Source organism: Allosaccharopolyspora coralli (assembly GCF_009664835.1).
Classification (GTDB): domain Bacteria; phylum Actinomycetota; class Actinomycetes; order Mycobacteriales; family Pseudonocardiaceae; genus Allosaccharopolyspora; species Allosaccharopolyspora coralli.
On record NZ_CP045929.1, the window covers coordinates 740,348 to 853,485 of the forward strand.

The 113,138-nt window shown below is 68.6% G+C and carries 108 protein-coding genes, 1 tRNA gene and 2 pseudogenes (1 of these 111 cut by a window edge); 67 read left to right on the plus strand and 44 right to left on the minus strand.

Annotation, left to right across the window (positions count from 1 at the left end; all coding sequences use genetic code 11):
* Positions 1–8: 8 nt before the first annotated feature.
* The 5 genes from GIY23_RS03525 to GIY23_RS03545 all read left to right on the plus strand — a co-directional run bounded on the left by GIY23_RS03525 (position 9) and on the right by GIY23_RS03545 (position 4,948).
* The gene (locus tag GIY23_RS03525; protein ID WP_154075348.1) at positions 9–842 is read left to right on the plus strand and encodes an ESX secretion-associated protein EspG; all 834 of its coding nucleotides are present in this window, start codon (positions 9–11) and stop codon (positions 840–842) included.
* Between the two features lie 268 nt (positions 843–1,110).
* On the plus strand, positions 1,111–2,055 hold the full coding sequence (locus GIY23_RS03530; RefSeq protein WP_228717523.1) for a SurA N-terminal domain-containing protein: 945 nt from the start codon (positions 1,111–1,113) through the stop codon (positions 2,053–2,055).
* Positions 2,056–2,099: 44 nt separating this feature from the next.
* The gene (locus GIY23_RS03535) at positions 2,100–3,131 is read left to right on the plus strand and encodes a MazG family protein (protein ID WP_154075349.1); all 1,032 of its coding nucleotides are present in this window, start codon (positions 2,100–2,102) and stop codon (positions 3,129–3,131) included.
* A gap of 155 nt (positions 3,132–3,286) precedes the next feature.
* A complete protein-coding gene (locus GIY23_RS03540) occupies positions 3,287–4,093 on the plus strand; it encodes a lytic murein transglycosylase (protein WP_228717524.1) in 807 nt (268 codons plus the stop codon).
* 24 nt (positions 4,094–4,117) lie between these two features.
* A complete protein-coding gene (locus tag GIY23_RS03545) occupies positions 4,118–4,948 on the plus strand; it encodes a lytic transglycosylase domain-containing protein (RefSeq protein ID WP_154078580.1) in 831 nt (276 codons plus the stop codon).
* Between the two features lie 273 nt (positions 4,949–5,221).
* Here the strand turns inward: GIY23_RS03545 and GIY23_RS03550 are convergent, their stop codons facing one another.
* A complete protein-coding gene (locus GIY23_RS03550) occupies positions 5,222–5,599 on the minus strand; it encodes a tetratricopeptide repeat protein (protein WP_154075350.1) in 378 nt (125 codons plus the stop codon).
* A gap of 335 nt (positions 5,600–5,934) precedes the next feature.
* On the opposite strand from GIY23_RS03550, the gene eno reads away from it, so the two are divergent.
* Positions 5,935–7,221, plus strand: a complete 1,287-nt coding sequence (gene eno, locus GIY23_RS03555; RefSeq protein WP_154075351.1) for a phosphopyruvate hydratase — start codon at positions 5,935–5,937, stop codon at positions 7,219–7,221.
* Here eno and GIY23_RS22920 read toward each other — a convergent pair.
* Positions 7,205–7,477: a hypothetical protein gene (locus GIY23_RS22920; protein ID WP_228717525.1), complete on the minus strand. Its 273-nt coding sequence runs from the start codon at positions 7,475–7,477 to the stop codon at positions 7,205–7,207. The two genes, eno and GIY23_RS22920, sit on opposite strands and share 17 nt — an antisense overlap.
* Between GIY23_RS22920 and GIY23_RS22925 the strand changes: the two genes are divergently transcribed.
* The 9 genes from GIY23_RS22925 to GIY23_RS03600 all read left to right on the plus strand — a co-directional run bounded on the left by GIY23_RS22925 (position 7,476) and on the right by GIY23_RS03600 (position 17,475).
* Positions 7,476–7,790 carry an FtsB family cell division protein gene (locus GIY23_RS22925; RefSeq protein WP_228717526.1) on the plus strand — a complete coding sequence of 105 codons (315 nt, stop codon included), beginning with the start codon at positions 7,476–7,478 and terminating at the stop codon, positions 7,788–7,790. The two genes, GIY23_RS22920 and GIY23_RS22925, sit on opposite strands and share 2 nt — an antisense overlap.
* Positions 7,787–8,275: a DUF501 domain-containing protein gene (locus GIY23_RS03565; protein WP_154075352.1), complete on the plus strand. Its 489-nt coding sequence runs from the start codon at positions 7,787–7,789 to the stop codon at positions 8,273–8,275. Before GIY23_RS22925 ends, GIY23_RS03565 begins: the two co-directional genes overlap by 4 nt.
* Before the next feature lie 255 nt (positions 8,276–8,530).
* Positions 8,531–10,300 (plus strand): lytic transglycosylase domain-containing protein, encoded by a 1,770-nt coding sequence (locus GIY23_RS22765; RefSeq protein WP_228717527.1) that lies wholly within the window; start codon positions 8,531–8,533, stop codon positions 10,298–10,300.
* 398 nt (positions 10,301–10,698) lie between these two features.
* Positions 10,699–11,652 (plus strand): Ppx/GppA phosphatase family protein, encoded by a 954-nt coding sequence (locus GIY23_RS03575; protein WP_154075353.1) that lies wholly within the window; start codon positions 10,699–10,701, stop codon positions 11,650–11,652.
* A 208-nt stretch (positions 11,653–11,860) separates the two neighbouring features.
* On the plus strand, positions 11,861–13,498 hold the full coding sequence (locus GIY23_RS03580) for a peptide ABC transporter substrate-binding protein (RefSeq protein ID WP_187352011.1): 1,638 nt from the start codon (positions 11,861–11,863) through the stop codon (positions 13,496–13,498).
* An 82-nt stretch (positions 13,499–13,580) separates the two neighbouring features.
* Complete coding sequence (locus GIY23_RS03585; RefSeq protein WP_154075354.1) at positions 13,581–14,507, plus strand: ABC transporter permease; 927 nt, start codon at positions 13,581–13,583, stop codon at positions 14,505–14,507.
* Positions 14,500–15,450, plus strand: coding sequence for an ABC transporter permease (locus tag GIY23_RS03590; protein ID WP_154075355.1), 951 nt, complete (start codon positions 14,500–14,502; stop codon positions 15,448–15,450). Before GIY23_RS03585 ends, GIY23_RS03590 begins: the two co-directional genes overlap by 8 nt.
* Positions 15,451–15,461: 11 nt before the next feature.
* Positions 15,462–16,481, plus strand: coding sequence for an ABC transporter ATP-binding protein (locus GIY23_RS03595; RefSeq protein ID WP_154075356.1), 1,020 nt, complete (start codon positions 15,462–15,464; stop codon positions 16,479–16,481).
* Entirely contained in the window at positions 16,474–17,475 is a 1,002-nt protein-coding gene (locus tag GIY23_RS03600; protein ID WP_154075357.1) for an ABC transporter ATP-binding protein, read from the plus strand. The genes GIY23_RS03595 and GIY23_RS03600 overlap by 8 nt, the downstream gene beginning before the upstream one ends.
* A gap of 75 nt (positions 17,476–17,550) precedes the next feature.
* On the opposite strand, the gene GIY23_RS03605 is transcribed toward GIY23_RS03600, so the two are convergent.
* The 3 genes from GIY23_RS03605 to GIY23_RS03615 form a co-directional block, all read right to left on the minus strand.
* Complete coding sequence (locus GIY23_RS03605; RefSeq protein ID WP_154075358.1) at positions 17,551–17,859, minus strand: hypothetical protein; 309 nt, start codon at positions 17,857–17,859, stop codon at positions 17,551–17,553.
* Positions 17,856–18,719 carry a thermonuclease family protein gene (locus GIY23_RS03610; protein ID WP_154075359.1) on the minus strand — a complete coding sequence of 288 codons (864 nt, stop codon included), beginning with the start codon at positions 18,717–18,719 and terminating at the stop codon, positions 17,856–17,858. Before GIY23_RS03610 ends, GIY23_RS03605 begins: the two co-directional genes overlap by 4 nt.
* A gap of 173 nt (positions 18,720–18,892) precedes the next feature.
* Complete coding sequence (locus tag GIY23_RS03615) at positions 18,893–20,371, minus strand: S10 family peptidase (protein ID WP_154075360.1); 1,479 nt, start codon at positions 20,369–20,371, stop codon at positions 18,893–18,895.
* 92 nt (positions 20,372–20,463) lie between these two features.
* Here GIY23_RS03615 and GIY23_RS03620 point away from each other — a divergent pair, with 92 nt between their 5' ends.
* The 9 genes and pseudogenes from GIY23_RS03620 (at position 20,464) to GIY23_RS03655 (ending at position 23,433) form a co-directional block, all read left to right on the plus strand.
* Positions 20,464–21,234 carry a uracil-DNA glycosylase gene (locus GIY23_RS03620; protein ID WP_154075361.1) on the plus strand — a complete coding sequence of 257 codons (771 nt, stop codon included), beginning with the start codon at positions 20,464–20,466 and terminating at the stop codon, positions 21,232–21,234.
* A 24-nt stretch (positions 21,235–21,258) separates the two neighbouring features.
* Positions 21,259–21,378, plus strand: a complete 120-nt coding sequence (locus tag GIY23_RS03625; protein WP_154075362.1) for a type II toxin-antitoxin system RelE/ParE family toxin — start codon at positions 21,259–21,261, stop codon at positions 21,376–21,378.
* A gap of 12 nt (positions 21,379–21,390) precedes the next feature.
* On the plus strand, positions 21,391–21,690 hold the full coding sequence (locus GIY23_RS03630; protein WP_154075363.1) for a HigA family addiction module antitoxin: 300 nt from the start codon (positions 21,391–21,393) through the stop codon (positions 21,688–21,690).
* The gene (locus tag GIY23_RS03635) at positions 21,687–22,046 is read left to right on the plus strand and encodes a VOC family protein (RefSeq protein WP_154075364.1); all 360 of its coding nucleotides are present in this window, start codon (positions 21,687–21,689) and stop codon (positions 22,044–22,046) included. Before GIY23_RS03630 ends, GIY23_RS03635 begins: the two co-directional genes overlap by 4 nt.
* 29 nt (positions 22,047–22,075) lie before the next feature.
* Positions 22,076–22,171 (plus strand): annotated as a pseudogene (locus GIY23_RS03640) (uracil-DNA glycosylase); the annotation flags it as partial.
* Between the two features lie 123 nt (positions 22,172–22,294).
* Positions 22,295–22,462 carry a hypothetical protein gene (locus GIY23_RS03645; RefSeq protein ID WP_154075365.1) on the plus strand — a complete coding sequence of 56 codons (168 nt, stop codon included), beginning with the start codon at positions 22,295–22,297 and terminating at the stop codon, positions 22,460–22,462.
* A gap of 132 nt (positions 22,463–22,594) precedes the next feature.
* A complete protein-coding gene (locus GIY23_RS23165; protein ID WP_267313232.1) occupies positions 22,595–22,723 on the plus strand; it encodes a hypothetical protein in 129 nt (42 codons plus the stop codon).
* 132 nt (positions 22,724–22,855) lie between these two features.
* Positions 22,856–23,059 (plus strand): ribbon-helix-helix protein, CopG family, encoded by a 204-nt coding sequence (locus GIY23_RS03650; protein ID WP_187352012.1) that lies wholly within the window; start codon positions 22,856–22,858, stop codon positions 23,057–23,059.
* The gene (locus tag GIY23_RS03655) at positions 23,056–23,433 is read left to right on the plus strand and encodes a type II toxin-antitoxin system death-on-curing family toxin (RefSeq protein ID WP_154075366.1); all 378 of its coding nucleotides are present in this window, start codon (positions 23,056–23,058) and stop codon (positions 23,431–23,433) included. The genes GIY23_RS03650 and GIY23_RS03655 overlap by 4 nt, the downstream gene beginning before the upstream one ends.
* A gap of 16 nt (positions 23,434–23,449) precedes the next feature.
* Here GIY23_RS03655 and GIY23_RS03660 read toward each other — a convergent pair whose 3' ends face one another.
* Positions 23,450–24,259, minus strand: a complete 810-nt coding sequence (locus tag GIY23_RS03660) for an ArsR/SmtB family transcription factor (RefSeq protein WP_154075367.1) — start codon at positions 24,257–24,259, stop codon at positions 23,450–23,452.
* Between the two features lie 160 nt (positions 24,260–24,419).
* Between GIY23_RS03660 and GIY23_RS03665 the strand changes: the two genes are divergently transcribed.
* The 5 genes from GIY23_RS03665 (at position 24,420) to GIY23_RS03685 (ending at position 26,725) form a co-directional block, all read left to right on the plus strand.
* Positions 24,420–24,704 (plus strand): FitA-like ribbon-helix-helix domain-containing protein, encoded by a 285-nt coding sequence (locus GIY23_RS03665; protein WP_154075368.1) that lies wholly within the window; start codon positions 24,420–24,422, stop codon positions 24,702–24,704.
* Entirely contained in the window at positions 24,701–25,105 is a 405-nt protein-coding gene (locus GIY23_RS03670; protein WP_154075369.1) for a type II toxin-antitoxin system VapC family toxin, read from the plus strand. Before GIY23_RS03665 ends, GIY23_RS03670 begins: the two co-directional genes overlap by 4 nt.
* Positions 25,106–25,249: 144 nt before the next feature.
* On the plus strand, positions 25,250–25,966 hold the full coding sequence (locus tag GIY23_RS03675) for a GNAT family N-acetyltransferase (RefSeq protein WP_187352013.1): 717 nt from the start codon (positions 25,250–25,252) through the stop codon (positions 25,964–25,966).
* 91 nt (positions 25,967–26,057) lie between these two features.
* Entirely contained in the window at positions 26,058–26,477 is a 420-nt protein-coding gene (locus tag GIY23_RS03680; RefSeq protein WP_154075371.1) for a hypothetical protein, read from the plus strand.
* On the plus strand, positions 26,474–26,725 hold the full coding sequence (locus GIY23_RS03685) for a hypothetical protein (protein WP_154075372.1): 252 nt from the start codon (positions 26,474–26,476) through the stop codon (positions 26,723–26,725). The genes GIY23_RS03680 and GIY23_RS03685 overlap by 4 nt, the downstream gene beginning before the upstream one ends.
* 95 nt (positions 26,726–26,820) lie before the next feature.
* Here the strand turns inward: GIY23_RS03685 and GIY23_RS03690 are convergent, their stop codons facing one another.
* Positions 26,821–27,372 carry a GNAT family N-acetyltransferase gene (locus tag GIY23_RS03690; RefSeq protein WP_407646826.1) on the minus strand — a complete coding sequence of 184 codons (552 nt, stop codon included), beginning with the start codon at positions 27,370–27,372 and terminating at the stop codon, positions 26,821–26,823.
* Between the two features lie 37 nt (positions 27,373–27,409).
* Here GIY23_RS03690 and GIY23_RS23170 point away from each other — a divergent pair, with 37 nt between their 5' ends.
* The 5 genes from GIY23_RS23170 to GIY23_RS03710 all read left to right on the plus strand — a co-directional run bounded on the left by GIY23_RS23170 (position 27,410) and on the right by GIY23_RS03710 (position 31,792).
* Positions 27,410–27,544 (plus strand): hypothetical protein, encoded by a 135-nt coding sequence (locus GIY23_RS23170; RefSeq protein WP_267313233.1) that lies wholly within the window; start codon positions 27,410–27,412, stop codon positions 27,542–27,544.
* A 2-nt stretch (positions 27,545–27,546) separates the two neighbouring features.
* Positions 27,547–28,524 (plus strand): aldo/keto reductase, encoded by a 978-nt coding sequence (locus GIY23_RS03695; RefSeq protein WP_154078584.1) that lies wholly within the window; start codon positions 27,547–27,549, stop codon positions 28,522–28,524.
* Between the two features lie 328 nt (positions 28,525–28,852).
* Entirely contained in the window at positions 28,853–30,175 is a 1,323-nt protein-coding gene (locus GIY23_RS03700) for an NAD(P)/FAD-dependent oxidoreductase (RefSeq protein ID WP_154075374.1), read from the plus strand.
* A 356-nt stretch (positions 30,176–30,531) separates the two neighbouring features.
* The gene (locus tag GIY23_RS03705; protein ID WP_228717528.1) at positions 30,532–31,668 is read left to right on the plus strand and encodes an ATP-grasp domain-containing protein; all 1,137 of its coding nucleotides are present in this window, start codon (positions 30,532–30,534) and stop codon (positions 31,666–31,668) included.
* A gap of 47 nt (positions 31,669–31,715) precedes the next feature.
* Positions 31,716–31,792: transfer RNA gene (locus GIY23_RS03710), tRNA-Leu, on the plus strand.
* 408 nt (positions 31,793–32,200) lie between these two features.
* Here GIY23_RS03710 and GIY23_RS03715 read toward each other — a convergent pair.
* A complete protein-coding gene (locus GIY23_RS03715) occupies positions 32,201–32,590 on the minus strand; it encodes a DUF5313 family protein (RefSeq protein WP_154075375.1) in 390 nt (129 codons plus the stop codon).
* 143 nt (positions 32,591–32,733) lie between these two features.
* Here GIY23_RS03715 and GIY23_RS03720 point away from each other — a divergent pair, with 143 nt between their 5' ends.
* Positions 32,734–33,393 (plus strand): GntR family transcriptional regulator, encoded by a 660-nt coding sequence (locus GIY23_RS03720; protein ID WP_154075376.1) that lies wholly within the window; start codon positions 32,734–32,736, stop codon positions 33,391–33,393.
* 150 nt (positions 33,394–33,543) lie between these two features.
* Here the strand turns inward: GIY23_RS03720 and GIY23_RS03725 are convergent, their stop codons facing one another.
* The 4 genes from GIY23_RS03725 to GIY23_RS03740 form a co-directional block, all read right to left on the minus strand.
* Positions 33,544–34,269 (minus strand): aspartate/glutamate racemase family protein, encoded by a 726-nt coding sequence (locus GIY23_RS03725; protein WP_154075377.1) that lies wholly within the window; start codon positions 34,267–34,269, stop codon positions 33,544–33,546.
* A 184-nt stretch (positions 34,270–34,453) separates the two neighbouring features.
* Positions 34,454–35,185 carry an aspartate/glutamate racemase family protein gene (locus GIY23_RS03730; RefSeq protein ID WP_154075378.1) on the minus strand — a complete coding sequence of 244 codons (732 nt, stop codon included), beginning with the start codon at positions 35,183–35,185 and terminating at the stop codon, positions 34,454–34,456.
* Between the two features lie 33 nt (positions 35,186–35,218).
* Positions 35,219–36,724 (minus strand): NCS1 family nucleobase:cation symporter-1, encoded by a 1,506-nt coding sequence (locus GIY23_RS03735; protein WP_154075379.1) that lies wholly within the window; start codon positions 36,722–36,724, stop codon positions 35,219–35,221.
* A 374-nt stretch (positions 36,725–37,098) separates the two neighbouring features.
* Complete coding sequence (locus tag GIY23_RS03740; protein ID WP_154075380.1) at positions 37,099–37,386, minus strand: SAV_915 family protein; 288 nt, start codon at positions 37,384–37,386, stop codon at positions 37,099–37,101.
* Between the two features lie 439 nt (positions 37,387–37,825).
* On the opposite strand from GIY23_RS03740, the gene GIY23_RS03745 reads away from it, so the two are divergent.
* Positions 37,826–38,185 (plus strand): hypothetical protein, encoded by a 360-nt coding sequence (locus GIY23_RS03745; protein WP_228717529.1) that lies wholly within the window; start codon positions 37,826–37,828, stop codon positions 38,183–38,185.
* Between the two features lie 252 nt (positions 38,186–38,437).
* Here the strand turns inward: GIY23_RS03745 and GIY23_RS03750 are convergent, their stop codons facing one another.
* Both GIY23_RS03750 and GIY23_RS03755 read right to left on the minus strand, forming a co-directional pair.
* Positions 38,438–39,355 carry a carbohydrate kinase family protein gene (locus GIY23_RS03750; RefSeq protein WP_154075381.1) on the minus strand — a complete coding sequence of 306 codons (918 nt, stop codon included), beginning with the start codon at positions 39,353–39,355 and terminating at the stop codon, positions 38,438–38,440.
* A complete protein-coding gene (locus GIY23_RS03755; RefSeq protein WP_154075382.1) occupies positions 39,352–40,569 on the minus strand; it encodes an AGE family epimerase/isomerase in 1,218 nt (405 codons plus the stop codon). The genes GIY23_RS03750 and GIY23_RS03755 overlap by 4 nt, the downstream gene beginning before the upstream one ends.
* Before the next feature lie 236 nt (positions 40,570–40,805).
* Between GIY23_RS03755 and yidC the strand changes: the two genes are divergently transcribed.
* Positions 40,806–41,897 carry a membrane protein insertase YidC gene (yidC, locus tag GIY23_RS03760; protein ID WP_154075383.1) on the plus strand — a complete coding sequence of 364 codons (1,092 nt, stop codon included), beginning with the start codon at positions 40,806–40,808 and terminating at the stop codon, positions 41,895–41,897.
* Positions 41,898–42,272: 375 nt separating this feature from the next.
* Here yidC and GIY23_RS03765 read toward each other — a convergent pair whose 3' ends face one another.
* Both GIY23_RS03765 and GIY23_RS03770 read right to left on the minus strand, forming a co-directional pair.
* Complete coding sequence (locus GIY23_RS03765) at positions 42,273–42,920, minus strand: class F sortase (RefSeq protein WP_154075384.1); 648 nt, start codon at positions 42,918–42,920, stop codon at positions 42,273–42,275.
* Positions 42,917–44,380 carry a SpaA isopeptide-forming pilin-related protein gene (locus GIY23_RS03770; RefSeq protein ID WP_228717530.1) on the minus strand — a complete coding sequence of 488 codons (1,464 nt, stop codon included), beginning with the start codon at positions 44,378–44,380 and terminating at the stop codon, positions 42,917–42,919. Before GIY23_RS03770 ends, GIY23_RS03765 begins: the two co-directional genes overlap by 4 nt.
* A gap of 395 nt (positions 44,381–44,775) precedes the next feature.
* On the opposite strand from GIY23_RS03770, the gene GIY23_RS03775 reads away from it, so the two are divergent.
* Positions 44,776–45,582 carry a Bax inhibitor-1/YccA family protein gene (locus GIY23_RS03775; protein WP_154075385.1) on the plus strand — a complete coding sequence of 269 codons (807 nt, stop codon included), beginning with the start codon at positions 44,776–44,778 and terminating at the stop codon, positions 45,580–45,582.
* Positions 45,583–45,725: 143 nt separating this feature from the next.
* Here GIY23_RS03775 and GIY23_RS03780 read toward each other — a convergent pair whose 3' ends face one another.
* Together GIY23_RS03780 and GIY23_RS03785 are read right to left on the minus strand one after the other, a co-directional pair.
* Positions 45,726–46,946 carry an acetyl-CoA C-acetyltransferase gene (locus GIY23_RS03780; protein WP_154075386.1) on the minus strand — a complete coding sequence of 407 codons (1,221 nt, stop codon included), beginning with the start codon at positions 46,944–46,946 and terminating at the stop codon, positions 45,726–45,728.
* A gap of 150 nt (positions 46,947–47,096) precedes the next feature.
* Positions 47,097–48,023, minus strand: a complete 927-nt coding sequence (locus GIY23_RS03785; protein WP_154075387.1) for an SGNH/GDSL hydrolase family protein — start codon at positions 48,021–48,023, stop codon at positions 47,097–47,099.
* A 189-nt stretch (positions 48,024–48,212) separates the two neighbouring features.
* On the opposite strand from GIY23_RS03785, the gene GIY23_RS03790 reads away from it, so the two are divergent.
* From GIY23_RS03790 to GIY23_RS03800, 3 genes are all read left to right on the plus strand, one after another.
* Entirely contained in the window at positions 48,213–49,580 is a 1,368-nt protein-coding gene (locus GIY23_RS03790) for a cystathionine beta-synthase (RefSeq protein ID WP_154075388.1), read from the plus strand.
* Between the two features lie 93 nt (positions 49,581–49,673).
* Complete coding sequence (locus GIY23_RS23175) at positions 49,674–50,975, plus strand: RDD family protein (RefSeq protein WP_154075389.1); 1,302 nt, start codon at positions 49,674–49,676, stop codon at positions 50,973–50,975.
* A gap of 413 nt (positions 50,976–51,388) precedes the next feature.
* The gene (locus tag GIY23_RS03800; protein WP_154075390.1) at positions 51,389–52,528 is read left to right on the plus strand and encodes a cystathionine gamma-synthase; all 1,140 of its coding nucleotides are present in this window, start codon (positions 51,389–51,391) and stop codon (positions 52,526–52,528) included.
* 160 nt (positions 52,529–52,688) lie between these two features.
* Here GIY23_RS03800 and GIY23_RS03805 read toward each other — a convergent pair whose 3' ends face one another.
* Positions 52,689–52,940, minus strand: coding sequence for a hypothetical protein (locus tag GIY23_RS03805; protein WP_154075391.1), 252 nt, complete (start codon positions 52,938–52,940; stop codon positions 52,689–52,691).
* A 110-nt stretch (positions 52,941–53,050) separates the two neighbouring features.
* On the opposite strand from GIY23_RS03805, the gene ilvA reads away from it, so the two are divergent.
* Positions 53,051–54,262 (plus strand): threonine ammonia-lyase, encoded by a 1,212-nt coding sequence (gene ilvA, locus GIY23_RS03810; protein WP_154075392.1) that lies wholly within the window; start codon positions 53,051–53,053, stop codon positions 54,260–54,262.
* Between the two features lie 138 nt (positions 54,263–54,400).
* Here ilvA and hppD read toward each other — a convergent pair whose 3' ends face one another.
* The 3 genes from hppD to GIY23_RS03825 form a co-directional block, all read right to left on the minus strand.
* Positions 54,401–55,546: a 4-hydroxyphenylpyruvate dioxygenase gene (gene hppD, locus GIY23_RS03815; protein ID WP_228717677.1), complete on the minus strand. Its 1,146-nt coding sequence runs from the start codon at positions 55,544–55,546 to the stop codon at positions 54,401–54,403.
* A 390-nt stretch (positions 55,547–55,936) separates the two neighbouring features.
* Positions 55,937–56,425, minus strand: coding sequence for a transcription elongation factor GreA (greA, locus tag GIY23_RS03820; protein ID WP_187352014.1), 489 nt, complete (start codon positions 56,423–56,425; stop codon positions 55,937–55,939).
* A 188-nt stretch (positions 56,426–56,613) separates the two neighbouring features.
* The gene (locus tag GIY23_RS03825; RefSeq protein ID WP_154075395.1) at positions 56,614–57,054 is read right to left on the minus strand and encodes a DUF4307 domain-containing protein; all 441 of its coding nucleotides are present in this window, start codon (positions 57,052–57,054) and stop codon (positions 56,614–56,616) included.
* A gap of 227 nt (positions 57,055–57,281) precedes the next feature.
* Between GIY23_RS03825 and mca the strand changes: the two genes are divergently transcribed.
* The 4 genes from mca to GIY23_RS03845 all read left to right on the plus strand — a co-directional run bounded on the left by mca (position 57,282) and on the right by GIY23_RS03845 (position 61,360).
* Positions 57,282–58,166: a mycothiol conjugate amidase Mca gene (gene mca, locus GIY23_RS03830; protein WP_154075396.1), complete on the plus strand. Its 885-nt coding sequence runs from the start codon at positions 57,282–57,284 to the stop codon at positions 58,164–58,166.
* Positions 58,160–58,483 (plus strand): hypothetical protein, encoded by a 324-nt coding sequence (locus tag GIY23_RS03835; RefSeq protein WP_154075397.1) that lies wholly within the window; start codon positions 58,160–58,162, stop codon positions 58,481–58,483. Before mca ends, GIY23_RS03835 begins: the two co-directional genes overlap by 7 nt.
* Positions 58,484–58,606: 123 nt before the next feature.
* A complete protein-coding gene (locus GIY23_RS03840) occupies positions 58,607–60,622 on the plus strand; it encodes a thioredoxin domain-containing protein (protein ID WP_154075398.1) in 2,016 nt (671 codons plus the stop codon).
* 120 nt (positions 60,623–60,742) lie between these two features.
* Positions 60,743–61,360 (plus strand): hypothetical protein, encoded by a 618-nt coding sequence (locus GIY23_RS03845; RefSeq protein ID WP_154075399.1) that lies wholly within the window; start codon positions 60,743–60,745, stop codon positions 61,358–61,360.
* A 228-nt stretch (positions 61,361–61,588) separates the two neighbouring features.
* Here GIY23_RS03845 and trhA read toward each other — a convergent pair whose 3' ends face one another.
* Positions 61,589–62,254 carry a PAQR family membrane homeostasis protein TrhA gene (gene trhA, locus GIY23_RS03850; RefSeq protein WP_154078588.1) on the minus strand — a complete coding sequence of 222 codons (666 nt, stop codon included), beginning with the start codon at positions 62,252–62,254 and terminating at the stop codon, positions 61,589–61,591.
* A 201-nt stretch (positions 62,255–62,455) separates the two neighbouring features.
* Here trhA and GIY23_RS03855 point away from each other — a divergent pair, with 201 nt between their 5' ends.
* A complete protein-coding gene (locus GIY23_RS03855) occupies positions 62,456–63,232 on the plus strand; it encodes an isoprenyl transferase (protein ID WP_154075400.1) in 777 nt (258 codons plus the stop codon).
* A 61-nt stretch (positions 63,233–63,293) separates the two neighbouring features.
* Here GIY23_RS03855 and GIY23_RS03860 read toward each other — a convergent pair whose 3' ends face one another.
* Positions 63,294–63,551, minus strand: a complete 258-nt coding sequence (locus tag GIY23_RS03860) for a hypothetical protein (RefSeq protein ID WP_323847475.1) — start codon at positions 63,549–63,551, stop codon at positions 63,294–63,296.
* A gap of 589 nt (positions 63,552–64,140) precedes the next feature.
* Here GIY23_RS03860 and GIY23_RS03865 point away from each other — a divergent pair.
* The 3 genes from GIY23_RS03865 to GIY23_RS03875 all read left to right on the plus strand — a co-directional run bounded on the left by GIY23_RS03865 (position 64,141) and on the right by GIY23_RS03875 (position 67,926).
* The gene (locus GIY23_RS03865) at positions 64,141–65,313 is read left to right on the plus strand and encodes a DUF885 domain-containing protein (protein ID WP_154075401.1); all 1,173 of its coding nucleotides are present in this window, start codon (positions 64,141–64,143) and stop codon (positions 65,311–65,313) included.
* On the plus strand, positions 65,310–66,206 hold the full coding sequence (locus GIY23_RS03870) for a PfkB family carbohydrate kinase (RefSeq protein ID WP_154075402.1): 897 nt from the start codon (positions 65,310–65,312) through the stop codon (positions 66,204–66,206). Before GIY23_RS03865 ends, GIY23_RS03870 begins: the two co-directional genes overlap by 4 nt.
* A gap of 406 nt (positions 66,207–66,612) precedes the next feature.
* Complete coding sequence (locus GIY23_RS03875) at positions 66,613–67,926, plus strand: PhoH family protein (protein ID WP_154078590.1); 1,314 nt, start codon at positions 66,613–66,615, stop codon at positions 67,924–67,926.
* 310 nt (positions 67,927–68,236) lie between these two features.
* Here the strand turns inward: GIY23_RS03875 and guaB1 are convergent, their stop codons facing one another.
* From guaB1 to GIY23_RS03900, 5 genes are all read right to left on the minus strand, one after another.
* Positions 68,237–69,676 carry a GMP reductase gene (gene guaB1 / locus GIY23_RS03880; protein ID WP_154075403.1) on the minus strand — a complete coding sequence of 480 codons (1,440 nt, stop codon included), beginning with the start codon at positions 69,674–69,676 and terminating at the stop codon, positions 68,237–68,239.
* Between the two features lie 291 nt (positions 69,677–69,967).
* Entirely contained in the window at positions 69,968–70,411 is a 444-nt protein-coding gene (locus GIY23_RS03885) for a DUF4288 domain-containing protein (protein WP_154075404.1), read from the minus strand.
* A gap of 13 nt (positions 70,412–70,424) precedes the next feature.
* Positions 70,425–71,939 carry an ATP-dependent DNA ligase gene (locus GIY23_RS03890; protein WP_154075405.1) on the minus strand — a complete coding sequence of 505 codons (1,515 nt, stop codon included), beginning with the start codon at positions 71,937–71,939 and terminating at the stop codon, positions 70,425–70,427.
* Between the two features lie 47 nt (positions 71,940–71,986).
* A complete protein-coding gene (locus GIY23_RS03895) occupies positions 71,987–73,384 on the minus strand; it encodes a class II fumarate hydratase (protein ID WP_154075406.1) in 1,398 nt (465 codons plus the stop codon).
* Positions 73,385–73,495: 111 nt separating this feature from the next.
* On the minus strand, positions 73,496–74,275 hold the full coding sequence (locus GIY23_RS03900) for a S1 family peptidase (RefSeq protein ID WP_228717531.1): 780 nt from the start codon (positions 74,273–74,275) through the stop codon (positions 73,496–73,498).
* A 219-nt stretch (positions 74,276–74,494) separates the two neighbouring features.
* On the opposite strand from GIY23_RS03900, the gene GIY23_RS03905 reads away from it, so the two are divergent.
* Positions 74,495–75,478: an NAD(P)/FAD-dependent oxidoreductase gene (locus GIY23_RS03905; protein ID WP_407646827.1), complete on the plus strand. Its 984-nt coding sequence runs from the start codon at positions 74,495–74,497 to the stop codon at positions 75,476–75,478.
* Between the two features lie 98 nt (positions 75,479–75,576).
* Here GIY23_RS03905 and GIY23_RS03910 read toward each other — a convergent pair whose 3' ends face one another.
* The 6 genes from GIY23_RS03910 to GIY23_RS03935 all read right to left on the minus strand — a co-directional run bounded on the left by GIY23_RS03910 (position 75,577) and on the right by GIY23_RS03935 (position 80,584).
* A complete protein-coding gene (locus GIY23_RS03910; protein ID WP_154075407.1) occupies positions 75,577–76,317 on the minus strand; it encodes a S1 family peptidase in 741 nt (246 codons plus the stop codon).
* 207 nt (positions 76,318–76,524) lie between these two features.
* Entirely contained in the window at positions 76,525–77,493 is a 969-nt protein-coding gene (gene glpX, locus GIY23_RS03915; RefSeq protein ID WP_154078593.1) for a class II fructose-bisphosphatase, read from the minus strand.
* Between the two features lie 410 nt (positions 77,494–77,903).
* On the minus strand, positions 77,904–78,206 hold the full coding sequence (locus GIY23_RS03920; RefSeq protein ID WP_154075408.1) for an exodeoxyribonuclease VII small subunit: 303 nt from the start codon (positions 78,204–78,206) through the stop codon (positions 77,904–77,906).
* Entirely contained in the window at positions 78,203–78,637 is a 435-nt protein-coding gene (locus GIY23_RS03925; protein WP_187352016.1) for a hypothetical protein, read from the minus strand. Before GIY23_RS03925 ends, GIY23_RS03920 begins: the two co-directional genes overlap by 4 nt.
* A 102-nt stretch (positions 78,638–78,739) precedes the next feature.
* Entirely contained in the window at positions 78,740–79,984 is a 1,245-nt protein-coding gene (gene xseA, locus GIY23_RS03930; RefSeq protein WP_154075409.1) for an exodeoxyribonuclease VII large subunit, read from the minus strand.
* 117 nt (positions 79,985–80,101) lie between these two features.
* Positions 80,102–80,584, minus strand: a complete 483-nt coding sequence (locus GIY23_RS03935) for a lipid droplet-associated protein (RefSeq protein WP_154075410.1) — start codon at positions 80,582–80,584, stop codon at positions 80,102–80,104.
* A 127-nt stretch (positions 80,585–80,711) separates the two neighbouring features.
* Between GIY23_RS03935 and GIY23_RS03940 the strand changes: the two genes are divergently transcribed.
* Positions 80,712–81,731, plus strand: a complete 1,020-nt coding sequence (locus tag GIY23_RS03940; RefSeq protein ID WP_154075411.1) for a 4-hydroxy-3-methylbut-2-enyl diphosphate reductase — start codon at positions 80,712–80,714, stop codon at positions 81,729–81,731.
* Between the two features lie 258 nt (positions 81,732–81,989).
* Here GIY23_RS03940 and GIY23_RS03945 read toward each other — a convergent pair whose 3' ends face one another.
* Positions 81,990–83,147 (minus strand): DUF6542 domain-containing protein, encoded by a 1,158-nt coding sequence (locus GIY23_RS03945; RefSeq protein ID WP_154075412.1) that lies wholly within the window; start codon positions 83,145–83,147, stop codon positions 81,990–81,992.
* A 218-nt stretch (positions 83,148–83,365) separates the two neighbouring features.
* Between GIY23_RS03945 and GIY23_RS03950 the strand changes: the two genes are divergently transcribed.
* From GIY23_RS03950 to GIY23_RS03960, 3 genes are read left to right on the plus strand one after another with little or no spacing between them, the layout of a single operon-like run.
* A complete protein-coding gene (locus tag GIY23_RS03950) occupies positions 83,366–84,913 on the plus strand; it encodes a sugar ABC transporter ATP-binding protein (protein WP_154075413.1) in 1,548 nt (515 codons plus the stop codon).
* 29 nt (positions 84,914–84,942) lie between these two features.
* Positions 84,943–85,953 (plus strand): ABC transporter permease, encoded by a 1,011-nt coding sequence (locus GIY23_RS03955; RefSeq protein ID WP_222850313.1) that lies wholly within the window; start codon positions 84,943–84,945, stop codon positions 85,951–85,953.
* A 28-nt stretch (positions 85,954–85,981) separates the two neighbouring features.
* The gene (locus tag GIY23_RS03960) at positions 85,982–86,992 is read left to right on the plus strand and encodes a substrate-binding domain-containing protein (RefSeq protein WP_154075415.1); all 1,011 of its coding nucleotides are present in this window, start codon (positions 85,982–85,984) and stop codon (positions 86,990–86,992) included.
* A 23-nt stretch (positions 86,993–87,015) separates the two neighbouring features.
* Here the strand turns inward: GIY23_RS03960 and GIY23_RS23455 are convergent.
* Positions 87,016–88,015: pseudogene (locus GIY23_RS23455) on the minus strand (IS30 family transposase).
* Between the two features lie 618 nt (positions 88,016–88,633).
* On the opposite strand from GIY23_RS23455, the gene GIY23_RS03970 reads away from it, so the two are divergent.
* Positions 88,634–91,168, plus strand: a complete 2,535-nt coding sequence (locus GIY23_RS03970; protein ID WP_187352017.1) for a glycoside hydrolase family 172 protein — start codon at positions 88,634–88,636, stop codon at positions 91,166–91,168.
* 141 nt (positions 91,169–91,309) lie between these two features.
* Here GIY23_RS03970 and GIY23_RS03975 read toward each other — a convergent pair whose 3' ends face one another.
* The gene (locus GIY23_RS03975) at positions 91,310–92,311 is read right to left on the minus strand and encodes a LacI family DNA-binding transcriptional regulator (RefSeq protein WP_154075416.1); all 1,002 of its coding nucleotides are present in this window, start codon (positions 92,309–92,311) and stop codon (positions 91,310–91,312) included.
* 192 nt (positions 92,312–92,503) lie between these two features.
* Between GIY23_RS03975 and GIY23_RS03980 the strand changes: the two genes are divergently transcribed.
* The gene (locus GIY23_RS03980) at positions 92,504–93,922 is read left to right on the plus strand and encodes an L-fucose/L-arabinose isomerase family protein (RefSeq protein ID WP_154075417.1); all 1,419 of its coding nucleotides are present in this window, start codon (positions 92,504–92,506) and stop codon (positions 93,920–93,922) included.
* A gap of 54 nt (positions 93,923–93,976) precedes the next feature.
* Positions 93,977–95,470, plus strand: a complete 1,494-nt coding sequence (locus GIY23_RS03985; RefSeq protein ID WP_154075418.1) for an FGGY-family carbohydrate kinase — start codon at positions 93,977–93,979, stop codon at positions 95,468–95,470.
* Between the two features lie 119 nt (positions 95,471–95,589).
* Here the strand turns inward: GIY23_RS03985 and GIY23_RS03990 are convergent, their stop codons facing one another.
* Positions 95,590–96,495, minus strand: coding sequence for a DNA recombination protein RmuC (locus GIY23_RS03990; protein WP_187352125.1), 906 nt, complete (start codon positions 96,493–96,495; stop codon positions 95,590–95,592).
* Between the two features lie 337 nt (positions 96,496–96,832).
* On the opposite strand from GIY23_RS03990, the gene GIY23_RS03995 reads away from it, so the two are divergent.
* The 5 genes from GIY23_RS03995 (at position 96,833) to GIY23_RS04015 (ending at position 103,616) form a co-directional block, all read left to right on the plus strand.
* Complete coding sequence (locus GIY23_RS03995) at positions 96,833–97,402, plus strand: IS607 family transposase (RefSeq protein ID WP_154075420.1); 570 nt, start codon at positions 96,833–96,835, stop codon at positions 97,400–97,402.
* Positions 97,399–98,769, plus strand: a complete 1,371-nt coding sequence (gene tnpB / locus GIY23_RS04000; RefSeq protein ID WP_154075421.1) for an IS607 family element RNA-guided endonuclease TnpB — start codon at positions 97,399–97,401, stop codon at positions 98,767–98,769. Before GIY23_RS03995 ends, tnpB begins: the two co-directional genes overlap by 4 nt.
* Before the next feature lie 56 nt (positions 98,770–98,825).
* The gene (locus GIY23_RS04005; RefSeq protein WP_228717678.1) at positions 98,826–99,350 is read left to right on the plus strand and encodes a DUF1707 SHOCT-like domain-containing protein; all 525 of its coding nucleotides are present in this window, start codon (positions 98,826–98,828) and stop codon (positions 99,348–99,350) included.
* Between the two features lie 133 nt (positions 99,351–99,483).
* Positions 99,484–100,665, plus strand: coding sequence for an exonuclease SbcCD subunit D (locus GIY23_RS04010; RefSeq protein ID WP_154075423.1), 1,182 nt, complete (start codon positions 99,484–99,486; stop codon positions 100,663–100,665).
* Positions 100,662–103,616: an AAA family ATPase gene (locus tag GIY23_RS04015; RefSeq protein ID WP_154075424.1), complete on the plus strand. Its 2,955-nt coding sequence runs from the start codon at positions 100,662–100,664 to the stop codon at positions 103,614–103,616. Before GIY23_RS04010 ends, GIY23_RS04015 begins: the two co-directional genes overlap by 4 nt.
* A 196-nt stretch (positions 103,617–103,812) precedes the next feature.
* Here GIY23_RS04015 and GIY23_RS04020 read toward each other — a convergent pair whose 3' ends face one another.
* Entirely contained in the window at positions 103,813–104,313 is a 501-nt protein-coding gene (locus tag GIY23_RS04020) for a methylated-DNA--[protein]-cysteine S-methyltransferase (RefSeq protein WP_154075425.1), read from the minus strand.
* Entirely contained in the window at positions 104,310–105,776 is a 1,467-nt protein-coding gene (locus GIY23_RS04025; RefSeq protein ID WP_154075426.1) for a DNA-3-methyladenine glycosylase 2 family protein, read from the minus strand. Before GIY23_RS04025 ends, GIY23_RS04020 begins: the two co-directional genes overlap by 4 nt.
* 169 nt (positions 105,777–105,945) lie before the next feature.
* On the opposite strand from GIY23_RS04025, the gene GIY23_RS04030 reads away from it, so the two are divergent.
* Both GIY23_RS04030 and ychF read left to right on the plus strand, forming a co-directional pair.
* Entirely contained in the window at positions 105,946–106,173 is a 228-nt protein-coding gene (locus tag GIY23_RS04030; protein WP_154075427.1) for a hypothetical protein, read from the plus strand.
* A 93-nt stretch (positions 106,174–106,266) separates the two neighbouring features.
* Positions 106,267–107,346, plus strand: a complete 1,080-nt coding sequence (gene ychF, locus GIY23_RS04035) for a redox-regulated ATPase YchF (RefSeq protein WP_154075428.1) — start codon at positions 106,267–106,269, stop codon at positions 107,344–107,346.
* A 20-nt stretch (positions 107,347–107,366) separates the two neighbouring features.
* Here the strand turns inward: ychF and GIY23_RS04040 are convergent, their stop codons facing one another.
* Entirely contained in the window at positions 107,367–107,534 is a 168-nt protein-coding gene (locus GIY23_RS04040; protein ID WP_187352018.1) for a hypothetical protein, read from the minus strand.
* 275 nt (positions 107,535–107,809) lie between these two features.
* Here GIY23_RS04040 and GIY23_RS04045 point away from each other — a divergent pair, with 275 nt between their 5' ends.
* Complete coding sequence (locus GIY23_RS04045; RefSeq protein WP_154075430.1) at positions 107,810–109,339, plus strand: Abi family protein; 1,530 nt, start codon at positions 107,810–107,812, stop codon at positions 109,337–109,339.
* 239 nt (positions 109,340–109,578) lie between these two features.
* Here the strand turns inward: GIY23_RS04045 and GIY23_RS04050 are convergent, their stop codons facing one another.
* Both GIY23_RS04050 and GIY23_RS04055 read right to left on the minus strand, forming a co-directional pair.
* On the minus strand, positions 109,579–111,525 hold the full coding sequence (locus GIY23_RS04050; protein WP_154075431.1) for a BCCT family transporter: 1,947 nt from the start codon (positions 111,523–111,525) through the stop codon (positions 109,579–109,581).
* A 161-nt stretch (positions 111,526–111,686) separates the two neighbouring features.
* The gene (locus GIY23_RS04055) at positions 111,687–112,247 is read right to left on the minus strand and encodes a TetR/AcrR family transcriptional regulator (protein WP_154075432.1); all 561 of its coding nucleotides are present in this window, start codon (positions 112,245–112,247) and stop codon (positions 111,687–111,689) included.
* A gap of 58 nt (positions 112,248–112,305) precedes the next feature.
* Here GIY23_RS04055 and GIY23_RS04060 point away from each other — a divergent pair, with 58 nt between their 5' ends.
* Positions 112,306–113,138, plus strand: partial view of an SDR family NAD(P)-dependent oxidoreductase gene (locus GIY23_RS04060; protein WP_222850230.1) — the 5' portion only. 97 nt of this gene lie beyond the right edge of the window; the window shows 833 of its 930 coding nt (coding positions 1–833); it begins with the start codon at positions 112,306–112,308; its stop codon lies beyond the right edge, outside the window.

Sequence of the window (113,138 nt, forward strand, 5' to 3'; positions counted from 1 at the left end):
AGCTGGCTGTGGCCGTTCGCGTTGACGCGGTGATCGAGGAGACGGTCACGCTGAGCTGTGCGACCTACGACGTGCTGCACCACGGGGAGTGCGGCGACGACGCGGTGAAACCCGCCGCAATGGAAGGTGTGTCCCCGGGCGCGACGTATCCCGAGCGGGTGCGGGTGATCGGCGAGGCGCTCACCGAACTCCGCACCGCTGGGATGGCTACTGTGGACACTCCTGATCGGGAGCTGCTCGACACGGTGCGCTTGCTGCACGATCCCCACCGGCGGATGTACGGCTGGTACGTGCGCCGAGACGGCGACGGGGAGACGTCCGGCGGTTTTCATCTCGCGGAGTCCGACGATCTCGCCGTCGCCGCGTTCACGGCGAACGGCGTCGTGGTGTTGGAACCGATCGAGTGGGACGAGATGTACGCGACGGTGCTCTCGTTGTTGCCGGACGTCCCACCGGTCGGGTCGGAACCGCTCACGGTCCCCGTACACCCGAGCTCCGTTCCGGTGGACGAATCAGGCTGGGGTACCCAGGCCGCGAGCGGTGTGCTCGGCGGAGTGCCGCCGGGGGCCGCGGACGCACAGGAGGAAACGGCCGCCCTGGAACGTGTCACCAGCGCCGCTGCGCCCGACTTCGTCCTGCAGCTGTGGGCTTCGGAGTGCGATCCGCACGGTCGAGAGGTCGAGTGCGATTCCCCGCTGACCTACTACGCGAGTGCGCACGGTGCGGCACTCACTGTCCACACAAGACTCGGTGAGGGTCGTGAACCGCATGTGCGCATGCTGCCTGCGACGCGGGACGCGCTCTACGCGGAACTGGACGGGCTTACTGGGTGCGCTGATTGAGGCTGTGGTCAGGCAGGTGCGTCGACGGTTTCCGCTGGCTGTGCAGACCCGTCACGGAACCGACGCAGACGAACCCTCGCGCCCTCTTACCTTGCTGGCGGCGCGAATTGATCGGCCTCGGCGCGAGTGCCTGACCGCAGGGCCCAATCGGCGGCGCCGCCGGGGCGGTGAGACGAGCGTCACAGTTCGGAGATCTGGTCGACTGCGGGGAAAAGTTGCTGCGCAAGGTGGCGGACAGCGACTGTGTGTTCATGAGAGGGTGACGGCTGTGAGTTCCGTCATCCCTCGCCCCGGTCGCCTGTTCGTCGCGCTCGCCGCTGCGGGTCTCCTGCTCACCGGCTGCGGAACGGGGCCCGGTCAACCCGGCGCCGCAGCCGTCGTGGGTGGCGAGACCATCCCAGTCTCCGACGTCCGGAGCTGGTTCGACGGTCTCCTCGCCAAGGAACAGGGCGTCAAACCCGAACTGCAGGCACAGGGGCAGATGGACGACGTGGCGCGCAACATCGCGACGTTGACCGTCCGGGAGAAGCTCGCCGAGCGTGCCGCCCGTGCCGAGAACATCACGGTCTCCGACAACCGCGTTTCGGAGGAGATCGCCGCACGCGGTGGTGCCGAGGCCGCCACGAGGGGACAGATCTACACGCCGCGGAATTTCCGGGACGGCGTCCGGGCGCAGCTGATCGCGACCGAACTGGGACGCAAGTACGCCGACCGGCTCGCCGTCACCTTCGACTACACCCAGGCCACGACGCGCAGCGACGCAGAACACAAGGCGCGCCGCATGGCCGCCGGTGCAGAGGAGACGCGGAAGGTCATCGCCGAAGATGCCGCGGCTGGTCTGCCCGCCATGGAGGGTGAGCGGTTGCGTGCTGCCGAAACCCCGGAGGTCAACGCCCTCGCAGCCGCGACCCCACTGTTCGCGGCCGATCCAGGCACAGTGCTCGCGTTCCAGGGACAGCAGGCCGGGCAGTGGCTCGTCGCGCGGATCACCGAGCGCCGGACCGACGCGCGGGGCCCGGCGCCCGCGCCGATGGACCAGGAGACGCTGCAGGCGCTGGGCACGCAACTATTGGCCCTGACCGGCGAACGCGTGGGTGTCGAGCTGAGCCCTCGCTACGGCGTGTGGGACCCGATCGCGCTCGCGACCGCACCGAACGAGGGAGAGACCACCGGATTCCGTTACTCGGACTCCGAGAACCTCGGCCGTTCCTGACCCACGACTCCGCTGCGGCCGGGCGACGTTGCGACACTGGAGTCATGAGCACCAGCAGCTCCTGTGCGGGTTCCACGATTGTCCTGGTCGACGATCGTCTCGCCACCGCCGTCCCCGCCGCCGCGGTGCCGGTCGTGCGCGCGGCGGCGGAGGTGTACGCGGATCCGGGTTTGGCGGACGAGACCGCCCGGGAACTCGGTGCGGTGACCGCGCCGGAGCGTGCCGCACTGCTGGCCGCCGCGTCGCGCGAACCGGTCGTGCTGGTCGCCCCGGTGACCGGGTCGGACGCGGCGGACGCACTGCGTGCGGCCGGTGCACGAATCGTCTCGGCGGCACCGCCCGTCGGGGCGGAATTGCTGGACGCCGTGACGGTGATGGATCGGTTGCGTTCGCCGGGAGGCTGCCCGTGGGACGCGGAGCAGGACCACGAGTCGCTGCGTCGGTATCTCGTTGAGGAGACCTACGAGCTCCTCGACGCGATCGAACACGACGACCGTGGGGCACTGCGCGAGGAACTCGGCGACGTGCTGTTGCAGGTGCTCTTCCACGCCAGGGTCGCCGCCGAGCACGCCGCCGACCCGTTCGGGATCGACGAGGTCGCGGCCGCGTTGGTGAGCAAGCTGGTCTCTCGGCACCCGCACGTGTTCGGCGACGGTGAGCACCTGCACGACGCCGAGTCGCAGCAGGTGCGATGGGAGGAGCTCAAACAGCGGGAGAAGCGCCGGGAGTCCGTTGTGGACGGTGTCGCGCTGGGGCAGCCTGCGGTGGCGTTGGCGGCGAAGCTCGCGCAACGCGTGGAGCGCGTCGGCTTCCCGCCCGAGTTGCTGCCGGACGGCCACGGTGCGCGGGGACTGTTCGCCCTCGCAGCACGAGAGCGGCTCGACGGCGCCGACCCGGAGGACGAGCTCCGTGGCGTCGCGCTCGAATTCGCCGCCAGGGTGCGGGCCGCCGAGGCCCGGGCGCGAGCCCACGGCGCGGACGGCATCGACTCTGCCGACCAGTGGCGCACCTTCTGGTCCGACGAGCACGACCCGTCGCACGGCGGCCGCGGGTGCGGCTCTGCCCGGACCCGGTGACCGGCGGGCGGCGACCGTGATCGAGACTGGTCACGCCGCGAGGGGAACTCCGCCCTACGGGAACCCATCGGTGTCCGCACTCGTTCGTGGAAGGGCGGATGGTCCCGACGGCTCCGAAGAGGGAGCCGTGAAATCTGTGCAGGAGGAGGCAGCCGGTGGCGCGCGGACCCTCGTTGGGCAGTGCCGTGGCGCTCGCATCGGCAGCGCTCGCGGCACTGGTCCTGGTGGTGTGGCTCGCCGAGCGACCCAGCCCGAACCGTTCCCGGACCGGCCCCACTCACCTTCCGGCCGCCACCGCGCCTCCCGACGAGGGCGTCGCGCCGCCGGCGGTGCGGCTGCTGGAGGCCAACACCCGCGATCTCACCGTCGCCGAGCGACCGCAGACCCAGCTCACCGGGTGGGCCGAGGCGATGTCCACCGAGCTCAACATTCCCCGCGCCGCGTTGGAGGCCTACGGGTACGCGGCGCGGGCGACGGAGGTCAGCCGACCCGAGTGCAACCTGAACTGGCCGGTGCTCGCCGGCGTCGGTGCGGTCGAGTCCGGCCACGGGCGGTTCGGCGGCGCCGAGCTCGACGAGACGGCGCGGCCCTCGATCCCGATCCGCGGAATTCCGCTGGACGGCGCGGACGGCGTCCGTCGGATCGACGACACAGACTCGGGGCGGCTGGACGGGGACGAAGTCTTCGACCGTGCCGTGGGGCCGTTGCAGTTCATCCCGGAGACTTGGAACGAGTGGGCGGTCGACGCCGACGGTGACGGCTTCGCCGACCCCGACGACCTCGACGACGCGGCGTTGGCTGCGGCGCACTACCTGTGCGACTCGGCCGGTGACCTCGAGGACCCGGACAGCTTCTGGGACGGGGTGCTCACTTACAACGCCAGTCGTAGCTATGTTCAAGAGGTACTCGACTTCGCCGACCACTACGGGAAGTCGAGTCGCAGCCTGCAGCCGGAGAACTGACCGATCGCGTAGCCTGGCCGGGTGATGTCGACCACTCCCCGCGACCGAGCGCGCCGTGCCGCTCTCGCCGCGCTCGGACGCCTCGCCGTGGCCGCCGTCGTCATCGCCTCGACGGTGGGCGCTGTCGCCGTCGTCGCCGTTCTCGGCAGGCCGCTGACGGCACCCGTCGCCGGGCCGCCCGCCGAGCCGGAGATCGAACCCGCGGCCGTCCCTCCCGGCTCGGCCGCGCCGCCGGGACTGGAACGGCTGCCGGAGGTTCCGGAAGTGCCGGAGCAGGGCGAGTCCGACCCGATCCGGGAGTGGGCGGACGAGGTCGCCAACGCCGTCGACGTGCCTGCCCGCGCGCTCGTCTCCTACGCCAACGCAGACCTGGCGATGCGCGACTACCAGCCGAACTGCAAGATCTCGTGGGCGACGCTGGCGGGAATCGGCCGGGTCGAGTCCAACCACGGCCGCTACGGCGAGCGGGTGCTCGACGAAGACGCCCGCCCCTCGTCACCGATCATCGGGGTGCCACTGGACGGCGGTCCGGGTGTGGCGGCGATCCCGGACACCGACGGCGGAACGCTGGACGGAGACGGGGTGCACGATCGCGCGGTCGGGCCGATGCAGTTCATTCCCTCCACCTGGCAGAAGTGGAGCAGCGACGGCAACGGGGACGGCATCGGCGATCCGCACAACCTCGACGACGCAGCGGTGGCCGCCGGCCGCTACCTGTGCTCGGGGGCCCGCGACATGACCACCGGTGAGGGCTGGTGGGGCGGTCTGTTCTCCTACAACCGCTCCGTCGAGTACGGGCAGAAAGTCTTCGCGCTCGCCGAGACCTACGCCGACGCCGGCTCCCGCCGCAGCTGAGGTGGCAAATTCGCGCGAATTTGCCACTTCGCCATCCACAGGCGACGGAGTTGTCCACAAGTCAGCACGGCCTCCACTCAGACTCCCGAGCAAGGGGCCGAGGCGCTCCCATCGCTGGTCCCGCCCTCCCGGGCTCGGTAAGGCTCGCGCCGCTGCCCTGTCGGCCTCCCGGGGCGCCGCTGGCAAATTCGCGCGAATTTGCCACTGGGCTATCCACAGGGGGGTGGGGTTGTCCACAGGGGATCCGTCGTCGGCGAGCGCCCGGGGGGGGTGTTAGCCGTCTTCGACGGCTATGCGGGCGCTGACCTCGCCCAGCGCCTCCTGGTATGCGGGATCGGGGTTCATCGTCGCCGCCAGCCGCAGCTGCGTCTGCGCCTCCCGCAGCCTGCCCTGCCGCTGCAACGTCCGCCCGAGCACCAGCCGCGCGTAATGGTCGGACGGGTCGAGTTCGAGCACCCGCAGGAACGCGCGTTCGGCCCGGCGCAGCTGTGCCGAGAAAAAGCACGCTCGACCCAGCAACAACTGCACACTCGGCTTGTCGGGCTCGACGTCGAGGACCGGTTCGAGCTTGCGCAGCGCCTCGAACGGCCTGCGCTGAGCCACCAGGTCTTCCGCTTTGCGGAACGCGTCGATCGTGGTCTCGCTGCTCATCGCTTCGCCTACCCCTCGGGTCGACTCGATGGTCGCTGCGTGCACGCCCGCCGGTCGGTGGCCGGCGAGGTCGGACGACGCCGCTCGCCCGACGGTGCCACCACACTACGCAGCACGCGGGCACCGCTCGACCTCCGACCGGATGGCGTGCGGTAAGCGAGAGGACCGTCCGGGTGCGCGAGCCTCCGGCGGGCCGATCACCCACCCGGTTAGGCTCGGGGACGGTGGTTCGGCGTCCGCACCGCCGAGGTTTCCCACCGTGACCACAGGGTCACCCGGGGTAACCACAGCGCGGTCGCGGACGTCCCAGATACGGAACGCGGTAAGGAGCACAGGTGGCGATCATCGAACAGGTCGGCGCACGCGAGATCTTGGACTCGCGCGGCAACCCCACCGTCGAGGTCGAGGTGGCGTTGGACGACGGGACGCTGACCCGTGCGGCTGTGCCTTCGGGAGCTTCGACCGGTGAGCACGAGGCCGTGGAGCTGCGCGACGGCGACGCGAGCCGTTACGGCGGCAAGGGGGTCGAGCGGGCCGTCGGCGCGGTGCTGGACGAGATCGGCCCCGAACTGACCGGGATCGAGGCCATCGAGCAGCGTGTGGTGGACCAGAAGCTCGTCGACCTCGACGGCACTCCGGCCAAGTCCCGGCTCGGGGCGAACGCCATTCTCGGCGTCTCTCTCGCGGTGGCGAAGGCCGCGGCCGAGTCGGCGAACCTGGAGTTGTTCCGTTACGTCGGCGGCCCCAACGCGCACGTGCTGCCGGTGCCGATGATGAACATCCTCAACGGCGGTGCGCACGCCGACACCGGCGTCGACGTCCAGGAGTTCATGATCGCTCCGATCGGCGCCGACTCGTTCTCCGAGGCGCTGCGCTGGGGAGCCGAGACCTACCACGCACTGAAGTCGGTGCTGAAGACCAAGGGCTTGGCGACCGGACTCGGCGACGAGGGCGGCTTCGCTCCCGACCTGGCGAACAACCGGGAGGCACTGGACCTCATCGCGCAGGCGATCGAGAAGGCCGGGTACAAGCTGGGGCGCGACATCGTGCTCGCGCTGGACGTGGCCGCGACCGAGTTCCACGCCGACGGCGTCTACAACTTCGAGAAGTCCCAGCGCAGCGCGCAGCAGATGGCCGCGTACTACAAGGAACTGCTCGACGCGTACCCGCTCGTGTCCATCGAGGACCCGCTGTCGGAGGACGACTGGGACGGCTGGGTCGAGCTGACCAAGGAGATCGGCGATCGGGTGCAGCTCGTCGGCGACGACCTGTTCGTCACCAACCCGGAGCGGCTGGAGGACGGCATCAGCCGACGCGCCGGAAACGCGCTTCTGGTCAAGGTAAACCAGATCGGCACCGTGTCCGAGACACTGGATGCGGTGAACCTCGCGACCTCGTGCGGGTACAAGAGCATGATGAGCCACCGCTCCGGGGAGACCGAGGACACGACGATCTCCGACCTGGCCGTGGCCACCGGCTGCGGGCAGATCAAGACGGGTGCTCCGGCACGGTCGGAGCGTGTGGCGAAGTACAACCAGTTGCTGCGCATCGAGGAGGCACTCGGTGACGCGGCCCGGTACGCGGGCGAGCTCGCTTTCCCGCGGTTCACCACGGAGGGCTGAGCAGGATGCCGAGCGGGCGCTCGTCGGATCGGGACCGTCGCCGTCGAGGGGACACCTCGTCGTCGCGGCGATCCGACCACGCCCGCCGGACCGGCTCCCGCGGCACCTCGGTGAGTAGCAAGGACACGACCGCGACGACCCGCGCCCGCCCGACCGGCCAGACGGCCCGGGCGGGCGCGCGGTCGAGCACGGGCGGCGCGTTCAAGCTCTCGTCCACCCGCCGTGCGGCCGTGCTCGCTATGGTCGTGTGCGCCATGGCGTTGAGCGTCTCCGTACCGCTGCGGACCTACCTCAGCCAGGGCGAGGAGCTCTCGGCGCGGCAGCAGCAGCAGGAGCAGTTGAGCGCGCAGGTCGAGGAACTCGAACAACGCAAGAAGAAGCTCTCCGACCCGGCGCAGGTCGAGGCGGAGGCCCGCAAGCGGCTGGGTTACGTCCGGCCCGGTGAGACGCCGTACATCGTGCAGGTTCCGGAACAGCAGCCTGCGCAACGACCCGCCGGGGACCACAGCGACGAGCAGCCGCCCTGGTACGAGGAGTTGTGGAAATCGTTGACGGGGAACGGATCGTGACCGTGCCGGACGGAGTCGGCGACGGCGACCGCGCCGAGATCGCCCGCCAGCTCGGTCGCCCGCCGCGGGGGCTGCGTGCGGTAGCGGCTCGGGACGGCTCGGGTGCGCCCGCCGTGGTGCAGACGCACCCTCGGCTGGAGGACGGCACGCCGTTTCCGACGCTGTACTACCTGACGTCACCGAAGCTGGTGTCGGCGGTGTCGACGTTGGAGGCCGAGGGCCTCATGAAGGAGATGCAGGACCGTCTCGCCGAGGACGAGGAACTCAGTGCGCGGTATCGGCAGGCGCACGAGTCCTACCTCGCGGAGCGCGACGCGATCGATCCGCTGGGAATCGACGTGACCGCGGGCGGGATGCCGGATCGCGTCAAGTGTCTGCACGTCCACGTCGCCCACGCGCTCGCGAAGGGGCCGGGTGTGAACCCGTTCGGGGACGAAGCGCTCTCGGTGATCGACCAACGCTGGCCCGAGAACGCCTCCAGCTGAACCTGCTCCTCCCATCGGGTGAAACCGGCCGGAATCGTGTGATCTGTGCAACCCGACTGCGCTCGGGTGTCGTCCCGCATGTGAAGCCGGAGTCGTCTCGGGGTCTCGTGATCGCTGCCTCGCCATCGCGCGCGTTGCCGCGAAGTGGTGTGGACTGCGGGGAGGCCGCGACGTCGGGGAGCGGGAGGCGCAGTGGGATCGTCGAAATCTGGTCGGAGCGGCCCCGCGTCTTCTCGTCCCGTCCGGCGGAGTGGGATGCGCCGTGTCGCCGCCGGAGCGATCATGCTCCCGGCGCTGTTCCTGCCCGCCGCGCTCGCCAGCGCCTCCTCCACGATGATCTCCGCGCTCCCGGAACGGTTCGCGACGGCGACGGAGGATCCGGATGAGCTCGGTGCCACCGGCCAGGTGCCGGAGGCGCTGCGGCCCAGTCCGGACGTGATCCGCGGCGCCGTCGACCCGGAGGCGCTCACGGGTGCGGGGCCGCCGATCGAGGTGCCGGACGGTCCGCTGGGGATTCCGGAGCCGATGCTCTTCGCCTACGTCGACGGTGCCCGCAAACTCGCCGACACGACGCCCGGATGCGGCGTGGACTGGGCGGTGCTGGCCTCGATCGGGCGTATCGAGTCCGCTCACGCGCGGTCGGGCAACATCGACGTCAACGGCACGACGGTGAGCGCGATCCTCGGGCCGCGCCTCAACGGCGGCCCGGACATCGCGGCCATCCGCGACACCGACAACGCCTTCCACGACGGGGATCCCGTGTGGGACCGGGCCGTTGGACCGATGCAGTTCATCCCGTCGACGTGGAGCCGCTACGCCGTCGACGGGAACGACGACCTCGTCGCCAGCCCGCACAACGTGCACGACTCGATCACCGCGGCGGGCAACTACCTCTGCGCTGGGCGAACGGATCTGCGCGATCCGGGGAACCTCGCCGCGGCGGTGTTCACCTACAACCAGTCGAACAGCTACGTCCGCGAGGTGTTGATCTGGGCCGACGCCTACCGACGGGGCGTCAACCCGGTGCCGACCGAGCTGGCTCCTCCGGACGACCGCGATGTTCTGGCGGGCGAACGGCTGCCGGAGGGCAGCCCGGACGTGCTCGCCGAGCCAGAGGCCACACCACCGGCTCCGGACGTCGAGGCGCTGCCCCCGCTGCCGGAACTGGACGAGGCCGTGCCCCCGCCGCCGGCCCCGGATGTCGACGCCCTGCCCGAGCCCGTACCGCCCGCGGACCAGCCGCCCGAACCACCGTTCCCCGACACCGGCGTCGTGCCTCCGGAACCGCCGGATGTGGACCCGCCGGTAGAGGAGGCGCCGCAGGTGCCTCCGCCGGGGAAAGGTGATTCGGTCCCGCCGCGCGAACAGCCGCAAGGCGACGTGTCTCCGGATCCGGTGCCGCCCCCCGGGGGCGAGTCTCCGGCGGAACCGCCCGGCAGTGAAGTCCCGTCCGAATCGGACCCCGCCGAGCACCTGCCCCCGGCTTCGGAGGAGTCAGGTGACGGGCTGGAGCCGGAGGACCCAGCCCAGGACCAGAACCCGCCGCAGCCGCAAAAACCAGACGAGCAGTCCCCGGTTCCGGATCAGCCGCAGAAGCCGGAACCGCAGGCTCCGGAACCGCAGGCTCCCGAGCTGGTGCCACACCCCGGATATCCGGGGAGTGCCCCGACGGAGGAGGAGACGACACCTCAGCCGGTGCCGTCCGTTCCGCCGGAACAGGCTCCGGAACCGACAGAGCCACCGTCCGAGTCGCCATCAGAGACGCCACCGCAGCATGTGCCGGAGTCTCCGGCGACAACTCCGCCGTCGGAGGAGATGGACGTCGTCGACTGTGACGAGGCCGCGATCAGCGAAGGTCGCTTCACGCTCGATGAGACCGAGGTGTTCGACGGCCCGATCCCGATGAACCACACGCCGCCCGTAGAGGCAGCACCGGGAACCTGGGTCGTCATCAACGCTCCGGGCGACCCGGCTGATCCGCACTCCCAAGACCAATTGGCCCGGTGCCAGGTCCCAGCTGAGTGATCACCACCCTTCGCGCCGCGCAGTTCCGCTGGTCACGGATCCGAGGGTGGCAAATTCGCGCGAATTTGCCACCCCTCCATCCACAGGCGACGGAGTTGTCCACAGGCCGGCATCGTCGCTCAACGGATTCCGAGGGACGAGCTGAGGCACTCCTCGTTCTGTTCTCGCCCGCATGGGCTCCGCGGAGCCGAACCGCAGCCGTTTCGCACCTCAGCACGACTGCTGGCAAATTCGCGCGAATTTGCCACCTCGCTATCCACAGGGGGGTGGGGTTGTCCACAGGGGGTGTCGTCGGGGTGGTTCGCGTCCCGAGTGAAGCGACCCGGTGGTGAGCACTTGGGGGGACGGAGATCGGGTGGCGATAGCGTGGATTCGGCCGAGAGACGAGGGAGGGCCGAATGGCGAGGGTCGCGGCGATCGACTGCGGGACGAACTCGATCCGACTGCTGGTCGCGGACGTCACGAGACACGAGGACGGCACTGCCGACCTGCGCGACATCTACCGCGAGATGCGGGTCGTGCGGCTCGGGCAAGGTGTGGACGCCACGGGGCGGTTGGCCGCGGAGGCGATCGAGCGCACTCGCGCCGCCCTTCAGGAATACGGCGCGATGGCGGTCCGCAAGGGCGTGCAGTCGCTGCGGATGGTCGCGACGTCGGCGACCAGGGACGCCGCGAACCGCGAGGAGTTCTTCTCGATGGTGCGGGACACGATCGGTGTGGACGCCGAGGTGATCACCGGCGAGGAGGAGGCGCACCTGTCGTTCATCGGTGCCGTCGGCGATCTCGACCCGGCGGACGGACCTTTCGTGGTCACCGACGTCGGCGGCGGCTCGACGGAGATCGTCGTCGGGCGCTGGGACGGCGCTCGCGCGGAGATTCACGGTGCGTTCTCCGCCGACATCGGCTGTGTGCGGCTCACCGAGCGCTGCCTGCACAGTGATCCGCCGTCCGAGGTGGAGGCCAGGGACGCGGAGACGCTCGCCCGCTCGGTGCTGAATCCGGCGTTCGACTCGGTCGACGTGACGCAGTCGCGGACCTGGGTCGGGGTCGCCGGGACGATGACGACGTTGTCGGCGGTGTCGCAGGACCTGCCGGTCTACGACCCGCATTCGATTCACCTCTCCCGCATGTCGGACCGGCGGGTCGCGGAGGTCACGAACGACCTGCTGGCCATGACGCACGAGCAGCGCGCCGCGATCGGGTCGATGCATCCCGGCAGGGTGGACGTGATCTGCGGTGGAGCGCTGGTGGTGCAGGTGTTGGCCGAAGAGATGCGGGGGCGTGCGCGCGTCACGGACCTGGTCGTCAGCGAGCACGACATCCTCGACGGGATAGCACTGTCTATCAGCTAGTTCTCACGATGTGGTCGGTGATGTTCCAGCGTCTGAGTGACGGCCCGTCTGGATCGAACCAGAAGGTGACGGCTTTGTGACAGTTCCTTGCCGTGAGCTGTGTCTCGCTTATGTTTACGCTCGTCTGTCTCGGCGGTGAATGGGCCGTCGACGCCGTGACCCCGAAGGAACCCGGCTGGGGCACGCGTGAAAGCGGAAGGACGCACACATGCGCAAAGGACGTTTGGCCGCCATCGTGGCTGCCCCGATGGCGGTGGCGTTGCTTGCCACCGGCTGCGGCGGCGGTGGCGGTGGTGCCAGCGAAGACGGTGTGATCACCGTCAACACCACCGAACCGGAGAACCCGCTCGTTCCCGGGAACACCACCGAGACCGGTGGTGGCAAGGTCGTCGACGCGTTGTTCACCGGCCTCATGCGGTACTCCCCTGACGACGGCACGGCCCAGATGGCCCACGCCGAGTCGATCACGCCGTCGGAGAACAACACCAAGTTCACGGTCAAGCTCAAGCCGGACTGGACGTTCCACGACGGCACGCCGGTCACGGCCGAGAACTACGTCCGGGCGTGGAACTACAACGCCTACGGCCCGAACGGCATGAGCACCGAGAGCTTCTTCAGCAACATCCAGGGCTACGAGCAGGTCACCTCCGAGGACCCGGACGGTGACGACGGCCCGCAGCAGGCCCCGCAGCCGCAGGCCGAGCAGATGTCCGGTCTGCAGGTCGTGGACCAGAACACCTTCGAGGTGACGCTCTCGGAACCGTTCGCGAGCTTCCCGATCACGCTGGGCTACAGCGCGTTCTCGCCGCTGCCGAACTCCTTCTTCGAGAACAAGGAAGCGTTCGAGGAGAACCCGATCGGCAACGGTCCCTTCCGCTTCGAATCGCGTGAGCCGAACACCGACATCCGGGTCCGGGCTTTCGACGAGTACAAGGGTGACGACAAGCCGTCGATCCGTGGCGTGGACTTCATCGTCTACAACGAGCTCGAGGGCGCCTACCAGGACGTGATCTCGGGCAACCTCGACTTCGTCGAGCAGGTGCCGCCGTCGGCGTTGGTCGACGAGAAGTGGCGCCAGGACCTCGGTGACCGTGCCCTGGAGAAGAAGGCCCTGCTCAACACGGCCCTCGACTTCCCGCTCTACGACCAGAAGTACCAGGACCCGAAGGTGCGCAAGGCCATCTCGCTGGCGATCAACCGCGAGGAGATCGCCCAGCAGGTCTTCAACGGCTCGCGGACCCCGGCGACCGGCTACGTGCCGGAGGGCCTGCCCGGGTACGAGACCGGTGCCTGCGGCGAGGCGTGCGAGTTCAACCCGGAGCGTGCCAAGCAGCTCATGTCCGAGACCAACTTCCAGGGTCCGGTCACGATCAGCTCGAACGCCGACGGTGGTCACAAGGAGTGGATCGACGCGGTCTGCGGCAACATCCGCAACAACCTGGGTCTGGAGTGCGGGTTCAACCCGGTTCCGACGTTCTCCGAGTTCCTGACCATGCACAAGGAGAAGGCGCACACCGGCCCGTTCCGCTTCGGCTGGGTGGCGGACTATCCGTCACCGGAGACGTTCCTGGCCAAGATCTACAAGACGGGCGCGTCGTCGAACTACAAGGACTACTCGAACCCCGCGTTCGACCAGAAGGTCAACGAGGCGAACGCGGCGTCGACGGTGGAAGAGGCGAACGCGCTCTACCGTGAGGCCGAGCAGATCCTGGTCGAGGACATGCCCTCGATCCCGCTGTTCGACCAGTCGGCGCAGGCCGGGCACTCCGAACGACTCACCAACGTCAAGGTCACCCCGTTCCGTGAGCTGGACCTCGCCTCGGTCCGTCTCACCGAACAGCAGTGATCTTCAGAGTGTGACTGAGGTTCCGGCCCGTCGGCTCGGCTGACGGGCCGGAACCTTGCCTGGTGTTTCGGAAGGAGCCCTCGTGGGGCGCTACGTCTTGCGGCGACTGCTGCAGTTGGTCCCTGTGTTCATCGGGACCACGTTCATTATCTATTACCTCGTGTGGTCTCTGCCCGGTGATCCATTCGCCGGCAAATGCGGTGAGCGGCCGTGCCCGCCCGCGTACATCGCGGAGATGACCGAGAAGTACAACCTCGACGATCCGGTGATCGTCCAATACTTCAAGTACCTGGGGAAGCTGCTCACCGGGGACTTCGGTGAGACCTACGCGGGTGTGGAGATCAGCGAACTGATCCTCAACGCCTACCCGATCACGCTGCGGCTGGCGCTCGTCGCGCTCGTCTTCGCGGCGGTGATCGGTATCGGTGCCGGCATTCTGACCGGACTTCGGGGCAAGGGGATCGTCGACAACATGGTGCTGGTTTCCACCCTGTTCCTGATCTCGCTGCCGGTGTTCGTCACCGGATTCCTCGCGCAGGTCTATCTGGGCACGGAATGGGGGCTGATCAGGCCGACGGTCAGTTCGAGTGCGCCGCTCAGTGAGCTCATCGTTCCCGGACTCGTCCTCGGGAGCCTGTCGATGGCCTACGTGGCGCGCCTGACGCGGACGAGCATCATCGAGAACAAGAACGCCGACTACGTGCGGACCGCCGTGGCGAAGGGACTTCCCGGCAACCGTGTCGTCGGGGTGCACATCCTGCGCAACTCGCTGATCCCGGTGATCACCTTCCTCGGCGTCGAGCTCGGTGTGCTGATGGGCGGTGCCATCGTCACCGAAGGCGTGTTCAACATCCGGGGCATCGGCGGCCTCGTGTTCAACGCGATCGTCCGTCAGGAAGGCATGACGGTCACCGGCATCGTGACGCTGCTGGTGATCGTGTACCTGATCATGAACCTGCTCGTGGACCTGCTCTACGCGGTTCTCGACCCGAGGATCCGATATGACTGACCAGAACACCGCGGTCGTGACCTCCTCGTCCGAGGTGCCGGAGCCGCAGCCGGCGTCCGGCAAGACCCAGGACAAGCCCCGTGGGCTGTGGGCCAACGCGTGGCTCGACCTGCGCAAGCGCCCACTGTTCCTGATCTCGGTCAGCATGATCATCGTGCTGATCCTCATGGCGGCTGTCCCGCAGTTGTTCACCTCCGGCGACCCGGTCGTGCAGGATCTGTCCAAGGCCCGCGAAGAACCGTCGGCAGAGGCGTGGTTCGGCTACGACACCTACGGGCGGGACATCTTCGCCCGCACCATGTACGGCGCCAGGGCCTCCATCGTCGTCGGCATGCTGGCGACCCTGTTCACGGTGTTGATCGGCGGCACGGCGGGACTGCTGGCGGGGTACTTCGGAGGCTGGTTCGACAACCTGATGTCGCGCTTCGCGGAGATCTTCCTCGGATTGCCGTTCGTGCTCGGTGCGATCGTCATTCTCTCGACGCTCAACGCCGGGGTGGCCTTCCCCGGGCCGCTGCGGATCATGACCCAGGTGATCCTGTCGATCGCGATCCTGTCGTGGCCGATGGCGATGCGGATCATGCGGTCGGCGGCGATCTCGGCTCGTCAGCAGGACTACGTGCGTGCCGCGCGTGCCCTTGGCGCGTCACCGTCGCGCATCATCCTCAAGCACATGCTGCCGAACTGTCTCGCGCCGGTCCTGGTGTACGCCACGATCGCGCTGGGTGCGTTCATCGGCGCGGAGGCCACGTTGTCGTTCCTCGGGCTCGGCCTGCGTGACCCGGTCGTGTCGTGGGGCGTGATGATCTCCGAGTCCCGTTCGTACATCATGACCTCGCCGCACCTGTTGCTGTTCCCGGCGGCGTTCCTGGTCGCCACGGTGCTGTCGTTCGTGATGCTCGGAGATGCCATCCGGGACGCACTCGACCCGAAGCAGAAGTGAGGAGGACTCCTGTGTCCACTACGGACAACGCGACGGGGGCCGCCTCCGGGGCGCCCCTGCTCGAAGTCGACGACCTGCACGTGGAGTTCCGCACCCGCGAGGGTGTGGCGAAGGTGCTCAACGGCGTGAGCTACTACGTCGAGTCCGGGGAGACCCTCTCGGTGCTCGGCGAGTCCGGTTCCGGCAAGTCCGTCACCGCCCAGACGGTGATGGGCATCCTGGACATCCCGCCCGGCAAAATCACCAGCGGAAGCATCCGGTTCAAGGGCGAGGACCTGCTGCACGCCACACCGGAGCGTCGGCGTGAACTCCGCGGCGACACGATGGCGATGATCTTCCAGGACGCGCTCTCGGCGCTGAACCCGGTCTACACCGTCGGCTTCCAGATCGGGGAGCAGTTGCGGCTGCGCCGCGGGATGTCCCGCAAGGACGCCCAGGCCAAGGCCGTGGAACTGTTGGACCAGGTCAAGATCCCGAACGCCAAGCAGCGCGTGAAGGAGTTCCCGCACCAGTTCTCCGGCGGGATGCGGCAGCGCGCGATGATCGCCATGTCGCTGGCGCTGGACCCCGAACTGCTCATCGCCGACGAGCCGACGACCGCGCTCGACGTGACGGTGCAGGCCCAGATCATGGACCTGCTCGACGATCTGCGCCGGGAACGGGGGATGGGGCTCATCCTCATCACCCACGACCTGGGCGTGGTCGCCGAGGTCGCCGACCGGATCGCGGTGATGTACGCGGGCCGCATCGTGGAGAAGGCCGACGCCTACTCCCTGTACCGGCAGCCCGGGCATCCTTACACCGAGGGCCTGATGCAGTCGCTGCCGCGTCTGGATCTGAAGGGCCAGAACCTGTCGACGATCAAGGGCTTGCCGCCGAACCTGATGAACATCCCGTCCGGCTGCCCGTTCCACCCGCGCTGTCACCGGGCGGTGGAGCAGTGCAGCACGCACGTGCCTGAGGTGCACGAGCTCGGGTTCGGCCGGGTCAGCGCCTGCCACTTCGCGGAGGAGTTGATGAGCCGTGACTGAGCCGATCCTGGAGGTCCGGGACCTCGTCAAGCACTTCCCGGTGACCCGGGGTGTGCTGTTCAAGAAGACGATCGGGCACGTGCGTGCCGTCGACGGCGTCTCGTTCGACCTGAACCGGGGCGAGACCCTCGGCATCGTGGGCGAGTCGGGTTGCGGCAAGTCGACGCTGGCGCAGGTGCTCATGCGCCTCGAGAAGCCGACGAGCGGGTCGGCGCATTTCGAGGGGCGCGACATGTTCGGGCTCACAGGCTCGGAGCTGCGCAAGCTGCGCCGGGACATGCAGATCGTGTTGCAGGACCCGTACACCTCGCTGAACCCGAGGCGCACGGTCGGCGACATCGTCGGCGAGCCGTTCGAGATTCACCCCGAGGTGGCCCCGAAGGGGGAGCGTCGCCGCAAGGTGCAGGAGCTGCTGGAGGTCGTCGGACTCAATCCCGAGCACATCCAGCGCTACCCGCACCAGTTCTCCGGCGGTCAGCGTCAGCGCATCGGGATCGCGCGGGCGCTGGCGCTGCGGCCGAAGGTGATCGTCTGCGACGAGCCGGTCTCCGCGCTCGACGTGTCGATCCAGGCGCAGGTGATGAACCTGCTCGGGGAGCTGCAGTCGGAGTTCGGCCTCTCGTACATCTTCATCGCCCACGACCTCGGTGTGGTCCGGCACCTCTCGGACCGGGTCGGGGTCATGTACCTGGGCAAGGTGGTCGAGATGGGCAGCGACGAGCAGATTTACGAGCGCCCGCAGCACCCGTACACGCAGGCGTTGTTGTCGTCGGTGCCGGTCGCGGACCCGTCCCTGCGGGGGCAGCGCGAGGTCATCCGGTTGACCGGTGACGTCCCGAGTCCGGCGGACCCGCCGTCGGGCTGCCGCTTCCGCACCCGGTGCTGGAAGGCGCAGGACATCTGCGCCGAGCAGACGCCGGAGCTGACGACCCGGGTCGAGAATCACCCGGCGGCGTGCCACTTCGCCGAGGTGCACAGCCACGTCGTGCACTGACCCACGAAAGCGACCACTGGCGCCCTCGCGGGACTTTCCCGCGGGGGCGCCGGTGTGCGTTCTGGGGACGTGTGCTCAGGACGACAGCGACACGAGGGTGGCGACGACCCAGCCGACACACACGAGCAGCGCGAAGGACGACAGGCCCACCCCGAATCCGGCCGCGACGCGGTTGTCGGGCTCACCACGCCCGAGTTTGCGGTACGCGCTCACGCCGAACACGAGCCCGCAGATGCCCAGCAGCCACGCCACCACACCGATGAACGGCACGAACGCGAAGAACGCGGCGGCGCAGCCGAACGCGAGACTGACCGTGCCGGAGTCGTCGGTGGTCGAGTTCGGCGTCGGCTCGTTGTCCGGCGCCGGCGGGTAGTTGGGCATCATGGCGTGGTCGCCTCCGGGAACGCAGGCGACGACGTGGTGGCGAAAGGCGCGGTCGTCGTCGTGTCCGTGGTGGTGGGTTCGGTCGTGGTGGTCTCCGTTGTCGTCTCCGACGTCGCCGGCCCTGTCGTCGTCGGCCCGGTCGTGGGGGGCCCGGTCGTGGGGGGCTCTGTCGTCGTCTCCGTCGTTCGTGTAGTGGGTTCGTCGCTACTGGGCGGCGGGACGGGTGGCATTCCGGGCGCAGCGGGGGCGCTCGCCTCGTCCAGGCAGGGTGGACCCCAGAGGCCGCGTTCGGCGTTGCGCGCCTGCGTCACTGCCGACTGGATGGCCGACGCCTTGACCACCGGAACCCCGACGTCGAAGTACTCCGCGTGACCTTCGCGAGCCGTCTCGGTCGAATAGTCGCGGCCGTTCGGCAGCGTCAGATACACGAGCTCACGCCCGTAGCGGTCCGAAGGCTGCTGACTGTCGTCGTAGTGCACCCGGACGGTGTTGCCCAGCAGTGTGCTCATGGCCCAGTCGGTGGCTTCGGTACCGGCGCAGGTTCCGGCCTCCGGGGCGTCGATGCCGAGGAGGCGGGCGGTGACGGAGCGGGGACCGACGGAGTAGCGCACGGTGTCACCGTCGACGACCTCCGCGATCGTGACGCTGTTGTCGAGCAGGCGGGTCGGGGACTCGGTGCGGGGAGTCGTCGGTGGCGTCGAGGCGGCCGACGGGAGATTCGGCGCACCGGCGGTGACCGTCACCGTTTCCGGCGGCGGCGGTGTGGACTGCTCTACGGGCTCGGCGCGGCAGGACGCAGCGACGCAGGCGAGCAGCATGCCGGTACCGACCAGGGCGGGATGCGCGAACGTCCTCGACATGGACACCTCCGGCCGTATGCCGCGGGCCCGTGTGCCTACCCGTCCATCGTGCCGGTTGCGCCCACCTTTCGCCTGATCGAGTGGCCCAGAGGTGCGCGGATCGATCTGGGTTGGTGGTTCTGTGACGTTATTGCCCGAATTCGCACCCGTGGGTCACGAACTCGGGTGTCGCGTCAGCGTTGGAGGAACTCGGCGAGGTCGGCGGACTGCTTGATCCGCGAGGGTTCGTGCACGTACATCATGTGCCCGGCCGGATAGTACTTGAGGTCGATGTTCACCCGCAGCTCAGGCGGGATCTGCAACCGAGCCAGCACGTGCTCGGCCGCGTAGTACGGCGTCGCCCCGTCGGTGTGTCCGCATCCGACGTGGATCTTCAGATGCGGGTTGGCGCGCATCGCGGCGGAGAGTTTGTCGGTCACCGACACCTGGCTGCCCTCGAACTCCTTGTACGACCACGGATGCACCCGACTGCTGAGCAGCTCGTACGGCAGGTCGTTGGCGTAGTCGAGTTCGGCGCGCAGATAGTGGTTGATGCCCGCCGCGTACGCGCCCTGAATGCCGGAGATGCTCGGGTCGTTGGTGAACCGCTCACCGGCCGCGTCCGGTTCCCACCCGGTGAACCGTCCGTCCATGCGCCCGACCGTCTTGCGCTGGTCGCGCAGCAGCTCGGTGAAGAACCGGACGTGTTCGATCTTGAGGTCCACACGGTCCACGTAGTCCTCGGTGAGTCCGGTCAGCTCGGCGGTGCGGCGCACCATCTCCTGCCGTTCGGTGGGGGTGAGCCGCGAGGCTCGCGCGAGCGCCCACGGGTAGTCGCGGGAGGCGAACTCCTCGGCCTCGTCGAGCACCTCGCGCAGCGGCCTGTCGCCGTGTTTGCCGTGGTGGTTGGCGATGGCGGCGTAGGTCGGCAGGAACAGCGAGTACGGCAGCTCGTTGCCTTCGGTGAACCGGATCGTGCCCATGTCCAGCACCGAGGAGATGAGCATGAGGCCGTTGAGGTAGAGCCCGTAGCGGCTCTGCAGGCGGTCGGCGAGCGCGGCGGCGCGCAGCGTTCCATACGACTCGCCTGCGAGGTACTTCGGCGACAGCCACCGGTCGTGCCGGGTCGTCCACAGCCGGATCAGCTCGGCGATCGTCTCGATGTCGCGCTGGTAGCCGTGGAAGTCGGCGGGCTCGCCACCTTCCACCGCCCGCGAGTACCCGGTCGAGACGGGGTCGATGAACACCAGGTCGGTGTAGGTGAGCAGGGTCTCGTGGTTGTCGGCGAGACCATAGGGAGGCGGCGCCAGTGCGCCTGCGTCGCCGGAGACGACCTTGCGCGGACCGAGCAGCCCGAGGTGCAGCCACACGCTCGACGAGCCGGGGCCACCGTTGAACGCGAAGGTCACCGGCCGGGATCCGGGCTGCGCGTGATCGGCGACGTAGGAGGTCAGAAACACCTCGGCCTTGGCGACATTGCCGTCGAACTTGCCGTCCGTGAACGCTTCTTCGCGGAGCACGACGCGGCCGGTGGTGGCCGTGTAGGCGAGCTCGGTCCCGTGTGCGGTGATCGTGTGGTGCGTGCTGACCAGGTCGTCGACAGGTTCGGCGGGGCGGGGAGTGTCCTCGGCTGCCTTGTCGGTGGTTGCTGCGGTGTCCTCGGTGCCTGCCATGCCCCTGACCCTACGTGGTGTCTCCTGCCGGTCATTGAGGCTCGGGGCGGGCGTCGGACCCTTGCCTGCGGTCACTCTGGGAGGCTGGGCACATGGCGAAGGCGATCTCCCGACTGGTGCAGGATCCGGTCACCGATCCGGCCGAGGTCGCGGCCGGGGCGGGACGCGTCGCCGAGCTCGATGCGCTGGTCGCCGACTGCACGGCGTGTCCGAGACTGGTGCGGTGGCGCGAAGAAGTCGCCGAGACGAAACGTGCCGCGTTCCGCGACGACGAATACTGGGGGCGCCCGGTTCCCGGGTTCGGCCCGGTGGACGCCGCGATCGCGATCGTCGGCCTCGCCCCCGCCGCGCACGGCGCGAACCGGACGGGCCGGATGTTCACCGGGGACCGCTCGGGCGACGTGCTCTACCAAGCGTTGTACGACGTCGGGCTCGCGTCGCAGCCGACGTCGGTGGCCGCCGACGACGGCCTGGAGTTGATCGGGACCCGCATCACGGCTCCGGTGCACTGCGCTCCGCCCGCGAACAAGCCGACCCCGCCCGAGCGGGATACGTGCCGACCGTGGCTCGCGCGCGAGTTCGAACTACTGCGCCCGACACTGCGCACGGTGGTCGTGCTGGGAGGGTTCGGCTGGCAGGCGCTACTGCCCGTCGTGCACGACGCCGTCTGGGAGGTGCCGCGCCCACGCCCCCGCTTCGGTCACGCCGCGCACGCCGCGCTCCCGGCCCGGGACGGCGGCGCCGCCCTGCACCTGCTCGGCTGCTATCACGTCAGCCAGCAGAACACCTTCACCGGCAAGCTCACCCCCGCGATGCTGCGGGAGGTGCTCTCGCAGGCGAAGGAGCTGGCGGAGGTGGGGTGAGGGCTGCACCCGAGCGAATAACGCTTGCAGCTGAACGGTGATCGGGCTGGTCAATACAGCATTCGGATCAACCAGCAGTGGCGCATCTGCTTCGAGTGGATATCGTCGGGCCCGGAGAACGTCGAGATCGTGGACTACCACTGAAGGGAGCTGAGGATGTCTGATGAGTTCGTCATGCCTCCGGTCCATCCCGGGGAAGTCCTGCATGAGGAGTACCTGGAGCCGCTCGGCGTCACCCAGCACCGGTTGGCCGTGGCGATCGGTGTTCCCCCGCGCCGGATCAACGAGATCGTGCACGGCAAGAGGGGGATCTCCGCCGACACGGCGTTGCGGCTCGCGCGCTTCTTCGGCACCTCCGAGCGGTTCTGGCTCAATCTCCAGTCGCGCTATGACCTGGAGCGGGAGAGGGGCGCTCTCGCCGACACGTTGGACCGGATCCAGCCGTTGTCCGCGTGACGGTGCATCAAGCGCTCGTGATGTCTGCGCGAAGTTTCGAGATTGGCATTGACGCCAACGATGCCGAGTCGTTGCGTCGGTTCTGGCGCGTGGCGACGGGTCACGTTGAGCAAGTCACGGCCGAGGGGGCTGTGGATCTGGTCGATCCTTCTGGGAAGGGGCCGACGCTGTGGTTTCAGCGGGTTGCCGAGACCAAGACCATGAACCGCGTTCACCTGGACATCCGGGTTTCGGCCGAGTACCGCCAGGTGTTGATCGATCAGCTGTGTGAGCTGGGAGGCCAGAAGATTCACACGGCTCCCAGGTTCACGGTCCTGGCAGACCCCGAGGGCAACGAGCTCTGCCTCACGGAGTGACCTTGATCCGGCAGCTCCGTAAATCCGTTCACTTCTGCCAGCAGAACACCTTCACCGGCAAGCTCACCCCCGCGATGCTGCGGGAGGTGCTCTCGCAGGCGAAGGAGCTGGCGGAGGTGGGGTGATGCGTGAGCCTTTTTGGTGGCTATGGCAACCAAAAAGACTCACGCCATGCTGCAACGCCGACACTGGCTCGCCGGTGCTGCCGTGGGTTCTGGTAGTCCTCGATCTGTGATCTCAGCGAGAGAGTGGAAAGGCTGTATCTCGACCACGGGCTGCCGCCCAGCTTCCAGATCAGTCCGGCCGCCCACCCTTTGGAGCTCGATCACGTCCTGGCCGAGCGCGGATACGAACTGAGTGGCGCCACGACCATCGCGGGGGTGACGACGTTCGGTCCACTGCGCGGAAAATCCTGACCGGCGGGTCCGCGTTGTATGCGGTGAGTCGCGACGAGTTCGGGCCCGCAGCCGTTGGGCGTCTCTCGCTCGTGGGTCAGTGGGCCGGCGTCTACTGCATGGCGGCCCGCGCCGATGTTCGTCGTCGTGGCCATGCGCAGGATAATCTTCGCGGGTATGGCGGCGATCACCATCGAGCTGGACACGCGCCATCTGCGTCGGCTCGACCTCGAACTGATGCCAGGCCAACGACACAGCGAAGGCTGGACGAAGGAGCGCTGACAGCGGCAAGTGCTGGAGCAGACGAAGGAGTTCGCGGGGTTCCGGTGATGGCGCGTCGGACTCACGTGCGGGCGTAGTCAGCAAGGACGACGCTGAGGGAAACGTCGGTATCATCGGTGATACCATCATGCCATGCCGATGACTTTGCGCCTGTCGGACGCCGAAGCCGATGCGCTGCGCCGACGTGCTGAACTCGAGCATCGCTCGATGCAGGACGTCGCCAGGCAAGCCGTTCGCGAGTACGTGGAGACCCACAGCCGAGCTGAACTACTTGATCGTGTACTTGACGAGGAGCTGCCGCGGTATGCCGAGGCGCTGGAGCGGCTCGGCCAGTGATCCACCTGACGCTCGCTGAACTCATTCACGTCGCTCAGCGAGCGATCGCGGGCGAAGTCGAGGTGCGTGACTACGGGTTGCTCGAGTCGGCGCTGGCACGACCACGGGCTTCGGTGTTCGGCGACGATGCTTATCCGAGCCTGGAGGAGAAGGCAGCGGCCTTGTCGCATTCCCTTGCAGGCAACAATGCTCTCGTCGAAGGCAACAAGCGCCTGGCTCTGGCGGCCACCATCGCCTTTCTCGGCGTCAACGGAAAGCGGCTGACTCTGTCCAACGACGAGGCGTACGACTTCATCATCGCTGTTGCCGCCGGCGAGCTCAACGATGTTCCCGGCATCGCCACCGTCATCAGGGAAGCGATCGAACCTCGCTGATCCGAGTCCGCGCACGTCAGTTCTGCCATGCCTCGTCCGGTACCGGCGGGAGCGTGTCGCCGGTCTCCAGCAGGGTCTTCAGCCCCGAGAGCAGGGGCGGCCAGCCGGTGCTGACCATCTGTCGCATCGTGCTGCCTACGGGGAAGTCGTCGTGGACGACGGTGAGCTTGACCGTCTGCCCGAACGGTTCGATCTCGAACGTGACCTTCGACTGGGTCTCGGAGGCGAGCGTGGCGAGCACGTCGTCGTCGATCCCGACGGCCGCAGCCCATTCCGGTGTCGGCGTGTGCCACGTGTAAGCGAGTCGACGGTACGGTTCGGCTTCCAGCACCACCTGGTTCGGGTCAGCGGTGCGCTGACCTTTCTCCTCCCAGGCCATGGGCGAGCCCGGGCGCCAGTCGGTGTCGAAGGTGACTCCCCAGTACCGGCGGGTGAACGCCGGATCGGTGAGGGCCTGCCACAGCTGTTCCGGTGTGGTCTTGATGAACGTGGTGTACACGAAGGCGGGTTCACTCATCGGGCCTGACTCCAATGCCTGTTTGAGATCGGCCAGCGCCTCCGTGCGCCGCCGGTCGTACTGGTGCATCCAGCGATCGGCGATCGCATGTATCGGAACGGCGTTGAGGTAGTGCAGCTTCTCCCGGCCACGACGAACCGTGGTGACCAGGTTGGCCTCCTCGAGTACGGCGAGGTGCTTGCTGACCGACTGCCGGGCCATGTCCAGTCCCTCGCACAGCTCGCGCAAACGCTGCCCGTTTCGCGCGTTGAGACTGTCGAGAAGCCGACGCCGATTCGGGTCGGCCAGCGCCCTGAAGACCCCGTCCATAACACCTGCGTTGATCCGAACTTATGCAACCGTCTGGGTGCATAAAATAGGCAACCAACGGGCTGCATGTCAAGAGGGTCGAGTCTGCTGCGGTGTGCCTGTGGCGAAACTGAAGCGATATAACTTGATTATGCAGTCGGAATGAAGGCAAAATGCAGTCATGACGGTACTGACGATCCGGGACGTGCCGGAGGACGTCAAAGAAGCTCTCGCGGGAGACGCGCGAGAGCGTGGGCAGTCTTTGCAGGCCTTCCTGCTGGGTGTCGTGCAGCGGCAGGCAGCGTTCAGTCGTAACCGGCAGCTCCTCTCAGAGATCGAACGCGATCTTGCGGAGGGTGGCGGTGCCGGTGACGATGCGCCGGACGCCGCAACGCTTCTGGAGCAAGCGAGACCGGATGACCTGGAGAATCGCGACGGCAGGCCAGGGACGGGTGGCGTCGCGTGATCGTTGTTGACGCGTCTGCACTGGCGAACATGTTGCTGTACGCGGACGAGCGCGGCCGCCGATCGAGGACCGTGCTGGGCAGGGATCTCGAGTGGGCCGCGCCGGAGCACTGGAAAGCCGAGGTGTTCTCGGTTGTCCGTGGGCTGGCGCTCGGGAGCAAGATCAAGGAGGAGCAAGCCGTTCGAGCGGTCGAGCGACTCCCGCTGCTCGGCGTCGAGCACGTCTCGCTCGACGATCTCCTCCCCCGGATGTGGCAGCTACGCGCCGGAATCAGCGGTTACGACGCTGCCTATGTGGCACTGGCGGAGGCACGCGGCATCGCGCTCGTGACCTCCGATGGGCGACTCGCACGCACGGCGACGAAGTATTGCAGGGTGGAGCTCGTTTCCGCTGCAGCGTGACGGCTCGGAGCATGGCGTGAGCCTTTTTGGTGGCGATGGCAACCAAAAAGGCTCACGCCCGATGCCGACACTGGCTCGCCGGGTGATGCCGTGGGGTCTGGTATGTCTCGGTCTGTGATCTCAGCGAGCGAGCTCGACGATTTGATGAACCGGAGTTGGCGCGCTCTGTCCGAAGTGCCAGTCGACGGCTGGATCGTGCGTCGGTCCGAGGGAGTTACGCAGCGGGCGAACTCGGTGCTTCCCGTCGCTGCTCCGCGCGACCTGCCGGACGCGATCACGCGAGTCGAAAGGCTGTATCTCGACCATGGATTGCCGCCCTGTTTCCAGCTCAGTCCAGCCGCTCAGCCTCCGGAACTCGATGAGGTCCTGGCCGAGCGCGGATACGAATTGAGCGGCGCCACGACGATCCAGGTCGCTGAGGTCGAGGAAGTGCTCAACCGGTTGTCGTGTGGTCGTTCGAGCGTGGAGGTTCGAGACGAACCGGGTGACGACTGGATGCGCTTGTGGTGGGCCGTCGACGGTCGCGGTGATGACGATGCTCGGGTCACTGCGGGGAGAATCCTGGCCGGTGGGCCTGCGCTGTATGCGGTGAGTCGCCACGAGGGGTCGCCCGCAGCCGTTGGTCGTCTCTCGCTCGTGGGCCAGTGGGCAGGCGTCTACTGCATGGCGGTCCGGGCCGACGTCCGTCGTCGTGGCCATGCACAGGACATTCTTCGTGGATTGCTCACGGCGGCCGCCGATCGGGGAGTGCGGCACACCTGGCTGCAGGTCGTCTCCGACAACCTCGCGGCACGGAAGCTCTACGAGCATGCCGGGTACCAGGACTTCTCGACCTATCACTACCGGGTGCGCCGTCATTGATGCTGCCCGGTAGTCACGCTCTGCGGCGCAACTACTCGCCGCAGAGCGAACATCGGTGGCAGGCGATCATGCAGCGGCTATGGTGGACGTGATGACCCCCTACGTTGCCCTGGACAGGCTCCGGTCGTCGGTCGAGACCGGCGCGGTCGCGGAGCTCGGTACACGGCATGGTCTCGACCTGCTCATGGTCCACGGCAGCGTGTTGGATCCCGAGCCGCTGCGAGCGGCGGCGGACCTGGACGTCGCGTTCCGGCATCGGGTCGACGCGTCTCGCGACGTCGTCGGGCTTGTCGACGAACTGATGGAGCTGACCGGGTTCGACCGGATCGATCCACTGGATCTGCGCAGCGCCGGCGTCGTCGCCCAGGCTCGAGCGCTCGGACCGGACAGTCTGGTGTTGTACGAGGCAACGCCGGGTACGTTCGCCACGGCGCAGATGGCGGCGATCACCATCGAGATGGACACGCGCCATCTGCGCCGGCTCGACCTCGAACTGATGGCAGGCCGATGATGCAGCGAAGGCTGGACGAAGGTGTCGTCCGCAACAAGCTCGACGCCCTCGACCGTGCGCTGAGGACGCTGCACAGTATCGGTCCACTGGACGCTCAGCGATTGAGAGACGACGCTGTCACCGCCGCAGCCGTGGAACGGTTGACTTGTCGCCTGGTCGAGCTGGCCGTGGACCTGAACACCCACATCAGCGCTTCCGTACTGGGGCGTGCACCGGAGAACTACCGCGCGAGCTTCGTTTCCTCATGAGGAAGCGTTCGTCACCGCGAGATCAGCGCGACCCCGCCACAGGTGCGTGAGCCTTTGTGGTGGCTATAGCAACTGAAAAGGCTCACGCCTGCCGGTCACCACAGGTCGCCGTCGCGCCAGTCGCAGGTGATGTCGCCGGTGAGGTCGAGGGCGACTGTCACCGGTAGGACGAAGGTGCAGTCATCCTCTTCCGGGGTTCGGACGATGCCGGACGGGGTGAGAGCCGAGGTCGGACCCTGCCAGAGCTGCCAGGATCGGCTCGCGTAGAACGCCGCGCCGGCGTCGCTGGCTCCGAGCGCGCCGAGTTCGTAGGCACCGTGCACCACCGCCTCCAGCGCCGCCATGATCGCTCCTCCGTGGCCGAGTCCGCGCCGGTCGGCCCGGATTCCGACGCCTTCGACGTAGCCGGTGCGCCAAGCCCGGCCAGCGTGGAGGAGTCGTCGTTGCACCACGCTCCCGTGGCCGACGAGTTCGTCGCCTTCCCACGCGAGTGCGTGCATCCCGCCGAGCGCGTGTTCCCAGTCGTGCTCACCCAGGTCGTCCTCGAAGACCTCGACGAGCAGCTGACGCGCGCGTTCGAGTGTCGTCCGGCTCAGCTGGCAGGTGTGCGCGACGTCGACGTCGACCATGACCCCATCGTCGTGCATTGACCTGGTGCGCGCTTCGGGTCGTACCGTCGGCGTCGTGCACTACTCGATCGCGCAAGCGGCGCCTGACGGCGGGTTCTCCGTCGACAGACCCGAATGGAACCTGATCCTCGACATGCGCGATGCCGAACGCCTCGACACGACACCAATGGAGAAGGAGGTGTCGGCATGAGCATGCCGACTCGCAGGCTGGGAGACCTCACGGTCGGCGCGCAGGGCCTCGGCTGCATGGGGATGAGCCACGCCTACAGCAGCGGGCAGGACGACACGGAGTCCGTCGCGACGATCCACCGGGCGCTCGATCACGGAGTCACGCTGCTCGACACGGCGAACGTCTACGGCGCCGGAGTCAACGAGCAACTCGTCGGCCGGGCGATCGCCGACCGCCGGGACGAGGTCGTGCTCGCCACGAAGTTCGGCATCGTCCACCGTGACGGGCAGATGAGTGCCCGAGGCGATGCCTCCTACGTGCGGGAGTGCTGCGAGGCGTCGCTGCGCCGGCTCGGTGTCGACCACATCGACCTCCTCTACCAGCACCGCGTCGACCCGGACACTCCGGTGGAGGAGACCTTCGGGGCGTTGTCGGAACTGGTCGCCGAGGGCAAGGTGCGTCATCTCGGTATCTCCGAAGCGAGCGTGGACTCGATCCGACGCGCCCACTCCGTGCATCCGGTCGCGGCGCTGCAGAGCGAATGGTCGCTGTGGACGCGGGAGATCGAGGCGGAAGTGCTCCTTGCCTGCCGTGAGCTCGGCATTGGCGTCGTGCCGTTCTCGCCGCTGGGCCGGGGTCTTCTGACGGGAGCGGTGACGTCCCGCGACGACCTGGCGGAGGACGACGCCCGGCGTGGATTCCCGCGCTTCGGCGAGGACAACCTCGACCGGAACCTCGCGATCGTGGCGGTCCTGCGTGAGCTGGCGGAATCCAAGAACGTCACGGCGGGGCAGCTCGCCCTCGCGTGGGTGCAGCACCAGGGTTCCGATGTGGTTCCCATTCCGGGCACGAAGCGACGCGCCTACCTCGACGAGAACGTCGCGGCTGCCACGGTCGAGCTGTCCGAAGACGATCTCGCGAGGATCGAGTCCGCCGCATCCGCAGGGGAGGTCGCAGGGGAGCGCTACCCCGAGTCCTTCGCGCGAATCGCGGGACGGTGAGCCCGTCCATACCGATTCAGAATCGCAACAGTGCAGGTGAAGGTGGTCGTCGTACGGGTCCTGCACGCGGGGCCACCCGCCGGAGGCTGTCGTGTTCCCGGCGAGTGCGACCTCGTTTTCGAGTAGGGTGGCTGAACATCGAGGCGGAACCCGGCCTGGGCAACGGAGCCTGACAGGACACCGCGGTGCGTGTCGCCGAGCGCGACGCCACCCACTGCACTCGCACGAACACACTGCGTTGATCGTGATCGGTGACACCGGCGATCGGAGTCACACTGCGGGGGGTCTGTGCGGCGCGTGCGGTCGCAGAAGTGCGACCATGACAGTCATGGCTGACAAGTCCGATCCCACCCGGATCCTCGTCATCGGCGGCGGTTACGTCGGGATGTACACGGCGCTGCACCTGCAGAAGAAGCTCGGCCGTCGTGAGGCGTCCGTGACGGTGGTCGATCCTCAGCCGCACATGACCTACCAGCCGTTTCTTCCTGAAGCGGCCGCGGGAAACGTCGAACCCCGGCACGTGGTGGTGCCGCTGCGCCGGGTGTTGAAGCGGTGCCACGTGATCACCGCACGCGTCACCGAGATCAAGCATGCGGACAAGCGCGTCACCATCGAGAACCCCCAGGCGGGCAAGGAAGAGCTCGAGTACGACGAGCTCGTCGTCGCGCTCGGGTCGGTCTCGCGGCTGCTGCCGATCCCGGGGCTGGCCGAGCAGGGCATCAGCCTCAAAACCGTCGGCGAGGCGATCTACCTGCGTAACCACGTCCTGGCGAAGATGGACGCCGCCGCAGGCACCGACGATCCGGAGGTGCGCAGGCGCCTGCTCACGTTCGCCTTCGTCGGCGGCGGCTACGCGGGCACCGAGGCGCTCGCCGAGATCGAGGACATGGCGCGCTACGCCTGCCGCTACTACGAGACGATCTCGCCGGACGACCTGAGTTTCGTCCTCATCGAGGCCGCGGGCCGGATCATGCCCGAGGTGAGCGAGAAGATGGGTGTGTACACGGTGCAGGCGCTCGAGGAGCGTGGCATCAAGGTGTACCTCAACACCTTCCTCAAGTCCGTCGAAGGCGGGCACGCGGTGCTCTCGGACGGCACCGAGTTCGACACCGACACGCTGGTGTGGAACGCGGGTGTCAAGGCCAACCCGGTACTCAAGAACAGCGACCTGCCGTTGGACGAGCGCGGGCGCGTGCGCTGCACGTCGCACCTGCAGGTCGAAGGCTTGCCCGGCGTGTGGGCGGCGGGCGACTGCACGGCGGTGCCGGACCTGTCGAAGACCGACGAGGACCCGGACGCCACGTGCGCCCCGTCCGCGCAGCACGCGGTGCGGCAGGCCGACCAGCTCGGCAAGAACATCATCTCCGCGCTGCGCGGCAAGAAGACCCGCGAGTACTACCACGCTTACGCGGGCTCGGTCGCCGGTCTGGGGCTGTACAAGGGCGTCGCGGACGTCTACGGGTTCAAGGCGAAGGGCTTGATCGCGTGGTTCATGCACCGCGCGTACCACGTGAGCCGGATGCCGACGTTCAACCGCAAGATGCGGATCGTGATCGACTGGACCCTGGCGTTCCTGTTCAAGCGCGAGGCCGTGTCGATGGGGCAGATCCAGGACCCGAAGGCCGACTTCGAGCGGGCTGCGGCGAGCTGACTCGTGACCCAGTGCTCGGGCGGTCTGGTGGCGCTCGTCCGAGCGTGCGTTCCCGACAGTGCCAGTCGGAGCAAGATCCTCCGTACAGGGGATCGCTTTCCCAGTTGACCTTGACATTCTGTAGTGCCGTACCGCACTGTAGTTGATGATTTCACCTGAAAGTATGTGAAGTAACTGGGAGAGAGGTGATTTCCTTGACGATCAAGGAACTCGCCGAACTGTTCCGTCGGGGCGAGGTCGCTGAGGGGCCGTTGGCCGACTTCGCGGCGGACTACGAGCAAGCGTCGAAGGTCTTCCGCAAGAAGGACGACTGATCCATGGCTGACCCCGGCCCGAGTCGCGAACACGATTCACGTTTGGCGGCTGTCGTCCGGGGGAACGAGCCCGCCGACGACGTCGCGGAGGGTGCCACCCGCAAGCACCGGTCGATGCCGATGCTGTTGCAGGGCCAGGACTACTTCTTTCGGTCCCCGAGCAACGTGCTGGATTTCCAGGAACGGATGCACCGTTCCGGTATGGTCGCCGATTTCTCGGCGGACCCGGTGCCGTGTGTGCTGGTGCTGGCGCGCGCCGACGACATGGAGATGAACGAGCTCTCGCTCGCGCTCGCCGAGGTCGGCATCCGCATGGTGCGCCTCGACGCCGACCGGTGCCTGGACGTGGCGCTGACCGTCTACACCGACGCACCGCTGGTCGAGTACGAGCAGTGGTTGCTGCGGCCGATGCTGGTGTGGCGGCGGCATTTCGACCTCACCGCGCTTCCGGTCGACGCCACCACCGTCCAGGGTGCTTACGTGCACGAGCAGTGGCGTGCGGTGGCGGGCTGGTTGTCCGGACGAGGCGACTGGGAGCAGATCAACCCGTTCCGCGTGACCCAGCATCTCGACCGCCTCACGCAGCTCAGTGACGCCGCGTCGTTCGGGTTGACGGTGCCGAGGACGACGGTGACCACGTTGCCGGGTCGAAACCGGCCCGGCGGCGCGAGTTGCATCGTCAAGACGGCGGGCAAGCACCTGCTCGAACCGGAGCCGGGCGAGCTGCGCGGCCTGTTCCCACGGCCGCTGGACACTCGCCGCGTCGGGGAGGCATTGGAGCCGGCACCGGTCCTCGTCCAGCAGTACCTCTCGTCGGAGTACGAGCTGCGGGTGTTCGTCGTCGGCGAGGACATCCTCGCCTACCGGGTCGAGAAGGTCGATCCTGCCGAACTGTGGGTCGACCCGGACGCCGTGTCCGTCACGTCCGTCGAGGTGCCGGACGAGCTCGGCGAGAAACTGCTCGGGCTGTCCCGCCACTGGCGATTACACGTCGCGGCCTTCGACATCCTCGTCACCGACGGCGATTTCGTGTTCCTGGAGGTCAACGTCAACTGTGACTGGCGCTGGTTCGAGCGTCGAGCAGGCTGCGGTGCGGTGTCCGATGCCGTGCACCGTTGGGTAGCAGCCCGCTTCGACGAACTCGCCTCGGCGCCGCGTCGCGGCGGCAAGCGACACTGACCCCGGGAACCTCACGACCGGTCGCGACGTCGCAAGCCCTGAGCCCCGCCCCCGTAGCCCAAACGGCAGAGGCAGACGCCTTAAAAGCGTTCCAGTGTCGGTTCGAATCCGACCGGGGGCACCACACCCTCCGTGTCACCTGCGCAGGAGGGCCTTCGACGCGCACACTGGGACGACGAGATCCGCTCCTGTCCGGAGCGGGCCGCGAAGCCGGGCCACTTGCCCGCAGGCCCGCCCGGCAAGGGCCGGTGCTGGAGTGGTACCGCGAGTCCGGGAGCGCGGCCCGCCGCGCCGCTGTGGTGACGCTGCTCGTGCTGGCCGGGCCGGTGCTGGTCTTCGCGTCGACTCGTCGAGGGGCTCGCGACGTTCGAGTGTCGCCTCGTCGTCGCCCTGATCGAAATGGGTGTGGTCGGCGCCGAGGTCGCTGGGCGCGCAGGATTGATCCGTCTCGAACAGTCCTCTGTCACTGTGCTGCACGAGCAAATCCCTCTCGTGCTTGGCGACCCTGGGGACGATACCGGGCTGAAGGTCGTTACGACCGGTAGATCGCCGCGTAACGTTCGGCCTGCTCTCGGCGGTTGCGTTCGGACGCGGCTTCTCGTGTCGCACGGCCCGTTCCGACCGGGTAGCCGTGTTTGTGCAACCGGTACTCGCAGGTGTACTCCATATAGGCCACCGAGTACCACAGGGCCATGATCACGCCGCCGAGCAGCGACATTCCGGTGACCCACAGCGGACCCGGCGCGAGTAGGACGAGCAGTCCGGGGGAGACCTGCACCAGGCTTCGGCCGAGGTGTCGCAGCACCCACGTGCGCGTGGTGATGTCGTGGAGAACCCATTCCGCGTACCGGGAGGGCAGGCGCCCGCCGAAGGCGTACCAGACCCACAGCAGCGGGTTCGGACGTCGCCGACCGTCACCCATCGCGCACTCCTTTCGACCGCGACCCCCGCACCCTGCAGCCTACCGATGGTTGAAGAGTTGACAGGAAAGATGCGCTGCCGGAGCGTGAGCGCCCCGCCCTCTCCGCGACAATGGGACTCCGTCCGAACGCGTGAGGAGGAGTCGTGTCCGCCGCAGAGGGGTTGCGCAAGGAACCGAACAGCCCGTTGGGCGAGCAGGTCCGTCGAGCACTGCAGGAACGGATCGCGGAGGGGCGGCTGCAACCCGGCGACCGGATCTTCGAGCAAGAGCTGGCCGTCGAGTTCGGAGTCTCGCGGGTGCCGGTGCGCGAGGCGATCCGGCGGTTGCAGGGCGACGGCCTCGTGGAGGTGCGCGACCGGCGGCGCGGCGTCTTCGTGCGCAGTCTGGGCCGGCGTCAGGCCGAGGAGTTGTTCGACGTCCGCGAGGCGTTGGAAGGGTTGGCGGCGAGGCTGGCGGCCGAGCGCAGTAGCCCGGACGGGGTCGAGCGGATGGCAGCGCTGGTCGCCGAGGCCCGCCGGTCTTTGGAGGCCGGTGACTTCGCGGCGATGGCGGAGGCGAATTCGGCGTTTCACGACGAGCTGGTGGCGCTGTCCGGGCACGAGCTGCTGCCGACCATGCTCGAACCGTTGCACGGGCGGCTCGCCTACCTTTTTCGCCTGAACCTGGAGCCCGACCGGGTGTGCGCGGAGCACGAGCAGCTGCACGCGGCCATCGCCGCGGGCGACGCCGAAAGCGCGGTCGCGGTCGCCCAGCAGCACGTGGCCTCGAGCCGCCGCATGGTCGTCGACCACGACCTGTGCTGACCCGGAGAACTCCTGACAGAGGTCTTGCTTGGTGGGTCGGGTGGCGGAACCTCGGTGCCCTGCTCGCTGCGGGAATCGATTTCTCGAGTAGTGGTCGGGCAGCGTACGTCGTGATCGCTCAGCGGCTCCGCCACGGAAACACCCGGCGCCCTATGAACGCGTGAGCGGCCAGCCTGCGATGTCCTTGCGCTGCGGTGTGGAGTAGCTGCCGATCGTGGACGGTCGCAGGCGCAGGTCGACGAGCGTCTCGGTCAGGCCGACCCCGGCCGCGACGGGCTCCACCACAGGCACGCCGACTTCGTCCTGGACCTGCTCGGCCAAGCCGACGAGCCCGGCGCAGCCGAGGCAGACCACGCCTGCGCCGTCCCTGTCGACCGCTTGCGCGGCTTCCTGCACGATGTGCCGACCGATGCGTGCCGTGTCCCGTTCGAGTTCGAGCACCGACATCCCGACCGAGCGCACCGAAGCGCACCGTCCGTCCAGACCTGCGAGCCGGAGGCGATCGCGGATCTGGCCGACGGTGCGGTGCAGCGAGGTCACCACGGAGTAGCTCCTGCCGAGCAGGCAGGCGAGTTGCACCCCGGCTTCGGTGATGTCGACGACCGGCACGTCGAGCAGTTCCGTCAGCCCTTCCCGGCCGTGGCCGCCGAAACCGGCGACGACGAGGGCGTCGAAGGGTTCCTCGATCGCGATGATCCGGTCGATCACGCCGACTGCGGCCAGATGACCCTCGAAGTTCCCCTCGACCGACGCGGGCCCGAACGTGGGTGTGACGGGCAGGATTTCCGTGTCCGGGCCTGCCGCGCCGAGCGCCTGCTCGTGAATGGCGCGCGTGATGTTCTCGGTGGTGTTGATGTTCGCCACGACGATTCGCATGGCAGGTGCCTTCCGCTCGGTTGTGGTGCGTCGGCGGGTATTGCGGAACTGGCTTGTGTGCCCGTAGGGCACGTCTCGCAAGTGATCAGCCGGGGCACGGTGAGGTATCGGACCACACACCCAAGTTCCACAGTGCGCTCTCGGCGGGGGCAGGGAAACCCTTGGCACGCCCGCACATCGCCGGTCAGCTGCTGTTCGGCGGGGGCGGCCAGTTGGTGAGCGTCTTCGGCGGCCTGGGCGCGTACGTGCGCACCTTCGAGGTACTCAGTCCCAGCCGGACCAGCGATTCGGCGATCGTGACCGCTGCCGACACCCCGTCGACGACGGGCGCGCCGGTCCGGTCGAACACCTGCTCGGCGAGTCCGGCCATGCCGCCGCAGCCGAGACAGACGACCTCGGCCTTGTCGCGCGCGACCGCCTGCTCCGCCTGCTCGACGATGGCGTCCACGCTGGCCTGGGCGTCTTTCTCGAGGTCGAGCACCGCGAGGCCGCTGGCGCGTACCGAGGCGCACCGAGCGCCGAGCCCCGCGGCGTCGAGACGGTCCTCGATCAGCGGGACCGTGCGGTCCAAGCTCGTCACGACCGAGTAGGTGCGGCCCAGGAACTGTGCTGTGCTCGCGGCCGCTTCGGTGATGTCGACGATCGGCACGTCGAACAGTTCCTGCAGCCCTTCCCGGCCGTGTTCGCCGTACCCGGCCTGGATGACGGCGTCGAAGTGCCCGGGGTAGGCCCGGACGGCCTCCATCACGGCGATCGCCGCAAGGTAGCTCTCGTAGTGTCCTTCGACGGATTCGGCGCCGAAGGACGGCGTCACGGGAACGATCTCGGTCGCCGCGTCGGCGACCGACGCGGCCTGCTTGGCGATGGCGTCGGTGATCGAGGCCGTGGTGTTGACGTTGACGACGAGAATGCGCATGTCTTGGGCCCTTCTGGCACTCGTGGCGTCGGTTCACTCGGCAGGGACGGCGATGGACTCGCCGTCCACGTCCTGCGCGTCGTGCTTGCGGTCGCCGATGACGATGTAGATGAGGGCGCCGAGAATCGCGCCGATGAACCACGAGAAGCCTGCGACGGAGCTGAACGCGGGGACCAGCGCCAGCACGACCGCGATCGCGGCGGACGGCGCGAACGCCCAGACGGCCTTCGGGTTGTAGCCCCGCCGGTAGTGGTACTCGCCGTGCTCGTCCTCGGTGTAGAGGTCGGGGATGTTCACGCGGGCCCGGCGCAGCAGCCAGTAGTCGGCCGTGATGACGCCGAACAGCGGTCCGAGCAGTGCACCGAGGCCGCCGAGGAAGTAGTTCACCACGACCGGGTTGTCGTAGAGGTTCCAGGGCAGGATGGCGAGGCCGATGACGGCGCTGACGACGCCGGCCCGCCGGAAGTTCAGGTGCCGGGGGAAGAGGTTGACGAGCACGTAGATCGGCGCCACGAAGTTGGCGAGCAGGTTCACCGCGATCGTCAGGACGATCAGTGCGATCGAGGCGGCGGCCAGCAGGGCCATGTTGGGGATCGTCTGGACGATGTCGGTCGGACTGGTGATCACCCGCCCGTCGAGCTTGAACTGCGCTCCACTGAGGACGACGATGATCACGCCGAAGAAGAGCATGTTCACCGGGATTCCGACGAGGTTCCCGCGAACGATCGCACGGCGGCTCGTGGCGGAACGCGTGAAGTCACAGAAGTTGAGCACGAACGTGCCGTAGATGACCACCCAGAGCGCCGCGCCCTGCAGGATCTGGACCCACATGTCGGCACCGGTGAGCGGCTGCGACGTGGACAGGGCGATGGACCCGTCCGCGCGGACGAACAGCCAGACCGCCAGTGCGCACATCGTGATGAGCGTGACCGGGGCCGCGATCGCCATGTATTTGCGGATCACGTGCATGCCGTAGCTGACGATGAGGACCTGGATCGCCCAGAGCGCGAGGAAGGTGATCCAGCCGAGCGTCGACAACCCCAGCACCGACTGTTCCCGCAACGGCTGCAGCGCCGGGAACAGGGCGACCAGCAGGGTGTTCAGCACCGACGAGGCGAGGTAGGTCTGAATGCCGAACCAAGCGATGGCGACCGCGCCGCGAACACCGGCCGGTATGTGCCCGCCTTTGGTGCCGAACGCGATCCGGCTCATGACCGGGAACGGAACTCCCGTCTTGTGTCCCATGTAGCCGGACAGGGTCAGCAGCAGGAACAGCAGCACCGAGGCGAGTACGAAGGCGAGAAGGATGCCCCACACGTTCAGTCCGAGCGCGAACAGGCCGATCGCGAAGGTGTAGTTGCCGAGGCTGTGCACGTCGTTGGCCCACAGTGTGAAGACGTTGTAGGAACCCCAGCGGCGCCCTTCCTTCTTGGTGGGTGCGAGGTCGTAGCTGTAGAGCCGAGAACTGGCGCGCCCTGGCGCGTCCGCCGGCTGGTGGTCTCGAGAAGTCGTTGCGGTGCCCGAGGTCTCGCTGTCCATGACACGGTCTCCGGTTCAGGGGAGGTTCGGCGGTGTGCCGGGTGCATCGGGCCGGGGATGCGTCCGCGTCGGCTGGTTCTCGTGTCGGCGCGCCGGGCGTTCCGCTCGGATTAACGATTCGTCGCGAGTATTTCGTATTACGAAAGTATACTTTTGGTATGCGAAGACGCTAAGTCGCGTTCGTTCTCCCGTCAAGAGCTTGGCCCGCCTGCGTCACTGCCGTGCGCGGTGTCTGTACAGGGCGCGGTGTCGCCTTCGATGCCGGCCCCGCAGAGGCGCGAGCCCAGCTCGCGCCGCGGTCGAGCTGGGGCAAGCCAGGCCGCCTTGTGCGGTGGCTGCTCCGGTCTCCGGTGTCTGCGACCCCGGAGCAGTACTCAGGAGTCGTCGCGCTGGTCCGAGGTGGGCGCGGGATCCCAGAGCACCACGGCCGCACCGGATCGGGAACGCAATTCGTCGACTTGTTCCGGTCGCACCCCGATGCAGGACTGGCGGCGCCCGCAGCACTCGGCGAGCTTGTCCCGAGAGGTGAACGCCAGCAGTGCGAGGTCGCCGTTTCCCGTCTCGCGAAGTTCGAGTGTCGCCTCGCTGTCCCCGCTGCCCACCGGCCGGGAGGGAACGTAGGCGACGTTCGGCGCGGTCGCTCCGGTGGCGTTGTCCTGCACGGCGAGCCTCCTCGTATCGGCGACGGCCGCGACGGTACCTGTCCTTGGTGTGTGGCGTCCGGAATCTGCTATCCGGGTGCCGATGTCACATTCGTCCTCGCGGAGATCACCACGCGGTTCATGCAACGTGGAGAACTGCCCGATCCCGGGAGCGCGCTGCGGTGCAGTAGTCACCGCTTCACGAACAACTGATCATTCCTGACAGGAATCTCCATGCACAAAGGAGCGCTCGTTCGCGGCCATAGCAACGATACGGTCACGAGTGGATTGCAAGTAGGCGACCGATGGGAGCCGTTCGAGCCTGATTGTTGATTTCAGCCGGGCAAACTTCCCAGGGTCACGACTCCTGCGAACATTGTTCATGTTTTAGGTGGTGCCCTGGCCGAGTAAGACCCACCGGGTTTGTAGCTCGTTTCGGCATGTCGTCACAATCGCGGGCATGAGTTATCACCACGGTCCGAACGACTACCCTCCGCAGAACCCTGGTCACTACTCGTCGCAGGGACCACCGCCGAGTGACCGGCGGGGCGGGGGCGACATTCTCGCGAACGTGATCCGAGTAGTCACCGGCCTGATCGTCACAGTGTTCGTGTTGCACATCCTGTTCGTGGTCCTCGACGCCAATCAAGGCAATGAATTCGTCTCGTTCATCTACAGCCTCGCGCAGGTTTTGGTTCTCGGCCTGGGGGACGTATTCACTCCCGATGATGCCGTGCTCGGCGTGGTGCTGAACTACGGCTTGGCCGCATTGATCTATCTCGTCATCGGACGCCTGATCACCAAAGCGATCCAGCGCTGATCAGCCACACCGGAAGGTCTGGCGCTGGTGATCACAGATCTCGTGCGCGCCAGGCTCGACCGTGCTCACGGCATGAGGCCTGAGAAGTGGACCCGGCAGCCTTCCGGACAGTGGTGGGCTGGCCGGGTTTCGCGCTTCTGTGGGCGGCCGTGCTGCGTTCCTCGGCGAGCACCAGATCGACCTGGCTCGGCACACCGGATCCCGTCTCGCGTTTGATCAGTCTGGGACGCCCGGGCCTGCTGTGCGCCGGTGTCACGCGGCCAGGGCGTCGTCGACCTCGGCGGTGGTCGGCGGGTTCGCGCCTGCGCGGGCGCAGGTGATGGCCGCGACGGTGGTGGCTCGGCGCATGATCTGTTCGGTCGCCGCTTCGTCGGCGAGTGCGTCGAGGGACCGCGGGCCCACCCCTGCCCGCAGCGCCCCGTCGAGCAGGCCGGCCATGAACGCGTCCCCGGCCCCGACCGAGTCGACCATCTCGATCTGCGGCGGCGCGAGCGTGCCGGTGTGGTGGTCCGTCGCCCAGAAAACTCCGTCGCCGCCGTGGGTGACGGCGACCAAGGCGGCCTCGGCGAACATCTGCGGCAGCGCCTCCGGTGGGGTGCCCGGGAACAGGAACTCCAGGTCCTCTTCGCTGCACTTGACGATGTGTGCGTGCGCGGCAGTTCGCAGCACGTGCTCTCGCACCGAATCACGGTCCGGCGTGATCGTCGGGCGCACGTTCGGGTCGTAGCTGATGAGGACGTTGCCGGCGCGGGCCGCGTCGCGCACCATGCTCTGCACCGTCTCCGCCCCCGGTGCGAGCACCGCTGCCAGCGACCCCACGTGCAGCAGGCCCGTCCCGCCCGGCACCCGCAGGTCCGCCACGTCCCAGTCGAGGTCGAACTCGTAGGTGGCGCTACCCCGCTCGTCGAGCCGGGCCAGTGCGGTGCTCGTGCGCGGGGCCACCGACGACCGCACGTCGACACCGTTGTCGCGCAGGTGGCGCGCGACCAGCTCGCCCCGCTCGTCCTCGCCGAGACGGGTGAGCAACGTGGGGGCGTGATCCAGCCGGGACAAGCCGACGGAGACGTTCGCAGGCGAACCACCCGGATGCTCGACCGGCTCCGTGTCGCCGGGACGCAGCACCAGGTCGACCAGGGACTCGCCGACGACGGTGACGGGCGGAGTGCTCATGCCACACCGCCTCGCCGGGCCAACGCCGTGGCCGCGGCCGGTGCCAGCGGCAGGTCGGGGAACACGACGGCCTGATAGGCGTGGTACACGTCCGGTTTGCCTGGCCACACCGTGGTGGAAACACCCAGGTCCGAACCGAGCTCGTGGTGCCAGCTCCCTCCGGCTGTGTCGACGAAGTGATCCGCCAGGAACCGCCACCACTGCTCGGCGAGCTCAGCCGCCTCCTCGTGTTCGGCGGCGCGGTACAGGGCGTCCGCGGCGAGGACCGCCTCGGCTTGCACCCAGTGCATCCGCTCGGCGACGACCACGGCGTCCTCCCAGTCCAGCGTGTAGACGAAGCCGGGTGCGCCGTCGGCGGCCCAGCCGACTCGGACCGACTCGTCGAACAGCGTCGTCGCCGCGTCCAGCAGCCAGGCCGGTCCGCCCCGTTCGTGGAGCCCCACGAGCAGGCGGGACCACTCCAGCCAGTGCCCGACCGTCGTGCCGTACGGGCGGAACTTGTCCGCAGGCTGCTTGGCGTTGTACTCCAGCAGCGGTGACCAGTCCGCGCTGAAGTGCTCCGGCATCCGCCAGCCGTGGTCGCGGGTGAAGCCGCCCACGATCCGCTCGGCGATGCTCATCGCCCGCTGCCGCCACAGCGGCTCACCGGTGGCGTCGGAGCAGGCCGTGAACGCCTCGACCGCGTGCATGTTGCTGTTCGCGCCCCGGTAGTCCTCGCACAGTGTCCACTCCCGCGAGAACGACTCGACACCGAGACCGTGGGACTCGTCCCAGAAGTGGCGTTCGATCACGCGCTGTGCCCGGTGCAGCAGGTCCTCGGCGCCGCTGAGTCGTGCCGCGTACGCGGTGGAGGCCGCGAGCAGCACGAAGCAGTGGCCGTAGAACGTCTTGGACACCTCCAGCGCGGTGCCGTCCGAGTCGATGCTCTCCACCCAGCCGCCATTCGCCGGGTCGTGGAACAGGCCGATCAACGCGCGGACCCCGTGCGCTGCGTGGTCGCGCGCACCGGGGTGGCCTGCCAGTGCGGCGAGGCCGAAGACGTGCGTCATCCGGGCCGTGATCCACAGCTCGCGCCGCGTGGAGTCCGGCGTGCCCTGGGAATCGAGGTATCCGAAGCCGCCGTCGGGCAGGACGGAGCGCGAGGCGAACTCGAGCAGGCGTTGTGCCTCCGCCTGCCGCCATGCGGCGCCGCCGGGCTGGTGTGGATCACGCATGAGTGTCACTCCGAAGGGACGTAATCGATGCAGGGTGCATGCTCTCCCATCGGTGGCCCGTGCGGTCTCCCGGGGCGGGCGCAACCGCTGTGAGCAGTCACCCCGCGACCCGCGCTGGGTTCGCGGCCGAGCACGTGGCACCCTGGTGAGGCTGGACCCTGCATCCTGCGGCCGGGGGACGGCTGTCGACGGTGCGGCTCGACGATTCGCGCCGAGCAAAGACCAGGAGTGGGTTCGTGTTCGATTTCATCCTCTACCCGGTGTCGGCCATCCTGTGGTTCTGGCACCAGGTTTTCGGCGCGGTACTCGGGCCCGACAACGGGTTCGCCTGGGTGCTGTCCGTCTTCTTCCTCGTGTTCTCGCTGCGCGTGGTGCTGCTCAAACCCGCCATCAGCCAGATCCGCTCCGGCCGGAAGATGCAGAAGTTCGCGCCGCACATCCAGAAGCTGCGGGAGAAGTACAAGAACGACCGGCAGCGCATGGCGCAGGAGATGCAGAAGCTGCAGTCCGAGCACGGGGTCAACCCGCTCGGCGGCTGCCTGCCGGTGCTGCTGCAGGTGCCGGTGTTCCTGAGCCTGTTCTGGGTGCTGCGCGGATTCACCCCGCAGGCGCAGAGCAACTACATCTTCGACAGCGGAGGCGTGCAGTCGTTCCTGCAGGCCGACCTGTTCGGCGCGAAGCTCGGTAACTGGATCACTCAGCCGGAGGCCGAGCTCGCCGCGTTCGACACCTCGCGGACGACCATGATGGCCGTCGGCATCCCGCTGATGATCGTGGCCTCGTTGGCCACCTACTTCAGCATGCGCATGTCGCAGAAGCGCCAGACCGATGCGTCGATGTCGAACCCGCAGACGCAGATGATGGCGAAGTTCATGCTCTACATCGCGCCGGTGGGCACCCTGATCTCCGGGTGGTTCCTGCCGATGGCGATCGTGCTGTACTTCATGGCGAACAACATCTGGACGCTCGGCCAGACGCACTTCCTCACCAACAAGATCGACCGCGAGCAGGAGCGCGAGCGGGAGAAGGAGATCGCGGAGAAGAAGGAAGTGCAGCGTCCGAAGCCGGGCCAGAAGCCCGCGCAGACGCAGAACGGCGGCGGCACCGCCGTCAAGGTCGACTCCGACGGCGACGAGTCGGACTCGGACGAGACCCCGCAGGAGAAGTCGGGTGGCGGCAGCGGCAAGAGCAGCGGAGGCGGCAAGGCCGGAGGCGGCGGCTCGTCCCGACCACCCAAGGGCGGCGGAGGCGGCAACAAGAATCCGCAGAAGAACAGGCCGGGCAAACAGGCGGCCTCGGCGAAGAAGAGCAACAAGAAGCGCCGCTGACTCGGCATACCGAGAGGCGTTCCGGCCCCGTCTCCGGCCCGTGGTGTGACGGACGTAACGATGAGGGGCGGGTCTCGTTGAGTTCCGCAGGGAGTGTGGTGACTCCCCGTACCCCAGCGGTACTTGGACTCCGGCCGCTGCTTCCGGGGAACAGCGAAAGGCCCGGTGGTCGCCCCCGACCACCGGGCCTTCTTGCTTCTGGAGGGCGTGCGGGCTGGTTTGCTCGGTGAGTGGGGTGGCGGAACCTCAGCGCCCTCCTCGCGGGGACAGCGTCGACGTGATGTCGGTACCTACCTGATGTCGACGATCCCGCAGCCAGTCGCGAGGTGAGGTGCCGCCACGGAACCACCCACGCAGCCCAACCCTCACACCCGCTTACACCGGCGTGGCGATGACGATTCGGTTGTCGGTGTAGCCCTCGTCGCCGCCGACGAACCTGCCGCCGCAGGTGACGAGCACCAGCCGGTGCTCACCGCCCTGGCTGAACAGCTCCGCCGCCTGCGCGGGCAGCTCCTCCTTGGTGACGGTCACGATCTCGGACACCCGGTACGTGAAGTCCGTGCCCTGTTCGTCGCGCACCGAGACCGTGCCGCCGGGCGCCGCGTCCCAGAGCTCGTCGAAGGGGCCGATCTCGCCCTTCCAGTTCACATGCCCCGCCAGGACCGTCGCGCCCTCGGGCGCGTCCAGTCCCGCCCCCCACCACGTCGCCTGGCCGACGCCGTCCGGGACGGGCAGCGTGCCGGTGGGCTCGAGTTCCTTGCGGACGAGTGTGGCCGTGCCGCCCTGAGGAAGCTGCACGGTCCCCGGCGGCTGACCTGCGGGTTCGAACACCGGCTGCACCGGTGCTCCGCTGTCGGTCGTCGCGGGCAGAGGGGCCGGGGGCTGCTGAGCAGTCGGTTCACCGCCGCCGGACACTGCGATTCCGGCGACGAGCGCGACCGCCCCTGCGAGCCCGACCGCACCCGCGAGGACCGCGGCGAGCCGACCACGACGCCGCGGGCGTTCCGTGTTCCGCTCCGTCACTGTCGACGGCCCGCCGAGACCAGCTCGCGCCGGTAGGCGAGTCCTCCGCCCACGGCCGCTCCGGCCAGCGCGAGCGCACCGAGACCGATCAGAGCTCCCGAGAGGGTTTCGTCGCCGCTCGCGCGGACGTCGACGACCTCGCCGTTCGGCGCGACCGGGTCACCGGCGGGGATGTGCACCGGGACGGTCGGAGTGTTCGCCTTGTTCGTCAGTGCCAGTTCCAGCGTCCTCCCGGCTTCGACGGTGCCGGTCGCGGACGGAGCGGCGGCCGGGTCGAACGCTTCCTCGTATCCCGTGGCCGGGCTGACCTCGGTGACACTGATCTGCTGGGGCGCCGCGAGTCCCGGGACGGCGACCGTGCCGTCGTCGGTGGTGGTCACGACGGCGGGCTCACCGTTCTCGCCGACGAACTCGGTGCCGTCGGCGAGCATGGCAGGGGTGCCGTCGGGACCGGTCACGCGGAACGAAGCACCGGCGATACCGGCCTTGCTCTGCTCGTCGGTCTTGACCACGAGCGCCTCACCTTGCGGGGCGAGGGCCCCCGCTGCCGCCGCCACGGTCAGTGTCTCCTCGCCGCCGGTGGAGACCAGGCGCTGCGTGCCTTCCGGGTCCTGCACGGATCGCTGGACCTTCGGTTGCGCCGTAGGGGCGACGAGTTCACCGGTGATACTCGGAGCCGGCCCGGTGGGGGTGACTCGCAACCGCAGCGGGCTGCCGTCGTCCGGAGTAGTCACGGTGCCGTCCTCGGCGATTCCCTCGACCTCGGCGTCGGTCACGTTCAGACTCACCGGGGCGCCGCTGATGCCTTGACCGTCGGCTCCGACGACCTCGATGGTCCACTCGTCCGCCTGGCCGATCGTCTGCGGTTCGGCCGGGGCCGCCATGCTCGCCGTCCACGGACCACGGTTGCGCTCGGCGTCAGCGGCGATCGTGGCCACGAGCTCGGCCGCCTCCGGGTGCTTCTCGTCGAGCTGGGCCTGGTGGTAACCGATGTCGTAGGCGACTTCGGTCATGTCGCCCGTCTCGGTGTCGCCCGGCGTCGACGTCGCCGCGTGCAGCAGGTGGGCGACGGCCGCCGCCTCGTCGTCCGAAGTGGTCTCGCCGTGGCGCAGCAGCATGTACGAGACCATCGACGCGACGTCCTCCGGCAGCGGGTTGCCCCACTTGTCGGTCAGTTCGCCCGCCGGTTCGTACTCCTCGTCCCGGTCCGGCGACTGCAAGCCGAACTGGACACACCAGGCCTGCTCGCCACCGACGACGAACGAACCCAGCCACACGCCGTTCTGCCAGTGCTCGTTCTGGCCGGGCGCGATCGTGTGGCCGTGGCCGAGCTCCTCGGCGAAGGTCCGGACCGGCTCGTCCGGATCCGAGGCGAAGGCGGCGGGCCCAGCCAGCACAGAGCCCCCGGCGATCACGGCGGCGCCCGTGGCACCGGTGATCCACTTCCTGAACGTGCGCATGCGAACTCCACTTCTCGTGGGTGAGATGAGAGACAGGGGTGTCGGCGTGCGCTGCGTCATCGCTCCCAGAAGCGCACGAACACCCGCGACGATCCTTGAGCGCGCCAGGGGTCGCCACAAGGTCCGTTCGGGCGCGGAAGTGGATCAGTTGTTCGCGGATTTGCCGACTGTGCACCCGTACGGACGCACTCTCGATGCCCTGTGCGACGGTGATGGTCACCGTCCGCGGCGAACCCGTGCGGTTGGCCGCGTCGCCGGATCGTGACGTGTGATCGAGGTGACCCGTTGCCACCCCCGACCGGGGGAGTAAAGTGTTCTTAAACCCAGCGACGGGAACTAACCGGCGGGTTCGGTCGTTGTCACGGTGACGGCGCACGTACGCCCAGGAGGATGAGTTGCGCACTACCAGCAACCCAGCGTTCAAGAACCTGCCGAGCGGCGGTGGGTACGCGAACTTCAACTACGGCCAGGGTCAGCCCGCCGCGGCCGGCGGCACCTTCGGCCAGGCGCCGTCGGCCCCGGCGCAGACCGGCCGCCCGATGACCATCGACGATGTGGTCACCAAGACCGCGATCACGCTGGCCATCGCCGTCGCGACCGGCGTGGCGACCTACGTGGTCGGCGGCGCGAGCTCGGTGATGCTGGCGCTGCCCGCCGCCATCGTCGGCCTGGTGATCGCGCTCGTGATCGTCTTCCGCAAGAAGGTCAGCCCGGGGCTGGTCATCGCCTACTCGGCGGTCGAGGGCGTGTTCCTCGGCGGCATCAGCTATCTGTTCGGCGTCCTGGTGGCGGGTAATCCGGCGATCATCGCGCAGGCGGTCGCGGGCACGATCGGTGTGTTCGCCGGGATGCTCGTGGTCTACAAGACCGGCGCGATCCGGGTCACACCGAAGCTGACCAAGTGGATCATCGGCGCGATCGCCGGTGTCCTGGTCCTCATGCTGGTCAACCTCGTCGCCAGCTTCTTCACCGAGGGCGGCCTCGGCCTGCGTGACGGTGGTCCGATGGCGATCGCGTTCAGCCTGCTGTGCATCGGCATCGCCGCGTTCAGCTTCCTGCTGGACTTCGACGCCGCCGACAAGATGATCAAGAGCGGCGCGGACGCGAAGCTCGCCTGGTACGTCGCCTTCGGTCTCATGGTCACCCTGGTCTGGCTGTACCTCGAGATCCTGCGTCTGCTCTCGTACTTCCAGAACAACTAGTTCGGAAGCGACACCCCGACGCGACAGGGGCGCCGAGCTCACCCGAGCTCGGCGCCCCTTCTCATACTGCACACCGATGAAGCGAACGGCACTTTCGCCTCACAAGACGGGGCGAAAGTGCCGTTCGCTTCGTGGAATCGGGCTCAGGAGAGGCGTTCGAGGACCATGGCCATGCCCTGGCCGCCGCCGACGCACATCGTCTCCAGGCCGAACTGCTTGTCGTGCCACTGCAGCGAGTTCATCAGCGTGGCGGTGATCCGTGCGCCGGTCATGCCGAACGGGTGGCCCACGGCGATGGCGCCGCCGTTGACGTTGAGCTTCTCCAGCGGGATCCCCAAGTCCTGATACGACGGGATGACCTGTGCGGCGAATGCCTCGTTGATCTCGACGAGGTCGATGTCGCCGACACCGAGTCCGGCGCGGGAGAGTGCCTGCTTCGACGCCTCGACCGGCCCGAGCCCCATGATCTCCGGGGACAGCCCCGAGACTCCGGTGGACACGATCCGCGCGAGCGGGGTGAGCCCGAGTTCCTTGGCCTTGGTGTCGCTCATGATGACGAGCGCGGCCGCACCGTCGTTGAGCGCGCAGCAGTTGCCCGCCGTGATGCGCCCGTCCGGCCGGAACACCGGCTTGAGCCCGGACAGGGCCGCCTTCGTCACGCCCGCACGCGGCCCGTCGTCGGCGTTCACGACGGAACCGTCGGGACGCGTGACCGGCGTGATCTCCCGATCCCAGAAGCCGTTGGCGATGGCCTTCTCGGCGAGGTTCTGGGAGCGGACGCCGAAGTCGTCCATCTCGTCGCGGCCGACGTTCTTCTCGCGGGCGAGGTTCTCGGCGGTCTGCCCCATCGGGATGTAGACGTCGGGCAACGCGTCGTACTCACGCGGATTGTTCCACGTGTCCGAACCTTGTTCGGCGACACGTTGGGTGCGCTGCTCCGCCTCTGCGAACAGCGGGTTGTGCGTGTCCGGCAGCGAGTCCGAACTTCCCTTGGCGAGCCGCGACACCATCTCGACACCGGCGCTGATGAACACGTCGCCTTCACCGGCCTTGATGGCGTGCAGTGCCATCCGGGAGGTCTGCAGGCTCGACGAGCAGTAGCGGGTGATGGTGGTGCCGGGCAGGTGGTCGTAGCCGAGCAGGACGGACACGGCCCGGGCCATGTTGAAGCCCTGTTCACCACCGGGCAGGCCGCAGCCGAGCATCAGGTCGTCGATCTCGCGCGGGTCGAGTCCGGGGACCTTGTCGAGCGCGGCGCGCACCATCTGCGCGGTGAGGTCGTCCGGACGGAGGTCGATCAGCGAGCCCTTGCCTGCACGACCGATGGGGGAGCGTGCGGCGGAGACGATGACAGCTTCGGGCATGGAGGCTCCTTCGTTGCTCGGCGTCCGCGTGAACGCCGGTGCCGAGCGGCGATGCGTCGTTCGTGGTGATGCCACTGTAGGACCGTCACCGCGCCGCACGCGGTGACGAGGGTCACCCAGGCGAGAACCGATGTTACCGATTGGTAGCGGCTACTGGTCGCCCGCCCAAGCGCGGCGAGCCAGCCCGCGGTTCAGCCGAGCGACGATGCGGCGCGTCGGCCGCCGAGCTTCGGCCGCCGTCGACCGCACCGGCGGGCGCGGAACGGGCCCGCCCGCCCACTCGCCGATCGCGTCGCAGAGCACCGGCAACAGCACGTCGGCGGTGGCCGCGTACCCCGCCGCCGACGGGTGGAAGTTGTCCGGGCTGAACATCTCCGACGGCCGGGTGAGGAATTCCGGTGAGAGCAGGTCCGCCAGCGGTACGGCCCGTCCTCCCACGGCCTCCACCTCACGGCGCTGCGCCTTTCCGAGCGCGTGACTCCAGGACCGGGCCACGGCGCGCAGCGGCTGCGGGATCGGACGGATCGCGCCCAGGTCCGGGCAGGTCCCGGCGACGACGGCCACGCCCCTGTCCATCAGTGCGCGCACCGTCTCCCCGAGCAGGCGTGCGGACGTGCTCGCCCGCTGCTTCGACGTCACGTCGTTGGCACCGATGAGAATCAACGCCAGCCGCGGCGGAGTCACCAAAGCGGCCTCCACCTGGGGCCGGAGCCTGCGGCTGGTGGTACCGACGACGGCGTGCGTGGTCAACGCGACCGGACGCTGAAGCTCCTCGGCCATGCCCCGCGCGATGCGCACCCCCGGGAGTTCGTCCGGCTCCTCGACACCGAGCCCGGCCGCCGTCGAGTCGCCGAGCACCGCCAGCTCCAGAGCATCGGCACCGTCGGCGTCCGGGACCGGGCCGGAGCCGTCCGGCAGATACACGCCGTCGGCTCGCAGCGGTTGCGCGCGAGGCGGTCCGATGATTTTGCGCGCTCGCCGGGATTGCTCGTTGAGCAGGCCGTACGCGGCGCCAGAGAGTCCGCCCGCGGTGCCGAACGCGTAGGCGAGCAGACGGATCGACTGGAAACCGAACATCCGACACCTCCGATCCGTCCCTGTTCCGTTGCTCAACAGTTCCGCTACTCCGCGGTTCCCCTACTCAACAAGACGTCCGGGGCCGCGATTTCGTTCCCTCGTGTCCGCGACGTCACCGCGAGTGGGGTGAACGGGCCGTCGACCATTAGGCTCGGAGTCACCGTTTGCGGACAAGGGGAGGCACCCGTCGTGGAGTACGCCGAGCACGTCGTCGACCTGGTGGGAAACACACCGCTGGTGAAACTGAACTCGCTGGCGACAGGCCTGTCGACGCCGGTACTGGCCAAGGTCGAGTACGTCAATCCGGGCGGCAGTGTCAAGGACCGCATCGCGCTGCGGATGGTGGAAGCAGCGGAAGCCTCGGGCGAACTGCGCCCCGGCGGCACCATCGTCGAACCGACCTCCGGCAACACCGGCATCGGTCTCGCCATGGTCGCCCAACGCAAGGGCTACCAGTGCGTGTTCGTCTGCCCCGACAAGGTCAACGTCGACAAGCGAAACGTGCTGGAGGCCTACGGCGCCGAGGTCGTCGTCTGCCCGACCGCCGTCCCGCCGGAACACCCCGACTCGTACTACTCGGTCTCCGACCGGCTCGCCGCGCAGGACGGCTGCTGGAAGCCGAACCAGTACGCGAACCAGTCGAATCCGGAATCGCATTACCACTCGACGGGTCCGGAGATCTGGGAACAGACCGAGGGAAGAATCACGCATTTCGTCGCGGGCGTCGGAACCGGCGGGACCATCTCCGGTACCGGGCGCTACCTCAAGGAGATTTCCGACGGCCGGGTGCAGATCGTCGGTGCCGATCCGGAGGGGTCCGTGTACTCCGGCGGAAAGGGCCGTCCCTACCTCGTCGAAGGCGTCGGGGAGGACTTCTGGCCCGCCGCTTACGACCGCGACATCTGCGACGAGATCGTCGCCGTCACCGACGCGGACTCCTTCCAGATGACCCGCAGGCTCGCCAGGGAAGAGGCGATGCTCGTCGGCGGCTCGTGCGGGATGGCGGTCGCGGCGGCGCTGCGGGTCGCGGCCACCGCCGGTCCCGACGACGTGATCGTCGTGATGCTGCCCGACGGCGGCCGCGGCTACCTCAAGACCATCTTCAACGACTCGTGGATGGCCTCCTACGGCTTCCTGCCGCCGGATCACGCGGCCGGTTCCGTGGGCGACGTGCTGCGGCGCAAAGACGGCACGATGCCGGAACTGGTGCACGTGCACCCGAACGAGACGGTCGCCGAAGCGGTGGCGATCCTCCACGAGTTCGGCGTCTCGCAGATGCCGGTCGTCCAGGCCGAGCCACCGGTCATGGCCGCCGAAGTCGCGGGAGCCGTCAACGAGGCCGACCTGCTCGACTCGTTGTTCGCGGGCAAGGCCAATCTCGCCGACAAGGTCGAGACGCACATGTCGAAGCCGCTGCCGACGATCGGAGCGGGCGAGACCATCAGCTCCGCCATGGCCGCGCTCACCCACGCCGACGGCGCCATGGTTCTCGTCGACGGCAAGCCCGTCGGCGTCGTCACTCGCCAGGACGTGCTCGGTTTCATCGCCGGCCGGTGACGGGATTCCGATAGGCCACCACTACACGCCGACCCGGTCGGATACCGTGTCCGGCGACAGCGCCAGGTCCACCCGAGGGGGTCCGACAACCCGATGAGCTCTCCGCAGCCGCCACAGGGCGGTCCGCAGGGACAGCCCGAGCACCAGGGCGGTTCCGATCCGAATGCGGACTCGACCCAGATGATCAATCCGACGGGAGCGCCGCAGCAACAGCCGCAGCAGCAGCCGGTGGCGGACTCGACGCAGGTCGTGCCGCCGTCGATGCAGCCGCAGCAGCCCCAGCCGATGTATCAGCAGCCGGGCCAGCCCACGCCGCCTCCGCCGCAGGCGCCGCAGGGCGGCGGAGACTCGACGCAGGTCGTGCCGCCGACGATGCAGCCGCAACAGCCCCAGCCGATGTATCAGCAGCCGGGCCAGCCCAGCCAGTCCGGCGGGTTTCCCGCACAGCCGCCCGGCCCGCCGTCCGGCGGCTTCCCCGCGCAGCAGCCGGAGCCCAGTGCCTTCGACGCCGCGCTCAACCCGCCGCAGCCTCCGCAGCCGCAGCCCGGCTTCGGGCCACCGCCTCCGCAGGGCGGGTTCGGTCAGCCCGGCATGATGCCCGGCGGTCCCGTCGGGCAGCCGGTCGAGTGGGGTACCCGCGCCCTGAGCTACCTGATCGACTTCGTCGCGCCGGGTGCGGTAGTGGGCGTGCTAGCGCTGATCGTGAGCGCTATCGCCGGTGACAGCGTGGGCTTGGGCATGGGCCTCAATGCAATCTTGTACCTGGCACTTCTGGGTTTCCTTATCTGGAACTCCGGCTACAAGCAGGGGACCACCGGTCAGTCGCTCGGTCGCGGCGTCGCGAAGACCAAGCTGATCAGCGAGGAGACGGGCCAGCCGATCGGCTTCGGCAACGCCTTCCTCCGCCAGATCGTCCACGTCGTCGACAGCCTCCCTTGCAACATCGGCTACCTGGCTCCGCTGTGGGACGAGAAGAAGCAGACCTGGGCCGACAAGATCATGAGCACGCTCGTCGTCCCGGCCGATCCCGCACCGCAGGGCGGCTTCCCGGGTGGGCCCGGTTACGGTGCGCCACAGAACCCTGGTTTCGGTGGCCCGCAGTCCGGCGGCTTCCCGGCTCAGGGGCAGCCGCAGGCGCCCTACGGCCAGCCCCCGCAGCCCGGGTTCGACGGTCCGCAGTCGGGCGGCTTCCCGGCTCCGGGACAGCCGTCGTACGGCCAGCCGCAGCAGCCGTATGGACAGCCCCAGCAGCAGTACGGCCAGCCGCCGCAGCAGCCCTACGGTCAGCCCCAGCAGCCGTACGGCCAGCCGCCGCAGCAGTATGGGCAGCCGCCGCAGCAGCCGGGGGGCTACCCGCCGCCCCCGCAGCAGTACGGCCAGCCGCCTCAGTGGTGATTCGGCGCTGACCCGCCGAGGTGAGCTCGTCCAGTGGCCCCCGACCCACGCGGTCGGGGGCCACTGCTGTGTCCGAGCCCTCCGCCGCGAAAGAATCCTGTAGGAGGTGTTGCTCGGTGGGTCGGGTGGCGGAACCTCAGCGCCCTCCTCGCTGCGGGATCGGTTTCTTGAGTAGCGCCCTACGCTGCGAAACCGCTGTCCTCGCGAGGAGGGCGCTGAGAACCCGCGGGTGGTCCGGCTGCATCCGTGGTGACAGCTCAGCGGCTGCGCCGCTGACACGACGCGACGACAGCTCATGCTGCAAGGCCTTTTGAGAGTGCGTGCCGCTTGATCTGTCTCGGTGGTTCCGTGGTGGAACCTCACCTCGCGGCTGACCGCAGCTCCGCACCCGCGTGACCATTATGCTGCGAGGCATGACCGACGGCTTCGCGACCCGCGCCATCCATGCCGGGCAGGAACCAGACCCGAACACCGGCTCCGTGATCACGCCGATCCACGCGACCTCGACCTACGCGCAGGACGGCGTGGGCGGACTGCGCCAGGGTTACGAGTACTCGCGCACCGGTAATCCCACGCGCACCGCCCTGGAAGAGGTGCTGGCCGCGCTGGAGAACGGTCAGCACGCGCGAGCGTTCGCCTCCGGGATGGCCGCGACCGACGCGATCCTGCGCGCGACGATGCGCCCTGGTGACCACCTGATCATCCCGGACGACGCGTACGGCGGCACGTTCCGTCTCATCGACAAGGTCCTCGCGGGCTGGGGTATCGAGTACACCCCGGTGCGGCTGTCCGATGTGGACGCCGTGCGGTCGGCGATCCGCCCGAACACCAAGGTGCTCTGGGTGGAGACGCCGACGAATCCGTTGCTGGGGATCGCCGACATCGCCGCGCTCGCGCAGCTCTCGCACGACACCGGGACGACCCTCGTCGTCGACAACACCTTCGCCTCGCCGTACCTGCAGCAGCCGCTGGAGCTGGGCGCGAAGGTGGTGTTGCACTCCACCACCAAGTACCTCGGCGGGCATTCCGACGTCGTCGGCGGAGCGATGATCACCTCCGACGAGCAGCTCGCCTCCGACGTCGCCTTCCTGCAGAACAGCGCCGGTGCCGTGCCCGGACCGTTCGACGCCTTCCTCACGATGCGCGGCCTCAAGACCCTCGGGGTCCGCATGGACCGGCACTGCGCGAACGCGGAGCGGATCGTCGCGGCGCTGCAGAGTCATCCGAAGGTGGGCCGCGTCTACTACCCGGGCCTCGAGTCGCACCCTGGCCACGAGGTCGCGGCGAAGCAGATGAACCAGTTCGGCGGCATGGTCTCGTTCACTCACGTCGACGGGGAACAGGCCGCGCTCGAGGTGTGCTCGCGGACCCGGCTGTTCACCCTCGCCGAATCGCTCGGCGGCATCGAGTCGCTGGTCGAGCACCCCGGCAAGATGACCCACGCGAGCACGGCGGGCTCACTGTTGCAGGTTCCGTCGGAGCTGGTGCGCCTGTCCGTCGGGATCGAGGAGGTCGACGACCTGCTCGACGACCTGCTCTCCGCGCTGGGCTGAGGCCACACCCGGCACCCGCGTGGCCTCTTCGGGGTTCTTGCAGTCGTCGTGTCGTGTCAGCGGCGGAGCCGCTGAGCGGTCACCACGGACGTAGCCGGACCACCGGCGCTGAGGTTGCGCTACCGACCCACCCGAGCACAACCTCCTGATGAGGAGCCACTCAGTAACGGCCGTGTCCGTCGCCGAGCGGGCGGGTGTCGGGCTCGGTGGGCACCTCGGGGGCCACCGGAACGTCCTCTGCGGACACGCAACCGCCGACCAGCTCCACCACGCCTTCGCGCTCCTCGTACCGCCCCGGGTCGTCGCAGCCGGAACTGATCACTGTGAACAGCGCCACACCGGACAACGCCGTCGCGGCGGCGAAGCCGGTGATCAGCGGAAGCGTGCCCGCTTTCGCCGTCAGCCCCGTCATGCATCCTCCCCGCACACCGCAGAGTCGGCTCGTCACGCGCCGTGCCCCGTCGAGGGTAGCCGAGGTCCGTTCCGCGCGTCGGCCTCGCACGGAGCTGGCACGATGACCTCATGCGGTTGGTCGGCCAGCAGGAGATCCACACGGCGCACGAGCACCTCGGCGGTGTGGTGCGGCGGACGCCGCTGGAGCACTCCCGGGTACTCGGTGAGCACAGCGGCGGCGAGGTCTACCTGAAGTGCGAGAACCTGCAGCGCACCGGTTCGTTCAAGCTCCGGGGCGCGTTCACCCGGCTGCGGAATCTCACCTCCGAGCAGGCCGCTGGTGGTGTCGTCGCGGCCAGCGCAGGCAACCATGCGCAGGGCGTCGCGCTCGCGGCATCGCTGCTGGGTATCCCGTCGACCGTGTTCATGCCGGATCGCGCACCGCTGCCGAAGCTGTCGGCGACCAAGTCGTACGGTGCCGAAGTGCACGTGGGCGGCGTGAACCTGCAGGACACGCTCACGGTAGCGGTCGAGCACGCCGAGAAGGCCGGGTCGGTGTTCATCCACCCCTTCGACCATCCGGACATCGTCGCCGGGCAGGCCACGGTCGGAGTGGAGATCCTGCGGCAGCTCCCTGAGGTCGCGACGATCGCGGTCCCGACCGGCGGCGGCGGGCTCGTGAGCGGCGTGGCGGCGGCGGTGAAGGCCGAGCGCCCCGACGTCCGGGTGGTGGCGGTGCAGGCGGCGCAAGCGGCGGCGTGGCCGGGCTCGTTGGCGGCCGGACGCCCACTGGCGGTGGACAGCAATCGGACGATGGCCGACGGGATCGCCGTCTCCGAACCGGGCGAGGTGACCTTCGCGCACGTCAACGCGCTCGTGGACGGTGTGCTGACGGTCAGCGAGGAGTCGCTGTCGCAAGCGTTGCTGTCGTGTCTGGAACGAGCGAAACTCGTCGCCGAACCGGCGGGTGTCGCGGCGGTCGCGGGCATGCTCGAACATCCCGAGCAGTTCCGTTCACCGACGGTCGCGGTGCTCTCCGGCGGCAACATCGACCCGCTGTTGTTGCACCGGCTGATCAGCCACGGGATGACGTCCGCGGGGCGCTATCTGTCGCTGCGGGTCCGCATCCCGGACCAGCCCGGTTCACTGGCGGCACTGCTCGCCGACATCGGTGAGCTGTCCGCGAACGTCCTCGACATCGAGCACTCCCGCATTTCCGGTGCGCTCGCGCTCGGCGAGGTCGATGTCGAGATCAGCCTGGAAACGCGGGGACCGGAACACCGCGAGCACGTCGTCGCGGAGCTGGAGCGGTCGGGCACGCGCGTGATCGGCAGCCGCTGACGACGATGGGAGGTCACCGGCGACGCAGCACGTCCCGGTGACCTCCCATCGACCCCCCTTCCGAGGTGAGTCGTGGCGCGGATCGAGGTTCCGCCACGGAACCACCAACGCAGCACGACTCGCTTCCGCTATGCCTGCTCAGAGGTTGCCGCGCAGGTCCTGTTCCCGCTCGATGGCCTCGAACAACGCCTTGAAGTTGCCGATGCCGAAGCCGAGCGAGCCGTGCCGCTCGATGAGCTCGTAGAACATCGTCGGGCGGTCCCCGATGGGCTTGGTGAAGATCTGCAGCAGGTAGCCGTCCTCGTCCCGGTCGACGAGGATGTTGTGCTTCTTGAGCTCCTCGATCGGCAACCGCACGTTGCCGATGCGCTCCCGCAGCTCCGGATCGTCGTAGTAGGAGTCCGGTACGTCGATGAACTCGATCCCGGCCGCGCTCATCGCGGTGATGCTGCGGACGATGTCGCCGGTGGCCAGGGCGATGTGCTGGCAGCCGGGCCCGGCGTAGAAGTCGAGGTACTCGTCGATCTGCGAGCGCTTCTTGCCGAGCGCCGGCTCGTTGAGTGGGAACTTCACCCGGTGGTTGCCGTTGGCGACGACCTTGCTCATCAGCGCCGAGTACTCCGTCGCGATGTCGTCGCCGACGAACTCGGTCATGTTCACGAAGCCCATGACGCGGTTGTAGAACGACACCCACTCGTCCATCTTGCCGAGCTCGACGTTGCCGACGCAGTGGTCGACGGCCTGGAACACGCGCTTCGGCGCGCCCTCGGGCTTGACGAAGCTGCCGCGCTTCGCGACGTAACCGGGCAGGTACGGACCCGAATACCCGGAACGGTCGATGAGCGTGTGGCGGGTTTCGCCGTAGGTCGCGATGGCCGCGCGGCGAATCGTGCCGTGCTCGTCGGCGACGTCGTTCGGCTCTTCGAGCACGGTCGCTCCCTGGGCACGGGCGTGCTCGACGCACTTGTCCACGTCGGAGACCTCGAGCGCGAGGTCGACCACGCCGTCGCCGTGCTTGGCGTGGTGTGGGACGAGCTCACTGGTCGGCTCGACGGCGCCCTTGAGGACGAAGCGGGCGGAGCCGGACTTGAGGACGTAGGCCTTGTGGTCGCGGTTGCCGTTCTCGGGCCCCGAGTAGGCGATGAGTTCCATGCCGAATGCGGCCTGGTAGAACACCGCGCTCTGGGTGGCGTTGCCGACGACGAAGACGACGGCGTCCAACGCGCGCACCGGGAACGGGTCCTTCGTCGCGTCGTGGTCGACGAGGCCGACGAGCTGCTTCATCTGGTCGAAGGTGACGTCGTCGATCGCGCCGGAGCGGCTGGGCTGGTTGACGGTCCCGGTCACGGTGCCCTCCCTGTGGTGGCCTGGTCTCGATGCGATCAGCGTGCACCGGGCAGACATCGTGAGCAACAGACGTCCGATTAGCTGTACAGATTGCCCAATGTGGGAGCGGTCCGATCGCCGAAACTGAGCAGACTGAACAGCGAGCGCACCTTCCGGCGCGGACCGCCCGTGAACGGGACGGGCACGGCGAGCATGGGCGCGCCAGTCCCGAGGCGTGAGCCTTTTCGGTGGCTATAGCAACTAAAAAGGCTCACGCCTCGGGACTGCCTGCCGCACGACAACGGGCGCCCGGGGAATCCCCGGACGCCCGCCGTCGAGTCGGACTGCTCAGCCGGTGAAGGGCTCCGCCTTCACGAGCGTGACCTTCATGGTGCCGCCCTGAGGCAGCTCGTACTCCCGGGTCTCGCCCTCCTTGGCCTCCAGCAAGGCCTGGCCGAGCGGGGAACTGGGGGAGTACACCTCGAGCTCGCCGTGCGCGCCTTCCTCCCGGTTGGCGAGCAGGAACTGCTCCGTGTCGTCCTCGCCGTCGTACCGCACGGTGAGGACCGAGCCGGGCCGGGCGATTCCGGACTCCGTCGGGGTGTCGCCGACCTGGGCGGTGCGGAGCAGCTCCTGGAGCTGCCGGATGCGGCCCTCCACCTGCCCCTGCTCCTCGCGCGCGGCGTGGTACCCGCCGTTCTCCTTGAGGTCGCCTTCCTCCCGCGCCTCGTTGATCTTCGCGGCGATCGCAGGACGGTTGGCCACGAGCTCGTCCAGCTCACCCTTGAGCCGGTCGTACGCCTCTTGGGTCAGCCAGGTCACCTGGGTCTCGCTCACGGTCACCACTCCTCGTCGACGTCGGCACCGCACTCCGCGGGCCGTCTCCACCCCGGCGCGGTTCGACCGCCGCAGCCAGGAAACGGAAAAACACGGCCCGCCCGGGGCCGTGCTGTCATCGACTCTAGCACGTCACAGGCCGCCGCGACGCCGATTTTCGGGCGCCGGCGGTGGCTACCGAGCGTGGTTCACTCGGTTGGCCGCGTCTGGCTGGACAAGTACTCGGGAACGCGGTACGTGCACCCGTAGACCTCGCCTGTGACCGGCCGTTCGGAGGTCGTGAGCACCGTGTCCAGCCGGGTCGTGCCCTGGGACGGGGCGACGAAGACCTCCTTGCGGCCGACCTCGGCGCCATCGACCTCCCGGGCACGCACGACGCACGCGGCGGGCTCGACCGGGTCGTCACGCTGCACCTCGAGAGTGATGTGTACCGACCGGTCGTCGAGCACCCGGAACGCGAGCTGTTCGCCCTGGATCGGGGGGCTCCCCCAGTTCCGGTACCCGATGAGCGTCACGGCGAGTAGTACTACGGCGCCGAGTCCGATCAGCAACCACCGGGCCCATACCGGCGGCCGTCGGTCGCCCCCACGCGAGCCGTAGCGGTCCGCCGGTGGGTCCGGTAGTGCCACGGTCGCCCTCCCGCTCGATTCGCCGACCTGCCCGTCGGAACTGTCGGTCCCCCGGGAACAATGGGAGACGACTACGGCGTTGAGTATCCCCGGGGTCCACGATCGCTCGTCGCCGGGGCTGTGTCCGGTGGCGCTGGGGTATCCGAGCTGTCGCTGCTCGGATCGTGGGCGCTCGGACCGACGGAACGGGCTCGGAGGAGCTCTGGAGCAGGAGGGACCGCCCGGCGATGGCCGAGAAGCTGCGTCTGATGACCGTGCACGCGCATCCGGACGACGAGTCGAGCAAAGGCGCGGCCACGACGGCGCGATACGTGGACGAGGGCCACGAAGTGATGGTGGTCACCTGCACCGGCGGTGAAGCGGGCAGCATCCTCAACCCCGCGATGGACCGCCCCGACGTCGTGGAGAACCTCACCTCGGTACGCCGGGAGGAGATGGCGACCGCGGCGTCGATCCTCGGTGTGCAGCACCGTTGGCTGGGGTTCCTCGACTCCGGGCTCCCCGAGGGCGATCCGCCGCCGCCGTTGCCCGAGGGCTGTTTCGCGCTGACGCCGCTGGAGACCTCGACCGCAGAGCTGGTGAAGGTGCTGCGCGAGTTCCGGCCGCACGTGGTGATCACCTACGACGAGAACGGTGGCTACCCGCACCCGGACCACATCCGTACCCACGAGGTGTCGATGGCAGCGTTCGACGCGGCGGGCGACCCCGATCTGTACCCGGGCGCCGGTGAGCCCTGGCAACCGTTGAAGCTGTACTACTCGCACGGCTTCTCCCGGAAGAAGATCGAGATGTTCCACCACGCGTTGACCGACCGCGAACTCGAGTCGCCGTACGGTGAGTGGCTGGAGCGTTGGGACACCTCGCGCCCGGATCCGTTCGACCGGGTCACCACGCAGGTCGAGTGCGCGGACCACTTCGAGGCTCGCGACGACGCGCTGCGCGCGCACGCCACCCAGATCGACCCGACGAGCCGCTGGTTCGCGGTGCCGCTGGACGTGCAACGCGAGCTGTGGCCCACTGAGGAGTACGAGCTGGTGCGGTCGCTGGTGGACACGACGTTGCCGGAGGACGACCTGTTCACCGGCGTGCAGGAAAGGGTCACGGCATGTTGATCGTCGGCGCCGCCGCCACCACGGTGTTGGCGCAGTTCCCGGGCGGTGGCCAGGGCGAAGACTTCGGAAAGTCCTCGCCGGTGGGGTTGTTCCTGCTCATCGCTTTCGGTATCGCGGTGGCGTTCCTCATCCGTTCGATGACCAAGCACCTGAAGAAGCTTCCGACGTCGTTCGACGAGCAGAAAGCCGCCGACGCGGCTCCCGCGCACGTCAAACGCGCGGAGGAGCAGGCTGCGGCCCGGGCGGAAGCCGAGGCGGCCGAAGCCGGGGACGAGTCGGCCGAACCCGCGAAGGGCAGCGACACGAGCACCGCGTGACCACTTTCCGCTGAATTCCAACCGAGCGAACGGCACTTTCGCCTCGTCTGGTGGGGCGAAAGTGCCGTTCGCTTCATGTGCTCCGGGGGCACGGCGCGCGGTTGCGGCTGGCAGGGTGGGGGCATGGCGGAACGGCTTGCGGACGCGACGAGTCCTTACCTGCTCCAGCACGCGGACAACCCCGTCGACTGGTGGCCCTGGTCGGCCGAAGCATTCGAGGAGGCCCGTCGCCGGGACGTGCCGGTGCTGTTGTCGGTCGGCTACGCGGCCTGCCACTGGTGCCACGTCATGGCGCACGAGTCCTTCGAAGACCCCGAGATCGCGGCGATCATGAACGAGAACTTCGTCACCATCAAGGTCGACCGCGAGGAACGCCCCGATGTCGACGCGGTGTACATGGAGGCCACGCAGGCGATGACCGGCCAGGGCGGCTGGCCGATGACCTGCTTCCTCACCCCGGACGCGGAACCGTTCCACTGCGGCACCTACTCGCCGCCGCGGCCGATGCAGGGGATTCCCTCGTTCCGGCAGCTGCTCTCGGCCGTCGTCGAGGCGTGGACCGAGCGTGGCGGCGAGGTCCGCGAGGCCGCCTCGACTGTCGTTGAGCAACTCTCCTCGCAGCGAACCGTGCTGCCGGAATCCGCTGTGGACTCGGACACGCTGGTCACGGCGGTGTCCGGACTGCACGAGGAGTTCGACAGCGCGAACGGCGGTTTCGGCAGCGCGCCGAAGTTTCCGCCCTCGATGGTGCTGGAGTTCCTACTGCGCCACCATGCCCGTCTCGGTGACGAAGGAACCGGTGCGCAGGCCAGGGACATGGCCGAGCGCACCGCCGAAGCGATGGCCCGCAGTGGCATGTACGACCAGCTCGCGGGCGGTTTCGCGCGCTACAGCGTCGACGCACGCTGGGTCGTGCCGCATTTCGAGAAGATGCTCTACGACAACGCTCTGCTCCTGCGCGCCTACGCACATCTCGCGCCACGGCGGGACTGGGCCGCTCGGGTGACGCGCGAGACCGCCGATTTCCTGCTCCGCGACATGCGTACTCCGGAGGGCGGTTTCGCGGCGTCGCTCGATGCCGACACCGACGGGGTCGAGGGACTCACGTACGTGTGGACACCCGAGCAGCTGTGCAGCGTCCTCGGCGACGACGACGGCGCGTGGGCGACCGAGCTGTTCGGTGTCACCGAAGCAGGCACGTTCGAACACGGCTCGTCCACGCTGCAGCTCCCTGAGGACCCGGACGATCACGAACGGTTCGAGCGGGTGCGCCGGGTGTTGTTGCAGGCGCGGGACCTGCGGCCCCAGCCGGGGATCGACGACAAGGTCGTCACCGCGTGGAACGGTATGATGATCGCCGGACTCGTCGAGGCGTCGATCGCGCTGGACGAGCCCGCCTGGCTGGCTGCCGCCGAACGCGCCGCCGAGCTGTTGCTGAGTCTGCACGTGCGAGACGGCAGAGTGGTGCGCACGTCACGGCACGGTGTCGCCGGAACGGCGGCCGGCGTGTTGGAGGACTACGGTTGCCTCGCCGACGGCCTGCTCGCGTTGCACCAGGCGACCGGTTCGGCGCGGTGGCTCGACGCCGCGTGCGAACTGCTCGACACCGCGCTGGAGCAGTTCTGCGACCAGGACGAAGCGGGCGTCTTCCACGACACGGCATCCGACGCGGAAACACTCGTGCGACGCCCGTCCGAGCCCGCCGACAACGCCAGTCCCTCGGGTGCCTCCGCAGTCACCCATGCCCTGCTCACCGCGTCGGTGCTCACCGACGCGGCACGGTCGGCGCGCTACCGGGAGGCAGCGGACGCGGCGCTCGGCCGGGCGGGTCTGCTCGCCCACCGGGCACCCCGCTTCGCCGGGCACTGGCTCGCGGCGGCCGAGGCGGCTCAGCACGGTCCGTTGCAGATCGCCGTGGCCGGCGCGGACGATCCCTCCCGCCGGGAGCTGCTCGACGCCGCCCGGGGCAGGGCGCCGGGCGGCGCGGTCGTGGTCGCAGGCGAGCCGGACGAGACGGGGGTGCCGCTCCTGGCGGGGCGTCCGCTCGTCGAAGGCGCCTCGGCGGCCTACGTCTGTCGCGGATTCGTCTGCGACCGCCCTGTCACCACTCCGGACGCGCTACGGAGCGCTCTGTCCTGACGCCGACTGTCTTCCCGTTCGCCCACCGCGAACCGTGTCACCTGCACGAGTCCTGCGCGATGCGTGCCCGATGCAAGCGTGTAATGCTGTAATCAGCCGACTGAAGCGGGGGTGACCGGAATGCGGTCGAGGTTCCAGCGAGTAGGACGTGGTCGGGGACCGTCGTGGACCGGCGGAGGGCCGGGTGCCGGGGAGCGGGGCCGTGGTCGCCCCGCCGAACCGCCGTCGGCCGAGGACGCACACGCCTGGTTCACGGGTCGGCTACCGGACGACTGGTTCACCGGAGCACCGGCGGTCACCGTCGACAAGGACGAGATCCTCGTCGTCGGAACGCTCCCGCCGCTCGACGACCAGTACGCCGACGAGCCGGCACGGGCGGCAGCGGAGAAGGGGCGCGTCGCCCGGTTCCGGGAAGACACACGCGACGAACGGGTGAGCATCGCGCGCCAGGCCGAGCACCGTTACGACCGCAAGGTCGCCTGGGGCGCCCGGATCGGCGGCACCGAAGAACTGTTCACCACGCTGTCCGTGCCGGTCATGACCAGACTCCGCCAGCCGGAGCGTGCTGTGCTCGACACTCTCGTCGACGCCGGCGTGGCACGGTCGCGTTCCGACGCGCTCGCGTGGTCGGTGCGCCTCGTCGGTGAGCACACGCAGGAGTGGCTCGCCGAGCTGCGCGAAGCGATGAGCACGGTCGACGAGCTGCGCAGGCAAGGGCCGCGCGCCCGAGCCGACTGACGGGCGACGAGTTCGGCGTAGGCGGGCGTGGGTGGCGCCGTGGCGGAACCTCAGCGCTCTCCTCGCTGCGGGATCGATCTCTCGATTAGCCGCCCTACGCGGCGGTATCGCTGTCCTCGCGAGGAGGGCGCTGAGAACCCGCGGGTGGTCGGGCTGTCTCCGTGGTGACCGCTCAGCGGCCGCTGACAAGACACGACGACAGCTTCTTCTGCAAGGAGCGGGCTCGGGCTACGAGTAGAGGGCGAGCCAGATCGCCACGTGGTGGCAGATCGCGGCGGTGGACACGGCCGCGTGGAAGAACTCGTGATAGCCGAACGTCTTCGGCCAGGGATCCGGCCACCGACACGCGTAGAAGATCGCACCGACGGTGTAGAGACCACCGCCGACGATGATGAGCACCAAGGCGGCCACACCCGCGTTCTCCAGCAGGTCCGGAAGCACGAACACCGCGACCCACCCGAGAGCGATGTAGACGGGTACCCCGACCCACCGCGGCCCGTGCGGCCACGCGAGCTTGAGCACGACACCACCGAGGGCACCGCCCCAGACCACTGCCAGCACCCAGGTCGCGGTCGTCGGCTGCATCGCCAGCATCGCCAGCGGCGTGTAGGTGCCCGCGATGAACACGAAGATCATCGAGTGGTCGAGGCGGCGCATCCAGGTGCGGGCGCCGAAGCTCTTCCACGTCGTGCGGTGGTAGAGCGCGCTGACGCCGAACAGGCCGAGCACGGTCGCCACGTAGATCGACGTGCCCAGCGCAGCGGAGCCGGAGACCGTCGCGGCGGCGAGCGAGATCAGTGTCGCGCCCGCGGCGACGGCCACGACGAGAGACCAGAAGTGGATCCAGCCCCGCATCCGGGGTTTCGTGATCGAAGCCGGTCGGCGTTCGGACATCGCGGAGGTCACGGATCGAGGTTACGGGCAGCGGGCGCCAGGCGAACAGACATGCGGGCGTGACATCCACTTCATCCGGCCGGTCGCCACGGATTCTCACCCGACCGGGGCAGCGGCGATCACGCGCGGAGAGTGGGACGAACGGGACGCGAGCCAGGGAGGGCTCTGCGCTTGCCTCGGGCCCGCGTAGGCTCGCGGAGCGTGGCGTTCAAGGACCGGGTGCGGAACCTTCTCTACGATCTCTACGAGCGGCGTGTCCGTCGGCAGCTCAGCGACGTGGCGGGGCCCCGGCACGTCGGGATCATCCTCGACGGCAACCGCAGGTGGGCGCGGGAGGCAGGACTCGACGTCGGCCACGGACACCGCGCAGGCGCCCGTAAGATCGCTGACTTTCTCGGCTGGTGCCAGGAAGCCGACGTCGAGGTCGTGACCCTCTGGTTGCTCTCGACCGACAACCTCGGCCGCACCTCCGACGAGATCGACACTCTGCTCGACATCATCGCCGGAGTGGTCGACGACCTCACCGAGCGCGACACGCGGTGGCGGGTCCGGATCGTCGGCGCGCTCGACCTGCTGCCCACCGAGGTCGCGGCCAGGTTGTCGGCCGCCGCACTGCGCACCGAGGGCCGGAAGGGCATGCAGGTCAACGTGGCCGTCGGCTACGGGGGTCGACGCGAGATCGCGGACGCGGTGCGCAAACTGCTCCAGCAACACGCCGAGGTGGGAACGTCGATCGAGGAGTTGGCCGAAGTACTCACCGTTGATCACATCGCCGAGCACCTCTACACCTCCGGGCAGCCCGATCCGGATCTGCTCATCCGCACGTCCGGTGAGCAGCGCCTGTCCGGGTTCATGCTGTGGCAGTCGGCGCACTCGGAGTTCTCGTTCTGCGAGGCCTACTGGCCGGCGTTCCGCCGGGTGGATTTTCTTCGCGCCTTGCGGCAGTACGGGGCACGGCACCGTCGTTACGGATCCTGACCGCCCGGACACGCAGAAGGGCCGGACCCGTCGGTCCGGCCCTTCTGGACGAGCTGGGTGATCAGCCCTCCACCGACGGGTGGTCGACGACCGGGGCGTTCACGCACTCGGCGGACTGCGGCGACAGGATCGGCACGACCGCGCCCAGGACAGCAACGTTGTTGCCGCAGGCCTGCACCGGCAGGACGCTGGCGTTGTTGTCGTTGAGGATGTTGACGCCGTCGTTGTCGTGGCTGTCGGCGTTGGCGACGGGGGCCAGGACCATGAGGCCGGCCGCTGCACCAGCGAGGACCGCTGCCTTCTTCAGCACTTCGTTCACTCTCCTTATGAGTTACCGCGGGATTCCCGCTCACCTCGGACGGGCCGACCGGACCGCGAGGTGGTCCTATGACTGGCGGGTTCGAAATAAAAGCTACCCGGTGATTCCGGACGATTCCAAACCGTGTACCACCATTGTGTGATCAACGGCCTCGTATTCGCAGGTAGATCCACTGCGAATGCTTTCCGGTGGCGGAGAAACAGAAGAATTGTTCCGGACATGCGAAAGGGGGCGTCGAGCTCGTGCTCGGCGCCCAGCGGCGATCAGCATGGTGTGCTGCGGTCACGCACGCGCGAATGATCGGGGTTCGGTGCGTGGGAACCCGCCTCGCGCGTTTGGTCGGCGAGGCCGGAACCTACTTTCCGGTAGTTTTCTTCTGTGGTCGAGTTCGGGGTCGAGAGCATTCTGCACGAGACGGATTCAGTGGGACGAGCCGGGTCCCGGAGCCGAAGCTCGAGACGCGAGAGAAGAGGTGACTAACACTATTGAGTGTATTGTTCGCAGTTCCTCTCAAGTTGATTCCGCCGCTCGGTGATGAGAACGAGTGAGTGTCTGTCGCCGGTGGTGCCGTGGCCGTATCCTCTACGTCGTGGACGCGCGGCGTTTCCTCACCGACCACCTGCTGCTCGGGCTTCGGCTCGAGGCCCTGGCTCCGGGCTGCGTCGACCCCCGCGGCGCACCGGCTGTCCTGCGTCGTCGCGCGGCCGCCGAACCCACGTTCGAGCCGTGCAGGCTCGTTCATGCCGCTCGGTGGCTACGGCGCACGCTGCGCTCGGTGGAACTGCCGGCCGATCTGAGACGGCACCTCGACGCACAACTGGTCGCGTGGGAATGCCTCGGAGAGCTCCTCGACGGTCGGAGCGTGCCGTTCCGAACCCGAGTCGAGCGCTACCACCAGGTGGCGGTCGGATTCGGGGAACCGGACGAGTACCACCGGGCACACCGCGAACTCGCGAACGCCCTCGGCGCTCGTCGCGACCTGGTAGGTGCGCTTCACGCGGTCGATCCGGTGATCCCGGCGGCCCGCGTCGTGCCGCTCGCGCGGGCGTTCGCCCGGTCGTTGCGTGAACACACCCGGGCGGTGGTGGGCCTGCCCGCTCAGGAGTCCGTTCGGATCGAACTCGTCACCGGCAGACGGTGGGGTGCCCTGCACGAGAACCTCGGTGATCTGCGGTCTGTCGTGCGGATCAACACCGACCGCGGTGTTCGTGCGCGGCGCCTGCCGCACCTCGTCGCGCACGAGGCCTACCCAGGCCACCACACCGAGAGTTGCCACGTCGACGGTCTCCCGGAACTCGCGCTCCGCCCGGTGCACGGTCCCCGGGCCGTGGTGTCCGAGGGACTGGCCGAGCTGGGGGTTCGCGCGGTCATCGGCGCCTGCTGGGGCCGCTGGGCTCAGGAGATCTACGCGGATTTCGGTGTTCGGGTGGACGGTGACCTGTTCCAGCAGCTCCGCGCGGCCATGGAACTGCTGCGCCCGGTGCGGCAGGACGCCGCGTTGATGCTGTACGAGTCTGGAACCGACGAGGACGAGATTCTCGCTTACCTGCGACGATGGTTGCTCGTCGACGACCGCGGCGCACGGGCGATCCTCGGCTTCCTCGCCGATCCCCGGTGGTGCACCCATGCGAGTGCCGCTGCCGCGGGCGTTCGATTGCTCGGCCCACTGCTCGGTGACCTCGCTCTGCGCCGTGTCCTGACCGAGCCCACGTTGCCCGCCGATCTGCGGACTCCTGCCTCCACCGCGGAGGTCGCGTCATGACGGCGGTGTTCGTCGGGCTCGCGACGGTCGACCTCGTGCAGCGCGTCGAACGCCTGCCGGGTCCGAACGAGAAGGTCGCTGCGCTCGATGCGGAGTTGCTCGCGGGCGGTCCGGCCGCCGTCGCGGCGCTGACGGCTTCCGTGCTCGGGTCGGAGTCGGTGCTGGTCACCGCGCTCGGCAGGCATCCGTTCGCGGCGTCGGCGACGGCGGAGCTCCACGAACACGGTGTGCGCGTGCTCGATTCCGCCGACACCGGCGGCGTGCCTCCTGTCTCGGCGGTAACGGTGCAGAGCGGCACCGGCGAACGCAGCGTCGTCTCCCGCAGCGCCGCAGGCAGGGTGAGCACTCCACCGGACGCGTTCTCGGAGGTCGTCGGTGGTGCCGACCTCGTCCTGCTCGACGGGCACTACCCGGAACTCGCGTTGGCGGCGGCTCGTCTCGCGAGCAGTGCGGGCGTGCCCGTGCTGCTCGACGGTGGAAGCTGGAAGCCCGTGCTCACCGACCTGTTGCCGCTGGTGGACGTCGCGGTGTGTTCGGAGGACTTTCGTGCTCCCGGCACCGACACACCCGAATCACAGGGCCCGGCACTGCTCGACCGGGGTGTCGACGCCGTGGCCGTCACCCGAGGCGCCGCGCCGGTGCTGTGCTGGTCCCTGCGCGGTGAACCGGAGGAGTTGTCCGTGCCGCCGGTCGACGCGGTCGACACACTCGGCGCAGGCGACGTCTTCCACGGTGCGGTGGCGCACGCGATGTGTCAGAGCGCGTGGCGTGAACGGTTACCCGAAGTAATCGATTTCGCCGGTCGGGTGGCGTCGGCCCGAGTCGCCCACAGGGGCAGGACGTCGTGGATCGACGCACTCCACACCAGTGCTGACCTCGTGTTTCTCGGGTGACGACCGAAGTGTGCGGGCCTGCGGACGAAGACCGGGACGTGGCGTGCGGATGACGATTCGCTGAATCACCTGTGTGGCTGCCTGCCCAGAGCCGATCACGGCGGTAGCGTCCGCGGTGACGGGCCGTGTCGTAAGCGGTCCGTCCGGGGAGGCCCTGACCGTGGTTGCGAGCAGGATCGAACGACTCCGTCGTTCGTCGCGTACGCGAGGGGCCGGTGCGTGGCCCTCGTGGTCGCGGCGGACCGGACGAGGTCCTGCCCGGGCACGGTGGGGCCGGCCCGGCCCGCCGACGTGCGGGTGTGCCCGCCACGCCCGCGAGGGAGTAGCCGTGACGACACGACGTTCCCGGCCGCACGCGGACCACAGCACCACGGATTCCGCTCGCCGCCCGTCCACCGCAGGTGACATGCCGATCAGCGCCGACACGGAGGTTCGTACCTACGTCCTGGACACTTCGGTGTTGCTCTCCGATCCCTGGGCCATGACCCGGTTCGCCGAGCACCACGTCGTGCTTCCGTTGGTCGTGATCAGTGAACTGGAGGCGAAACGCCACCATCCGGAACTCGGCTGGTTCGCCAGAGAGTCGTTGCGGGTGCTGGACGAGCTGCGGATCGAGAACGGCAAACTCGACGCGCCGGTCACGGTCACCGACGAGAACGGTCTGCTGCACGTCGAGCTGAATCATTCGGATCCGTCGGTGCTTCCGCCCGGTTTCCGTACCGACTCCAACGACACCCGGATCCTCGCGTGTGCGTTGAACCTGGCCGCGGAGGGCAACGCCGTCACGTTGGTCACCAAGGACATGCCGATGCGGGTCAAGGCCGCGTCGGTGGCCTTGGAAGCCGACGAGTATCGAGCACAGGACGTCGTCTCGTCCGGATGGACGGGAATGGCCGACGTGGACGTTCCGTCCGGCGAGGTGGACACCCTGTTCAAGCAAGGCGTCGCCGACATCGACGAGGCCAAGGATCTGCCCGTGAACACCGGTTTGCGGCTGCTCGCCGGCTCCCAGAGCGCGTTGGGCCGGGTGACCGCCGACAAGCAGGCCAAGCTGGTGCGGGGCGACCGCGAGGCGTTCGGCCTGCACGGGCGGTCGGCCGAGCAGCGGATCGCGCTGGACCTGCTGCTCGACCAGGACGTCGGGATCGTCTCGCTCGGTGGACGAGCAGGCACCGGCAAGTCGGCACTGGCGTTGTGCGCGGGCCTCGAAGCGGTGATGGAACGTCAGCAGCACCGCAAGGTCGTCGTGTTCCGCCCGGTGTACGCCGTCGGCGGGCAGGACCTCGGCTACCTGCCGGGCAACGAGAACGACAAGATGATGCCGTGGGCGCAGGCCGTCTTCGACACCTTGGGTGCGCTGGCCAGTGAGAACGTCCTCGAGGAAGTGCAGGAGCGGGGCATGCTCGAGGTGCTGCCGCTGACCCACATCAGGGGGCGGTCGCTGCACGACTCGTTCGTGATCGTCGACGAGGCGCAGTCGCTGGAACGCAACGTGCTGCTGACGGTGCTCTCGCGGCTCGGTGCGAGCTCCAAGGTCGTGCTCACCCATGACGTCGCCCAGCGCGACAACCTCCGGGTGGGCAGGCACGACGGGGTGGCGGCCGTGATCGAGAAACTCAAGGGGCATCCCCTGTTCGCCCACGTCACGCTGACCCGCTCGGAGCGTTCGCCGATCGCCGCCCTGGTGACCGAGATGCTCGAAGACGAGCTCACCCCCTGAGAAGGCGTTGTGGATCTTGGGTGGGTGGTCCGGTACCGCCGCCCCAGTTCGTGCCTCGCGGCGTTGGGGTCCTCTTGAGTACCAGGCGTACGCGGCGAGAACCCCTGCCTTGCGAGGCACGAACTGGAACGCCGGAGCTCCTCACCCTGTCGAGGCTGAGCACGTATGACCGTGCCCTACGGGCACACAAGCCAGTTCTCAAATGCTCTCTAAGGGGCGGGCGGTCCAGTGGCCGCGGGGTGGCAAATTCGCGCGAATTTGCCACCCCGCTGTCCACAGGCGGCGGAGTTGTCCCCAGCCGGTTGGGTGGTCACCAGCCTGCGGGCAGGGGGCGACCTTCGGCGAAACCGGAGGCGGACTGGATGCCGACGAGTGCGCGCTCGTGGAAGTCCTCCAAGGTGCGGGCACCGGCGTAGGTGCAAGAGGACCGCAGCCCGGAGGTGATCTCGTCGAGCAGGTCCTCCACTCCCGGACGCAGCGGGTCGACCGTCATCCGCGAGCTGGAGATGCCCTCCTCGAACAGCGCCTTGCGAGCCTGGTCGAACGTATTGTCGCCGCGCGTGCGAGCGCTCACGGCGCGCTTCGAGGCCATGCCGAACGACTCTTTGTACGCCCGGCCCTGCTCGTCACGCTGGAGGTCACCGGGCGACTCGTAGGTACCCGCGAACCACGAACCGACCATCACCGACGATGCTCCGGCGGCGAGCGCCAGCGCGACGTCTCGCGGGTGTCGCACACCGCCGTCGGCCCACACGTGCTTGCCGAGTTCTCGCGCGGCGTCGGCGCACTCGGCGACGGCCGAGAACTGCGGGCGGCCGACGCCCGTCATCATCCGCGTGGTGCACATCGCGCCTGGCCCGACACCGACCTTGATGATGTCCGCGCCCGCCTCGGCGAGGTCCCGAACACCGGCAGCGGTGACGACGTTGCCCGCCACGACCGGAACCTCCGGCGAGACCGAACGTACCGCCTTCAACGCGGCGAGCATCTTCTCCTGGTGGCCGTGCGCGGTGTCCACGACGAGCGTGTTCGCGCCTGCCGCGAGCAGCGCGGACGCCTTCGCGGCGACGTCACCGTTGACTCCGACGGCGGCAGCTACGCGCAACGAGCCGGTGTCGTCCAGGGCGGGGGTGTAGATCTCCGACCGCAGCGCGGAGCGACGCGTCATGATTCCGGCGAGCGTGCCCGCCGCGTCGACGGCGAGCGCTACCGACTTGCCCTGCTCGTGGAGCTGCTCGAAGACCTCGCGCGGCTTGGTCTCCAGTGGGAGCACCAGCGGCTTGTGGTCGGCGACCTCTTCGACCCTCGCGAAACGGTCGACACCGGTGCACGCCGACTCGTCGACCACCCCGACCGGGCGGTCCGAGTCGTCGACGACCACGACCGCGCCGTGCGCACGCTTCGGGAGCAGGTTGCTCGCGTCGGCGACGGCGTCCCGCGCGTGCACCACCAGCGCGGTGTCCCACACGGTATGGCGTTGTTTGACCCAAGCGATGATCTCGGCGACCGCGTCGGGATCGACGTCCTGCGGAATGACGGTCATGCCGCCGCGTCGCGCCACGGTCTCGGCCATCCGGCGCCCGGCGACGGCGGTCATGTTCGCCACCACGAGCGGCAGCGTCGTCCCGGAGCCGTCCGTGGTCGCGAGGTCGACGTCGAAGCGCGATTCCACGCCCGAGCGTCCCGGCGCGAGGAACACGTCGTCATAGGTCAGGTCGGTGGCGGGCTGCTGCCCGTTCAAGAACTGCACGAGTCCCCACGATACGGGGTCGGGCGCCGGTCACGGCCCGACGCGGGTACCCGAAGGTGACTGCTCGCGATCGGACTTCGGGTGCCTACCCGCCGGAGCGCGTAGGCCAGCCACAGGAGAACCACCACGCAGAGCGCGAACGACGCCACGGTCGCGTAGTACACCGGCACGAGCGGAATCGATGCCGAGGTTGCCGCCGCCACCACACCGAACACCACGTGAACACGTCGGTCATCGGAGCGAGCCGAATTCCTCATGAGTGTCGTGCCCCACCGTACGACCGGACGCCGGTCAGGCATCGTCGTCGAGTTCGCCTCGGACCGAGCTGTACGCCTGGTAGTCGCGAAAGAAGCGGCTGTAGAGCTCGGTGCCGTCGTCGAAGGTCGCGTCCTCGACGGGCCGGACGTCGACGACGTCCTTGAGCTTCCAGGTGATCGGCCGGTGGTGTTCGTCCTCGTAGCTGGTCTCCAGCTCCTTGCCGAAGCTGCGGGCCTTCTCCCGTGCTTCTTCCTCGTCCGCGGCTTTGAGAAGGACGAACGACTCCTCGTACAGCGGTTGGTGCTCGGCCGCGTCGGAGGTCGACTCGACGACCAGGACCGCCACGTAGACGTCGGGTTCGGATCGCTGCGTGCGGAGTTCGGCGAGCGGGTCGACCGGGGTGCCGACCGGGATCGACCCGACGGCCTCGAGATCCTCGTCGGGCTGCTCGGCGGTGTCGTCGTGCGGGGAAGTCATGCGTCCCAGGATGTCACCGCTTCGGAAGCAGGGCGCGCACGGCGTCGAGGGTGTCCGCGTTCGCGGCGTCCTTGTCCGGCCGGTACCGCAGTACCCGGGCGAACCGCAGCGCCACACCGCCGTCGTAGCGGGTGCTGGTCTGCACTCCGTCGAGCTCGATCTCGACGACGATCTCCGGGTGCAGGTACACCGCCCAGTCGTCGGATCGCGTGGCGTGGCGCGGGAATTCCTCGGTCTGCCAGGCGAGCAGCTCGTCGGTGAGACCCTTGAACGTCTTGCCGACCATGATCGGCGGGCCGCCGTCGGGGTCGCGCGCCGCGAGGTGCAGGTTGGACAGCGAGCCGGTGCGGCGACCGTGTCCCCACTCGGCGGCGAGGACGACGAGATCGAGGGTGTGCGCGGGTTTGACCTTGCGCCAGGTTCGGCCACGACGGCCCGCCGCATAGACGGAATCGAGGCTCTTGACCATGACGCCTTCGTGCCCGTTGTCGAGCGCTTCGTCCAGCAACGTGCTCGCCTGGTCCGGGCTCGGTTCGAGCATGCCCGGAATGCGGTGCGGGGCCGCGACGGTGTCGAGCGCGTCGAGCCGTTTGTGCAGCGGTTCGTCGAGCAGGTCGAGGCCGTCGAGATGTAGACAGTCGAAGAAGTAGGGCTGCAACAGCAGGTCACGAGGGCTCTGGGCGCCGAATCGTCCCATCGTCTCCTGGAACGGCCGGGGACGACCGGCGTCGCTGAGCGCGAGTGTCTCGCCGTCGAGCACCACGGACCGGCACGGCAGGCCGCGAACGAGGTCGACGAGTTCGCCGACGTGCTCGGTGATCTCGCGGAGTGTCCGGGTCCACACGTGCACTTCGTCGCCGTCGCGGTGCACCTGGATCCGGGCACCGTCCAGCTTGTACTCGACGGAGGCGTCTCCGAGATCGTCGAGCGCCTGATCGAGAGAGTCGGCGGGGGAGGCGAGCATGGGGCGCAACGGTCTCCCCAGCTCGAGCCGGAATCCCGCCAGCGCCTCCTCACCGCCGGTCAGTGCGGCCTCGGAGGTCAGCGCGAGCCTGCCGGAGAGCATGAACGCGCGCCGCACCACCTCCGACCGAACCCCGGCAGCGGTCGCGATCGCTTCGAGCATCACGCCCTCCAGCGCGCCCTGCCGAAGCTCGCCGCCGAGCAGGCGCACCAGGAACCGCTGCTCGTCCTCGGTCGCCGCGCCGAGTAGGGCGGTGAGCGCGTCCGTGCGTCGCTGTGCGGAGCCGCTACCGCTGATCTCGCGAAGCCGGTCGATCGACTCGTCCACCTCGGACACCGTGAGCGCGGCCTGTTCGGACGGCGACACGGTCGCGGTGGACAGCGTCGACCAGCCCACGCCCGCGCGCCCTCCGGGGAGTTCCCCGGCGAGGAACGCGGTCGCGAAACGGATCTCGGCGCGGTCGAGCCGGGCGAGCAGGCCGGCAAGGGCGGCGACCTTCGCCTTGCGCGAGCGGGTCGCCGCGACCTCGCCCGAGGTCGCGACGACCTCCGCGAACAACACCATGCGCCCATGGTGCGCTCGACCCCCGACAACCGTCCTGGAGACGGCCGTCAGGCCGGGGGATGCGCCATGGCGAGGACGTCGAGGGCGGTGTCGAGTTGTTCCACGGTGAGCGTGCCGTTGTCGACGTGGCCGCGTTCGAGGACGACCTCGCGGATCGGGCGCCGCTCCTTGAGCGCCTGCTTGGCCACGGCGGCGGCTTCCTCGTAGCCGATGTAGCGGTTCAGCGGGGTCACGATCGACGGTGACCCTTCCGCGTACTCGCGGGCGCGCGCGGCGTCGACTTCCAGTCCGGCGAACACCTTGTCCGCGAGCAGCCGCGACACTCCGCCGAGCAGGCGAGCCGACTCGAGCACGTTGCGGGCGATGACCGGCAGGTTCACGTTCAGTTGGAAGTTGCCCTGCGCCCCGGCGAACGAGACCGCCGCGTCGTTGCCGACGACCTGCGCGACGACCTGCAGCGTCGCTTCCGGGATCACCGGATTCACCTTGCCGGGCATGATCGACGAGCCGGGTTGCAGGTCGGGCAGCGCGAGCTCGGCGAGGCCGGTCCGCGGGCCGGAGCCGAGCCACCGCAGGTCGTTGGCGATCTTGTTGAGGCTCACGGCGACGGTTTTGAAGTGCCCGGAGGTCTCCACTACGCCGTCCTGGGTGGCTTGTGCCTCGAAGTGGTCGCGTGCCTCGGTCAGCGGCAGCCCGGTTACCGAGGCGAGCTCGGCGGCGACCTTCGTTCCGAACCCGGCGGGGGCGTTGAGGCCCGAGCCGATCGCCGTACCGCCGATCGGCAGCTCGCCGAGCCGGTCGAGCCCGGACCGCAGCCGCTCGACGCCGTAGCGCATCTGACTCGCCCACGCTCCGGCCTCCTGCGCGAGCGTCATCGGCACTGCGTCCATCAGGTGTGTGCGGCCGGACTTGACGACCTCACCCCACTCGGCGGCGCGGGACTCCACCGTCGTGGCGAGGTGTTCCAGTGCCGGAATCACCTCGGTCAGCACGGCTTCGGTCGCCGCGACCCGGATGGTCGTGGGGAACGTGTCGTTCGAGGACTGCGAGGCGTTCACGTGGTCGTTCGGGTGCACGTCCTGCCCGAGTGCGCGGCTCGCCAGCGTCGCCACGACCTCGTTGGCGTTCATGTTGGACGAGGTGCCGGAGCCCGTCTGGAACACGTCGATCGGGAAGTGTTCGTCGTGCCGTCCCTCGGCGACTTCGTCGGCGGCGGTCGCGATCGCTTCGGCCAGCCCGGGCTCGAGAATCCCGAGCTGTCCGTTCACGCGGGCCGCGGCGGCCTTGAGCAGGCCGAGTGCCCGGATCTGCGCGCGTTCGAGGCCGCGCCCGGAGACGGGGAAGTTCTCCACGGCCCGCTGCGTCTGCGCGCGGTAGAGGGCGGCGGCGGGCACCCTGACCTCGCCCATCGTGTCGTGCTCGATCCGGAAGTCCTGTTCGTCCATGGTCGAAGTGTGGACCCGGAAGGGCGGCCGAGGCACCAGGACATGCCTCATCGCACACGACGAAGGCGGCGCCCGGAGAAGTCCGGACGCCGCCCTCGTGTGTTCGAGCCGTCAGGCCCCGATCGTCTGGTTGATCCAGTCGAGGTGGGTCGTGGCGTCGGTGTAGATCGACGGTGCCGTGCCGCAGACCGGGACCGGGCTGCCCAGCCGGCTGGTCACACCGGTCAGCCGCCAGTTGCCGGGCTCGCCTTCCAGCTGCGGGCCGCCGGAGTCTCCGAAGCAGGCGTTCGAGCCGAGCTGCTCACTGCCGGTACAGATCTCGCTGGCGCCGTCGATGAACCCGAGCGTGCACGCCGCGTCCGGGGCGACGTTGGTCTCGAGCTCCTGCAGCTGAGCCGGCGGCTCGCCGCAGCCGCGCACCGGACAGGTCAGGCCCCAGCCGATGATCCGGCTCGCGGTGCCCGGCTCACCCGAGGCGTCCGCCAGCGGGATCGGGGTGTTGGCCACCGGCGCGTCCAGCTTCAGCAGGGCGATGTCGTTGGCGGTCGAGTACTCCGGATGCACCTTGATCTCCGAGACGCCCGCCTCGGTGCCGCCGCTGGTCTGGTCGGGGCTGCCGATGCGCAGGTTCAGGCCGCTCGGCTGCACGTCCTGCACGCAGTGCGCGGCGGTGAGGACCCACTCCGGGTCGATCAGCGACGCGCCGCAGCTGTGGTTGCCGTCGCGCTGCAGCGAGGCCATCCAGTCGTATTGTTCGGTGGCCTCGTGGCCGCCGACGATCAGTGTGTCGGGATCGTCGGTCTGCGTGGCGGCCGACGCTGACAGCGGTAGTGCCCCCGCCACGAGCGCGCACGCTGCGATGCCGCTCATCACCAGTGACTTCACGCGCACCGGCTTCTCCTCTCCCGCGGATTGTTTCGCAGAAGGTAAGCAGTAAGTTACTGACCAGGTACCGCCGAGTGCAGTGCAACCGCTGGTCCGGATGGAGTAATTGCCTTCGCGGGGTAGTTCGATTGTGATCACCGTGCCCGGCATGGGCGATTCGCTCACTCGACGGAAACCGATCGCGGCTAGCCTGGATACACAGGGACACGAGCACGGAGGTGCGGCGTGGCGGAACGGGTGACGACCGAAGTGGACCTGCTCGTCGTGGGCGCCGGCCCCACGGGCCTGTTCGCGGCCTACTACGCGGGATTCCGGGGCTTGTCGGTGGCGCTGGTCGACTCCCTTCCCGAGCCGGGCGGCCAGGTGACCGCGATGTACCCGGAAAAGATGATCTTCGATGTGGCCGGTTTCCCTGAGATCCGCGGACGCGCGCTCGTCGAGGCACTCGTCGAACAGGCCGCCCAGTACGACCCGCTGTACCTGCTCGGCAGGAACGCGACCGATCTGACCGATGTGGACGGAGGGTTGCGGGTCGCCGTCGGCGAGGAGGAGAGCGTGCAGGCCGGGGCGGTGCTCGTGACCGCAGGGATCGGGGAGTTCTCACCCCGCCCGCTGCCTGCCGGGCAGGACTGGCTCGGCAGGGGAGTCGTCCATTTCATCCCGCACTTGCAGGAACACGCCGGGCGCGACGTCGTGGTGGTCGGTGGTGGCGACTCCGCGTTCGACTGGGCCTTGGCGCTGCATCCGATCGCGCGAAGCGTCACGCTCGTGCACCGTCGGGAGCGGTTCCGCGCTCAAGCCGGCATGATCCGCAAGGTGGAGGCTCTCGACGTCCCGCTCGTCACCGGGGCCCAGATCGCCGAGGTACGCGGCGACGAGAGCGGCGTGTACGAGGTGGAGCTCGCCGTCGGAGACCAACGCAAGGTCCTGCCCGCCCAGACGGTCGTGGCCGCGCTCGGGTTCACCGCCGACCTCGGCCCCATCGAGGCGTGGGGACTAAAACTGGGGAAACGGTCCATCGTCGTGGACAGCACGATGCGCACCAACCGGGACCGCGTCTACGCGGCGGGCGACGTCGCGTCCTACGAGGGCAAGGTCAAACTCATCGCGACCGGCTTCGGCGAGGCCGCCACCGCGGTGAACAACATCGCGGTGGCGCTGAATCCCGACGCCCATCTGTTCCCCGGCCACTCCTCCGACATGAGCTGATCCCGCCGCGGCCTGCGAGGGCGCGCGGGCCGAGTGCCCTGCCGGGCCGCGTGAGCCTTTTTGGTGGCTATAGCAACCAAAAAGGCTCACGCGCTCTTTCAGGTGTTCTGGTTGATCCAGTCCTGCAGCGCGGACACGTCGGTGTAGATCGACGGGCCGGTGGCGCAGTTCTGGTCGTTGTTGCCGGCACGGGAGGTCGCGCCGATCAGCTCCCAGTTGCCCGGGGTGCCCTTGAGCTGCGGGCCGCCGGAGTCGCCGTAGCAGGCGCCGGAGTCACCACCGGGATTGTCCGTGCAGATCTCGTTGGCGGCGTCGATGCCGGTGCAGTCGGCGTCCGCAACGATCGAGGTGTCGAGCTCCTGCAGGTAGTCCGGCGCGCTCCCGCCGGGGGCGGGGGTCGTCTGGCCCCAGCCGATGATCCGGGTTTCGGTGCCGTCGGCACCGGACTCGGCGGCGATCGAGATCGGCTGCGCCTGCATCTGCTTGTCGAGCTGGATGACGGCGAGGTCGGCCGACGGGTGCGAGACCGTGTTGACGACGTTGGCCGTCTCGCCACCGTTGGCGTGCTCGTTGGACCCGACACGCACCGACATGTCGCCGCCGCTCTCGACGCAGTGCGCCGCGGTGACGGCCCAGTCGGGCTTGATCAACGAGGCGCCGCAGCCGTGGCTGCCGTTCATCTGCAGCGACACCATGAACGGGTATTCCTCGGTGGCGTCATGGCCACCGACGATCAACGGGTCGACGTCGTCGGCCGGGGCCGCCACCGCAGGAAGTCCCACCGCGCCGACCATCGCGGCGGCCGCGAAGGCGCCGACCAGGAGTGAACGTGTGCGCATAACGTCGATTCCTTCCGTGTATCCCGGCGGTCGTTCGCCGGTTTCCGGAAACTGTAGGGCGCGTCACAGAGACCGGAGCACCCACGAAAGGAGGGAGACACCCGGTCGAGCTCACTCGGATTTCCCGGATTGTGCGTGTTCCGATCACCCGGAGTGCCCCGCGCGGCTACCCGGCGTCCCTCGTTCAGGCGGGCACGGCGACGCTTGTCAGGCGCGCTTCTTGCCCGGGTCGGCGTCGGCGTACTCGGTGAGCTTGCTCAGCTTGTGCGAGGAGTCGATGACGCGCACCGTCCCCGACTTCGAGCGCATCACGATCGACTGCGTCGTGCAGCGGTTCGCCCGGTAGTGCACACCCTTGAGCAGCGCCCCGTCGGTGATGCCCGTCGCGCAGAAGAAGACGTTGTCCCCACCGACCAGGTCCTCGGTCGTGAGCACCCGCTCCACGTCGTGCCCGGCGGCGCGGACCTGCTCGCGCTCGGCGTCGTCCTTCGGCCACAACCGCGCCTGGATCGCACCGCCCATGCACTTCAGCGCACACGCGGTGATGATGCCCTCCGGTGTGCCACCGATGCCCATGAGCATGTCGACACCGCTGTCCGGTCGCGCGGCGGCGATCGCCCCCGCCACGTCCCCGTCCGAGATGAACTGGATCCGCGCGCCCGCCTCGCGGACCTCGCCGACGAGGTCCTCATGGCGCGGGCGGTCCAGGATGCAGACCGTCACGTCCGAGACGTCCAGTTGCTTGGCCGCCGCTACCCGCCGGATGTTCTCCGCTGCGGGCAGGTTCAGGTCCACCACGTCCGCGGCTTCCGGGCCGACCGCGAGCTTCTCCATGTAGAACACCGCCGACGGGTCGAACATCGCGTTCCGTTCGGCGACCGCGAGCACCGCCAACGCGTTCGGCATGCCCTTGCTCAACAGGGTGGTTCCGTCGATGGGGTCGACCGCGACGTCGCACTCCGGCCCGTTGTGGTCGCCGACCTCCTCGCCGTTGAACAGCATCGGGGCCTCGTCCTTCTCGCCCTCGCCGATGACGACCACACCGCGCATGGAGACCGTGCCGATGAGCTTGCGCATCGCGTCGACGGCGGCGCCGTCCCCGCCGATCTTGTCGCCGCGGCCCACCCACCGGCCGGCGGCCATCGCCGCGGCCTCGGTGACGCGGACCAGCTCCATCGCCAGGTTGCGGTCGGGGGTCTCGCGGCTGGTGCTGGTGTTCAACGCGCCTCCTGGGTAGCGACGGATCTCGATCCGAAAGATCGTGTCAGAGTGCATTGGGGAACTGTCCTTGGTGCCCGTAGGGCACGGTCATACGTGCCCAGCCGCAGCAAAGCGAGGGGCTCCGGCGTTCGGAGTTCGTGCCTCGCAAGGCAGGGGTTCTCGTCGCGTACGCCTGGTACTCAAGAGGACCCCAACGCCGCGAGGCACGAACTGGGGTGGCGGTACCGGACCACCCATCTCAGCTCCAAAACGCCCTCTCAGACATGCGCCGGGGTTCTGCGCGACCGACCGGTGGAAGTGGCTCACACCACGCGCGGCCGCACACTTGGCGCTGATGATACTGGGCACGGACGTGTCCGTCCGGCTCACTCGGTGTCGTCGTCCGCCGCCGACTCCTCGTCGGCAGGCTCGACAGCCGCCAGTGCGTTCTCCACCCGTTCGCGGGCACCGGCGAGGTGCCGCTCGCACACCGAGGCCAGCGCTTCGCCGCGTTCCCACAGCGCGAGCGAGTCCTCCAGGTTGAGTCCGCCGGCCTCCAACTGGGAGACGACTTCGGCCAGCTCGTCCCGCGCCTGCTCGTAGCCGAGCTTTGCGACCTCGGGATGATCGGCCTCGGGGTCGAAGTGGTGCCCGCCCGACTCGTCGGGGTTGCTGCCGTTGCCGCTCACGGTGAGCCCTGCCGCCCTCTCGTCGTTCCTGTCCGCTCGGCGCTCGCCCGGGCTCCGCCGGACGCCAGCGCCGACGCGATCACCTGGTCGTAGTCCGCGAACGCCTCGGCGTACTCGGCTCCGTCGCCCTCCTGAACCGCGTCCAGGATGCGCTGCTGTGCGCGGCCCACCCTACGACGGTGGTCCCGCAGGTCGTCGGCACCACCACGCCGCTCGACGCGCTCCGACGCCGCGCCTGTGAGTGCGTCGAGCAGTCGCGGCAGGTGGTGGCGATCGGCCGAATCGCAGCCGCCGAGCAACGCGAACCAGCACCCCGCCGCGGCGGCTCTGGCCGCGCGCAGCTCGACGGGAGCCTCTGGCACCGCTGCGCAGGTCAACGGGAGGAACACCGGATGCAGCGGGGCCGCCGGATGCGCGAAACGGGAGTGCATCGAACCAGAACCTCCGATCGAACCGGCCCGGTGCGCCACGCGGTCCGTCGGGACCGTCGACACCTCGCGGCAGCGACGTGATCACTGCCCGGGTGACGAGAGTCAGCCCTCGGACACGATGGCGTGGACCGCACCGTCAACGACTCGGACGCGCAGTTCGGTTCCCGCGGGTGCGTCCTCGATGGACCGGAGCACCCCGTCTCCGGGGGCCGTGCGCTGCACGATCGCGTAGCCGCGAGCCAGCGTGGCCGCCGGGCCCAAGGTCGTCAAGCGAGATCGGGTCGCGCCGAGCGTGTGTTGCTCGGCCGACAGCGACGCTCGCATTGCCCGCCTCGCCCGGTCCCGGAGGTGATCGACCTGCTCAGCGCGCCGGTCCAGCGGGCGGTGCGGGTCGGCGAGCACCGGGCGGGTCCGCAGCGACGCCAGCAGACGACGCTCACGATCCACCCATCCGTGCAACGCGCGGCGCGCCCGATCGCGGAGTTGATGCACCCGCCGGGTCTCCTCGGCGACGTCGGGGACGACACGTTTGCCCGCCGCCGTCGGCGTCGAACAGCGGACGTCGGCGACGTGATCGAGCAACGGCGAATCCGGCTCGTGCCCGATGGCACTCACCACCGGCGTCCGGGCGGCGGCGACGGCGCGACACAGCGCCTCGTCGGAGAACGGCAGCAGGTCCTCGACGCTGCCGCCGCCGCGCGCGAGCACGATCACCTCCACCGTCGGATCGGCATCGAGCTCTTCCAGCGCGTCGAGGATCTGCGGGACCGCCGTCGAGCCTTGCACGGCGACGTTGCGGATCTCGAAGTGCACGGACGGCCAGCGCAGCCGCGCGTTGGTGAGCACGTCGTGCTCGGCCGCCGACGCCCGCCCGGTCACCAGACCGACCTTGCCGGGAAGGAACGGCAGCGCGCGCTTTCGGCGCGGGTCGAACAGGCCCTCGTGCTGCAGCAGCTTGCGCAGTCGCTCGATCCGGGCGAGCAGCTCACCCACCCCGACGGCGCGGATCTCGTCCACCCGCAGGCTCAGCGTGCCGCGGGCGGCGTAGAAGTTCAGCTTGCCGTGCACCACCACCCGCGTGCCGTCCGTCAGCGGGGTCTCCATCGAACGCAGCATCTTCGCAGAGCACGTCACCGTCATCGACACGTCCGCCGACGGGTCGCGCAACGTGAGAAACGCCGTCGCCTGGTTCGGCCGGGCCGAGATCTGCGTGACCTGTCCCTCCACCCAGACCGCGCCGAGCCGGTTGATCCACTCGGCCACTTTCCTGGCCACCGTCCGCACCGGCCACGGTTCCTCGGCCGTCGTCGGCCCGCCGCGCCCGGTGCTGCCGTTCGTGGATGTCAGAGTGGACTCCTAGGATCTCGTGGTGCTCGCAGCGGCACACCGGTCGGCGTCATCGAAGGCAGGACGCACCGACGGGTGTCTGTCTTTGATCTTGGCCCAACGCGGCGAGCGGCAAGCTCAGGACTGGTCACCGGAGCGGATCGTGCCCAGTCTGCGCGAGAGCATCCGCAGGAACTCAGGACGAGCCAGGTTCGCCCGCTCGTGGTCCAACATCCTGGTCAGGTCCTCCTCGGAGAACCAGCGCAGCTTTCCACGCAACTGCGGCAGGGTGAGCTGATCGTAGCCGGGCAGGACGTCGAGGTCGTCCGTGACGCGCTCGTGGCGGACCGGAACGTCGGCGGGCGCGGCGGTCTCCGCCTCGTCCTCGTCGAAGGTCGCCCAGTCCGGTGCCTCGTCCGGTTCCCGCAGCGGCGACAGTGCCTCGTCGCCCTTGATCGCCAGCTCCGTCACGTGCTGTTGCAGCCGCATCGACAGTTGCAGAGCCTGGCTCGTGACGGTCACGGGCAGCCCCACCAGGGCGGACGGGAGTTGACGGGTCTGCTCGACGGCGGTGGCCGCCAGCCCCGCCGCGACCCGCAGCGGGAACGGGAACGATCGCATGGTCACACCCTGCCGCACTCCGGCTCCGGAAGCCATCGGCGCCGCACCCGGACACGGTCGTGAGATGGGTCCCCGAGGGGTGCCGTCGGGCTGACCCGATCGGTGAGGGTTCCGTACCCTGAACACCATGACCACCTCGCCTCAGGCTCCCGTGGACGACGCCGACCGGACCGACCGCCCCAAGCGGGTGCTGCTGGCCAAGCCCCGCGGCTACTGCGCAGGTGTGGACCGTGCCGTGGTCACCGTCGAGAAGGCCCTGGAGACCTACGGCCCGCCGGTGTACGTCCGTAAGGAGATCGTGCACAACAAGCACGTCGTGGAGACGCTGCAGGATCGCGGCGTCATCTTCGTCGAGGAGACCGACGAGGTGCCCGAGGGCGCGCTCGTCGTGTTCTCGGCGCACGGGGTGTCCCCCGCGGTGCACGAGGAGGCCTCGAACCGCAACCTCCGCACCATCGACGCCACCTGCCCGCTGGTGACGAAGGTGCACAAGGAGGTCAACCGCTTCGCCCGTGAGGACTACGACATCCTGCTCATCGGCCACGAAGGCCACGAAGAGGTCGAAGGTACCTCGGGCGAGGCGCCGGACCGCGTCCAGCTGGTCGACAAGGCCGAGGACGTGGACAAGGTCGACGTGCGCGACCCCTCCAAGGTGGTGTGGCTCTCGCAGACCACGCTCAGCGTCGACGAGACGATGGAGCGCGTCGACCAGCTCCAGGAACGGTTCCCCGATCTGCAGGCGCCGCCGAGCGACGACATCTGCTACGCCACCTCGAACCGGCAGGTCGCGGTGAAGGCGATGGCGGCCGAGTGCGACCTCGTGCTCGTCGTCGGATCGCAGAACTCCTCGAACTCCAAGCGCCTCGTCGAGGTCGCGTTGCAGGCCGGCGCCACCGATGCCCACCTGATCGACTACGCCGACCAGGTCGACGACAGCTGGCTGGACGGTGTCGCCACCGTCGGTGTGACCAGTGGCGCCTCCGTTCCGGACGTGCTGGTGCTGCAGGTGCTCGACTACCTCTCCGAGCGCGGCTGGGGTGACGTCGAGGAAGTGACGACGGCGAACGAGAAGATCGCCTTCGCGCTGCCTCGCGAGCTTCGCAAGGATCTCGACGAGAATCCCGAGAGCCCCAGCAGCGTCCGCTGACCCACCTTCCTCGTGTGAGGCGAACGGCACTTTCGCCCCGTGTGACGAGGCGAAGGTGCCGTTCGCTCCATGTCCTGAACGGCGTGAACGGCACTTTCGCCCCGTGTGACGAGGCGAAGGTGCCGTTCGCCTCTCATGAGCTGATGTCGTGCACTCCCGCTCCGACACGCGGTCCGGAGCAGTGATCGAACCGGTCGCATACTTGCCCGTGCGTGGAAGAGCGCACGGGATCGGCGCAGCTTTCGGAGGCGCTTTTCGTCAGCCGGGGTCGCGACGCGGCGGTCGTGGCCGGCGTGGCGGTTGAGTGCCGGGTGGGGGTTGCGCCGGACCGCCGGGCGGGCGTGGTTGGTTCTCGGGCGGCCGTTGCGGCTTCTCCGGAGGCCGCTGTGGCCGACCGCCGGGAGGGGACGGCGGCTCGTTGCCCGGAGGCCGCTGCGGTTCGTTTCCCCTGCGCCGCGCGGGCGGCGGTTCCCCGCGTTCGGGAGCCTGCCGGGACGGAGCTCGGCGTCCGGGTGGCGGTGTCGACCCACGCCCGGGTGGCGGTTCGCTGCCCCGGCCATTGCCGGGTTGGGGCTGCCCCGTCCGGCCCTGACCGGGTGGCGGTGCGGGGTTCCGGCCCTTGCCGGGCTGCGGGTCGCGCGCGCGATCTCTACCGGGCTGCGGTGCCCCGCCACGGCCCTTGCCGGGCTGTTGCTCGTCGGCCCGGCCCCTGCCTGGACCGCCCCGAGCTGGTGTCTCGCCGCGGTCGCCTGCCGGTCGTTTCCGACCGGGCTCCTTGCCGCGCCCGCTGTCACGAGTGGGGCGCCCGCGCTCGTCTCGTGGTTGTTTGGTGGCCGTGGGGCGCTGACCGCCCTGCTCGCCTGCGTGTGCGGTGGCCTTCTCGGCGCGGTTGCCCGAAGCCGGTTTCCGCGGCTTCGTCTTCCGCGTCGGGGCGTCGGCGTTCGCCTGCGCCGGTTTGCGTTCGAGCACGAACATGCGCACGAGCCCGATGACGAGGGTGGCAACGGTGGTCGCCGCCATCGTGGGGAACCCGTTGATGAGCGGGCTCGCGAGGGCCAGTGCCGTGGCGGTGGTGCCGCCGCCTTCGGGAGCGCCCGACCCGGCGAGCAGCACCACGATCGGCATCGTCACCGCGAGCACGAGCGGCGGGGTCACCATCGGCCCGTACACGCTGCGGCGACGGACCAGCAGCACGCTCATGACGCTGCCGACGAAGAAGCACGCGGTGAACAGCAGGCCCGGCCGGCTCCAGAGCAGCACGTCGGCGAGCGTGCCGAGTGCGGTCGGCAGGACCGAGAACGCGAGAGCGATCCACCACGCCTTCCCGCGCATGGTGGGAAAAGCGGAGCGGTCCGCCCAGGCGAGGGCGCCGTCGTTCGGGCTGGGCGCACTCGGGCGCTCGCGGGTGGCGGTCACGGCTGTCTACCGTAACGCGCGCCGTTGCCGGATCGAGGCACGTCTCCGGTGAAGACGTGACGGTGCCGCTGTACTTGCACGAACGGGCGAAACACGACCACGCATCGGCACGTCTGCGCCGAGCGAGGTGACAGGGCGTGTGAGTCTTGACACGCAGCGCCGCCCCTCTTAGCTTCGAGCAATCGTTTTCTCGCCGCGGCGGCGTGAACGGGGGCCCGATGAGTGCAGCATCACCCCTGGTCGAGATGACTGGGATCACCAAGCGATACGGCGGAGTTCTGGCCTGTGACGCGGTGAGCTCGTCCCTGTACGCGGGTGAGGTGCACGCGCTGCTCGGTGAGAACGGCGCGGGCAAGTCGACGTTGATGAAGGTCCTCTCCGGCGAGGTTTCTGACTACGAGGGCGACGTGTCCGTCGACGGCACGCCTGTCCGCTTCGGCAAGCCCGCCGACGCCCAAGCGGCCGGTGTCGCGATGATCCATCAGGAGCTCGACCTCGTGCCCGCCCTGTCGGTGGCCGAGAACCTCTTTCTGGGGCGCGAAGTCCGACGGTTCGGGGTGATCGACCGGCGGACGATGGCTGCCGCGACTCGCGACGTCCTCGCCCGCACCGGCATCGACCTCGACCCGTCCCGGCCGGTCGGTGAGCTCCGCGTCGGCGAGCAGCAGCTCGTCACGATCGCGCGGGCGCTGGCACTCGACGCCCGCGTGCTGATCATGGACGAGCCGACGTCGGCCTTGTCCAACACCGAGGTGGAGCGGCTGTTCTCGGTGATCTCCGAGCTGCGCCGGTCGGGAACCGGCATCTTCTACATCTCGCACCGAATGGACGAAATCGGACGAATCGCCAACCGGGCGACGGTGTTGCGCAACGGCAGGCACGTCGCCGAGTTCGACGCGCAGCGGATGACCGCTGACGAAGCCGCGGAGGCGATGGTCGGCCGTGAGGTCCGCACGATACTGCGGGACGAGCACGGCCCGGTGGGCGAGGACTTGCTGCGTGTCACCGGGCTGGCGGTCCGCCCGACACGCCCTCGGGTCGGCAGGCGCGAACCGGACGGCATCGACCTCACCGTCCGATCCGGGGAGATCGTCGGGTTGTGCGGCCTGCTCGGCGCGGGGCGCACCGAACTGCTCGAATCCCTCTACGGCGCGGGTTCCTCGGGGCAGTGGGACGGCACGGCGGAACTGGACGGCGCACACGTCCGGCCCGGGAGTCCCCGTGCCGCGCTGCGTCTGGGCATCGCGTTCGTGCCGGAGGACCGGCGCAGTTCCGGCCTCGTGCTCAACCACTCGGTGCTCGCCAACACCGTGGTCTCGATCGTGGACCGGCTCCGAACGGCGGGTCTGGTCCGACGCCGCTCCGAGGTGGCGGAGACGCAGCGCACCGTCGACCAGCTCAAGGTCAAGCTCGGCCGCATCGCCGACCCCGTCGGCACCCTCTCCGGCGGCAATCAGCAGAAGGTCGTCTTCGGCCGGATGCTGCTGACCGAGCCGAAACTGCTCCTGCTCGACGACCCGACGCGCGGCGTCGACATCGGGGCGAAAGCCGAGATCTACCAGCTGCTCAGCGAGATCGCCGGGCGCGGCATCGGCGTGCTGCTCGCATCGTCGGAACTGCCGGAGCTGGTCGGCGTGTGCCACCGCGTCGTGGTGTTGCGCGGCGGCCGCAGCGTCGCCGAGTACGAGACCGAGAACGTGACGGAGGCCGACTTGCTCGCCGCCGCGATGGGGGAGCGGGTCGGCACGGGGGGAGGTGCACGGTGAGCGAGACGCGCGACGAGGCGGACACGGCGGTGGCGACGGGAGCGTCGCCGAGTTCGCGGACCGGGTTGGTCGATTCGTTGTTCCGGTTCCAGAGCTTCTTCGGTCTGCTGGCCGTCTTCCTCGCGGCGATCGTGTTCTCGCCGCGCAACAGCGACGGGCAGATCCTGTTCCTCACCAGCGACAACCTGTTCAACATCACCCGGCAGGTCTCCGAGATCGGCATCATCGCGATCGGGTTGACCTTCGTCATCCTCATCGGCGGCATCGACCTCTCGGTCGGGTCGGTGCTCGGGCTCGCCGCCGTCGGCTCGGCGGTGCTGATGGTGGAGAACAACCTCGGCATGATCCCGGCGGTGCTGCTGGTCCTGCTCGCGGGCGCTGTGTTCGGGTTCCTGCAGGGGGCGGCGGTCGCGCTGCTCGGGGTGCAGGCGTTCATCGTGACGCTGGCCGGGCTGCAGATCGCGCGGGGGCTGGCGCGCATGTGGTCCGGCGGGGAGACGGTGCAGATCTCCTACGGCGACGGCCCCGACCAGGCGCCGATGGCGTTCTCGCTGCTCGGTGAGCGCACGTTCGGCGGTGTGGTGCCGATCCCGGCGATCATCTTCGCGATCGTGGCGGTGGCGGCGATCCTGTTCCTGCGCACCAGCGCCTACTCGCGGCACCTGTACGCGATCGGTGGCAACGAGAAGGCGGCACGGTTGTCCGGTGTCCCGGTGAACCGGGTGAAGATCACCGCGTTCGTCATCGCCGGCCTGTGTGCCGCGCTCGCCGGCATCGTCCACGCCGGACAGCTCAACACCGGCAGCCCGAACGACGGTATCGCCTACGAACTCGACGGCATCGCGGCCGTCGTGGTGGGAGGCACGAGTCTCGCCGGTGGACGCGGCTCGGTCGTCGGCACCATCGCGGGCGCGCTGCTTCTCGGCATTCTCAACAACATTCTGCAACTCAACAGTGTCGACACCGATATCCAGTTGCTCATCAAAGGACTCGTGATCGTGGCTGCGGCGGCTTTGCAGCGGCTCCGGCCCACGCAGTAGGAGACGGTCCACCCGGGAGGAATGCACGATGCGCAAGACGATGAAGTCCTGGATCGCCGTCGGGTGCGCCGCGGCCGCGTTCTCGGCCGCCGGTTGCGGAACCACCAGCCAGAACACCGGCCAGGTGCAGCCGCAGGACCCGACGCAGAACTGCCAGGGGCCGGACGGCAGGTACACGATCGGGATGAGCCAGGCGAACCTCGCCGAGCCGTACCGCGTCCGGATGGACGAGGACATCAGGAAGGCGGCCGAGAAGGTGCCGCAGTTCGAGGAGGTGAAGTTCCTCGACGCGGCGAAAGACAACTCTCAGCAGGTCAGTGACGTCGAAAGTCTGATGACCCAGCAGGTCGACCTGCTGATGATCTCGCCGAACGAGGCCGCGCCGCTGACCGAAGTCGTCAAGAAGGCCTACAACGAGGGGATTCCGGTGGTGCTGCTCGACCGCAAGGTCGAGGGCGACGCGTACACCACGTTCGTGGGCTCCGACAACACCGAGATCGGCCGTCAAGCCGGCCAGTTCTTCGCCCAGCAGCTGCTCCCCGACGGCGGCAAGATCGTCCAGATCAAGGGTCTGTCCGGGTCCACGCCCGCCGCCGAGCGGGAAGCGGGATTCAAGCAGGGCATCGAGGGCTCGAACATCGAGATCATCGACACCGTCGACGGCGAGTGGGAGCGCTCGGTCGGCCAGCAGCAGATGGACGCACTGCTGAAGGCGCACCCGCAGATCGACGCCGTCTACTCGCAGAACGACCCGATGGCCGAAGGTGCCTACCTCGCCGCCGAAGCCGCTGGACGGGTGCAGGACATGGAGTTCGTCGGCATCGACGGCCTACCGATCGAGTCCGGTGGCATCAAGGCGGTCGAGCAGGGTCGACTCGCGGCGACGTTCGTCTACCCGACGGGCGGGCAGGAAGCGGTCGAGGCCGCCAAGAAGCTCCTCGTCGACTGCGAGCAGGTGCCGAAGCAGCAGACGCTGCCGACGCAACTGGTGACGCAGCAGAACGCCGCCGAGGTGTACCAGCGGCTGAACCAGAACTGATCCGCGGGCAGGAGTGGGCGGTGTCAGTCGGTGGAAGCAAGTGAGCTGGTGAGGAGCTCGGTGAAGACTTCTGCTGGGGTTCGGTAGTCGAGTATACGGCGGGGGCGGTTGTTGAGTTCTTCGGCCACGGTGTCCAGGTAGGACTGGTGGTCGGTGATGTCGGTTGCTTTGGGGAAGTATTCGCGCAGCAGCCGGTTGGTGTTCTCGTTCGTGCCGCGTTCCCACGGCGAGTGCGGGTGGGCGAAGTAGATGTCGACGTCGGCGGCCAGCGACAACGCCGCGTGGCGTGCCATCTCCGAACCCTGATCCCAGGTCAGGCTGGTGAGCAGATGCGACGGCATGTCGTTGATCTTCGACAGGAGTGCGTCGTGGGTCGTGGTGGCGTCATGCCTGCCGTCGGGCAGCGCCACACAGCAGGTGTAGCGCGACGTACGCTCGACCAGGGTGGCCATGGCGGTTTTGCCGCCCTTGCCCACCACGAGATCCCCTTCCCAGTGTCCGGGCACCCTGCGGTCGGCGACCTCGGCCGGGCGTTTCGATCGAGCGCATACCCACGATCCGCGCACCCGAGCTGCGGGCCCGGCCACGGGAGCGCCGCTGGCTACGCCCCGAGCGCAGCCAGATGCCTTGACGAGCCAGTTCGCCGGTGGGCAGCGCATAGATCCAGGTGTAGATCGCCTCGTGAGACACCTGCCAAGCCTGCTGGCCCGGCCGTTCGTGCCGCAACCGGCCCGCGACCTGGTCCGGCGAGCAGCCCTCCCGCAGCTTGGTCGTGACCACCTCACGCAGCACCGGATCTGTATCCAGCTTGCGGATCTTCGGCCGCGCTCGTGCCGACGTGGCCTGTCGTACGGCTACCTGGGCCCGGTAATGCGCCCGGCCGCCATGGCGACGGATCTCGCGGCTGACCACGCTGGGATTCCGCTCGATCCGCTCCGCGATCACCGCCTGGTCCACGCCCTCGGCGATACCGCGCGAGATCTCTTCCCGATCGCCGCCCGTCAACATCGTGCGCTGTCCCACCCGGACACTCCTCGTCGGCCTTCCACACTCCACCGACGACATACCTACACCAAGATCACGTGCTTACACCGGTTGAGATCAAGGTGCGGCCGTTGCGTTCGCGCGGAACGGCCGCATTCTGCTGCCCGATTTCGTCGACGTGCTCACGTCGATTCTTTCGGGAACGGAACCCGGAGTTTTCGGAACCAGGGCCCGCCATTCACGGCCGCGGTCGCTCGGTGGCGCGGAATCGTGACCGAGATCGCCTCCCTGAGTGTCCGAACCTCCTCGGCGGTCCCCCGAACGGGAATGTGTCGACCACATGAGCTGTCCGGATTGAACACGCTCCGGCGTCTCATTGCTCCATCACGGCCATTCCTCCGGAAAACGCCCCGTGGTGGTTGCCGGAATTCACGGTGATCGGTGACCATCGAACGCAGATCATCATCGGCACCGGAATCGGAATGGCTTCCGACATCGGTGTCGATGCCCGTCCTTCGTCCGAACCGGCGAGCCGAGTGTCTCTGCTGCGGCCGGATTCGACGAATTCGAGTCGCACCACCATCGTGTCCCGGAGCCACACGCCTCGAGAAATCCACTGTGGAGTCTGCGGCCGGTCGGTGAGGAGTGGAGGCGAGCATGATGAGACGACGACGCGGGCTCCGGCGCTTCGGGGCTGTCCTCGCCATCGCGGCACTCGCGATGGTCACACCCGCCGCCGGAATCGACGGCGACACCGCACAGGCCCAGACCGACCCCGGCGCCTCTGCGAGCGCGGTCGGCTGGGACACCTACCGGAACATCGACGGCTTCTCCCAGCTGCGGGGGCAGGAGCGCAGCAGGCAGTTCTCCAGTTTCGCCGACGACGGCAGCAACAACGACGGTTTCCAGGGAACCTACTCGTGCCTGCGGCAGAGCGACCGCGGATGCGTCATCGCCGAACGGGAAGGCGCAGGCGAGGTGTCCTCGATCTGGCTGACCCGCGAGCCCTGGGGCGACGTCACCGGGACCGGCAACATCACCATCGAACTCGACGGCCGCACCGTCCTCGACGCCCCGCTGATCGACGTGGTCTCCGGCGAGGTGGGTGCGCCGTTCGTCTGGCCGCTGGTCGGCAACCCGGAGGACGCCGCAGGCGGCGTGGTCATCAAGGTGCCGATGCCCTACCGGGAATCGATGCGGATCACCACGGACGAGAACCCGTTCTTCTACCACGTCGACTACCGGACGTTCCCGAGCGCGGACGGGGTCCGGACCTTCGACCCCGCCGACCCCGCGACCGACGTGCTGAACAAGCTGCGCCGCTTCGGCGTCGCCGACCCGAAAACCACTGCGGACAACACCGACACCACGCGTCAGGACTTCACGCTGCCGCCCGGTGGTAGTACCGAGATCGCCGCTGTGGACGGACCCGCACAGATCAACCAGCTCCGGCTGCGACTGCCCCAGGTGGTGCCGAGCCCGCGGGTTGTCGACGACGGCCGAGCCTTCGGTGCCGCAGGCGGAAGCAGCTTCCGCATGGCCGTCGCGCCGGAGAACGAGGGGATTCGCATCGTCCGGCGATTCGATCCGCAGATCGCCGACCAGGTCGCGAGCCTGTCCGTCGACGGTGTCCCCGCGGGCGAATGGCGCAGCGGCGCCGCACAACCCGGCGGGTGGGGAGTGCAGGCCATCGAGGTCGACCCCGCGATCACCCAGGGAAAGTCGTCGGTGCAGATCGACAACCGGTTCGTCTCGTCCTCGCTGGACGTCAACGAGTTCCGCTACGACGTGCAGTCGAAGGTCAACGGCGAGTGGGTTCGCACCGACGTCCTCGACCTCGGGCCAGGCCACCCCGGCGAGGAGCAGGCTCACGGATACCGCATCGACAATCCCGTGTTCGCCAGGGAAAAGCTCGTCGGACGCTACGGGTTCAGCGAGCAGGAGGTTGCCGCGTCGAAGACGCTGCTCGACACGCTGCGCCTGCGCATCACCTTCGACGGGAAGACCACGGTGGACTCGCCGGTCGGTGAGTTCTTCGGATCCGGGCTAGGCGAGCACGACGTGCGGACCCTCATGAGCTCCATCGACCCCGGTCAGGACGGGTGGTACACGGCGTGGTGGCCGATGCCGTTCAGTTCGGACGCGAAGGTCGAACTCGTCAACACCGGACCCGTGGCGCTCGAAACCGGCACCGGCGAGGTCAGCACGGCCGCCGCTGACATCGATACCGACACCGGGTACTTCAACACGACGTCCCGGCGCGGTCTGACCACCCCGGGCGAGGACTGGAACTTCATGAACGCCGAAGGCTCCGGGACCTTCTACGGAGTCACGCACACCATGCGTGGCCTGATTCCGCCGAACTCGACCCGCGAGTCGACCGACCTGCAACCGTTGTCCCGCGAGGATCCGGTCTCCAACCAACGCAACTATCTCGAAGGTGACGAACGGTTCTTCGTCGACGGGTCGTCCACCCCGGCGTGGTACGGGACTGGCAGCGAGGACTACTACGAGTCCGGCTGGTACTTCCGGGCAGGCACCACGTTCTCGATGCCGCTCGCGGGCAATCCCGCACACGAGATCAACGGCGACGGGTGTCAGTACGACTGCACCGGTGCCTACCGTCTGCAGGTTCCCGACGCGGTGCCGTTCAGCGACGGGATGGTCGCAGGCATCGAACACGGGCCCGCCAACGACGAACCGGGCGACTACAGCTCGACGGCCTACTGGTACGGCGGCAACCCGTCCAGCCATACCGAGACCGACGTCGTCGACGTCGCCGACCCGGCCGACCGGGAATCCCACCAGTACACCGCTGCCGGTGAGAACCTCGAGGACCTCACCTCCCGATTCGAAGGAGACCAGAACAACCAGCCGTTCACCAGGACCACCACCACCGCGACGGGGCCGGTGAGCTTCACGGTCGGGGTCGACGCGGACAACGAGGGTGTGCGGCTACGCCGACTCTCCGACCAGATCGCCGCATACCAGCAAGCCGACGTGTTCGTCGACGGCGCGCCCGCCGGTTCCTGGATGCAGCCACTCGGCAACGGCACCGACCGCTGGCTCGAGGACCACTTCGACGTGCCTGCCGAGCTGACCCAGGGCAAGGAGCAGGTGAGGGTGGAGATCATCCCTCGGGGTGACGCCCCGCCGTGGTCCGCGTCCCGGTACACCGTGTTCTCCCGCTGAGCGGCGCTCCTCGTCGCGAACGAGGCCAACGGCACTTTCGCCTCGTCTCATGAGGCGAAAGTGCCGTTCGCCTCATTTCGGGTGTTGGGGCGAGCGGCACTTTCGCCTCGTCTGGTGGGGCGAAAGTGCCGTTCGCCTCGTTCAGGTGTGGGAGGTGCTGGCTCGGGCGACGAGGTGCGCCGAGAGTGTGGTGGTCGAGGAGTTCCCGTCGGGGTTCTCGTCGCCGATGCGCCGCAGGAGCAGCTGGGCGCCTACCGCCCCGACGTCGTAGGCAGGCTGAGCCACCACGCTCAACGGCGGATCGACCAGCGACGCCCAGGGCGCGTCGTCGAAGGCCACTACACCCACGTCCCGGCCCGCGCGCAGCCCCAGGTCCGCGAGCGTCTCCAGCACGCCGATCGCCATCGAGTTGTTCGCCACCAGCAATCCGTCCGGCGGCTCGTCGGCCGTCAACAGCGCGTGCGCCGCACGCCTCGCCCCCGCGGCCTTGAACTCCGTGCGGCGGACCAGTGCGCTGCTGCTGCGCAGCTTCGCCACGCGCAAGCCGTCGCGAAACCCCGCGAGCCGCTCGTCGGCGGTGGGAACGCCACTCGGGCCGGTGACACACCCCAGGCGCCGGTATCCCTGGTGTGCGAGGTGCAGTGTCGCCTGCTTCGCCGCGAGCCGGGAATCCACGAGCACCGCGTCACTGCCCCAACCCGGCAGCGGCCGGTCCACCGCCACCACCGGCGTGTCGTGCACCCGGAGCAGTTCGGCGCTGTCCCCGCGCCCCGTCGGAGACAACAGCACGCCCGCCACACGCTCCTGCAACGCGACGTCGAGGTACTCCCGCTCCTTGTCCGGCTCGTCGTCGGAGTTGCACAACACGACGGAGTACCCGGCCGCGTGCGCGACGTCCTCGACTCCGCGCGCCATCGCTGTGAAGAACGGGTTCTCCACATCGGAGATGATCAACGCGAGCACCGCCGTCTCCTGCTTGCGCAGGCTGCGGGCCGGGCCGTTCGGGCGATATCCGAGATCGTCGGCGGCGGCGACGACCCGCGCCACCAGCTCCGGATCGACCGTGCTCTTGCCGTTGAGTGCGCGCGACACGGTCGCCGTGGACACGCCCGCCATGGCCGCCACATCACTGATGGTCGCCACGCCGACCTCCCTTGTTTCCACCGACCGAACCGTCCTTCGACGGCAGCCTTGACAGCGCTCGTCCGCCCAGAATAGCTTCCGAGAAAACGATTGCTCACCGCGAGAGGGCAGCAATCCGCACACACGTTTGCCGCCCCGGTCCGGTAGCCCCCGTGGTCGTGACAACGAAGTCCGCATTCTTGGGAGGATCTCGTGGCTCGTATCGGCGTGATCAGCATTTCCGACGGACGTGACCACGTCCACGCGCGAAACGCGGACTTCATCCAGGGCAAACAAGACGCCTTGGTCCACTCGTTGAAAGAGGCCGGCCACGAGGTCGTCGTCGGCGACGAACTGGTCGCGACGAACACGCTGGCGAGTTCGGTGGCCAGGAAAGTCGCCGCCGCCGACGTCGACGTCACGGTCCTGTACTACACGGTGTGGGCGTTCCCGCACTTCACGATGCTCGCCGCCGATGCTACGCGCAGCCCGCTGGTGCTCGTCGCCAGTACCGACCCCACCGAACCGGGGCTCGTCGGCATGCTCGCCGCGGGCGGCGCACTCGACCAGATCGGCCGTACCCATACCCGCGCCTGGGGCGCTCCCGACGACCGCGAGCTCGCGGAGAAGATCAGCGTGCAGGCCACAGCGGCCGGAGCCGTCTCCTCGCTGCGAGGCTCTACCTTCGGCCGCTTCGGCGGACGCCCGATGGGGATGAACACCGCCGTGGCGAACACCGACCAGTGGCAGGCCCTGTTCGGTATCGACGTCGAAGAGATCGACCAGTACGAACTCGTCCTGCGCGCCGAACGTGCCGATGCGGCCGAAGCTCGCCGCGGCCGCGAATGGATCGAGCAGCACGCCGCCGGGGTGCACTACGACGGCAAGAAGCTCACCCCGGAGCTGCTCGAACGACAGATCCGTTCTTATCTCGCAGTGCGCGACATCATCGGCGAACGCCACCTCGACTTCTCGGGCATCAAAGGCCAGCCCGAACTCACCGAGCACTTCGCGACCATGGACGTCACCGAAGCGTTCCTCAACGACCCCTACGACTGGAACGGGCCGAAACAGACCCACGTGTGCGCCACCGAGGCCGACATGGACGGTGCGCTCACCATGCAGTTGCTCAAGAAGGTCGCCGACACGCCGGTTCTGTTCGCCGACGTCCGTCACTACCACGCCGACCGCGACATCTGGGACCTCTGTAACTCCGGGCAGCACGCCACCTGGTTCGCCGCGCGCAGCGACGACCCGGCGGAGAACCTCGCCCAGGTGAACTTCTATCCCGAGGTGTTCTTCTTCCCGGCAGGTGGTGCGTCCGTGCAGCACATCGCCGCTCCAGGGCAGATGACGCTCGGCAGGCTCACGCGCGACGGCGGTGAGTACCGACTGCAGCTCATGCTCGGCGAGTTCGAGAACTACGACGCGGCGACGAACAAGGTGCTCGTGGATCAGTCCACACCGGAATGGCCGCACGCCTTCGCGCGTCTCGACGCGCCGGGTGAGGTGTTCCTCTCGAAGTTCGGGGCGAACCACATCCACGCCGTACCGGGCGACCACCGCGCGGCGATGCGTGCGGTGGCACGGCAACTGGACATCCACCTGGACGAGTGGTCGCGGGAGTCGTAACCGCTCCGTCGCTGACGATCGCGTGTTGAGCACCGTTGCGGAAGGGGTCTGGTGATGGCTGAGGAACTCCTGGTCGGGGTCGACATCGGGACCTCGAGTTCGAAGGGTGTGTTGGTCTCCACCGACGGCACGATCGTGGCTCGGGCGACAACGCCGCACGAGACGTCGTATCCGCATCCGGGGTGGGTCGAACACGACGCGGAAACGGTGTGGTGGAAGGATTTCCGTGCCCTGCTCGCCGAACTGCTCCCGCAGGCGGATGGCCGGCGGTTGGCCGGCCTCGGGATCAGCGGTATCGGTCCGGTCCTGCTTCCCGCTGACGGCGCGGGGACCCCGTTGCGGCCCGCGATCCTCTACGGCGTCGACACCCGGGCCACCGCCGAGATCGACGAACTCAACGAGGAGTTCGGTGCCGAGGCGATCCTGCGCCGGGGTGGCTCGGCGCTGAGCAGCCAAGCCGTGGGCCCCAAGATCCGCTGGCTCGCCAAGAACGAACCCGACGTCTACGCCCGCACCGAGATGTTGCTCATGTGCAGCTCCTATCTCGTGCACCGGCTCACCGGGCGGTACGTGCTCGACCATCACTCGGCCAGCCAGTGCGACCCGCTCTACGACCTGCACGCGAAGAACTGGTCCGCCGAGTGGACTCAGCGCGTGGCCGGGGGTCTGCCGCTGCCCGAACTCGCCTGGCCGACGGAGGTCGTCGGTGAGGTCGGCCCGACAGCGTCCGCCGAGACCGGGTTGCCGCAGGGGTTGCCCGTGACCGCTGGCACCGTCGACGCGTGGGCGGAAGCGACGAGCGTCGGAGTGCGCGAACCCGGCGACGTGATGCTCATGTACGGCACCACGATGTTCTTCGTCCAAGTCCTCACCGACCCGCGCCCGCACCCGGCGTTGTGGGGAACGGCCGGGGCTTTCCCGGACACCTACACCCTGGCGGCGGGCATGGCCACGTCCGGAGCGGTGACGGACTGGTTGCGCAGGCTCGTCGGCGGGGAATTCCGTGACCTCGTGGAACAAGCCGCCACCGTGCCCGCGGGCAGCCGGGGGTTGTTGTTGCTGCCGTACTTCGCGGGTGAGCGCACACCGATCTTCGACCCGGACGCGCGCGGCGTCCTCGCCGGTCTGACCACCAGCCACGGTCGTGGCGAGGTGTATCGCGCCGCGTTGGAAGGGATTGCCTACGGCGTCCGGCACAACCTCGAAGCCATGGGCGAGGCCGGCGGTGGCGTGGGCAGGCTCGTCGCAGTGGGTGGGGGCACGCAGGGCGGGTTGTGGACGCAGATCGTCTCGGACGTCACCGCCCGGGAACAGCAGGTGCCGGGCGAGACCGTCGGGGCGGCACTGGGGGATGCCTTGCTCGCCGGAGTGGGCACCGGTGCCGCGGTCGCGCCCGAGAAGTGGAATCCCGTGGAACGGGTGGTGCACCCGGACTCGGCGAACACCGCCAAGTACGGCGCGTTCTACGAGAAGTACCGGCGGCTCTACGATTCCACTGTGGACATCACGCACTTTCTGGCCGACGAGCAGCGCGCCGCGGATTGGTAGAGCTTCTTCGGTAGGTGTTGCTTAGTGTGTCGGGTGGCGGAACCTCACCGCCCCCTCGCATCAGCGGCTCGACGACAGCTCATCGTGCAATGAGTTTCTCCGTCGGCGGATCCGCGTGGTCACGACTCGTCGGCGCCGATCGCGAGCGCGTCGTCGTCGCGGCGGACGGCGGGGACCGCCGTCGCGGATCCCGCCGTGTCCGACAACGGCTGGACGGCACTGCGGAAGGACTCCAGTGCCTCCAGCTCCCTGCGCCGCGCGGAGACGAACCGCTGCAGGTGTGTGCTGGAGAGGTTGACCGCCTCGACCGCCCCGGAGGCCGCACGTTGCGCGCGGAGCGCGTGCGAGCGCACCTGGTCGATGTCTTCGGCCAGCGTCCGTTCGGTCGCGGCGAACATGGCCGCCGAGGCCAGCACCGCGAACCCGGTCGGTCCGCAGAGGAACACCCGCTTGCCGAACAGCCACGACAGCAGTTGCGGGTCGGTGTCGAGCGCTGAGATCACGGCAGCGTCCGAGGGGACGAACATGATCGAGCCGTAGATGGCGTCCGCCCACCGCTGGTACCCCTTGCCCGCGAGTTCCGTCGCCCGGGAGCGGATGTTACGGACGTGGACCCGCAGGGCGTCGGCACGTTCCTCCGGGTCGTCGGTCTCCATCGCCTCGGCCCACACCGCCAGGCTGGCCTTCGCGTCGACCGGAACCTTCCGCCCACCCCCCACGGTGAGCACCATGTCCGGTTTCGCCGCGCCACCGCCGGCGACGTCGGCCTGCAGTTCGAAGTGCACGCCCTCCCGCAGGCCGAGTGCGCGAGCCGTCTCGACGAGCACCTGTTCCCCCAGCTCACCGCGACCGGTGATGGAGGCGAACGTGACCTCGTAGCGGCGCAGTGCCGCCTGCTGCTCGGAGGTGCGGGCGCGTTCGGCCTCGACCATGCGCAGTGCCTGGTCGGCGCGCCGGGCGCTGTCGCTGTAGAGCCGCCACAGCAGTGCCAGTGCGGCCGCGAACAGCAGCACCAGTACGACCATGATCGTGACGAGCACCCCGGTACTCACGCTGGTGTCCTCCCTCGTCGATGGGTGGTGTGTCTGATGCGACGATCATGGCGCACACCACCGACAAGAACGTCGGCGGACATGCCGCCCGCGTGTCGGCCCGGCGCGAAAAGTCCTGTTCATCGGGTTCCGCGGACGAGGCGCCGAGAGTCGGGTCATACTGACGGGTGTGACGGATCCGGACAGCATTCGCGTCGGTGACAGCGCGCGCCGAGAGGTGGACGCCCAGCTGCAGAAGGCGCAGGCGGAGGGGTGCTTAACTGTTGCTGGTTCTGAGTAGTTCCGTGTCATCGTGTGTTGTTCTGTACGGGTGAGGTTGAAGGAGTGGGCGCGTGCACAGGGTGTGTCGTATCGGGCTGCGTTGAGTTGGTTCCATGCGGGCACGTTGCCCGCGCCTGCTCGGCAGCTTGATACGGGCACGATCCTGGTCGAACCGTCGGCCACCGAGTCCGGGCGGACGGTGGCGTACTGCCGCGTGTCCAGCACGGACCAGCGCGACGACCTCGACCGGCAAGCCGGACGGGTCGCGCAGGAATGCGCCCGACAGGACTTCACCCTGGACAGCACGGTCACCGAAGTCGGCTCCGGGCTGAACGGCAACCGGCCGAAACTCCGCACACTCCTGTCAGACCCGGCTGCTACAACGATCGTGGTGGAGCACCGCGACCGTCTCGCCCGGTTCGGCGTCGAACACCTCGAAGCCGCACTCGCCGCACAGTCCCGCCGGATCGTCGTCCTCGACGATGCCGAAGTGGAAGATGACCTGGTGCGCGATGTGACCGAGGTGCTCACCAGCATGTGCGCCCGGCTGTACGGGCGCCGGTCCGCAGCGAAACGGGCGAAAGCAGCCCTGAAAGCTGCGGAGGTGCCGCCGCGATGAGCCGGACGTTCCAGCCCCGACCGGGGTTCACGGTGCAGGCGTATGAGTTCGCGCTGGCCCCGACCGAGCAGCAAGCAGACGCGTTGCGCAGCAACTGCGGCGGGCAACGGTTCGCCTACAACTGGGCCTTGGCCCGGGTGAAAGCCAACCTCGACCAGCAGGAAGCGGAAGGCTCGTACGGCGTATCCGAAGACGAGGTGACGCCCGGTCTGAACTGGTCCGCTTACAGTCTGCGGAAAACCTGGAACGCCGCCAAGCACGCGGTGGCGCCCTGGTGGGCCGAGAATTCCAAGGAGGCGTACTCGTCCGGGCTGGCCAACCTCGCGACCGCGTTGAACAACTGGAACCGGTCCCGGAAAGGGCAGCGGGTCGGTAAGCGGGTGGGATTCCCCCGGTTCAAGTCGAAGCGCTCTACCTGGTCTGCCACGTTCACCACCGGCGCGTTCGGACTCGCTCAACGCAATCGGCGGCACGTGCGGCTGCCGACGATCGGCACCGTGCGCACCCACGAGTCGACCCGGAAACTCGCCCGGCGCATCGAGGCCGACACCGCCCGCATCCTGAAAGCCACCGTGTCGCATCGCAGGGGCCGGTGGTTGGTGTCCTTGCAAGCCGAAGTGCAACGCGACCAACCGCAACCGGCTACCACCGGCGGCACCGTGGGCGTCGACCTCGGGGTCAAGCACCTGGCGGTGCTCTCCACCGGCGAACACGTGTCGAATCCGAAGCACCTGGACCGTGCGCAGCGGAAACTGCGCCGACTGCAACGGCAGACGTCCCGCCGCACGGGTCCGGACAAGCGGACCAAGCAGAAACCGTCGAACCGGTGGCACGACACGCAAGACCGGGTGCGTCGAGTGCAGCACTATGTCGCGAACGCCCGCGCCGAGGGGCTGCACCAGCTGTCGAGCCGACTCGTCGACGAGTTCGACACGGTCGTGGTCGAGGACCTGAACGTGGCCGGGATGCTGAAAAGCCGCACCTTGTCCCGCTCGATCGCGGACGTGGGCATGGGCGAGCTGCGGCGCCAACTCGACTACAAAACTACCTGGAACAGACGTCGCCTGGTTGTCGCCGACCGGTGGTACCCATCCAGCAAAACCTGCTCGGCCTGTGGCGCGGTGAAAACCAAGCTGCGCCTGTCCGAGCGGACCTTCAACTGCGATGCCTGCGGCCTGTCCCTGGATCGTGACCTCAACGCCGCCCGCAACCTCGCCGGACTGGCCGAGGCTGCGGGTGGCACGTCCACGGAGAGTTGCGCCGGGACGGAAAACGAGCCCGCTGGAAACCCTGGTAAGACCAGCTCTGCTGGCGTGGGGTATCGCCACGGGAAGGCCGCACCGGACGGTGCGGCCAAGGCTGCGTAGCGATACGTAGCTCAGGAAGTGCACGTTTTTACACACTTTCTGAACGGTTCCTGACGCTGGCCGAGTACGACGACCGCGCGGCGCGGTGCTGGTCCGCGAAGACCCGCAGTGACCTCGACGTGCTGACGAACGATCTGCCCGAGCTGACCGACGGTGAACCTCCGGCGCGAGCGGAGGAGGCCTCTTCGTCGGTGGAGACGTCGGATTCGGATCGGCGAGGCACGTGGGCGGGACTGATTCCTCCTGTCGTGATGGCGCTGGGTGTCCTTCTGCTGGGCAGTTACGTCGCGACCTCCGACGACGGCGCGTCGGTCTTCGGTGAACGGGTCGTCTCGGCGGCGGACGGGTCGGTCCAAGTCGGCGTCCTGTTCGGTTCCGCGACGGTGGTGGTGCCGAACGGTACGCAGGTGGTGCAGGAAGGCCTGCTGATGTTCGGCGGTGTGGATTGCCTCGCCGCGTGCACCGGACAGGGCGAACGCGAGGTCGTCGTCGACGCTCGGGGTGCCTTCGGCAGCGTCGACATCCTCACCCAGCAGGAGATCGAGGACGGGGTCGACCTCGATGACGACGACGAGGGCTGAGCGGCCCGTTCCGTGACGATCATGCCTGGCCGCCGAGCCGGCTGAGCACGGCGTCGCCCGGTTCGCTGTCCGACACGCCGAAGTGATCCGGGGGGTCCCGGTCGATGTCGGGCCGCCCGGTTAGCTTGATCCCATGCGGGTGCTGCACACCTCCGACTGGCACGTCGGCCGGACGTTCCACGGTCGTGATCTGCTCGCCGATCAGGAACAGGTGCTGTCCGGATTGGCGGACCTGGTCACCACGGAACGCGTCGACGTGGTCGTGATCTCCGGGGACCTCTACGACCGCGCCGTTCCTTCCGGCGAGGCCGTCGAGATGTGCGTCCGCGTGCTCGCCCGTGTGCGGGAAGCGGGAGCGCAGATCGTGGTGACCCCGGGAAACCACGACTCCGCTGCTCGTGTCGGTGCGTTCGCCGAGTTCGCAGCGGCGGGCGGGTTGCACCTGCGCACCCGGATCTGTGGTCTGCACGAGCCGGTGCTGCTCGACGACGCGCACGGCCCCGTCGCCTTCTACGGAATCCCTTACCTGGAACCGGATCCCGCTCGTCGTGCCCTGCAGTCCTGTGGTGACGTGCCAGGCGCGGGCGATGTCGACGCTCGCGGCCACGCAGCGGTACTGACCGAGGCGATGCGGCGCATCACCACCGATCTCCGCGCTCGCGCATCGCAAACCCGCTCCGTCGTCCTCGCGCACGCCTTCGTGACCGGAGGCGAGCCGACCGAGTCGGAACGCACCATCGCGGTCGGCGGTGTCGAACAGGTGCCGGGTTCGGTGTTCGACGGCGCCCACTACGTGGCACTCGGGCACCTGCACGGGCCACAACGCCTCGACGAGCACCTGCGCTATTCGGGCAGCCCGGTCGCGTACTCGTTCTCCGAGGCACGGCAACGGAAATCCGTGTGGCTGGTCGACCTCGCCGAGAGCGGACTCGCGGGCGTCGAACGCCGGGAGCTGCCGGTCCCGCGACGGCTCGCGACCGTGCGGGCCACGTTGGACGACCTGCTCGCCCACGAGCAGTACGCGGACCTGGAGGAGGCCTACCTGTCCGCGACGCTGACCGACGAGGTGCGTCCGCTCGAGGCGATGCGTCGGTTGCAACAGCGATTCCCGCACGCCGTGCATCTCGAGTGGGAGCCCGACGCCGGTCGCGCGACGTCGACGCTGCGCTACTCCGAGGCGGTTCGCGGACGTGACGACCACACGCTCGCGCGCGGTTTCGTGGCCGACTGTCGGGGCTCCGAGCCGACCACGTCCGAACAGGAGCTGCTGTCGGAGGCCCTGCGGTCCGCCGACGTCGCGGAGGCCGCTGGATGAGGTTGCACTCGCTGGAACTGTCCGCGTTCGGCCCGTACCGGGGCCACGAGTCCGTCGACTTCGACGCACTCGGCGAAGACGGACTGTTCCTGCTGCACGGGGACACCGGCGCAGGAAAGACCACGGTGCTCGACGCGATCGCGTTCGCCCTGTACGGCCGGGTTCCCGGAGCGCGGGACGAGGTGAAGCGGCTGCGCTGCGACACGGCCGACGCAGGAACCCCGACGACGGTCGCGCTGGAACTCACCGTGCAGGGCCACCGGCTGCGGATCGAGCGCAGTCCCGAGTACCAGCGCCCGAAGAAGCGCGGCGACGGCTACACCACCCAGCAGGCCCGCGCGTCGCTCAGCTGGCTCGACTCGGTGCCCGAGGGGCAGTCCGCCGAGGGGCACACACGCATCGACGAGGTCGCCCGCACGGTGCACCAACTCCTGGGTATGAGCGCGGAACAGTTCTTTCAGGTGGTCCTGCTGCCGCAGGGCGAGTTCGCCCGGTTCCTGCGCGCCGACACGTCCGAACGTGCCGCGCTGCTGGAGAAGCTGTTCGGCACCCGGCGTTTCGCCGACGCCGAGCAGTGGTTCGTCCAGCGACGCCGGGAGAGCCTGCGCGCCGTCGAGGAGCACGACGGCGTTCTGCGCGACCTCGTCGCACGGGTCTCGCAGGTCAGCGGCACCGACGCCGCGGAGTACGAGTCCGAACAGGACTGGCTCGAGGACGTCGAGAAGGCGGCTCTTCGACAGCGGGAGGAGGCCCAGGTCGGTCACGAGCGTGCGCGGCGTGAGCGGGACACCGCGGAGGCGCTGCTCGCCGAGCGACGGGATCTCGCGGGCAAGGTCCGTCGCGTGCGGCACGCCAACGCCGAACTGGCCGACCTGGCCGCGCAACGGGATACCCACGACGGCTGGCGTGTGGAACGCGACGGTGCTCAGCGCGCCGCGCCGGTGGTCGCGGCACAGCACACCTTGCGACGCGTCGAGCAGGAGCACGAGCGCGCCCAGGCCGATTTCGAGACCGCGTCGGCACGGTGTGTCGGCGTCGACACCGATGCCCCCGTCGACACGCTGCGCGCGGCGGCCGGCAGGGACCGCGAACAGGCGGGTGCGCTGGCACAGCTGGTGGCGGTGGCGAGCCAGCAGGACACCGACCGTGCCACGCTGGCCGATCTCACAGCGCGCATCGCCGACGGCGACACACAGGTGCGCACGCTGGACGAACAGGCCGAACGGCTTCCGGAACGGATCACCGAGACCCGCAGGGCACTGGACGAGGCACAGCAGGCACAGACCCGCCTCGGACCGGCCTCGGACAAGGTCGACGAACTCACGGCGCTCCGCCAGGTCGCTCGGGAACTCCCCGCCGCCGACGCTGCCCACGAACAGGCGAGTGAGAGTGCCCGCGCCGCGATCGACGAGCATCAGAGTGCGCGGGACCGCGTGGCGGACCTGCGGGAGCGCCGGCTGGCGGGGATGGCGGCCGAGCTCGCCGCCGGACTGTCCGAGGGCGCACCGTGTCCGGTGTGTGGCTCGCAGGCACACCCCGCACCGGGGGAGCCGGTCGACGAGCCGGTCGGCCCGGAGGACGAGGAAGAGGCCCGTGCGGTCGAGCAGCGCGCGCACGCCAGACGGGACGAGTCGGCCCGGGCTGTCGCCGAGGCGGAACGGACGTGTACGCGTCTTCGTGAGCGACTCAGCGACCGTTCTGCCGACGACCTCGATGAGGCACTGGGCACCGCCACCCACGAGCGGGATACGTTGCGCTCCGCGGCCGAGAAGGTGCCGGAACTGACGAAGAAACTCGGCGAGCACGAGTCGGAGTCGGAATCGGTCGCCAAGCAACGCAGCGAATTGGCCGCCGCGCTCGCCTCGGCGAGAACCGAGCACGACTCACTGGCGACCGCGGTCACCGAGCGGGACAAGCAGCTCGACGAGGCACGCGGCGAGCACCCGAGCGTCGCCGCGCACCGTGCACACCGGCTCGACCTGGCCGAGCGGGTCGACAGGCTCGTCACGGCTCGACTCGCCAGGGACGACACGCAGCGCCGGGTCTCGGAGCAGCGCGACGCGGTCGGGCAGGCCGCGTCGGAAGCGGGCTTCGAGGGTGTGGACGCGGCGTTGGCCGCCGAACGCGATGCGGAGCGCGTCGCCGAACTCACCGACGCGCTCACCGACGCGGAGCAGCGCGCGGCGACGGCACGCGCGACGCTCGGCGACGCCGAGCTTTTCGGCGTCGACCCGGACCAGGAGATCAGCCTCGACGGTGTGGAGGAGGCGGCTGCGACCGCGCGGACGACCGCAGAGAACGCCACCGCGGCCGCCCGTTCCGCCGAGCAACGGCACACCACCGTGGAACAGCTCGCCGAGCGGTTGCGCAAGGCGTGGGCCGAGGCCGAGCCGGTCCGGGCCGCCCACGCCGAACTGGCGGCGCTCGCCGACGTGGTGAACGGCCGTGGTCAGAACTCCCGGAAGATCTCGTTGCAGTCGTACGTCCTCGCGGCCCGCCTCGAAGAAGTGGCGGTCGCGGCCACTCATCGGCTGCAACGGATGAGTGACGGCCGGTACTCGTTCGTGCATTCCGACGCCGCCGGTGCGCGGGGAACGCGGGGCGGACTGGGCCTCGACGTGCTGGACGACTACTCCGGCCATGCACGCCCGACGAAGACGCTCTCGGGTGGCGAGTCGTTTCTCGCTTCGCTGTCGCTGGCGCTCGGGCTCGCCGACGTCGTCGCCGCCGACACCGGGGGTGCCTTGCTCGACACGTTGTTCATCGACGAGGGTTTCGGCACGCTCGATGCGGACACGCTCGACCTGGTGATGGACACGCTCGACGAGTTGCGAGCGGGGGGCCGTGTCGTGGGGCTGGTCTCGCACGTCACGGAGATGCGACAGCGGATCAGCTCGCAACTGCACGTCCGCAAGTCCCGCGCGGGCTCCTCCCTCACCATCCTCACCTGAACCCATCCAGCCCCACTGAGGTGAACGGCACTTTCGCCCCACGAGACGGGGCGAACGGCACTTTCGCCCCACGAGACGGGGCGAACGGCACTTTCGCCCCACGAGACGGGGCGAACGGCACTTTCGCCCCACGAGACGGGGCGAACGGCACTTTCGCCCCACGAGACGAGGCGAACGTGCCGTTCGCCTCGGCGGATCACGGGGTTTCGTGGGTGAGGAGGCTGCGCTTGAGGTCGAGGCCCCAGCGGAAGCCCCCGAGCGTGCCGTCGGTGCGCAGGATGCGGTGGCACGGCACGAACAGCGCTGCCGCGTTCCGTGCGCACGCCGAGGCCGCTGCTCGGACGGCTCCGGGACGCCCTGCCAGGTCCGCGAAGGCCGTGTAGCTGATCGGTTCGCCCGGTGGGACCTTGCGCAGCACGTCCCAGGCGTGAGTGAGGAACGGTCCGGAGCTCTGGCGTACCGGGACAGCGTCGACCGCGCCGAGATCGCCCTGGTGGTAGGCCGCCACGGCGTCGGTGACCTCTCCGAGGTCGTTCCTCCGGCGAGGCTCGGTCGGCCGCAGCGAGGGGGACACGACCTCGAGCAGTGCCGCGAGGTCGTCCGTCCAGCCGGCTGCGAGTACCGCTCCGTCGGAGTCGGCGACGGCCGTGAACGGCCCGAGGAATGTGTCTACTATGGACCAATGTGCGGTGGTCATGGTGCCTCCGTTCGAGAGAGTGTGGATGCGGCGCGCCAGCAGTGCATTCCGGCGTAAGCGCGCCAGGGGCGCCACCGTTCCGAGTGCGTGCGCAAGCCGGTGGAGGTATCAGGGATTCCCAATGCACGTGCTCCTTTGCGGAGCACCAGATCTCCGTCGAGCAGGACGTCCGGCGCGCCGAGCACGCGCATGATCACGTAGCTCGCCGTCCACGGTCCGATTCCAGGGAAGCTCTGGAGTTCGGCACGGAGTTCGTCCGCGTCGCGGCCCGGGTCGATGCGGAGTGTTCCGTCGGCCAGGGCGCCTGCCGCCGCAACGACGGTCTCGACGCGGCGGCGCGGTCCGGTCAGCACGTCGGCCGCCTCCGACGCGAGCGCGTCGGACGTGGGAAACAGGGTGTGCACGGCGCCGTCGGGCGTGTCGAGTGGCTCGCCGAGGCGTTCGGTGAGTCTCCGCGCGGCCGTGCGCGCGGCCGCGACCGAGATTTGTTGTCCGAGCAGTGCACGGATCAGGATCTCGTCGCCGTCGACACTGCCCGGCACCCGAACTCCCGGCGTCCGGTGCACCGTGTCCGCGAGTGCCGGGTCGGCGCCGAGCGTCGAGTCCACGGCCACCGGGTCGGCGTCGAGGTCGAAGAGACGGCGCAGCCGATTCACCGCGCTGGCGAGGTCGCGCAGGTCGGAGAGGCGCAGAGAGCACTTCACGTGGTCGGTGTCGGGTCGGAGTGTCACCATGGCCGGTCCGTGCGCGAGCCGCAACGCCCGCGTGTATCGGCCGGGTCCGGTGTCTTCGACGCCGTGGATGGATCTGGCGGCGAGAAAGCCGAGGACCCCGTCGCTGTCGAAGGGTGGCCGCGCCGGCAGCCGGAGGTGCACGTTCCCGGCGAAGTTCGCCTCGGCAGGAGTTCGGCGGGCACGCAACGCGGTGGGAGTGGCGGCGAAGACTTCGCGAACCGTGTCGTTGAACTGGCGCAGGCTGGCGAACCCGGCGGCGAACGCGACGTCGGAGAACGGCAGCGCGGTCCGTTCGATGAGGACCCGGGCGGAGTGTGCCCGGTGTGCGCGGGCGAGTGACAGCGGTCCCGCGCCGAGCTCGCCGGTGAGCACGCGAGTCAGCTGGCGCGTCGAGTACCCCAGCTGCGCGGCCAGTCCGTCCACACCGGACCGTTCGACCTCGCCGTCCCGGATCAACCGCATGGCTCGGCCGGCGAGGTCCGCGCGCAGGTCCCATTCCGGCGAGCCGGGGACGGCGTCCGGCAGACAGCGTCGACACGCCCGATAACCGGCGCCCTGGGCGGCGGCGGTGGTCGGATAGAAGTCGACGTTGTCCGGTTTCGGCGTCCGTGCGGGGCACGAGGGGCGGCAGTAGATCCCGGTGGTGCGCACCGCGGTGACGAAGCATCCGTCGAAGCGCGCGTCGCGGGACGACACCGCCCGGTACGCCTGTTCGGTTTCCACCAGCATGTGCACGATGGTGCCAGCGTCCCAGCGCCGTCACTAGCGGAAATCGGACGTCGCCGTCGGCACCCGTCTCGCGGACCTCGACCGTGGTGGCGATGCCTCCACTGCTGTGAATGTCGACCTTGTGGGGGAGAGCTCCCCCACGTCCGGGAATGATCAGTAGGCTCGGGGTATGGCTCGAACTACGCGGGGAATCAAGGCGGCAGGGGCGGTGGCCGGTGCGGTGCTGGCCCTGACTGTGGCGACGGGGTGCGACGACGTCATGCCCGCGCCTGAGGACCAGGAACAGGAGCAGCAGGACGGCGGCGGCCAAGACGGCGGTGGCCAAGACGGCGGTGGCCAGGAAGGCGACGATGGCGGTGGTCAGGGCGGCGGCGAGGACGAGGGCGACGACGGCTGAGGGCGAGGACGACTGGGTGAGTCGGGCCCCCGGCCGCTCGCACCTGGCCTGGCCGGGAAGGCGGGGGACCGCACGGACTACACTGCGGGACCCGTGAGCCTCACCCTGGGAATCGTCGGCCTGCCCAACGTGGGCAAGTCCACGCTGTTCAACGCGCTGACCCGGAACGACGCGGTCGCCGCGAACTACCCGTTCGCGACGATCGAACCGAACGTCGGGGTGGTGCCGCTTCCGGACCCCCGGCTGGACACGCTCGCGGAGATGTTCAGCTCCGCGAAGACGCTGCCTGCGACGGTCTCGTTCGTCGACATCGCCGGGATCGTCCAGGGCGCGTCGGAGGGACAAGGCCTGGGCAACAAGTTCCTCGCCAACATCCGTGAGGCGGACGCCATCTGCCAGGTGATCCGCGTCTTCGACGACCCCGACGTGGTGCACGTCGACGGTCGGGTGGACCCGTCCAGCGACATCGAGACGATCAACACCGAGCTGATCCTCGCCGATCTGCAGACCTTGGAGAAGGCGCTGCCGAGGCTGGAGAAGGAAGCCCGGACGCACAAGGACAAGCGGCCCATGCTCGATGCGGCCAAGGCGGCGAACGGGGTCCTGGAATCGGGGAAGACGCTGTTCTCGGCGTACGGCCACGATCCGGATCCGCTGCTGCGTGAGCTGAACCTGCTGACCACGAAGCCGTTCCTGTACGTGTTCAACGCCGACGAGGGCGTGCTCGCCGACGAGGACAAGCAACAGAAGCTGCGGGACCTGGTCGCCCCCGGCGACGCGGTGTTCCTCGACGCGAAGGTCGAATCGGAACTCATCGAGCTCGACGAGGAGTCCGCCCGCGAGCTCCTGGAGTCCGTCGGTCAGCCTGAGCCCGGACTGAACGCCTTGGCCCGCGCGGGTTTCCACACACTCGGCCTGCAGACGTATCTCACGGCGGGCCCGAAGGAAGCGCGCGCGTGGACCATCCGCACCGGGTGGACCGCGCCGCAGGCGGCCGGTGTCATCCACACCGACTTCGAACGCGGCTTCATCAAGGCCGAGATTGTCTCCTACGGCGATCTCGTCGCGGCCGGGTCGATGGCCGACGCGAAGTCCGCAGGCAAGGTCCGGATGGAAGGCAAGGACTACGTCATGCACGACGGCGACGTCGTGGAGTTCCGCTTCAACGTCTAGCAGCGGGAAGAAGCAGGCGGTCAGCAGATGTTCGGCCGGTCCTCGCTCGTCGTCGCGCGTCGGCGTGTTCCCTGGCTCGCCCAGGACTGCCCGTCGACCCAGGGCTGTCCGCATGCTCGGCAGGGATCCTCGGCGTCGAGCTCGTCCCGGGCCAACGGCTGCGCGATCTGATCGTCCCTGCCTTCCATCCCCTGCCAGGATTCGGAGCGGAGCGAAGGCATCGCGTGTGCGCGGCGGAGGTGGGAGGATATGGACGCCCGAGCGATGGTCCTCACCTACGCGACGTCTGCGATTGGCGGGACGCGCCCTACTTGTGATGAGGCCGGTACGGCACGAGCTGTCTTTGACGGGGTCTGTGAAAGCGGGTATCTTCGAAATATCACGACAGGCCTGCTTCTCGCGATGAGACGCAGGCTTGTTCTCTTTCTATCCCCGGTGCCGGGGACTCCAGGATGATGCGCAAGTGACGATCCCGGAGAGCACCTACGCGAAGCCGTTCCTCACGCTTCCCGCGCAGATCCGTCGGTTGCGCGAGCGCGGCATGGAGTGCGGCACGGACGAGTTCGCGGCGGGGGTCCTGCAGCGCTACGGCTATTACCGGCTGTCCGGCTACTGGCATCTCTACCGAGCTCGGCCCGAGCCTCCTGCACCCCGGTTCGACGACGAGGGGCGCGAGGTGCGCCTGGAATCATTCGTGCCCGGGACCAGCCTCGCGCACGTGGTCTCCCTGTACGAATTCGACCACGAGCTCCGCACCCGACTGGGAGATGCGCTCAGCACGATCGAGACGGCGTTTCGGTTCTTTATTGGCCACCGACTCGGCAGAGTCGATGCGTTCGCGCACCGGAACCCCGAGGCGCTGGGTGCAGTGAGGCGCGGGGATCCGGAGGCGTTGCCCGAGCCCACGTCCGCTTATCGCGAGTGGCTCGAGGAATACGACCGCCACGAGAAGCGTGCGAGGGGCGACTTCGTCGTGCACTTCCGTGAGAAGTACGGCCCGCATCTGCCGATCTGGGTGGCGACGGAGGTGATGTCCTTCGGTGTCCTGAGCAGTCTCTACGGCCTGATGCGCCAGGGCGATCAGGAGGTCCTCGCCGCGCGATTCCAGGCCCACGCCGCCGACGGCCGCGGCGACCGCGGTGCCCTGGGGAACTGGCTCAACAACCTCCGGAACGTCCGGAACATCTGCGCGCACTACGGCCGCCTGTGGAACCGCACGTTCGACGTGCTGATCGATGCGCCCGGCGAGGCGCGCAAGGACGACGACGATCCCTTGTTCCCGCTCGCCGCCGAGGGCACGAACAACAAGCTCTACGGCGTGCTGCTGATCATGCGTCACCTCCTCCTCAGCATCGCGCCGGAACGGACCGACGTCATCGACATCGCCGACTTCATCGAGGACAGATCGGACACGCTCGGCTTCGCCATGGGCCAGCTCGGGTTCCCGGCAGACTGGAGGGGCCGTCCGATCTGGGAGCAGGGGTTCGCCCTCGACTCTTCGCCGATGCTGGCCGCAAGCCTCCTCGACCGCGTTGACAGCCTCACCGCCCCGCAGGCCCGTGCAGCGCTCACCGCTGCGCAGCCGACGCCCACGGACAAGCAGCGGACGCCCGGACAGCTGGCCGCGGCGAAGCGAGGCGCGCAGAAGTCCTTGCTGCGGACCTACCTCAGGTACGAGGTCGTGATCGAAATCGAGCTCGGTGGGACGAAGCATTACCCCGCTTTTCAGTTCCGCGACGGGAGGATCATCGACGCCCTCGCGGAGATCAACAAGGCGTTCGCCGCCGCCTGCAGCGACGCGCGCCCGGTGCTCGTCACCTCGGCGCTGCTGGACTGGTGGCAGACGCCTCACCCTGCCTTGCCGAAGGGGGCAGACGGCCATGCTCAGTCGCCGCTCGACCTGCTGGACTCCGTGTCCGAGGAGGCGTTCGAGGAAGCGATTCACGAAGCTGGGGCCAAGAGCAGCCTCGTCGCTCCAGACAGTCGGTGCTAGGAAGCGTGGCTCCTGGGCAGGAGTTGACAGTGCGTAGCGATGAGGATGGGGTCCCCCTGCGTGGACGTCTGCGAGTGGCGGCACGCACGAGGAGTGCGATCCTCGTTCCCAGCTATGGCGACGTTTTCGAGTTCCGCTTCAACGTGTGATCGAGCGCGTGTGCCCTGGTCAAAAGACTAGGGGTGCGGAGTGTTGGTCAACGATTCGTCAGCAGAAACGCCACGTGGCAAAGCAGCCCGTCACTCCGGGCCCGCGCTTCCAGCTCCGGAGCCGTCACCCGAACTTGAGCGGCCGCCCGCGCCGGGGCCTCCGGTGGCGCCGGACCGGCCGCTTCTCCTGCGGCGTCGGGAGCGGGTGAGGGTGGCAACGGGGTTGCGCTTGCTCTCTCGGTTCCAGATTCCCGTCGTGCTTGTCAGTGCGTAGTCGATCCGGGCGTCGACCTGCTCACCGAAGTGTTCGTCGAAGTCGTGCGAGAGCGCGCCTGCGAGCTCACGCCCTCGGAGCCGCCGCTCGGTGTTCAGCAGCTGCCGGTGCTCGGCGCTCAGCGCTCGGTACGTGGCGAAACACATCAGGATCAGCACGATGCTGAACGGCAGAGCTGTGGCGATGGAACCTGCCTGCAACGCGGATGTGCTGCCGGCGAGCAATAGCCCGATCGCGACCAGACCCTCCAACGAGGCCCACAACACCCGGCTCCAGGTCGGTGGGTTCGGGTGCCCGCCGGAGGCCAGCATGTCGACCACCAGCGAGCCGGAGTCCGATGACGTGATGAAGAAGATCGCCACCAGCACGATCGCGAGGACCGAGAGCACCGCGCCCAGAGGGAGCTGTTCGAGGCCGAGGAACAGGGCCTCCTCGGCGATCACTCCCTGCTCGGGGTCGACCAAACCACCCTGGCCGTAGAGCTGCTGGTGGATGCCGGTACCGCCCAGAGCCGCGAGCCACAAGAACCCGAGGACGGTTGGGACCAGCAGCACACCGGCGATGAACTGCCGGATCGTTCGGCCGCGGGAGATGCGGGCGATGAACACCCCGACGAACGGCGCCCACGCCATCCACCAGCCCCAATAGAAGATCGTCCAGGTCGCCATCCATTCCTGCCCCGCGTCGCCGGTGTACGCGCCCGCGTCGAAGGTCATGTTCAGTACGTTGGCGAGATAGACCCCCAGGGACTGGACGAAGTCGCGCAACAGGAACAGCGTGGGCCCGAGCACCAGCACCGAGACGAGCAGCACTCCCATCATCGACAGGTTGATGTTGGAGAGCCACTTGATGCCTCGACCGAGACCGCTGACCACAGAGGCGATGGCCAACAGCGTGATGATGACGATCAGGATCACGAGGACCGTGTTGTTCGCCTCGCCCAGGACACCCATCGCCGACAGGCCGGCAGCAATCTGCTGAACACCCAGACCGAGTGAGGTGGCCACCCCGAAAACGGTGCCGATGATGGCGAGGACATCGATCAGATCACCGATCCAGCCCTTGACCCGGTCCCCGAACAGTGGCTCCATCGCCCACCGGATGGACACCGGACGTCCGCGCCGGTGGATCGCGTACGCGAGTGCGAGTCCGATGACGGCGTAGACCGCCCACGGGTGCAGGCCCCAGTGCACGAAAGCCTGTGCCATGCCGAGCTGGGCGAGCTCCTCAGCTGAGCCTGCCGTGCCGGGCTTGGGGTCGCTGGTGGCGAAGGTGAGTGGCTCGGCCAGCCCGTAGAAGACCAGCCCGATACCCATACCTGCCGCGAACAGCATGGAGAACCAGGACCACACGCCGAACTCCGGCGGCTCGTCGTCGTGGCCCAACTTGATGTTGCCGAAACGGCTCAGCCCCATCCACACCGCGAACACGATGAACGCGGCCACCACGATCATGTAATACCATCCCAGACCTTCGGTGATGCCGGTCTGGAGCGTGTTCAGCACCTCGCTGGTGCCGGAGGGGAACAGGATCGCGGTGATCGTGATGCCGGCGATAATGAGGAATGCGGGCCAGAACACCGCAGGCGTGACCCCGCCCTTTCCGATGCGGACGCCGTGTTTGCGCAGTTGCTCTTCGACATCTGCGGGTTCCGTGGCCTCGTCGATACGCGGCTCGTCGGCGCCGCTCGGGTCGACCGGGTCTGCGCCGTCACGTGCGCGGTCCGGGGACTGCGTCGACTCGCTCGTATGTCCGTTCCCCATCGGGCGACAGTGTGCAGGCCGGGAACACCGGGCGCCAGACACGAACGCCCTGGTGGGGGACCGTGCAGAGCCACCAGAATGGTCCCGAGATCGTCTCCTATGGTGACCTCGTGGCCGCCGGATCGATGGCCGGCGCGAAGTCCGCGCCCGGCCCCACACGGTCACGGGGAGCTGGTGGACCAGTCGATCGCCTTGAGGACGCGTTGGAGATGTGCCTGAGCCCAGTCGGTGTCCAAGGGGCCGGTGCGCAGCAGCCATCGGTGAAACATCGGCCCGTACAGCAGTTCGGTGATCGCCGCGGGGTCCTGCACCCCTGCCTCAGCGAGCCGTGCGGCCACTGCACGGAGTTGCGGGTCGAGTAGGCGGGTTCGCAGGTCGGTCGCGAGCGCCGGGTCGGTCTGGATCTCGGCGGTGACTGCCCTGAGCATCGTGTCGTGTGCGGCGTCGTTCATCTCCGCCACCGTGGCCAGCAGCAGTGCCTCGAGATCGTTCGCCAGCTGGCCGGTATCCGGCACCTGGATCTCACCGTTCGGGGCCGAGCTGGAAGCCAGCAGCGCATCGAAGAGAATGGCCGCCGGCGACGGCCAGGAACGGTACAGCGTCTGCTTGCTGACCTGGGCGCGAGTGGCGATGCCTTCCATCGTCAACCGGGCGAAGCCGATCTCTCCGACCATCGCCAGGACGGCTTGGTGCACTCGGGTGACCGTTCGAGGGCGTGCCATGGTGACCAGCCTACAAAAACGAGACGGTGCGTCCAGTTTCCGTGTACGGTGTGAACGTATGACGACGCAGACGTGGATGATCACCGGAGCGAACCGTGGCCTCGGTCGAGCACTCACCCGACTGGCGCTGGAGGCAGGGCATTCCGTCATCGCCACGGTTCGGGGTGAGCACTCGCTGACCGCGCACGAGCGACTGGTGGTGCACCGGCTCGACGTTCGCGACCGCGACGGTGCTCGAGCTGCTGTAGACCGGGCGGTCGAGCACTTCGGACATCTCGATGTGCTGGTGAACAACGCCGGCTACGGCCTGGTCGGCGCGATCGAAGAGCTCGGCGAACAGGACGCGCGGGAGATCATCGAGACGAACCTGCTCGGCCCGCTCTGGCTGGCACAGGCAGCGCTGCGGCCGATGCGTATTCGGGGGAGTGGGCAGATCGTGCAGATATCCACGGTGGGCGCTGTGGGGACGATGCCGACGCTGGGGGCCTACAACGCTTCGAAATGGGGGCTGGAGGGCTTCAGCGAAGCACTGGCTGCGGAAGCGCGAGACTTCGGCATTCGCGTGACCATCGCGGAGCTCGGTGGCGTCGGCACCGAGTGGCGACGGGCAGCATGCGGTTCGCCACGCCCGATCCCGCGTACGACGAAATCCGCACTCAGTTGTTCGGCACGTCCGAGGTGCCCTGGCCCGGTGTCGACGGCACGGGCGGTGGTACTCCCGTCGCGGAGGCCGCAGCGGCAATCGTGCGCCACATCGCGGACGCGGAGGACGAGCGGCTTCGGCTCATCGTCGGTGACGACGCGCCGGAGCAGATACGGACTGCCGTTGCGGCTCGCACGGATGACTATCGGCGAGACTGGCGATACCTCGCGCTGGAGCGTCCATAGTGT

Excerpts from the sequence above, each read along its gene's own strand:
- GIY23_RS03535 (WP_154075349.1), top strand. The coding sequence starts at position 2,100 with ATGAGCACCAGCAGCTCCTGTGCGGGTTCCACGATTGTCCTGGTCGAC.
- GIY23_RS03545 (WP_154078580.1), top strand. The coding sequence starts at position 4,118 with ATGTCGACCACTCCCCGCGACCGAGCGCGCCGTGCCGCTCTCGCCGCG.
- GIY23_RS03550 (WP_154075350.1), bottom strand. The coding sequence starts at position 5,599 with ATGAGCAGCGAGACCACGATCGACGCGTTCCGCAAAGCGGAAGACCTG.
- GIY23_RS22925 (WP_228717526.1), top strand. The coding sequence starts at position 7,476 with ATGGCGTTGAGCGTCTCCGTACCGCTGCGGACCTACCTCAGCCAGGGC.
- GIY23_RS22920 (WP_228717525.1), bottom strand. The coding sequence starts at position 7,477 with ATGGCGCACACGACCATAGCGAGCACGGCCGCACGGCGGGTGGACGAG.
- GIY23_RS22765 (WP_228717527.1), top strand. The coding sequence starts at position 8,531 with ATGCGCCGTGTCGCCGCCGGAGCGATCATGCTCCCGGCGCTGTTCCTG.
- GIY23_RS03575 (WP_154075353.1), top strand. The coding sequence starts at position 10,699 with ATGGCGAGGGTCGCGGCGATCGACTGCGGGACGAACTCGATCCGACTG.
- GIY23_RS03580 (WP_187352011.1), top strand. The coding sequence starts at position 11,861 with ATGCGCAAAGGACGTTTGGCCGCCATCGTGGCTGCCCCGATGGCGGTG.
- GIY23_RS03590 (WP_154075355.1), top strand. The coding sequence starts at position 14,500 with ATGACTGACCAGAACACCGCGGTCGTGACCTCCTCGTCCGAGGTGCCG.
- GIY23_RS03605 (WP_154075358.1), bottom strand. The coding sequence starts at position 17,859 with ATGATGCCCAACTACCCGCCGGCGCCGGACAACGAGCCGACGCCGAAC.
- GIY23_RS03610 (WP_154075359.1), bottom strand. The coding sequence starts at position 18,719 with ATGTCGAGGACGTTCGCGCATCCCGCCCTGGTCGGTACCGGCATGCTG.
- GIY23_RS03615 (WP_154075360.1), bottom strand. The coding sequence starts at position 20,371 with ATGGCAGGCACCGAGGACACCGCAGCAACCACCGACAAGGCAGCCGAG.
- GIY23_RS03620 (WP_154075361.1), top strand. The coding sequence starts at position 20,464 with ATGGCGAAGGCGATCTCCCGACTGGTGCAGGATCCGGTCACCGATCCG.
- GIY23_RS03630 (WP_154075363.1), top strand. The coding sequence starts at position 21,391 with ATGTCTGATGAGTTCGTCATGCCTCCGGTCCATCCCGGGGAAGTCCTG.
- GIY23_RS23165 (WP_267313232.1), top strand. The coding sequence starts at position 22,595 with ATGCGCAGGATAATCTTCGCGGGTATGGCGGCGATCACCATCGAGCTG.
- GIY23_RS03650 (WP_187352012.1), top strand. The coding sequence starts at position 22,856 with ATGCCGATGACTTTGCGCCTGTCGGACGCCGAAGCCGATGCGCTGCGC.
- GIY23_RS03660 (WP_154075367.1), bottom strand. The coding sequence starts at position 24,259 with ATGGACGGGGTCTTCAGGGCGCTGGCCGACCCGAATCGGCGTCGGCTT.
- GIY23_RS03665 (WP_154075368.1), top strand. The coding sequence starts at position 24,420 with ATGACGGTACTGACGATCCGGGACGTGCCGGAGGACGTCAAAGAAGCT.
- GIY23_RS03675 (WP_187352013.1), top strand. The coding sequence starts at position 25,250 with ATGAACCGGAGTTGGCGCGCTCTGTCCGAAGTGCCAGTCGACGGCTGG.
- GIY23_RS03680 (WP_154075371.1), top strand. The coding sequence starts at position 26,058 with ATGACCCCCTACGTTGCCCTGGACAGGCTCCGGTCGTCGGTCGAGACC.
- GIY23_RS03685 (WP_154075372.1), top strand. The coding sequence starts at position 26,474 with ATGATGCAGCGAAGGCTGGACGAAGGTGTCGTCCGCAACAAGCTCGAC.
- GIY23_RS03690 (WP_407646826.1), bottom strand. The coding sequence starts at position 27,372 with ATGCACGACGATGGGGTCATGGTCGACGTCGACGTCGCGCACACCTGC.
- GIY23_RS03695 (WP_154078584.1), top strand. The coding sequence starts at position 27,547 with ATGCCGACTCGCAGGCTGGGAGACCTCACGGTCGGCGCGCAGGGCCTC.
- GIY23_RS03700 (WP_154075374.1), top strand. The coding sequence starts at position 28,853 with ATGGCTGACAAGTCCGATCCCACCCGGATCCTCGTCATCGGCGGCGGT.
- GIY23_RS03715 (WP_154075375.1), bottom strand. The coding sequence starts at position 32,590 with ATGGGTGACGGTCGGCGACGTCCGAACCCGCTGCTGTGGGTCTGGTAC.
- GIY23_RS03725 (WP_154075377.1), bottom strand. The coding sequence starts at position 34,269 with ATGCGAATCGTCGTGGCGAACATCAACACCACCGAGAACATCACGCGC.
- GIY23_RS03730 (WP_154075378.1), bottom strand. The coding sequence starts at position 35,185 with ATGCGCATTCTCGTCGTCAACGTCAACACCACGGCCTCGATCACCGAC.
- GIY23_RS03735 (WP_154075379.1), bottom strand. The coding sequence starts at position 36,724 with ATGGACAGCGAGACCTCGGGCACCGCAACGACTTCTCGAGACCACCAG.
- GIY23_RS03745 (WP_228717529.1), top strand. The coding sequence starts at position 37,826 with ATGAGTTATCACCACGGTCCGAACGACTACCCTCCGCAGAACCCTGGT.
- GIY23_RS03750 (WP_154075381.1), bottom strand. The coding sequence starts at position 39,355 with ATGAGCACTCCGCCCGTCACCGTCGTCGGCGAGTCCCTGGTCGACCTG.
- GIY23_RS03755 (WP_154075382.1), bottom strand. The coding sequence starts at position 40,569 with ATGCGTGATCCACACCAGCCCGGCGGCGCCGCATGGCGGCAGGCGGAG.
- GIY23_RS03770 (WP_228717530.1), bottom strand. The coding sequence starts at position 44,380 with ATGCGCACGTTCAGGAAGTGGATCACCGGTGCCACGGGCGCCGCCGTG.
- GIY23_RS03780 (WP_154075386.1), bottom strand. The coding sequence starts at position 46,946 with ATGCCCGAAGCTGTCATCGTCTCCGCCGCACGCTCCCCCATCGGTCGT.
- GIY23_RS03785 (WP_154075387.1), bottom strand. The coding sequence starts at position 48,023 with ATGTTCGGTTTCCAGTCGATCCGTCTGCTCGCCTACGCGTTCGGCACC.
- GIY23_RS23175 (WP_154075389.1), top strand. The coding sequence starts at position 49,674 with ATGAGCTCTCCGCAGCCGCCACAGGGCGGTCCGCAGGGACAGCCCGAG.
- GIY23_RS03800 (WP_154075390.1), top strand. The coding sequence starts at position 51,389 with ATGACCGACGGCTTCGCGACCCGCGCCATCCATGCCGGGCAGGAACCA.
- GIY23_RS03805 (WP_154075391.1), bottom strand. The coding sequence starts at position 52,940 with ATGACGGGGCTGACGGCGAAAGCGGGCACGCTTCCGCTGATCACCGGC.
- ilvA (WP_154075392.1), top strand. The coding sequence starts at position 53,051 with ATGCGGTTGGTCGGCCAGCAGGAGATCCACACGGCGCACGAGCACCTC.
- hppD (WP_228717677.1), bottom strand. The coding sequence starts at position 55,546 with ATGAAGCAGCTCGTCGGCCTCGTCGACCACGACGCGACGAAGGACCCG.
- mca (WP_154075396.1), top strand. The coding sequence starts at position 57,282 with ATGGCCGAGAAGCTGCGTCTGATGACCGTGCACGCGCATCCGGACGAC.
- GIY23_RS03835 (WP_154075397.1), top strand. The coding sequence starts at position 58,160 with ATGTTGATCGTCGGCGCCGCCGCCACCACGGTGTTGGCGCAGTTCCCG.
- GIY23_RS03840 (WP_154075398.1), top strand. The coding sequence starts at position 58,607 with ATGGCGGAACGGCTTGCGGACGCGACGAGTCCTTACCTGCTCCAGCAC.
- GIY23_RS03845 (WP_154075399.1), top strand. The coding sequence starts at position 60,743 with ATGCGGTCGAGGTTCCAGCGAGTAGGACGTGGTCGGGGACCGTCGTGG.
- trhA (WP_154078588.1), bottom strand. The coding sequence starts at position 62,254 with ATGTCCGAACGCCGACCGGCTTCGATCACGAAACCCCGGATGCGGGGC.
- GIY23_RS03870 (WP_154075402.1), top strand. The coding sequence starts at position 65,310 with ATGACGGCGGTGTTCGTCGGGCTCGCGACGGTCGACCTCGTGCAGCGC.
- GIY23_RS03875 (WP_154078590.1), top strand. The coding sequence starts at position 66,613 with ATGCCGATCAGCGCCGACACGGAGGTTCGTACCTACGTCCTGGACACT.
- GIY23_RS03885 (WP_154075404.1), bottom strand. The coding sequence starts at position 70,411 with ATGACTTCCCCGCACGACGACACCGCCGAGCAGCCCGACGAGGATCTC.
- GIY23_RS03890 (WP_154075405.1), bottom strand. The coding sequence starts at position 71,939 with ATGGTGTTGTTCGCGGAGGTCGTCGCGACCTCGGGCGAGGTCGCGGCG.
- GIY23_RS03895 (WP_154075406.1), bottom strand. The coding sequence starts at position 73,384 with ATGGACGAACAGGACTTCCGGATCGAGCACGACACGATGGGCGAGGTC.
- GIY23_RS03910 (WP_154075407.1), bottom strand. The coding sequence starts at position 76,317 with ATGCGCACACGTTCACTCCTGGTCGGCGCCTTCGCGGCCGCCGCGATG.
- glpX (WP_154078593.1), bottom strand. The coding sequence starts at position 77,493 with ATGGAGCTGGTCCGCGTCACCGAGGCCGCGGCGATGGCCGCCGGCCGG.
- GIY23_RS03925 (WP_187352016.1), bottom strand. The coding sequence starts at position 78,637 with ATGCACTCCCGTTTCGCGCATCCGGCGGCCCCGCTGCATCCGGTGTTC.
- GIY23_RS03935 (WP_154075410.1), bottom strand. The coding sequence starts at position 80,584 with ATGCGATCGTTCCCGTTCCCGCTGCGGGTCGCGGCGGGGCTGGCGGCC.
- GIY23_RS03940 (WP_154075411.1), top strand. The coding sequence starts at position 80,712 with ATGACCACCTCGCCTCAGGCTCCCGTGGACGACGCCGACCGGACCGAC.
- GIY23_RS03950 (WP_154075413.1), top strand. The coding sequence starts at position 83,366 with ATGAGTGCAGCATCACCCCTGGTCGAGATGACTGGGATCACCAAGCGA.
- GIY23_RS03960 (WP_154075415.1), top strand. The coding sequence starts at position 85,982 with ATGCGCAAGACGATGAAGTCCTGGATCGCCGTCGGGTGCGCCGCGGCC.
- GIY23_RS03970 (WP_187352017.1), top strand. The coding sequence starts at position 88,634 with ATGATGAGACGACGACGCGGGCTCCGGCGCTTCGGGGCTGTCCTCGCC.
- GIY23_RS03985 (WP_154075418.1), top strand. The coding sequence starts at position 93,977 with ATGGCTGAGGAACTCCTGGTCGGGGTCGACATCGGGACCTCGAGTTCG.
- GIY23_RS03990 (WP_187352125.1), bottom strand. The coding sequence starts at position 96,495 with ATGGTCGTACTGGTGCTGCTGTTCGCGGCCGCACTGGCACTGCTGTGG.
- tnpB (WP_154075421.1), top strand. The coding sequence starts at position 97,399 with ATGAGCCGGACGTTCCAGCCCCGACCGGGGTTCACGGTGCAGGCGTAT.
- GIY23_RS04010 (WP_154075423.1), top strand. The coding sequence starts at position 99,484 with ATGCGGGTGCTGCACACCTCCGACTGGCACGTCGGCCGGACGTTCCAC.
- GIY23_RS04015 (WP_154075424.1), top strand. The coding sequence starts at position 100,662 with ATGAGGTTGCACTCGCTGGAACTGTCCGCGTTCGGCCCGTACCGGGGC.
- GIY23_RS04020 (WP_154075425.1), bottom strand. The coding sequence starts at position 104,313 with ATGACCACCGCACATTGGTCCATAGTAGACACATTCCTCGGGCCGTTC.
- GIY23_RS04025 (WP_154075426.1), bottom strand. The coding sequence starts at position 105,776 with ATGCTGGTGGAAACCGAACAGGCGTACCGGGCGGTGTCGTCCCGCGAC.
- GIY23_RS04030 (WP_154075427.1), top strand. The coding sequence starts at position 105,946 with ATGGCTCGAACTACGCGGGGAATCAAGGCGGCAGGGGCGGTGGCCGGT.
- GIY23_RS04040 (WP_187352018.1), bottom strand. The coding sequence starts at position 107,534 with ATGGAAGGCAGGGACGATCAGATCGCGCAGCCGTTGGCCCGGGACGAG.
- GIY23_RS04050 (WP_154075431.1), bottom strand. The coding sequence starts at position 111,525 with ATGGGGAACGGACATACGAGCGAGTCGACGCAGTCCCCGGACCGCGCA.
- GIY23_RS04055 (WP_154075432.1), bottom strand. The coding sequence starts at position 112,247 with ATGGCACGCCCTCGAACGGTCACCCGAGTGCACCAAGCCGTCCTGGCG.